This window comes from Agrobacterium sp. MCAB5, from assembly GCF_052114365.1.
GTDB classification, from domain to species: Bacteria; Pseudomonadota; Alphaproteobacteria; order Rhizobiales; family Rhizobiaceae; genus Agrobacterium; species Agrobacterium tumefaciens.
In genome coordinates this window covers 1-115,343 of sequence record NZ_JBFREP010000009.1, presented here as the reverse complement: position 1 = coordinate 115,343, position 115,343 = coordinate 1, and the positions used below count along the sequence as shown (strand labels likewise).

General features: G+C 55.1%; 89 protein-coding genes and 11 pseudogenes (1 of these 100 running past the window's edge). 51 read left to right on the top strand and 49 right to left on the bottom strand.

The window, feature by feature from the left end:
- Positions 1 to 429, bottom strand: partial view of a citrate/2-methylcitrate synthase gene (locus AB4Z23_RS19410; protein WP_441360678.1) — the start only. The gene continues 810 nt to the left of window position 1, outside the view; 429 of the gene's 1,239 nt are visible here — the first part of the coding sequence; the start codon lies at positions 427 to 429; its stop codon lies off the left edge, out of view.
- A 37-nt stretch (positions 430 to 466) separates the two neighbouring features.
- Between AB4Z23_RS19410 and AB4Z23_RS19405 the strand changes: the two genes are divergently transcribed.
- A complete protein-coding gene (locus AB4Z23_RS19405; protein ID WP_112497580.1) occupies positions 467 to 1,567 on the top strand; it encodes a citrate synthase/methylcitrate synthase in 1,101 nt (366 codons plus the stop codon).
- A gap of 440 nt (positions 1,568 to 2,007) precedes the next feature.
- On the opposite strand, the gene AB4Z23_RS19400 is transcribed toward AB4Z23_RS19405, so the two are convergent.
- The 5 genes and pseudogenes from AB4Z23_RS19400 to AB4Z23_RS19380 all read right to left on the bottom strand — a co-directional run bounded on the left by AB4Z23_RS19400 (position 2,008) and on the right by AB4Z23_RS19380 (position 8,908).
- Entirely contained in the window at positions 2,008 to 2,367 is a 360-nt protein-coding gene (locus AB4Z23_RS19400; protein WP_112355147.1) for a DUF982 domain-containing protein, read from the bottom strand.
- A gap of 227 nt (positions 2,368 to 2,594) precedes the next feature.
- Positions 2,595 to 3,719: pseudogene (locus tag AB4Z23_RS19395) on the bottom strand (IS3 family transposase).
- A gap of 365 nt (positions 3,720 to 4,084) precedes the next feature.
- Positions 4,085 to 5,233: a hypothetical protein gene (locus tag AB4Z23_RS19390; RefSeq protein ID WP_441360631.1), complete on the bottom strand. Its 1,149-nt coding sequence runs from the start codon at positions 5,231 to 5,233 to the stop codon at positions 4,085 to 4,087.
- On the bottom strand, positions 5,230 to 7,101 hold the full coding sequence (locus tag AB4Z23_RS19385) for a glycosyltransferase family 2 protein (protein ID WP_441360630.1): 1,872 nt from the start codon (positions 7,099 to 7,101) through the stop codon (positions 5,230 to 5,232). The genes AB4Z23_RS19390 and AB4Z23_RS19385 overlap by 4 nt, the downstream gene beginning before the upstream one ends.
- Positions 7,102 to 7,729: 628 nt before the next feature.
- On the bottom strand, positions 7,730 to 8,908 hold the full coding sequence (locus tag AB4Z23_RS19380; protein WP_410171789.1) for a polysaccharide biosynthesis/export family protein: 1,179 nt from the start codon (positions 8,906 to 8,908) through the stop codon (positions 7,730 to 7,732).
- A 275-nt stretch (positions 8,909 to 9,183) separates the two neighbouring features.
- Between AB4Z23_RS19380 and AB4Z23_RS19375 the strand changes: the two genes are divergently transcribed.
- From AB4Z23_RS19375 to AB4Z23_RS19290, 18 genes and pseudogenes are all read left to right on the top strand, one after another.
- Complete coding sequence (locus tag AB4Z23_RS19375) at positions 9,184 to 16,611, top strand: type I polyketide synthase (RefSeq protein WP_441360629.1); 7,428 nt, start codon at positions 9,184 to 9,186, stop codon at positions 16,609 to 16,611.
- Entirely contained in the window at positions 16,612 to 18,012 is a 1,401-nt protein-coding gene (locus AB4Z23_RS19370) for an aminotransferase class I/II-fold pyridoxal phosphate-dependent enzyme (protein ID WP_441360628.1), read from the top strand. It abuts the gene before it with no gap.
- 24 nt (positions 18,013 to 18,036) lie between these two features.
- Positions 18,037 to 18,825 (top strand): SDR family oxidoreductase, encoded by a 789-nt coding sequence (locus AB4Z23_RS19365; RefSeq protein ID WP_112355141.1) that lies wholly within the window; start codon positions 18,037 to 18,039, stop codon positions 18,823 to 18,825.
- Positions 18,826 to 18,827: 2 nt separating this feature from the next.
- Complete coding sequence (locus AB4Z23_RS19360; RefSeq protein ID WP_112355140.1) at positions 18,828 to 20,435, top strand: LTA synthase family protein; 1,608 nt, start codon at positions 18,828 to 18,830, stop codon at positions 20,433 to 20,435.
- A complete protein-coding gene (locus AB4Z23_RS19355; RefSeq protein ID WP_441360627.1) occupies positions 20,399 to 21,703 on the top strand; it encodes a capsule biosynthesis protein in 1,305 nt (434 codons plus the stop codon). The genes AB4Z23_RS19360 and AB4Z23_RS19355 overlap by 37 nt, the downstream gene beginning before the upstream one ends.
- Positions 21,704 to 21,716: 13 nt before the next feature.
- Positions 21,717 to 23,054, top strand: a complete 1,338-nt coding sequence (locus AB4Z23_RS19350; protein WP_112355138.1) for a glycosyltransferase family 4 protein — start codon at positions 21,717 to 21,719, stop codon at positions 23,052 to 23,054.
- Positions 23,051 to 24,022 carry a glycosyltransferase family 2 protein gene (locus AB4Z23_RS19345; RefSeq protein ID WP_113048285.1) on the top strand — a complete coding sequence of 324 codons (972 nt, stop codon included), beginning with the start codon at positions 23,051 to 23,053 and terminating at the stop codon, positions 24,020 to 24,022. Before AB4Z23_RS19350 ends, AB4Z23_RS19345 begins: the two co-directional genes overlap by 4 nt.
- Positions 24,000 to 24,926, top strand: a complete 927-nt coding sequence (locus AB4Z23_RS19340) for a class I SAM-dependent methyltransferase (RefSeq protein ID WP_113048286.1) — start codon at positions 24,000 to 24,002, stop codon at positions 24,924 to 24,926. Before AB4Z23_RS19345 ends, AB4Z23_RS19340 begins: the two co-directional genes overlap by 23 nt.
- Before the next feature lie 45 nt (positions 24,927 to 24,971).
- Positions 24,972 to 26,012, top strand: coding sequence for a hypothetical protein (locus tag AB4Z23_RS19335; protein ID WP_112355135.1), 1,041 nt, complete (start codon positions 24,972 to 24,974; stop codon positions 26,010 to 26,012).
- A 205-nt stretch (positions 26,013 to 26,217) separates the two neighbouring features.
- Positions 26,218 to 27,420, top strand: a complete 1,203-nt coding sequence (locus AB4Z23_RS19330; RefSeq protein ID WP_112355134.1) for a hypothetical protein — start codon at positions 26,218 to 26,220, stop codon at positions 27,418 to 27,420.
- A 2-nt stretch (positions 27,421 to 27,422) separates the two neighbouring features.
- Positions 27,423 to 28,076: an ABC transporter ATP-binding protein gene (locus AB4Z23_RS19325; RefSeq protein ID WP_112355133.1), complete on the top strand. Its 654-nt coding sequence runs from the start codon at positions 27,423 to 27,425 to the stop codon at positions 28,074 to 28,076.
- A 22-nt stretch (positions 28,077 to 28,098) separates the two neighbouring features.
- Positions 28,099 to 29,355, top strand: a complete 1,257-nt coding sequence (locus tag AB4Z23_RS19320; RefSeq protein ID WP_441360626.1) for a hypothetical protein — start codon at positions 28,099 to 28,101, stop codon at positions 29,353 to 29,355.
- Between the two features lie 21 nt (positions 29,356 to 29,376).
- A complete protein-coding gene (locus AB4Z23_RS19315) occupies positions 29,377 to 30,240 on the top strand; it encodes an ABC transporter permease (protein WP_112355131.1) in 864 nt (287 codons plus the stop codon).
- A 139-nt stretch (positions 30,241 to 30,379) separates the two neighbouring features.
- A pseudogene (locus AB4Z23_RS19310) lies at positions 30,380 to 30,643 on the top strand (integrase core domain-containing protein); the annotation flags it as partial.
- A gap of 263 nt (positions 30,644 to 30,906) precedes the next feature.
- Complete coding sequence (locus AB4Z23_RS19305) at positions 30,907 to 31,311, top strand: transposase (protein ID WP_441360625.1); 405 nt, start codon at positions 30,907 to 30,909, stop codon at positions 31,309 to 31,311.
- Positions 31,308 to 31,661, top strand: coding sequence for an IS66 family insertion sequence element accessory protein TnpB (gene tnpB / locus AB4Z23_RS19300; RefSeq protein ID WP_162696862.1), 354 nt, complete (start codon positions 31,308 to 31,310; stop codon positions 31,659 to 31,661). The genes AB4Z23_RS19305 and tnpB overlap by 4 nt, the downstream gene beginning before the upstream one ends.
- 69 nt (positions 31,662 to 31,730) lie before the next feature.
- A pseudogene (gene tnpC, locus AB4Z23_RS19295) lies at positions 31,731 to 33,336 on the top strand (IS66 family transposase).
- A 46-nt stretch (positions 33,337 to 33,382) separates the two neighbouring features.
- Positions 33,383 to 33,835: an NUDIX hydrolase gene (locus tag AB4Z23_RS19290; RefSeq protein WP_441360624.1), complete on the top strand. Its 453-nt coding sequence runs from the start codon at positions 33,383 to 33,385 to the stop codon at positions 33,833 to 33,835.
- Between the two features lie 95 nt (positions 33,836 to 33,930).
- Here AB4Z23_RS19290 and AB4Z23_RS19285 read toward each other — a convergent pair.
- Positions 33,931 to 34,164, bottom strand: a pseudogene (locus tag AB4Z23_RS19285) (IS110 family transposase); the annotation flags it as partial.
- Positions 34,165 to 34,434: 270 nt separating this feature from the next.
- On the opposite strand from AB4Z23_RS19285, the gene AB4Z23_RS19280 reads away from it, so the two are divergent.
- The 3 genes and pseudogenes from AB4Z23_RS19280 to AB4Z23_RS19270 all read left to right on the top strand — a co-directional run bounded on the left by AB4Z23_RS19280 (position 34,435) and on the right by AB4Z23_RS19270 (position 38,871).
- The gene (locus tag AB4Z23_RS19280; RefSeq protein ID WP_162696861.1) at positions 34,435 to 36,768 is read left to right on the top strand and encodes a glycosyltransferase; all 2,334 of its coding nucleotides are present in this window, start codon (positions 34,435 to 34,437) and stop codon (positions 36,766 to 36,768) included.
- Positions 36,769 to 36,771: 3 nt separating this feature from the next.
- A complete protein-coding gene (locus AB4Z23_RS19275) occupies positions 36,772 to 37,590 on the top strand; it encodes a polysaccharide pyruvyl transferase family protein (protein ID WP_441360623.1) in 819 nt (272 codons plus the stop codon).
- 211 nt (positions 37,591 to 37,801) lie between these two features.
- Positions 37,802 to 38,871 (top strand): annotated as a pseudogene (locus AB4Z23_RS19270) (IS3 family transposase).
- Positions 38,872 to 39,075: 204 nt separating this feature from the next.
- Here the strand turns inward: AB4Z23_RS19270 and AB4Z23_RS19265 are convergent.
- The 3 genes from AB4Z23_RS19265 to AB4Z23_RS19255 form a co-directional block, all read right to left on the bottom strand.
- Positions 39,076 to 41,910 carry a glycosyltransferase family 2 protein gene (locus AB4Z23_RS19265; RefSeq protein WP_441360622.1) on the bottom strand — a complete coding sequence of 945 codons (2,835 nt, stop codon included), beginning with the start codon at positions 41,908 to 41,910 and terminating at the stop codon, positions 39,076 to 39,078.
- A 267-nt stretch (positions 41,911 to 42,177) separates the two neighbouring features.
- Positions 42,178 to 42,375 (bottom strand): integrase core domain-containing protein, encoded by a 198-nt coding sequence (locus AB4Z23_RS19260; RefSeq protein ID WP_441360621.1) that lies wholly within the window; start codon positions 42,373 to 42,375, stop codon positions 42,178 to 42,180.
- A gap of 143 nt (positions 42,376 to 42,518) precedes the next feature.
- On the bottom strand, positions 42,519 to 42,728 hold the full coding sequence (locus AB4Z23_RS19255) for a hypothetical protein (protein ID WP_441360620.1): 210 nt from the start codon (positions 42,726 to 42,728) through the stop codon (positions 42,519 to 42,521).
- A 274-nt stretch (positions 42,729 to 43,002) separates the two neighbouring features.
- Between AB4Z23_RS19255 and AB4Z23_RS19250 the strand changes: the two are divergent.
- Positions 43,003 to 43,200, top strand: a pseudogene (locus tag AB4Z23_RS19250) (hypothetical protein); the annotation flags it as partial.
- Positions 43,201 to 43,244: 44 nt separating this feature from the next.
- Here AB4Z23_RS19250 and AB4Z23_RS19245 read toward each other — a convergent pair.
- A pseudogene (locus AB4Z23_RS19245) lies at positions 43,245 to 43,452 on the bottom strand (transposase); the annotation flags it as partial.
- A gap of 343 nt (positions 43,453 to 43,795) precedes the next feature.
- On the opposite strand from AB4Z23_RS19245, the gene AB4Z23_RS19240 reads away from it, so the two are divergent.
- Positions 43,796 to 44,284 carry a hypothetical protein gene (locus tag AB4Z23_RS19240; protein ID WP_112355533.1) on the top strand — a complete coding sequence of 163 codons (489 nt, stop codon included), beginning with the start codon at positions 43,796 to 43,798 and terminating at the stop codon, positions 44,282 to 44,284.
- Positions 44,285 to 45,120: 836 nt separating this feature from the next.
- On the opposite strand, the gene AB4Z23_RS19235 is transcribed toward AB4Z23_RS19240, so the two are convergent.
- The 3 genes from AB4Z23_RS19235 to AB4Z23_RS19225 all read right to left on the bottom strand — a co-directional run bounded on the left by AB4Z23_RS19235 (position 45,121) and on the right by AB4Z23_RS19225 (position 48,460).
- Positions 45,121 to 46,008: a WcbI family polysaccharide biosynthesis putative acetyltransferase gene (locus tag AB4Z23_RS19235; RefSeq protein WP_441360619.1), complete on the bottom strand. Its 888-nt coding sequence runs from the start codon at positions 46,006 to 46,008 to the stop codon at positions 45,121 to 45,123.
- A 7-nt stretch (positions 46,009 to 46,015) separates the two neighbouring features.
- Positions 46,016 to 47,095: a GSCFA domain-containing protein gene (locus tag AB4Z23_RS19230; protein ID WP_441360618.1), complete on the bottom strand. Its 1,080-nt coding sequence runs from the start codon at positions 47,093 to 47,095 to the stop codon at positions 46,016 to 46,018.
- A 576-nt stretch (positions 47,096 to 47,671) separates the two neighbouring features.
- Positions 47,672 to 48,460, bottom strand: coding sequence for a DUF4394 domain-containing protein (locus tag AB4Z23_RS19225; protein ID WP_113049255.1), 789 nt, complete (start codon positions 48,458 to 48,460; stop codon positions 47,672 to 47,674).
- 204 nt (positions 48,461 to 48,664) lie between these two features.
- On the opposite strand from AB4Z23_RS19225, the gene AB4Z23_RS19220 reads away from it, so the two are divergent.
- Positions 48,665 to 49,210, top strand: a complete 546-nt coding sequence (locus AB4Z23_RS19220; RefSeq protein ID WP_025594844.1) for a sigma-70 family RNA polymerase sigma factor — start codon at positions 48,665 to 48,667, stop codon at positions 49,208 to 49,210.
- Positions 49,207 to 49,911 (top strand): anti-sigma factor domain-containing protein, encoded by a 705-nt coding sequence (locus tag AB4Z23_RS19215; protein ID WP_113049256.1) that lies wholly within the window; start codon positions 49,207 to 49,209, stop codon positions 49,909 to 49,911. Before AB4Z23_RS19220 ends, AB4Z23_RS19215 begins: the two co-directional genes overlap by 4 nt.
- A 127-nt stretch (positions 49,912 to 50,038) precedes the next feature.
- Here the strand turns inward: AB4Z23_RS19215 and bdcA are convergent, their stop codons facing one another.
- Positions 50,039 to 50,746 (bottom strand): SDR family oxidoreductase, encoded by a 708-nt coding sequence (gene bdcA / locus AB4Z23_RS19210; RefSeq protein ID WP_441360617.1) that lies wholly within the window; start codon positions 50,744 to 50,746, stop codon positions 50,039 to 50,041.
- A gap of 81 nt (positions 50,747 to 50,827) precedes the next feature.
- Here bdcA and AB4Z23_RS19205 point away from each other — a divergent pair, with 81 nt between their 5' ends.
- The gene (locus tag AB4Z23_RS19205) at positions 50,828 to 51,424 is read left to right on the top strand and encodes a TetR/AcrR family transcriptional regulator (protein WP_441360616.1); all 597 of its coding nucleotides are present in this window, start codon (positions 50,828 to 50,830) and stop codon (positions 51,422 to 51,424) included.
- Between the two features lie 69 nt (positions 51,425 to 51,493).
- Here AB4Z23_RS19205 and AB4Z23_RS19200 read toward each other — a convergent pair whose 3' ends face one another.
- From AB4Z23_RS19200 to AB4Z23_RS19130, 15 genes and pseudogenes are all read right to left on the bottom strand, one after another.
- The gene (locus AB4Z23_RS19200) at positions 51,494 to 51,979 is read right to left on the bottom strand and encodes a cupin (RefSeq protein WP_441360615.1); all 486 of its coding nucleotides are present in this window, start codon (positions 51,977 to 51,979) and stop codon (positions 51,494 to 51,496) included.
- A 688-nt stretch (positions 51,980 to 52,667) separates the two neighbouring features.
- Positions 52,668 to 53,144, bottom strand: coding sequence for a flagellin (locus tag AB4Z23_RS19195; RefSeq protein WP_441360677.1), 477 nt, complete (start codon positions 53,142 to 53,144; stop codon positions 52,668 to 52,670).
- Positions 53,145 to 54,116: 972 nt separating this feature from the next.
- Positions 54,117 to 54,512, bottom strand: a pseudogene (locus tag AB4Z23_RS19190) (flagellin N-terminal helical domain-containing protein); the annotation flags it as partial.
- 693 nt (positions 54,513 to 55,205) lie between these two features.
- A complete protein-coding gene (locus AB4Z23_RS19185) occupies positions 55,206 to 55,730 on the bottom strand; it encodes a GNAT family N-acetyltransferase (protein ID WP_111796496.1) in 525 nt (174 codons plus the stop codon).
- 208 nt (positions 55,731 to 55,938) lie between these two features.
- A complete protein-coding gene (gene ehuA / locus AB4Z23_RS19180) occupies positions 55,939 to 56,718 on the bottom strand; it encodes an ectoine/hydroxyectoine ABC transporter ATP-binding protein EhuA (protein ID WP_112524571.1) in 780 nt (259 codons plus the stop codon).
- Entirely contained in the window at positions 56,715 to 57,407 is a 693-nt protein-coding gene (gene ehuD / locus AB4Z23_RS19175) for an ectoine/hydroxyectoine ABC transporter permease subunit EhuD (protein WP_004431448.1), read from the bottom strand. The genes ehuA and ehuD overlap by 4 nt, the downstream gene beginning before the upstream one ends.
- Before the next feature lie 12 nt (positions 57,408 to 57,419).
- Positions 57,420 to 58,085, bottom strand: coding sequence for an ectoine/hydroxyectoine ABC transporter permease subunit EhuC (gene ehuC / locus AB4Z23_RS19170; RefSeq protein WP_019566767.1), 666 nt, complete (start codon positions 58,083 to 58,085; stop codon positions 57,420 to 57,422).
- A gap of 60 nt (positions 58,086 to 58,145) precedes the next feature.
- On the bottom strand, positions 58,146 to 58,997 hold the full coding sequence (gene ehuB / locus AB4Z23_RS19165) for an ectoine/hydroxyectoine ABC transporter substrate-binding protein EhuB (protein ID WP_441360614.1): 852 nt from the start codon (positions 58,995 to 58,997) through the stop codon (positions 58,146 to 58,148).
- Between the two features lie 60 nt (positions 58,998 to 59,057).
- Positions 59,058 to 60,071: a N(2)-acetyl-L-2,4-diaminobutanoate deacetylase DoeB gene (gene doeB / locus AB4Z23_RS19160; protein ID WP_441360613.1), complete on the bottom strand. Its 1,014-nt coding sequence runs from the start codon at positions 60,069 to 60,071 to the stop codon at positions 59,058 to 59,060.
- Positions 60,072 to 60,074: 3 nt separating this feature from the next.
- Entirely contained in the window at positions 60,075 to 61,253 is a 1,179-nt protein-coding gene (gene doeA, locus AB4Z23_RS19155) for an ectoine hydrolase DoeA (protein WP_441360612.1), read from the bottom strand.
- Positions 61,250 to 62,263 (bottom strand): ectoine utilization protein EutC, encoded by a 1,014-nt coding sequence (gene eutC / locus AB4Z23_RS19150; protein ID WP_441360611.1) that lies wholly within the window; start codon positions 62,261 to 62,263, stop codon positions 61,250 to 61,252. Before eutC ends, doeA begins: the two co-directional genes overlap by 4 nt.
- A complete protein-coding gene (gene eutB / locus AB4Z23_RS19145) occupies positions 62,260 to 63,279 on the bottom strand; it encodes a hydroxyectoine utilization dehydratase EutB (protein ID WP_441360610.1) in 1,020 nt (339 codons plus the stop codon). Before eutB ends, eutC begins: the two co-directional genes overlap by 4 nt.
- 68 nt (positions 63,280 to 63,347) lie before the next feature.
- Complete coding sequence (gene ehuR, locus AB4Z23_RS19140; protein WP_076845943.1) at positions 63,348 to 64,796, bottom strand: MocR-like ectoine utilization transcription factor EhuR; 1,449 nt, start codon at positions 64,794 to 64,796, stop codon at positions 63,348 to 63,350.
- Between the two features lie 159 nt (positions 64,797 to 64,955).
- Positions 64,956 to 66,359 (bottom strand): aspartate aminotransferase family protein, encoded by a 1,404-nt coding sequence (locus AB4Z23_RS19135; protein ID WP_112401796.1) that lies wholly within the window; start codon positions 66,357 to 66,359, stop codon positions 64,956 to 64,958.
- 14 nt (positions 66,360 to 66,373) lie between these two features.
- Positions 66,374 to 67,852: an NAD-dependent succinate-semialdehyde dehydrogenase gene (locus AB4Z23_RS19130; RefSeq protein ID WP_441360609.1), complete on the bottom strand. Its 1,479-nt coding sequence runs from the start codon at positions 67,850 to 67,852 to the stop codon at positions 66,374 to 66,376.
- Between the two features lie 120 nt (positions 67,853 to 67,972).
- Between AB4Z23_RS19130 and AB4Z23_RS19125 the strand changes: the two genes are divergently transcribed.
- The 3 genes and pseudogenes from AB4Z23_RS19125 (at position 67,973) to AB4Z23_RS19115 (ending at position 71,027) form a co-directional block, all read left to right on the top strand.
- On the top strand, positions 67,973 to 68,440 hold the full coding sequence (locus AB4Z23_RS19125; protein WP_019566776.1) for an Lrp/AsnC family transcriptional regulator: 468 nt from the start codon (positions 67,973 to 67,975) through the stop codon (positions 68,438 to 68,440).
- A gap of 305 nt (positions 68,441 to 68,745) precedes the next feature.
- Positions 68,746 to 69,319: pseudogene (locus AB4Z23_RS19120) on the top strand (SRPBCC domain-containing protein); the annotation flags it as partial.
- Between the two features lie 571 nt (positions 69,320 to 69,890).
- Entirely contained in the window at positions 69,891 to 71,027 is a 1,137-nt protein-coding gene (locus AB4Z23_RS19115) for a polysaccharide biosynthesis/export family protein (RefSeq protein ID WP_153793834.1), read from the top strand.
- 11 nt (positions 71,028 to 71,038) lie between these two features.
- Here AB4Z23_RS19115 and AB4Z23_RS19110 read toward each other — a convergent pair whose 3' ends face one another.
- The 14 genes from AB4Z23_RS19110 to tssA form a co-directional block, all read right to left on the bottom strand.
- Positions 71,039 to 71,926: a protein kinase domain-containing protein gene (locus AB4Z23_RS19110; protein WP_441360608.1), complete on the bottom strand. Its 888-nt coding sequence runs from the start codon at positions 71,924 to 71,926 to the stop codon at positions 71,039 to 71,041.
- Entirely contained in the window at positions 71,916 to 73,328 is a 1,413-nt protein-coding gene (gene tagF / locus AB4Z23_RS19105; protein WP_441360607.1) for a type VI secretion system-associated protein TagF, read from the bottom strand. Before tagF ends, AB4Z23_RS19110 begins: the two co-directional genes overlap by 11 nt.
- Before the next feature lie 81 nt (positions 73,329 to 73,409).
- Positions 73,410 to 76,889 carry a type VI secretion system membrane subunit TssM gene (gene tssM, locus AB4Z23_RS19100; protein WP_441360606.1) on the bottom strand — a complete coding sequence of 1,160 codons (3,480 nt, stop codon included), beginning with the start codon at positions 76,887 to 76,889 and terminating at the stop codon, positions 73,410 to 73,412.
- Entirely contained in the window at positions 76,886 to 78,397 is a 1,512-nt protein-coding gene (gene tssL, locus AB4Z23_RS19095; protein ID WP_441360605.1) for a type VI secretion system protein TssL, long form, read from the bottom strand. The genes tssM and tssL overlap by 4 nt, the downstream gene beginning before the upstream one ends.
- Positions 78,394 to 79,734, bottom strand: a complete 1,341-nt coding sequence (gene tssK, locus AB4Z23_RS19090; protein ID WP_013760996.1) for a type VI secretion system baseplate subunit TssK — start codon at positions 79,732 to 79,734, stop codon at positions 78,394 to 78,396. Before tssK ends, tssL begins: the two co-directional genes overlap by 4 nt.
- Positions 79,724 to 80,929, bottom strand: a complete 1,206-nt coding sequence (locus AB4Z23_RS19085; RefSeq protein WP_194842995.1) for a type VI secretion system-associated FHA domain protein — start codon at positions 80,927 to 80,929, stop codon at positions 79,724 to 79,726. The genes tssK and AB4Z23_RS19085 overlap by 11 nt, the downstream gene beginning before the upstream one ends.
- Before the next feature lie 6 nt (positions 80,930 to 80,935).
- Positions 80,936 to 81,940 carry a type VI secretion system baseplate subunit TssG gene (gene tssG / locus AB4Z23_RS19080; protein ID WP_441360604.1) on the bottom strand — a complete coding sequence of 335 codons (1,005 nt, stop codon included), beginning with the start codon at positions 81,938 to 81,940 and terminating at the stop codon, positions 80,936 to 80,938.
- A gap of 9 nt (positions 81,941 to 81,949) precedes the next feature.
- Positions 81,950 to 83,731, bottom strand: coding sequence for a type VI secretion system baseplate subunit TssF (tssF, locus tag AB4Z23_RS19075; RefSeq protein ID WP_174051229.1), 1,782 nt, complete (start codon positions 83,729 to 83,731; stop codon positions 81,950 to 81,952).
- A complete protein-coding gene (gene tssE / locus AB4Z23_RS19070; protein ID WP_013760992.1) occupies positions 83,724 to 84,233 on the bottom strand; it encodes a type VI secretion system baseplate subunit TssE in 510 nt (169 codons plus the stop codon). Before tssE ends, tssF begins: the two co-directional genes overlap by 8 nt.
- Positions 84,226 to 85,047, bottom strand: a complete 822-nt coding sequence (locus tag AB4Z23_RS19065) for a type VI secretion system accessory protein TagJ (protein WP_441360603.1) — start codon at positions 85,045 to 85,047, stop codon at positions 84,226 to 84,228. The genes tssE and AB4Z23_RS19065 overlap by 8 nt, the downstream gene beginning before the upstream one ends.
- Positions 85,044 to 86,438: a type VI secretion system contractile sheath large subunit gene (gene tssC, locus AB4Z23_RS19060; RefSeq protein WP_065661993.1), complete on the bottom strand. Its 1,395-nt coding sequence runs from the start codon at positions 86,436 to 86,438 to the stop codon at positions 85,044 to 85,046. Before tssC (AB4Z23_RS19060) ends, AB4Z23_RS19065 begins: the two co-directional genes overlap by 4 nt.
- 55 nt (positions 86,439 to 86,493) lie before the next feature.
- Entirely contained in the window at positions 86,494 to 87,975 is a 1,482-nt protein-coding gene (gene tssC / locus AB4Z23_RS19055) for a type VI secretion system contractile sheath large subunit (protein ID WP_004431481.1), read from the bottom strand.
- Between the two features lie 96 nt (positions 87,976 to 88,071).
- Positions 88,072 to 88,581 carry a type VI secretion system contractile sheath small subunit gene (tssB, locus tag AB4Z23_RS19050; RefSeq protein WP_013760989.1) on the bottom strand — a complete coding sequence of 170 codons (510 nt, stop codon included), beginning with the start codon at positions 88,579 to 88,581 and terminating at the stop codon, positions 88,072 to 88,074.
- Between the two features lie 65 nt (positions 88,582 to 88,646).
- Complete coding sequence (gene tssA, locus AB4Z23_RS19045) at positions 88,647 to 89,702, bottom strand: type VI secretion system protein TssA (RefSeq protein WP_441360602.1); 1,056 nt, start codon at positions 89,700 to 89,702, stop codon at positions 88,647 to 88,649.
- A 220-nt stretch (positions 89,703 to 89,922) separates the two neighbouring features.
- On the opposite strand from tssA, the gene tssH reads away from it, so the two are divergent.
- From tssH to AB4Z23_RS18975, 14 genes are all read left to right on the top strand, one after another.
- The gene (gene tssH, locus AB4Z23_RS19040) at positions 89,923 to 92,592 is read left to right on the top strand and encodes a type VI secretion system ATPase TssH (protein WP_441360601.1); all 2,670 of its coding nucleotides are present in this window, start codon (positions 89,923 to 89,925) and stop codon (positions 92,590 to 92,592) included.
- A gap of 57 nt (positions 92,593 to 92,649) precedes the next feature.
- Positions 92,650 to 93,126 carry an Hcp family type VI secretion system effector gene (locus tag AB4Z23_RS19035; RefSeq protein WP_004431488.1) on the top strand — a complete coding sequence of 159 codons (477 nt, stop codon included), beginning with the start codon at positions 92,650 to 92,652 and terminating at the stop codon, positions 93,124 to 93,126.
- A 108-nt stretch (positions 93,127 to 93,234) separates the two neighbouring features.
- Positions 93,235 to 93,624, top strand: coding sequence for a Rap1a/Tai family immunity protein (locus AB4Z23_RS19030; RefSeq protein WP_013760986.1), 390 nt, complete (start codon positions 93,235 to 93,237; stop codon positions 93,622 to 93,624).
- A gap of 11 nt (positions 93,625 to 93,635) precedes the next feature.
- The gene (locus AB4Z23_RS19025) at positions 93,636 to 94,136 is read left to right on the top strand and encodes a type VI secretion system amidase effector protein Tae4 (RefSeq protein WP_013760985.1); all 501 of its coding nucleotides are present in this window, start codon (positions 93,636 to 93,638) and stop codon (positions 94,134 to 94,136) included.
- 13 nt (positions 94,137 to 94,149) lie between these two features.
- Positions 94,150 to 96,261 (top strand): type VI secretion system tip protein TssI/VgrG, encoded by a 2,112-nt coding sequence (gene tssI / locus AB4Z23_RS19020; RefSeq protein ID WP_441360600.1) that lies wholly within the window; start codon positions 94,150 to 94,152, stop codon positions 96,259 to 96,261.
- Between the two features lie 8 nt (positions 96,262 to 96,269).
- Positions 96,270 to 97,415, top strand: a complete 1,146-nt coding sequence (locus AB4Z23_RS19015; RefSeq protein ID WP_141682903.1) for a hypothetical protein — start codon at positions 96,270 to 96,272, stop codon at positions 97,413 to 97,415.
- A gap of 16 nt (positions 97,416 to 97,431) precedes the next feature.
- Positions 97,432 to 98,595, top strand: a complete 1,164-nt coding sequence (locus AB4Z23_RS19010) for a hypothetical protein (protein WP_441360599.1) — start codon at positions 97,432 to 97,434, stop codon at positions 98,593 to 98,595.
- A 79-nt stretch (positions 98,596 to 98,674) separates the two neighbouring features.
- Entirely contained in the window at positions 98,675 to 98,923 is a 249-nt protein-coding gene (locus AB4Z23_RS19005; protein ID WP_111801246.1) for a hypothetical protein, read from the top strand.
- 5 nt (positions 98,924 to 98,928) lie between these two features.
- On the top strand, positions 98,929 to 99,954 hold the full coding sequence (locus AB4Z23_RS19000) for a DUF2169 family type VI secretion system accessory protein (protein ID WP_441360598.1): 1,026 nt from the start codon (positions 98,929 to 98,931) through the stop codon (positions 99,952 to 99,954).
- Entirely contained in the window at positions 99,951 to 101,018 is a 1,068-nt protein-coding gene (locus AB4Z23_RS18995; protein WP_441360597.1) for a hypothetical protein, read from the top strand. The genes AB4Z23_RS19000 and AB4Z23_RS18995 overlap by 4 nt, the downstream gene beginning before the upstream one ends.
- Positions 101,015 to 102,151, top strand: a complete 1,137-nt coding sequence (locus tag AB4Z23_RS18990) for a DUF4150 domain-containing protein (RefSeq protein ID WP_111803076.1) — start codon at positions 101,015 to 101,017, stop codon at positions 102,149 to 102,151. Before AB4Z23_RS18995 ends, AB4Z23_RS18990 begins: the two co-directional genes overlap by 4 nt.
- A 9-nt stretch (positions 102,152 to 102,160) precedes the next feature.
- Positions 102,161 to 103,153, top strand: a complete 993-nt coding sequence (locus tag AB4Z23_RS18985) for a type VI immunity family protein (protein WP_004431500.1) — start codon at positions 102,161 to 102,163, stop codon at positions 103,151 to 103,153.
- Between the two features lie 14 nt (positions 103,154 to 103,167).
- Positions 103,168 to 104,160: a type VI immunity family protein gene (locus tag AB4Z23_RS18980; RefSeq protein WP_441360596.1), complete on the top strand. Its 993-nt coding sequence runs from the start codon at positions 103,168 to 103,170 to the stop codon at positions 104,158 to 104,160.
- A 9-nt stretch (positions 104,161 to 104,169) separates the two neighbouring features.
- Positions 104,170 to 105,162 carry a type VI immunity family protein gene (locus AB4Z23_RS18975; protein ID WP_441360595.1) on the top strand — a complete coding sequence of 331 codons (993 nt, stop codon included), beginning with the start codon at positions 104,170 to 104,172 and terminating at the stop codon, positions 105,160 to 105,162.
- Positions 105,163 to 105,201: 39 nt separating this feature from the next.
- On the opposite strand, the gene AB4Z23_RS18970 is transcribed toward AB4Z23_RS18975, so the two are convergent.
- Positions 105,202 to 105,564, bottom strand: coding sequence for a hypothetical protein (locus AB4Z23_RS18970; RefSeq protein ID WP_441360594.1), 363 nt, complete (start codon positions 105,562 to 105,564; stop codon positions 105,202 to 105,204).
- A 621-nt stretch (positions 105,565 to 106,185) separates the two neighbouring features.
- Here AB4Z23_RS18970 and AB4Z23_RS18965 point away from each other — a divergent pair.
- The 3 genes from AB4Z23_RS18965 (at position 106,186) to AB4Z23_RS18955 (ending at position 107,328) form a co-directional block, all read left to right on the top strand.
- Entirely contained in the window at positions 106,186 to 106,368 is a 183-nt protein-coding gene (locus AB4Z23_RS18965; RefSeq protein ID WP_441360593.1) for a hypothetical protein, read from the top strand.
- Positions 106,369 to 106,592: 224 nt separating this feature from the next.
- Positions 106,593 to 106,778 carry a hypothetical protein gene (locus tag AB4Z23_RS18960; RefSeq protein ID WP_111851283.1) on the top strand — a complete coding sequence of 62 codons (186 nt, stop codon included), beginning with the start codon at positions 106,593 to 106,595 and terminating at the stop codon, positions 106,776 to 106,778.
- A gap of 79 nt (positions 106,779 to 106,857) precedes the next feature.
- Positions 106,858 to 107,328, top strand: a complete 471-nt coding sequence (locus tag AB4Z23_RS18955) for a hypothetical protein (protein WP_233283698.1) — start codon at positions 106,858 to 106,860, stop codon at positions 107,326 to 107,328.
- A gap of 245 nt (positions 107,329 to 107,573) precedes the next feature.
- On the opposite strand, the gene AB4Z23_RS18950 is transcribed toward AB4Z23_RS18955, so the two are convergent.
- A complete protein-coding gene (locus AB4Z23_RS18950; RefSeq protein ID WP_065661980.1) occupies positions 107,574 to 107,852 on the bottom strand; it encodes a hypothetical protein in 279 nt (92 codons plus the stop codon).
- A 220-nt stretch (positions 107,853 to 108,072) separates the two neighbouring features.
- On the opposite strand from AB4Z23_RS18950, the pseudogene AB4Z23_RS18945 reads away from it, so the two are divergent.
- The 3 genes and pseudogenes from AB4Z23_RS18945 to AB4Z23_RS18935 all read left to right on the top strand — a co-directional run.
- A pseudogene (locus AB4Z23_RS18945) lies at positions 108,073 to 108,280 on the top strand (type IV secretory system conjugative DNA transfer family protein); the annotation flags it as partial.
- A gap of 155 nt (positions 108,281 to 108,435) precedes the next feature.
- Positions 108,436 to 110,256: a hypothetical protein gene (locus AB4Z23_RS18940; protein WP_441360592.1), complete on the top strand. Its 1,821-nt coding sequence runs from the start codon at positions 108,436 to 108,438 to the stop codon at positions 110,254 to 110,256.
- Entirely contained in the window at positions 110,234 to 110,839 is a 606-nt protein-coding gene (locus tag AB4Z23_RS18935) for a hypothetical protein (RefSeq protein ID WP_441360591.1), read from the top strand. Before AB4Z23_RS18940 ends, AB4Z23_RS18935 begins: the two co-directional genes overlap by 23 nt.
- 219 nt (positions 110,840 to 111,058) lie before the next feature.
- Here AB4Z23_RS18935 and AB4Z23_RS18930 read toward each other — a convergent pair whose 3' ends face one another.
- Both AB4Z23_RS18930 and AB4Z23_RS18925 read right to left on the bottom strand, forming a co-directional pair.
- A complete protein-coding gene (locus AB4Z23_RS18930; protein ID WP_112199434.1) occupies positions 111,059 to 111,589 on the bottom strand; it encodes a hypothetical protein in 531 nt (176 codons plus the stop codon).
- A 25-nt stretch (positions 111,590 to 111,614) separates the two neighbouring features.
- A complete protein-coding gene (locus AB4Z23_RS18925; protein ID WP_441360590.1) occupies positions 111,615 to 111,866 on the bottom strand; it encodes a hypothetical protein in 252 nt (83 codons plus the stop codon).
- A 959-nt stretch (positions 111,867 to 112,825) separates the two neighbouring features.
- Here AB4Z23_RS18925 and AB4Z23_RS18920 point away from each other — a divergent pair.
- Positions 112,826 to 113,011: pseudogene (locus tag AB4Z23_RS18920) on the top strand (IS3 family transposase); the annotation flags it as partial.
- A 69-nt stretch (positions 113,012 to 113,080) separates the two neighbouring features.
- Here AB4Z23_RS18920 and AB4Z23_RS18915 read toward each other — a convergent pair.
- A partial coding sequence (locus tag AB4Z23_RS18915; RefSeq protein ID WP_441360589.1) for a BID domain-containing protein occupies positions 113,081 to 115,343 on the bottom strand: 2,263 nt, incomplete at its 5' end.

The window sequence follows — 115,343 nt, the reverse complement described above, 5'->3', positions numbered from 1 at the left end:
GAAAGGATCATCGTTGCCGCAATCCCAGAGTAGTCGCGCAATGTCCTCGAGACATGCATCCTGTGAAAGTGTTAGGGCGTCTCGGCCACGATAGCGCAACTGGCCTTCGGCGATCTCGGTAATTGAGGATTCCAGCACTGGCAGTCCCCAGTCCAGCGCGGTCGCCGCCACTTGTTTCGGCCGCCGACCAACGGCCTTTCTTTTCTTCAACGCTTCAATGTCATGTGCGCTGTAGCGCCTGCGACGGGGGTCATCCGGCGAGCCGCTGGTGCGGATCAGTCCACGGCTCACATATGCATAAAGTGTTGCCCGGCTTATGCCCAATTCGGAAGCGGCGTGAGCGGCTGTCATGAATTTGTCAGAATGGTGCATGGCGTTCTCATATTGATTATATGAATCAAGATTGACGATATATATGCGCTGCAGCATCTTCAAGGCCATTCGCATTTAACTGAGGAGAATGACAGTGTCCGCAATACCCGCTTTCGTTGGCCGCATTCCGGCTTCCGGCCTTGATGAAGTCGTCGCCGCCGAAACCATCCTCAGTCACGTGGATGGGCAGGAGGGTGAACTGATCATTCGCGGACATCACCTGGCGGAACTTGCCGACTGGTCTTTCGAACAGATGCTGGAACTCCTCTGGGCCGGGCAGACCCCGGAGGTGATGACTATGCAGAGCATTCGATTTAAACTGGGAGCGGCACGGCAGCGCGCGTTCGGCCTCATGGAACCCTTGCTTCCCGTCCTGCCCAATCTTTCCTCTGTCGAGGCGTTGCGCCTTCTGCTGTCTTCTTTGCCGGACGAGGAAAGCACTTCGCATCACGTGATGGCTGTTGCGGCCGTTCCGGTCTTTGTCGCGGCCATCGTCCGAAGCAGGCAGGGTTTTGTCGCGATAGCGCCCGATGCCATGCTCTCCTTCTCAGCCGACTTTCTACGCATGATATCCGGCGCTCAGGCATCGCCAGATAAGGTGCGAGCGCTTGACGCATACTTGACCACGGTTGCCGATCATGGATTGAATGCTTCCACCTTCAGCGCGCGGGTTATTGCCTCGACGGGGGCGGGGCTTTTTTCATCTGTGGTTGGGGCGCTTTGCGCCTTGAAGGGGCCTCTCCACGGCGGGGCGCCGGGTCCAGTGCTCGATATGCTTGACGCGATTGGATCAGAAGCAAACATAAGTCCCTGGCTGCGAGCTGCATTGGCCCGGGGCGAGCGCTTGATGGGCTTCGGCCACAGGATCTACCGCGTGCGAGATCCGCGTGCAGACGTGTTAAAAGGGGCTGTGTCGGCTCTCGCGGACGGCTCCGATCGTATTTCCTTTGCGGGGAAGGTGGAGGAGGAGGCGCTGGCCCTTCTAAAGGAAAAGAAGCCCCTGCGCCCACTGCAGACAAATGTAGAATTCTATACGGCGCTTTTACTGGAGGCCGTTGGTTTCCCTCGCGACAGTTTTACGAATGTGTTTGCAGCAGGACGAATGGCGGGCTGGACAGCGCACGTGCTGGAACAGGAGCGCACTGGACGGCTCATCCGGCCACAGTCCCGCTATATAGGCCCTCAACCGAGATGAGATCATTGCGTAAGTGTGATGCGTGTTAACACGTCGCCGATTGACAGTTTGAGTCCATAATGTCATCGAAATTGCGTCGGCCCACCCTTACCAAGCGGATTGAACGCCAGACGTTTGGTTTGTCGTTTCACCGAGCCATCTCTGGCGCTCCTGCCAGATCGCATCGGCGACAATTCTGTTTACATCTTTCTCGCCACGGCAGAGGTGCTTAGACGTGATGACCCAAGCCATTATTTTCACATCTTCTGGATAATCGTTCTGCTCAACCGGCATTGCACAAAACCCATTTCTCTTGGCTTAATTAAAAACAAGTTGGATTGCGCAGACCTTGTGTCACCTAAACTAAAAGTCGCATTTCCAAAATGCAGAGAGGTCAGGCGCTTAACAATGCCGCAGCCTCCAGTCGGGGCCTGTTTATGGGGACGCGCAACTAGATTGTCCTAGTCCCGCTGACGATCGACAACAAGCATCGCTCCGAAATCGCTCAAAATCGATTGCCTCAACGCTTTTCTGATGTCCCGTTCGAATTCGTCAGGTGATCCTTGCTGAGTACTTAGGTAACTGAGTCCTGATACAGAGGCTGCATGGATGAAGCTGCTGAACGCGACTTCATCATTCACCAGGCCTTTAAGCGCTTTCGTGCAGGATACTACGGCCTCTTTGTACGATTTATCGCGAGAGCCTGGCCACTGATCAAGGAGATAGGATGCCGCACCACGTGTCGATGAGATGTGGGTGTATATCCGCCTCTGGCCGCCAAGCTCGATCTGAACCGTACTGTACCACCTTCTAGGTTCCATCTGCGATCTCCAAGCAAACAACGACTATATTACTTTGTTGTCCTTGCGTGAGGCTTGTTCAAATGAGCCGAACATAGTGGATCAGGAAATATTACCCGTCGCGATCATCCTTATGTTTGATTGCAGTGGTGGCTCCGACCTAATTACCACGTATAATTGCGATGCTGAGTGAGGTGCTGCTTGAGCCGGTTAGGTGAATAGCCCCGAGTTTCGTAGACACCCTCGGGTTAGATTTTCTGCTGCTTCTCAAACTCAACGGGCGACAGCACTCCGTTTCTCACGTGTTTGCGTTTCGGGTTGTAGAACATTTCGATGTAGTCGAACACGTCCTGGCGTGCTTCATCGCTTACGGTAAACCGTGCGACGTATCCGTTCTCGCTTTAGAAGATTGAAGAAGCTCTTGGCCACCGCATTGTCATGGCAGTTTCCGCGTGGGCTCATTGAATGAACCAGATTGTGGTGCCTGAGGAACGATGCCCAGTCCATGCTATTGAACTGGGCGCCCTGATCCGAGTGGATCAACACCTTTTCCTTCGGCTTGCGCCTCCATACAGCCATGAGCAAAGCCTGCAATACGACGTCGGTGGTTTGGCGGCTCTGCATTGCCCAGCCGATCATACGACGCGAATAGAGGTCAATGACGACAGCCAGATAAGCGAAACCTTCGCAGGTTCGGATGTAGGTGATATCCGTCACCCAGGCCGTGTCTGGAGCCGCCACATCAAATTGTCGGTCGAGCGTGTTGTCGATGGCGACGGCAGGCCTACCACCATAGATGCCGGGACGGCGTTTGTAGCCAATCTGTGCCTTGATCCCGGCAAGGCGGGTCAGACGCGCAACCCGGTTCGGGCAGCACATTTCACCCTGATCTAGAAGATCGTCGTGCAGCTTGCGATAACCGTAGACCTTGCCGCTTTCTTCCCATGCCTTCAGGAGCAGATCGGTCTGTCGCTTGTCCTCGCTGGCTCGCGTGCTCAGCGGGTTCTTCAGCCAGGTGTAAAATCCACTGGGATGAACCCGCAGAAGGCGGCACATCGTCCGCACAGAAAACTGCAAGCGATGCAAAGCAATGAACGCGTACTTCACTTTGCATCCCTGGCGAAATACGCGGCCGCTTTCTTTAGGATGTCTCGCTCCTCGGTGACGCGAGCCAACTCCTTCTTCAGCCGCCTGATCTCCTCGGCCTCGCCGTTGTCCTTGGAGTTCGACGCAGCAAACTTCTTCTTCCATTCGTACAGCGAATGCTGGCTGACGCCGAGACGCTGCGAAACCTGTGCCACCGAATAGCCCCGCTCCGTGATCTGGCGCACCGCGTCACGCTTAAACTCTTCGCTGAAATTCGATTTGCTCATGATGCTCTTCCTGCCTTAAAATTAGGAAAGAAGGCGTCTACAAATCTCGGGGCTATTCAGACATCACCTACATTCGAACCTGCGAGGGCTTCGCCTATCTCGCCGTTGTCACTAAGCTGCCAACTCAATCATGAACGACTCATTGCCCCCCTGCCGACTTAACCCTTAGCCGCGAACAATACAATTTTGCACAGATCCGAAATCGGCGAGCTCCTCACTTTTCACCTCCCCCGCCGCACATTGAGGACTATTATTTCTGGAACTGGAGTTGGGACGGGCTAACCAACTTATCCGACAGCACTCGTGTGCCATGCCATGATAGTTGCGCTGAAGCCGAGGGTGCCATAGCGAATGATCTCAACTTATCAGGTTGAAGAACGGGTATTATCGCCGCTCAACCAGGGTTCGCAAGATGTCCGCCGCCTTACCCCTTCCTCTGCCATTGATTGCACTATATTTCGCGTGGCCTCGGCAGTACTTGCCCGCTTCAGTCTGTCCCCAACGAGTACATCGATGTTCTCAATCCAGAGGCTTTGATCATTTTTTAAAATAATCTCGCCGGATGCAGATGATGTTCCATAGGCGTGGCTGCGAGAAAAAATCGCCGCGGCTCCGTGCCGCACCACATCTATCCTCTTTGTTTGAGCTCTGCAGGCATTAACCTCAGAGTCACAGAGTGGCACTAGCATGATGTCAATTTGCCGCTCGTTGCTTTCAGCGAGGTAGTCGGCCCAACCAATTGGGCGCCGAACCGTGACCCTATCCATTCCTACCCAGACTTTCGACGCGCGGCGGTCAGCAAAAACTTCGAAATGGACATTTGGTCTGTTTTTCAAAGTTTCTGCGATAACTGGCTGAAGAAACCTATGCTCACTGTAGTGAACTCCTGTCGCGTGGTAAGCAATTAGCACGTTGTCCCGAGAGGACGGTTCCCTGCGGTCGACGCACCAAAACATCGGGTGCGGTGCAGGGGGCATGACCTCGAACTCTACACCTCCCAAGCTTTCCCCCAGCCTCTGGGTGGACACCCATACGGCGTCGAGAAAGCGGCGGAGACGAGGAAGCAGCAACAACGCACGATAGCAGAGAAAGATACGATATTGGAGTGACGCATCGTGACCGGTCACGACAGCGGGAATATCGTCATCCAGAAAAAGAACGACGCCGGACAGCGCTTTTTCATTTTCCTCGACCCACCTTATAGCAGAGGCCGAAGCGTAGCGGCAAAAAATGACCAGTGCACTTTCCGGTTCGAGGTGTCTGAGGTCTTTTGACCTGATGTCAGCTAACTGAAAGTTCAAATCCTGTAGGTACGCAAACCTGCCTGAAAAATAATAGTCTGTGGTGGGGTTAGGGTGCCGACCGAACACTATAACAGATTTAGGCGACCGGCGCTCGTGCCACGGCTCTTGCCTAATCGCCGGTTTTGGCAAACAGTTTTCATAAACGAACTGTGATAACCTGTTCATGGCGCGGCCAAGCTTAAGCGCAAGATGTGATGTGTGGTCTGTCATGCGCCACCGGCGGTGATACTTCTTACATCGGGAAGCCTATAGTCTCGCTGTCGCGGTATGGCGTCGACAACATAGTCTTCCCCGCTAAAGGACAGATTAGGATTATAATAAGGGTCGCTTAGTAGCAATTTGCCCCAATGCTCATGCATATATTTTTCTTCCGCAGCAAAGCGAGCCTTTTTTTCCGGCGTATCATCCCCTCGGCGGGATACCGATTCCAGATGGGTCAGACATGCGTAGGGTGTCCAAATGATCTTATGGCCAGACATCAAAACCTTGAGACAATAATCAACATCATTGAATGCAACCTTTAAAAACTCTTCATCCATGCCGCCAACGGAGTTCCAGAGCGTTTTACGGGTCAAAAGGCAGGCCCCTGTCACCGCGCTTACCTCTCGCCTTTGGGCCAGGAGACCAAAATCTTCGCCGGCCTTCGGATGACGAAAGTGAAAGGTGTGACGCGCGACCGATCCTGCCCCGAGCGTTACGCCGCCATGCTGAACGAAGCCATCAGGAAACAACAGCAGCGCGCCTGTCACGCCAATCGTTTCGTCATCCAACTCAGCGGCCATTTGACCAAGCCAATCTGAATTGATGGGTTCGACATCGTTATTGAGCAGGAGTACCAGTTCATTCTTTGCCGCCTGCACACCGATATTACAAGCCTTGGAAAAATTGAAAACACCGGGCATCGATATACGTCTGATTTTGTCGGTCTTCTCCCACCGGTCCATCAGCAGTAATGCATCTTGATCTGAACTATCATTGTCGATCACGATAATATCCAGTGAAACATTGCTTGTTCGGTAAATCAGTCCCTCAAGGCAAACCTTTAACAGATCCGCCCGGTCACGGGTGGGTACGATGACGCTGATCGACCAAGCGTTTTCCAAAGCAGGCTTCACGCCGATTTTCGCCGGCGGTTTGCCACCGCATCGATGTAAAAGCGGAAGCGGCACGTGGGCGACCTGGCCTTTTTTTGATGCAGCCAAGAGGAGTTCACCCGCTGAACATTGAATGAGATCCTGTCCGCTTGGCAAGGCAGATAACTTGATCGCCGCTCCATCTGGTGCAAGCCAGCCAGATTGTGCGAGAGGGGGATTGAAAGCGGGTTTGAAAAAAGGGGTGACGCGCCTGGTTTTCGGATCGACGTAGTCTTCATCACAGTAGGCCGCAACGATGCCGGGTTCTGAGAGAGGCCGTATGATTTCGCTCACGGCATTCGTGTCGAGCGTTACTCCAGCTGGAACCCGCAGCCAGACGGCATCGTTGTTAGAGTCGGCGCTCGCAGGGGGTGCAAGACTTACTTCGCGGATGTTCTGATAAGTCTGCTTCTGAAGTGACGAGCGACTTTCATCGACGCCGGGTCCGGCCCCAGTAATTGTGTAATAGACTGTCGGGCGATAATTGAGATCAGTAATTCTCGTCGCAGAACCGCAATTCAGCGCCCGCCATTGAGAATATTCTGGCGCATTCATGCTGTCGAGGAGCCTTACGATACGATACTGGAATCCTCGAACATTGCCTCGAAACAACAAGTGAAAAGCGCGGACAACAGTCTTGAGTGAATAAAATGCGAGCCGCGTGATCAATTCGGCGTAAGACAATCGACGGACGTCAAAGGGCAGTGTGCCGATACTGTCTGACACGACAGATATCCCATTGAGATCGACTGGCATCCAGCCGAAGAATTTCCCGCGGCCGGATGTGTCGAGGATAAGCGATCGGAGTACCACGCCGGGGTGACGGTCTTTACGGTCGAGCCTGACCGTTATGGCGAGAGGAGCATCACGTTGAGCAGTGCGGATGCGGAGGATGACGGGCTTATCGGCAAGTGCGCTATAGTTTTGTACCTGTCCGTCGGCCATCGTGTCGTACCTAGTGCTTAAGTTTGAGACCGCAGATATTCAGAAACGGCCAATTTCACAACGTCCAGCCCTTAATCTTTTTTCGCAACATCGACCAACAACCGCAAACCTTAAATCTTGCTTCTTGTGAACGGTGTTCCGTGGATGATAATCTGAAACGTGGTTCGTAATAACAGGCCGAAGATGGCGATGCAGAATTTTCGCACCCTTCATTCTCCTGTCCGGCTATTGTTGAGAAGGAAGCTGCAACGACCGTCACCGTAAGTCGGACCCACATGCTGTTTGCAACGGAGAACCACAGGGACCATTGGTCAAACGCTAATTAGTTGATACGCTTTCGAAATGATCGACGACTTGAAGCAAGTTTTGATTATCCTTCATGATTCCGGTGGCGCACGGGTTCCCGGGGACAACGTTGCGTGGCTACCGCACATGATGCCCGCCATCAACGTGGCTCTTAACATGGGATATATGAGATATAAGGAACATGATGGACAACGATATTTTTCCCTGACACGCGCGGGATACGACAAAATCGGCGTAAGGCCCTTCTCCACATCCGCATATCTTTCTTCGCTGCTTAAGCGTTTGGTCGGAGTAGGAAGGCGCTGAAATCTACTCAATACCATCAGTCATTGAAGTTATTGTAGATGCCCGCGCCGCCCGCCACTATACCGATTGGCTGGCCAATAATTGAAACGAAGCGTGTGAAGTCCACCGACGGATGCCGCGAAGCATAAATGACGTCGCGTGCCTTTACATCGAAGGTTTGTCCAATCAACATACTGCCAGCACGCGTCATATCGAAACGATATACAATCGGGTATCGCCCTAATTTGTCCGCGCGCATACCCTTGGATCTCAGGTCGTTGAAGCGCTGCTGGCCGACGAGATCCATAACGATATCGGGCTCTTCGTATCTGAATACAAAATACCCTTTCATGTCGCTCGTTTCCGCCGAGCCGCCGCCAGCAAGGGCCACGGCCTCCAGCAGATTAAGATCGTTTGCGCCAAATTCCAGTCGGCTGTTTGACTTCACGGATCCGAGAACCGTAAACGTGCGAGGCTCTCGTGTTACGAAAACCTGATCCCCCGGCTGTACGTAGACGTTCTCATGGGGATTCTGTACCAACGTCTTGAGGAGAACAGTACCGGTTTTCGACTGGCGCGTCAGGGTCACGTAGCTTTCATAAGGCTGAGCAGTGGGGCCGCCTGCCTTTGCCAGCACCTCCATGATCGTTTCAGGAACAAGGTTGAGTGGCACCACCGCCGGACTCTTGACCGCGCCCGACACGGTAACGTTACGAGACGCTGTACCAGTGCTGTTTATGACGACGTCGGGTTCAACAGCCTTGCTCGCGAGGGCCGTCAGAATGTTCTGTCGGGCTTGCTCAAGTGTCTTGCCAGAGAAAGTCACAAGCCCGACATAGGGTATTGCCGCCTTGCCATCCGGTTGAACGACGATGTCCAGCGTCGTCTGTTTAGAATCGCCTGTTGAAAACAGGCCGTCCGAACTAGCTTCGAAGATGGTGATTTTTAATTGGTCGCCGACACCTATGACAGGGCGCTTGACGCCACCGCCAATGCCAAAGCGGCTTTGCAACAGCTTTCCGTCGAATCGCGAGATGAGAGTTGCCGAGTTGACGTCGATATCGACAATGTCGAAAACAACGTTTTGCCCTGACGAGGGCCTGGTCATCGACTGTTTGGATTGTTCGAGCACGTCGGACGCAAGGGGGCCGTCACCGGGAAGATTGTTGCACGACGTCAATCCCAGCCCTAACAATAACAAGCCAGTTTTCTTCACATTTGCCCCGCATGTAAACTCATAGGTGCGATCCCAATAGCAAGAAAACGTTAATGGTGGCTAGCCTGCTGGGCGCTTATGCAAAAAAAACCTTTGCAGTGCGATGAAAATTTGGCATCAGGAATTCAACTGGCAACTGTTCACGACCAATAAATGTCTCTGCCGCAAATTAATAACTTGTTTGGCGCTACGAGGAGTTGCAAATCTTTTTGTTTTCCGGGCTAGATAAGGTCTGAGCGAGCGCTCGACGCGCTTGGCCCTAAAATGGATGAATTATGGCTGTCGAAATACTTGGGCGCGCATGTATTGCTCCCTCTGTTGCTAATGTACAGGAATTGCTTCTTCTTCTGAAAGAAGAAAGGTGTGCAGTTACTTCGATACCGAGTGACCGTTGGAATATGGCGCGATTCTGGCACCCTGCAAGAAGTGTCCAAGGGAAAGCTTACACGTTTTCGGCCGGCGTTATCGATGACGTTTATGGGTTCGATCCTGCCTTGTTCGGTCTATCGGCGCGTGAGGCTGCGCAGATGGATCCGCAGCAGAGAATTTTGCTTCAAACGGTGTGGCGCGCTCTTGAGGACGCTAGGATAGATGTGCCGCTCCTCGCGCGCGAAAGGGTCGGAATCTACATCGGGGCCTCGTCGCTAGACAGTGGCAATCTTCAGGTTGCTGATCCCGCCTCTGGAAGCCCTCACTTCATGACCGGCAACACGCTGTCGATCATATCGAACAGAATCTCCCATATCTTTGGTCTGCAAGGCCCAAGTATGACAATTGATACGGCGTGTTCTTCATCGCTGGTCGCACTTCATCAGGCAAGAAGAGCTCTTGAAAATGGCGAAATCGACACCGCAATTGTGGGTGGCGTCAATCTCTTGTTGCACCCTTTTTCGTTCATTGGCTTCTCTCAGGCTAGGATGCTCTCACCGGAAGGTCTCTGCAGGGCATATGCCGAAAATGGCGAAGGATACGTCCGTGCGGAAGGTGCTGGCTCTGTCGTGCTGCGGCGTGCCGACCGAGTTGCTCGCGAGGGAGGCCGCAGCTACGCAACGCTTCTCTCGACCGGCGTAAATTCTGCAGGCAGAACGAACGGCATTTCACTGCCATCGAAGGAAGCGCAGGCGGAGCTCTTGAGCTCGATCTACGGCGAAAATGGAATTGATCCAAACGATCTGGCTTTTATTGAGGGGCATGGCACGGGCACCAAGGTTGGTGATCCGGCAGAGCTGTGGGCCATCGGGACAGTCCTCGGGAAAGGCCGCGCCAAGCCGCTGCCAATCGGTTCGATCAAGTCCAATATTGGACACGCAGAACCGGCATCGGGTATACTTGGCCTTATAAAAGCGATATTGGCGCTCGAAAACGATGTCTTGCCGGCATCGCTTCATGCCGATGTACTCAACCAGAACGTTAATTTCGAAGATTTAAATATTGAAGTGAACCGATCCACGCGCGCACTGGAGCGGAGTGACAAGCGCCGACTTGCCGGGATTAATTCCTTTGGATTCGGCGGTACAAACGTTCACGTGGTCATTTCGGACCCTCCAAAACGGGCAGTCGAAGTTGCCGTGCCGTTCAGCGGAATGTTTGTTATTTCCGCGCACACTCCATCGGCACTTCAATCGCTGCTTCGCGACTATGACGCTCGGCTCTCGTCATCCGACGATGACGAGGTCGAGGCGATTGTTGCCGCCACCCATGATATGTCGCTCAGACATCGCTTTGCTGCCCTTGGCGCCAATTCCGGCGATATAGCAGACGTGATATCATCCTACTTGCAGGAAGGAAAAGCTGATCAGGCTCAGGTTGGCGAAGTGCCAGGCCGGGACGTTAAAACGGCGTTCGTCTATGCGGGGAATGGATCCCAATGGGCAGGAATGGGATTGGACGCCTATCAGGCAAATGCCGCGTTCAGGGCGAAGTTCGATGCCTTTAGCGAGATGTTCGTAAGCCAGGTCGGTCTCGATCTATCGGCACTGATAGGATCTGTTGATCTTGAGCAGGACCTGCGAGATACTCGCGTGGCGCAGCCATTGCTGTTTGCCGTGCAGGCCGCACTGACGGATTGCCTGGTTGAAAAGGGTATCAAGCCTGAGGTTGTGTTTGGTCATTCCGTTGGTGAAGTGGCAGCTGCTTACGCGGCGGGCATTTTGACGGCAAGGGACGCGGTTGCGATTGTCGCAATCCGGTCCAGACACCAGCATTCACTTGCCGGCAAAGGTGCCATGGCGGCTGCCGTCATGTCGGAGGCGTCGGCGCTTGCTTTCGCGAAGGAGCACGGTCTCGACAACATCGTCGTAGCCGGTGTGAATGCGCATAATTCCGTGACCATTTCCGGTCCTGTCGAAGACGTTCGTCAGTTCAAGTCTCTTTCGCAGATGTCACGCCATGTGGTGCATGTCCTCGATATCGATTATCCGTTTCACCACCCAATCATCGACAGTGAGCGGGAGGCGTTTCTCCGGGATATCCCCAAGCTTACACCGAAGTCCGGCCACACAGTCTTCATTTCAACTGTCACCGGAACAGAGATGGAAGGCGATGAACTTGACGCGGATTACTGGTGGAGAAATGTGCGCGAGCCAATCGCGTTTGAGGCAGCGGTTAGTCTTGCTGTTGCAAAGGGATGCAATCTCTTTCTCGAAATTTCGCCCCGGCCAATTCTATCTAACTATGTGATCGAAACTGCAAAGCAGCAATCCGCAGCTGCCGCGGTATTGCCGACGCTCAGTCGGTCTGGCCGGGAAGCGGGTTCCGATCCCGTTACAACCATTGCACTGCGCGCCGTCGCGCATGGTGTCAGCGCCCAACAGAGAAATGAGTGCGTGCCAGCGATCGATCTGCCGGCAATTCCTTTCGAAACGGTGAGCTACCGCACGACGCCGACGACGGACGGGATTAATCTTTTCGGCCGTGATGGCGCTGATGGCGGCTACACCCTTCTGGGTTGGCGCAACGATCCAAATTCCTCCGTCTGGAAGAACCATCTGGACGCACAGCTGTTTCCCGACTTGGCGGGGCATGTCGTCGACGGAAAATCCATTTTGCCTGGCAGCGCGTTCATTGAGATCGCAGTCCAGGCTGCGCGGCAGTTTTTTGGTGCTCAGGAAGTCGAGATTACTAATCTTGAAATCTTCCGACCGCTCGAATTGCGCGAGACGAAAATTGTCGAACTATCCACCAGGCTTTCGCCAGAGACCGGTTTTATCGAAATTGCGTCACGCGAATATCTGAGCGACAATGATTGGACAACACACGCCACTGCACGCAGCCGTAAGCCGGCGGATCAGTTGGGTGCGGCGAGACTGCGACCATCCAACGGAAAAATCCACAAAATTGAAGGCGACGAAGCTTATCAGACGGCACGCAGTTTCGGCCTGGATTACGCCGATTGTTTTCAGCTCCTCAAAACGGCTGAGGTGCATGACAGAAAGCATGTAGTCGTTGAACTACAGCCGGCCGCCAGTCCCGTCCATCCATATCTGAGCTATGGGCTCGATCCGGTGTCTACCGACGCTGCGTTTCACGGCCTCGTTGCACTTTTTGGCTCGCTGACCGGTGAGGCAGACGGTGCGCCTTACATTCCTGTGCGATTTGGGTCCGTCTGCTTTGCATCATCGGAAAAGCCAGTAACGCGCGCTGTCATCGAGATACAGCGTTTCAGTCCTCATAGCCTCAAGTCGCGCATTGACCTGATCGCTACCGATGGATCGCTGGTTGCGTCACTCGACGATTGCAGATTCAGGCGAACGTGGCTGCGACAGCACGCAACTCTTGAAACGGTTACTTTTCACTATGAAGCGGTGCCGGGAACGATCGACCTCGCCGCCGCCACCAAATCCTCCATGGCGGAGGGAGCAGGATATCTGCCAACAGTTGATCCAACTCCGGTTGGGGATGCCACGCTAATTCTCAATGCCGCAGTCCTTCGTGCGTCTTTTGACATAGGTCACCTTCTTGCCGATGAGGAGCACATCGTCTCCCTGGCACTTTTGCCGGGCGATCAGGAATTCAGGTGCTACCTCACGAGCTGCCTTTATGCGCTCCAGGATGCGGGAATTGCACAGCCAACCGACAAGGGGTGGATTCTACCAGAGCGATGTGATCTGCCGTCCATTAACGATCTTCTCAGGCAGATTAATGCGCGCTTTCCAGACAGGGTCGCCGAAGCCGTTCTCGTCAACGATGTGTACCGGGAGGCGATGGACCGGATTTCCGGTCAGTCATCTTTGCAAAAAACGGAAAGCTCGGTGTTCCTGAGCGACGCAACACTCGATCACGTTCGGCATCATACCGCCCTGGCAAGACAGCGCGAAGCGCACGTCCTGTCAGCAGTCGAAGCAGCTCTACGCGAGGTTCAACCGGGTGATGGCTTCGCGGTCGTCGAACTTTGTGCGGTATCGCCGGCGTTCACTCAGCGCTTGTCACAGCTGGTAGCTCGCAAAGGTGGGACGCTTACTGTTGCTGAGTCCTCGGAACATCTACGTCGTACTCTGGAGATAGCTTTCGAGCGCAACCCGTCCATCTCGTGTTTGGACCTCGAAAACTCCGCTGCCGCATTAAGGGCAGATCTTGTTGTCAGCGCCAGCGGCGATACCTTCGGGAAAGTGAGCCGCGACAGACGTTTGCAGGCGATTATGCGCTCTGCCGCTTCGAGCGGCGCAACCTTCGCCGTTGTCGATATGGCATCATCCAGCTTTGCGGATTTTATCTTCGGCCTGACAGATGGCTGGTTCTCCAACAGCGTAACGCCTGAATTCCCAATTGGGCAATTCGCTACGGAGGATCAGTGGGGCCAGCTGTTAGAGGATTTCGGCTTCTCCACCATGAATGTGAAGCAGCGAGACCATGCCGATGGTGCGTTGCTGTTCGTCGAGGCTTCGGCCGCTGGTCATCGTCCTGCGGCTTACGCCAACCAGAGCTCGTTTGAGAGCATTGTAGAAATCGCGCACCAAAGCGCCGGTTCCTTCCCCGACTTCGATGCGCTTCCTTTGACCGCCGATAGTGCCGAGACCGCATTCGATGCGTATCTGGCTGAAAGGCAAGGCACACTGGCATTTGTGTTTGAGGTCTATCGCGGAGGCTGTGGGTCTGAAAGCTTGCAGGACTCGGTTCAGATTCTCAGCGCTCTCGCAGAGGCTGCACGGAGACGCATGCGGGTTATTGGCTCGCCACTAAGGATACGGCTCGTCGTACTTGCCGAAGGCGGTTCGCCCGCCGGATCGGCAGCGCCTGACGCGGTCGCAAGCGGGCTTTGGACATTTGTCCGCACCCTTGAGAACGAATATGATGAGATCGAGGTGTTACTCCTTGACCCGGCTGCGGGAAATACGATGCGCTCAAGCGCCGTACTTGCCTTGCTTTCCACGGGTGAACCCGACAGGGAGTGGGTACAGGATAAGAGAACCGGTCTGCTCTCCGTTGTGAGGGCTGTGCCCGGTCACGCAGCAAATCTAGATTTGAAGACGAATGATTTCGAAAGTGCATCCATCCGCCAGCTCGCTGCCGGGCGTATCGATTCAATTTCTTGGGAAGAGAACAAGCTGCCTGCGCCATCTGCTGGGGAAGTCAGCGTCAAGGTCGCGGCAACCGGGTTGAATTTCCGAGATGTTATGTGGTCGATGGGCCTGCTGCCTGAAGAGGCTCTGGAAGATGGCTTCGCCGGCGCCACAATCGGTATGGAGATGTCCGGCAAGATTGTTGCTGTCGGCGATGGAGTTCGTGATCTAGCGCCCGGTGACAAGGTCATGGGCATCGCTTCGCAGGCGCTTTCAACGCATGTCGCCGTGGCGCGAGATGGCGTCACAAGAATTCCGGCCGGTGTCGATCTAGACGCTGCAGCAACCGTGCCGGTTGCGTTTCTCACGGCTTATTATGCGCTCGTGGAACTGGGTCGTATCCGCCAGGGTGATACAATCCTCATCCACGGCGCGGCTGGCGGGGTCGGGCTCGCAGCGCTTCAGATCGCCAAACTTAACGGCGCAAAGGTCATTGCAACGGCGGGAACGGTTGAGAAGAGACGTTTCCTGTCGCTGCTCGGTGCCGACCATGTGTTCGATTCGCGCTCTCTCGCTTTTGTCGGTGATGTCTTGCGCGTGACCGATGGCAAGGGAGTAGAGCTTGTCCTGAATTCGCTTTTTGCCGAAGCGATGGAACGCAGCTTCGAGCTTCTGAAGCCGTTTGGGCGCTTTTTGGAACTCGGGAAACGGGATTATTATTCCGACCGCAAACTTGCCCTCCGGCCTTTCCGACGGAATATATCATATTTCGGGATCGACGCTGACCAGCTTCTGATCAGCGAGCCCGAGCTTACCCGGCGCATTTTCCGCGAGGTGGGGGCGCTCTTTGCCGACGGTAAGCTTGCCCCGCTGCCGTACCGGGCATTCAATTACGATGAGACCGGCCCGGCATTTCGCCTCATGCAGAATGCAGGCCATATCGGAAAAATTATTATCCGGCCGCCGCAGGCCATGCGGGAGACTGTTCAAAAACGCGAACCGCAATACCTCGGGCTGAGCTCGGGCGTTTATCTCGTAGTTGGCGGGATTGGGGGCTTCGGGCTTGCTGCTGCTGACTGGCTTGCGAAACGGGGAGCGTCGCATGTGGCTCTTTGCAGCCGACGTGGTATTCCGGATGATGAAACCCTAACTGCTATGGCGAAGTGGAATGCCGCTGGAGTAGCCTCAAGTGTTCATGCGTGCGATGTCACGAATGAAGTAGCACTCGGTGCCTTGCTCGATAAGCTGCGCTCAACCGGTCCAATTAAGGGCATTGTACACGCTGCAATGGTTCTCGATGACGGGCTTATTGGAAATCTCGATCGCCAGCGCAATAGAGCGGTCATTGACGTTAAAGCAAAGGGTGCAGCAAATCTTGATCGCCTAACTCGCCAAGACAAACTCGAATTGTTCCTTCTTTTTTCCTCGGCAACCACGATGATTGGTAATCCAGGGCAAGCCAACTATGTTGCGGCGAATGGATATCTAGAAGGGCTGGCCAGGGCGCGAAGAGCTGCTGGGCTTCCTGCCCTAGCGGCCGGGTTCGGCGCGATTTCCGATGCAGGGTTCCTGGCACGCAACACCGATGTGAATGATATTCTTGCTCGCCGCATTGGAAAGTCGGCAATGAAGGCAACGAGCGCGCTCAATTTCGTGGAGCGCATCCTTGTGAAGGCTGGCGGTACGACGGACGAAGCCGTCGTTATGGTTGCTGAAATTGATTGGGCAAGCGCGGGGTCGTTGCCGTTGACGGCGCAGCCGTTATTTTCGGCAGTTCCCCGCAACGCCATCTCGAATGCCGGCGCAGGTGACGGTGACAGCATCGATCTTTCTGCTTTGATATTCGGCAAGTCGAGGGAGGAGGCCAGTGGCCTTCTTCATACGTTCCTTGCCGCTGAAATTGCGTCGATACTGAAGGTTGCTGAAGACAGCATCAGGGCCGACAAGGCTCTGAAAGACATCGGTCTCGATAGCCTCATGGCAATGGAACTCGGTGCAAGTTTCCAGCAAAAGACCGGCATAGACATTCCATTTTCGGGCATGGGAGAAGGCGCGACAATCGGTGACATCGTGCAAAAGCTGTATGACAAAGTGACGTCCAGCACCTCAACGGAGGCGAGGGCCGCAGGACAAGAGATGTCTTCAGTTTTGACGACGTTGACGGAAAAACATGGAGCCAACGCGCAGGAACGGAAAACGGCTTAGATGATCGATAATGAGGACGCTGACGGTGGCGTTGCGAAAACGCCGGACACGGGCTACATGGACGCGATGCGCAATCGACATGACGTCGCCGGTAAGAGCCGGCTTGCACGCGTCAACAGGTGGATTCCGCAGCAGGCGAGGGCTCCCAAGCGCTTCGAGGATCTGCCGGAGTACAGGAAGATCCTGGCGCAAAAGGCAATCAGCGAACTAGCCGGCGTCGATAACCCTTTCTACCGTTCCCACGAGAAGGCTGCGGGTGCCACATCCCGCATTGACGGCCGCGAAGTCATCAATTTTGCTTCTTACGATTATCTGGCGACGAACGGCCATCCAGCGGTGCATGAAGCTGCAATTGCCGCCATCGGCCAATTTGGCATATCCGCGTCGGCAAGCCGTCTAGTCGCAGGTGAAAGGCCGCAGCACGGCTTACTGGAGGAAAAGATAGCCGGGATTTATGAGACGGAAGCTGCGGTCTGTTTTGTCAGCGGCTATCTTACCAATTCTACGGTCATAAGCTGCGTCGTAGGCCCAACGGACCTGGTTATCCACGACGAGCTGATCCACAACAGTGTTCTGGCAGGTATCAAGCTATCAGGCGCCACCCGTCGTTTTTTCCGGCACAACGACATTGCCGATCTCGAAAATATCCTCACTGGAATTGAGGGTGATTTTGATCGCATACTCGTGATTGTCGAAGGCGTTTACTCAATGGACGGGGACGTCGCGCCACTCCCCCAACTCGTCAGCCTGCGAACAAAATTTGGCTTTTGGCTGATGGTTGACGAAGCTCATGCACTCGGGGTGTTGGGCGAGAGGGGCCGGGGAACTTTTGAGCATTACGGGGTCGATCCTGGCAATATCGATATATGGATGGGGACCTTGTCCAAGACCGCTTCAAGCTGCGGTGGATATGTGGCCGGGTGTTCACCTCTGATACAGATATTAAAGGCAAATGCTGGAGGCTTTGTTTATAGCGTCGGCTTGCCGCCTGTGCTAGCGAGCAGCGCCCTTGCCAGCCTCTCAATCCTGGAGGACGAGCCGGAGCGCGTTGAGCGGTTGCGAGAAAATGGAAGCCTTTTTCTCGATTTGGCGCGCCGCGCCGGCTTGGATACTGGCACGAGCGGCGGATATTCCGTCGTGCCAGTCATGGTTGGAGATTCGTTGCGTGCCGTTGAGTTATCGAACGCGCTGTTGAAGGAAGGCATCAATGCCCTCCCAATCATCTATCCCGCCGTGCAGGAGGGAATGGCTCGTCTTCGTTTCTTCCTGACGAGTGACCACACCCGCGATCATATCGAGACTGCCGTCAATATGACGGCGGAATGTCTGAAAGACCTGGTGGAACGTAACGTCGGTCTTGGAAATCTCGATTTGCAGCAAGTCGCAAAGATATTCAGCTAACCGGCCCGGATTTGGAAAAGGCTAATGCCTCACATCATCATAACGGGTGGCTCGAGCGGCATTGGCCTGGAGATTGCTCGGATTTACTACAACAGAGGCTACCGTGTTTCGTTGATTGCAAGACGGTTAGAGCTTTTAGTCGAGGCTGCTAGAGAGATTGCCGGGACCGGTTTTGCGGAGAATAGATCGGTATATTTCGCTTCGGCTGATGTGAGTGACGAGTTGGCGCTGACAACGGCGATTAGGGCAGCCGAAGAGCGTCAGGGTCCTTGCGACGTGCTTGTGGCCTCTGCCGGGCGCGTCGATCCGCAGGCATTCGAAGAGCAGTCCGTGTCAGTATTTGAGGCGCAACTGTCGGTCAACTTTATGGGGTGCGTGCATGCTGTCCGCGCGGTCCTCCAAGGCATGAAGAAAAGAGGAAACGGCCGTATTATGTTGGTGTCATCAGGGGCGGCTCTCCTGGGTATCCCAGGCTACAGCGCCTATTGTGCTTCTAAATCGGCTCTTTCTGCCTTCGGCGAGTCGTTACGATTGGAGGTCGCAAAAGCTGGTGTCGCCGTGAGTGTCAGTTTTCCCCCCGATACGATGACGCCCCAATACGAAAAGGAAGTACCATTAAGGCCTGAACCCGCCAGACGCTTGATGGGCACTGTTGCACCATGGCCTGCCGAGAAGGTGGCGGATCGTATTGTAAAGGGCATAGATAGGGGCGCGGCGCAGTTACATTTCGGCGCGGCACTCACGCTGCTTTCATATTTTTCCGCATTCATAAAACCGGTGCTTTACTGGCGCCTGCAGCGATCGCAGTCCTGAATATGGAAACACACCTGTCCAATATCTCGCTTCATCATGATCATCCAGTCGCTCTCGCAGCCCTATCGTTTCTTGTCTCGGCGATCGTCGTTTACCTGACGGACCCGTTCGCTATGCCTCGGCAAATCCGAAGGCAAAATCGCCTGCTGCATAGTCGAGCGCGCATCTTTGTCGAACACCTCGCTCGGCTTCCGATTATTCTTTTCGTCTATTCCATCTTCTTTGCAATCTCGTGGCGGCCACTTTATTGCGGGTTGGGAACAATCAGCTTTTTTGTCATTTTCACCGGCATATCGCGGGTGAAATATATTTTTATTCGTGAACCCATCGTTTTTTCTGACATTGCGCTGGTTGTCGATGTCTTCAAATACAAGAGCATTTTTTACGCTACCAATTTCAACGTGCTGTTCTGGCTGGTGGCGCTTTCTTACGTATTCGGCGTCTCGGCCCTCTTTATGATTTTCGAGCCGTCCATCCTGCCGTCGCAGTATGCCTGGCTGTGGATTTTGATTGGCGCGCTCTTGCCATGTCTCTCAATATTGCTGCTTTTCGTAAAGCCGGTCGGACATTTCGCAGCATCAGTCGCGCAGAGGCTGCTGACAACTTTGAACGTTAAATCCAACACGGCGAGGTTCGGAACCTTTGCTTCAGTCAGCTACCATTTCATGATGTGGCTCGGCATGCGGCGTGAGGCGATTATCGAGGACCTAACCAAGGGCCTGCAAGGCGTCATCCACGATTTGTTGGGCGAGCCCACACGTGAATCCCCCCTGGTTATTTTTTGGCAATCGGAATCCTTCATGGACCTGCGAAATGTTGGGTGTGATGACCTCGATTTGCCGACGATCGATATTTTGAAGGAGCGGGCAGCACAATGGGGCCGCCTCATCAGCGTTTTCGAAGGGGGATATACACTTAGAACTGAGTTTGCGGTCTTGAGCGGACTTCAGCCGGATGACGTCCACGCAGATGCAAGTTACCCCTATCTTCGCGCTTCGCACTACGCGGATATTGTTTGGCCAAATAAGCTTCGCAAGGCCGGATGGCATACGCACTTCATCCATCCTTATGATCGGACCTTTTTTCTGAGGCACAAGGCAATGCCGATCCTGGGCTTTGCCGAAATGACAATGCTTGACGGCTTCGATCATGTTCCTGGTCGCGACGGACCCTACGTTTCGGACATGCGCCTTACGGAAAAAGTTCTGGAGATCGCAAAGACAGTCGACAGGCACCAGTCCACTCTGCTTTTCGTCGCCTCCATGGCAAATCATGGGCCTTGGGAACCGGGTCGCGTCGAGGGCATGACTGATCCGGTCGAGATCTACAAAGAGTTATTGCGAAAAGCAGATGAAGCGCTTGCTCGTCTTGTTGAGGAACTCGACACATATGATCGCCCGGTGTGGCTTGCATTTTACGGCGACCATGCGCCACTGTTGAAGAAGTACGCCGATCCTTTTCCTGATCCGAGAACGGACTATTTCATCGTTCCGCTGGCGAAAGCAAAAGAGACCAAGCATGTCGTAACCGCTTCCCGCATCGAGGCGCCGTGGACGCTATTCGAGACGTTGTTATGGCACGCGCATCTCTACAAGGAGCAGTTCAAGTGAGCTCTCAGGGACCGTATCTCTTTCTTCAGGGACCATCGTCTCCGCTTTTTTCAAATATGGCTGGCCATCTCACTCGCGCAGGCCATGCCTGTTACCGCATCAACCTGAATGTCGGAGACCAGATATTCTGGCGCAGGGGCGGTGCCATGAATTATCGGGGCCGCGCGGAGAACTGGAGCAGCTTCGTTCAACAGTTTGTCCAGGACTATGGCATCAAAACCGTGATCCTGTTTGGTGAGGAGAGGCCTTATCACCGTGAGGCCATCAAGGTTGCAAAGGCTTATGGCGCAACAATCGTTGCAGTGGAAATGGGGTATCTGCGCCCGGATTGGGTAACGGTGGAGCGAGATGGGCTATCGTCCAATTCCCATTTCCCCAACGATCCTGCGGCAATCCTCAAGGCGGCGGAGAACCTTCCTGAGCCGCACTGGACGCGCAGGTTCAACCAGACTTTCCTGGCAGAAGCGCTATTCGATCTCGCCTATTATCTGCCGGCATCTTTTCTATGGTTTCTTTATCCCCACTATCGCTTCCACGGTATAAGTCATCCCCTTCGAGAGTATGCCGGATGGATAGGTCGTCTGATAACCAAGCGCCGTCGCAGTCGTGAGGCCGCCAATTTGCAGCGCCGATTGATGGCGTCGCCGGGGTCTTATTTCGTGTATCCGCTTCAGCTGGAGACAGATTATCAACTGCGATCGCATTCGCCCTTCAACTCGCAGAGGGAGGCGATAGAGTTGGTTCTTCAGTCATTCGCAGCGAGAGCGGACAAAGATGCGCGTTTGGCAGTCAAGACACATCCGCTGGACAATGGCCTTATTTCCTGGCGAAAGGTCGTACAGGCCACGGCAGACCGCTTCAGCATCGGCGATCGTGTCGTGTTTCTCGATGGCGGCGATTTAGGAGCGCTTTTTAGCGGTGCGCGTGGCGTAGTCACTGTCAATTCTACTGCAGCGCTAGCGGCTCTCACGCTTGGAATAAGGGCGAAGGTCCTTGGCTCAGCGGTATATGACATTCCCGGCCTGACGGCGCAGGAAGCGATCGATGATTTTTGGCAGTCAGAGGGGCAACCTGACGAGGCATTAAAGAAGGCATTTTTTCGTCTGGTCGCCTACTCAATTCAGGAGCGCGGTAATTTCTGCAGTTATGATGGTGCAGATGCAGCCGCGAGAGCTATAGCTCGTCGCCTCTTGGAGGGAAGGCTGAACGCCGATAGCGGAGGGGGACTGAGGCGAAAACCAGTCAAGTTGGAAAAGCCAAAAGTATAATATTCACCACTGGTTGAACAATTCTCTCGGTCTGCTTTATTTGAAGTTGTTTGAAACAGCCGATATGGGTATCAGAGGCGGTCATGCATTGCTGTTAAAGCCGAGCTCGGCTTTTCGAGAATTCGTATCAAGGGGTTGCTTTTCGTTGTTAATGTCGAGCGTTTCATGGCTTTTATCTCGAATATTTGCTTTCGGCGGGGTGCAAAAATCCCACCTAGAGCGGCAGGTCGCTCACATAAATAAGTTCGTTCATTACCAGCCATCGGGCGGTCTGCCGCCAGAACACGCGTTCGATCCAACCCGGATGCACATCACATTCCTCATCCCCGACTTCAAACCCGGCGCGGGTGGGCACATGACGATCTTCAGGATCGCAAGCTATCTAGAAAAGTTCGGGCACAATGTAGCCTTCCTAGTTCAAAATCCGAGTGTTCACAAAAGCGGCAGCGAAGCGCTCAAAACGATAAACACCCATTTTCTGCCATTTTCCGGGGAAGTCGAACTTTTCTCCGGCACAACTCCCACGGCCTCTGGCGATGCGCTGATCGCTACGGATCGTTTCACCTGCTATCCGGTGAAGGCGATGGAAAAGTTCAGGCGAAAGTTCTATTTCGTCCAGGACTACGAACCGCTGTTCTATCCGGCCGGCACCGAAGCATTGCTCACCGAAGCCACGTATTCTTTTGGCTTCGACTGCCTTTGTGCGGGAGAATGGCTTCATAAGATCATGTCTCAGAAATACGGACAATGGTCGATGCACTGGCCTCTTGCTTACGATCACGCCGTCTATTCGCCTCGTCTCGAGGAAGCATCAAGGCCCACTAATCGCATTGCTATATATGCCCGCTGGGTGACGCCGCGCCGCGCCGTGGAGCTCGCTTTCATGGCTCTTGAAATTCTGAAGGAACGTGGTGTCGAATTCGAAGTCGACTTCTTTGGGTGGAAGCTCGGCCCCCTTCAGGTGAGCTTTCCCTATCGCGATCACGGCATCCTGGATGGAGCAAAGCTCGCAGAGCTTTACCGTGAAAGTACCTTTGGGGTTGTGTTCTCCGCGACAAATCATTCGCTCGTCAATCGGGAAATGATGGCCTGCGGCCTTCCGGTAATCGATCTCGATCTGGATACCGTGACATCGATTTTCCCTGCCGGAACAATAGCCCTTGCCAAACCCAATCCGCTTGACATCGCCGATGTCATGGAGCGACTTCTCAAAAATCAACAGGAGCGAGAAGAGCTTTCTCTCGCGGGTAAAAGCCACGTCGCCGACCTCTCCTGGGAGAATTCCGCGCGAATGGTAGAAAAGGCCATTCAAGACCGGATCATGTATGGATCAAGTGAGCAGTTACGATGAACAATCTGAAATGTTCGGTCGTCATCCCTGTGAAGAACGCGGTGCGCATACTGCCGGAAGTTATCGATCGGGTGCTTTCCCAGAAAACAGAATGGCCGTTTGAGGTCATCGTTATCGATTCCGGTTCTCAAGACGGCACGGCTGAATATCTGCGCAATCTAGACACGGTTCGTCTCATTGAGATTTCACCATCCGATTTTGGGCACGGTAGGACCCGAAACCTCGGTGTGAGTATCTCGAGCTCACAGTTCGTTGCGTTTCTAACTCATGATGCTGTTCCGAAAGATGATTTTTGGCTCGCAAATCTCGTCGCTGTTGCGGAGACCGACACGCAGATCGCCGGTGTTTTCGGCCGGCATGTCGCTCGCGATGACGCATCACCTTACACAAAGTACGATCTTGATCGACACTTTGACGGTTTTGGAAAATTGCCGCTAGTCCATAGTCGGGCGCTTGACGAGGCGCGCTACGAGACCGAACAGGGCTGGCGCCAGATTATGCATTTTTATTCAGACAACAATTCCCTCATGAGAAGGTCAGTCTGGGAGACGATTCCTTATCCAGATGTGGAATTTGCAGAAGACCAGCTCTGGGCAAGAGCGGTCATAGAAGCAGGATATAAGAAAGCCTACTGTGCCGATGCGGTAGTGATACATTCTCACGACTACGGATTGCGTGAGCAATTCAGCCGTGCGTTTGACGAGTCGCGGAACTTCCGAAAGTATTTCGGCTACCTGCTCAGTCCGACACCATTCCATCTGTTTGAAGCAATTTACAGATTCACAATCGAAGCCTTTTCGCAGGATCTTGATCCTCGGTATGGAAAGTTGCGCCGTCGCGACAGGCTGAGACGGGCGCTGCAACGGTCGATGTTGGTTGCTGGCCATTGCGCCGGCGCAAATCATGAAATTTTTCCGGCCTGGTTAGCCAGGCGTATGTCTCTTGATGAAAAGCTTTTTAGGTCTTAGCACGGTGCCTTTGAATAAGAACGGATTTCAGATGATGATAACGTGGGCGCGGAATTTCGCGCTGGAGTGCTACAGGCGCTTGCAAGATGTTCGTCGCCGCGGCGAGCCCCAACGCGATATGACGCCTGAGGACGAGGAAAATCTTCGCAAAACGCTCAATTTTTCCTTCATGGCGGATGCGCAGAACATTCGCATGATGTCTTGCTTCACACCCGAGAGCCGCGAAGAGTTTGCCGTGAAAACAGGCTCGCTCGTACTTTATCCACCGGCTGAAGCTATTGCGATAAAGCTTCAGGAGGAGGAAGCCGCCTTGCGGGCGGCGCCTAAAGGTTATTCGCTGAAACAATTGAACGGGATAAACATTGGCTGCGGGGACAGGCGGATAAGCGAGTATCTGACGCCCGTTGACATTATGCGTGAGGATGAAGGGTCGAGCGGCGCACACCACGCATTTTTGAAGGATGCCATTCTTGCCAATCCCGAAGATTTGCCGTTCAAGCTAGAGAGCCTAGACTATATTGTCGCCTTGCACATGTTGGAGCACGTATCTGACCCAGTCGCCGTGCTAATGCATTGGGGAAGTGTGCTGAAGCCCGGTGGTGGTATAGGGCTGATATTGCCTGACTATCGCTATACCTGGAATGCGGCTGGCGATCAAAGCCAGTTCGGCCACAAGTGGAATTCGAGCGCAGAGATTTTCAGGCGTCTTTTCACTGAGGCGCTGGCCGATCACTTTGAAATGGAAGTTATCGACACATTGCCTCGAAAGATTAGCTTCGACGTCGTTTTGCGGAAGAAAGGCACGTTCGTTCCTTTTTCCATATCCAATGCCACGAGTTTGAATTCCGGCGCCCAACTGGCCGCGTCTGGCAAGATGATCGGTAACTCCGAGGTCCAGACCTGATTAAACAGCGATAACGAGACGCGCAGAGGCAAAAGGACCAAGTGAATGTACTTCAACGTCTATTCCGACACTGGCGAGACGATCGAAGGATATTTGATCCCTGATGGCTTTTCCACGAAGCCGACCATAACGGTGACGTGTAATTCGCAGACATATGGGCCATTCCCGTGTAACGTTTTTCTCGAAGGGCCGCTTAAACATGGCCACCACGACACAGGTGTCGTTGGCTTCCGCTTGGACGGTGAAAATGTGCCAGGGCTCCCAGGTTCATCGGACGTTCTCATTGCGGACGACGAGACCGGCTTTGTTATCTATCAGAGATATGACGCCAACCGACACGTTCCCAAACGTGTGTTCCGTCTCGAAACCCAGTTCGCGCCGCATAAGGAATTGGACAACAGTCTGAAGGACCACTTCCAATTTCATGCTGGCAGCGCTGAGCTATATGGCGGAGAAACCGTCCGCCAGATGCTGGAGATAGTCAATCAACCGTCGACCTACGTAAGCGGCCGAGTTTTGCTCAGGACGGTGCATCGCTACTTTACTGATGAAACCCTACGAATCACGTCCCTTAGAGACCCATTCTATGAGTTGGCCATAAGGCTCCTGACTGTCGCTTCTCATAAGAAGCGGCCACTAAAGTTCATGTCCGAGCGTGACATGATTCTCTTCGAGCCAGCGATGCAGCACTTCTCGGACACCAATTTTAGCGATCCTCAGGCTATTAAGGCAAAGGTACTCAGCGCACACAAAGACGTGCTTTCCCTTTTCGAGTCACCGTTCACGCACCAGCTGGTGGCGACCAACCCAACAGAAAAAATATCCCGTGATGGTGTGTCTAGTGCTCTTGATGCGCTTTCGCAGTTCACAATTTTCGATCCTCACGAAACCGATAGCGACATAGCGGATGCAATTAGTGAGAGCACCGGCATAGCGCGCGATGACATCGCTTTCTCGCCGGTCCGATCACCTTTCCTTGAAATCGCAAACATCTTGAGAGAGATCAAGATCCTGGAGCATGTGCTTGAAAATGATCTTATTCTGTTGCACTTCATTCGGAAAGCAGAGCAGAGAGCGAAATCATAACTGTTCTTCCAATATGCGATTTCCAGCGCATGCCTTAGTCTCTGGCATTCATCCGCTGTTGTCGGTATAAACTTGTGGCTGCGTCGCCACCGTAAAACCAAATGGCGACTGTATTGGATCGTTAGATCGACCCAGAATTCGAACGGAGTGGTTTTCAATTTGCCCTCGATATGTCGGAGCGACCAGTCTTGGATAGGCGTTAGATATGAATGTTGAGGTTGGTCACCTGAGCCAAGCGAATGGTGATGTTGATCTGGTATCCGCTGTGGTGGACGATGATGACGAGTTCGGCGAAGGCAAAGGGTTCTTTACTAAGAAAAAATCCTTTTTACTTTTCGTTATTTTGCCTAGCATTCTGGCGGGCATCTATTACGCCTTTTTTGCAAGCAGCCAGTATATTTCTGAATCGCGGATGGTTGTACGTACGATCGGGGTAAGCGAGCAATTCGATACATCCGAGAAACGCGATGGTCGATCCATCATCGGTGGCGATTCGCTCACACAAGATTCGTATATAGTCGCCAACTATCTGGAATCGCCGCAAATGGTGCGAATCCTCAACGAGCGTATCAAACTCCACGACTTGTTCTCAAAACCGGAGATTGACTGGTTCTCGCGTCTGCCCGCCGGTGCGAGATTTGAGGATTTACACAAATATTGGACAAGCCAGGTCGATACATATGTCGATGGTCCATCAGGAATTATCGTTTTAACAATCAGAGCCTATTCGTCAGCCGATGCCGTGACGATCTCAAAGGCAGCTATGCAGGCTGCCAACGAAATGATTGATAACATTTCTGAAAAAGCGAAACATGATCTGATTAGGCGTGGCGAAGTCGATATGGATGTCGCACTCGCGGAATACCGTAAGGCATTAGATGACCTGCGAGAGTACCAGAACAAGACTGGCATCCTCGATCCCTTGGCCTCAGCCAAGATGTCGAATGCGGTCATTGCCAAGTTGACCGAGCAAAAGCTGACACTAACAGTCACTCTGAACTCGTTGACGGCGGCTGGCGCTGACAATTCGGCGCGCGGACGAGAACTAAAGCGCACCATAGAAGCCATAGACGATCAAATCAGGCTGCGACAGGACAGCGTCGCAGGGTCCACCACACCTTCAACTGGTGTCCAACTTTCAAGCAGCATGACGGAGTTTTCCCGACTGGAGACGCAGCGGATCGTTACGCAAGCGCTCTACGAATCAACTGTGCGCAATCTGGACACAGCCAAGTCCACCGCGCTGAAGCGGACGACGTTCATCTCGATTTTCTCGGACGCGCAAATCCCGGAGGAATCACGCTATCCGCAACGTTTCTCCCAGTGGCTGATCATCTTTGGGGGCTTGCTGACCTTATGGATGACAGCAACGCTCATATGGATGTCCGTCGAAGACCATCGGGTGTAGGAATGATCACGCTGGATCGAGTGACGAAGTACTATAAGACCGCCGCGCACCGACGTTACATCCTTCGAGATCAGACTATGCACTTCGAAGCGGGCCGTTCCTACGGGCTGCTTGGCGTGAATGGTGCCGGCAAATCAACGACAATGCGGCTGATATCGGGTGCCGAACTGCCGAATTCCGGCCGCATAAAGCGAAACGTTCGAGTGTCGTGGCCACTAGGTTTTGCCAATGGCTTGAACAATCAATTGAGCGGCAAGGAAAACCTTAAATTCGTCGCGAGGGCCTATGGAGAGGATTTTCGCCGCGTCCTTAGGTTTGTTGCGGACTTCGCAGAGATCGGCAGCTATCTGAACGAGCCTCTTAGAACCTATTCTTCCGGCATGATGGCGCGGTTTGCCTTTGGTCTCTCCATGGCGATCGAATTCGATTGCTACCTGGTCGATGAGATCACTGCGGTGGGTGATTCTAACTTTCAGAGACGTTGTCGTGAGGCCTTCCGGCAGCGGCGGGAGAAGTCAGATGTCATTATCATTTCGCACGATATGGACACAATCAAGGACTATTGCGATGTTGCTATAGTTTTGATTGACGGCCACATGGTGCAGTTTGATAGTGTTGAGCAAGGTATCGCCACCTATATGCGCCTAAATCGCTAGCAGCTAGTGGCAGGGGAAACACGTGACGGATAGTAATCAGATTGTTCAGCAAGGTGCATTATCGGCATCTGAGCGCCGGCAGAAAATGGCATCCGCTCTGAGCGCTTACGCTCGCATGCTGACATTTGAAAACCGCTCGCGTCGCAACCTATATCGTCTGGCGGGCCTTGCGCCGCGCACGCGTGACAAAGTTTTCTCGATACTTATCCTCGTTTGTTTCGTGCTGACTTTTATCATCCCGATGATAGCAAGCACGGTCTATTACGTTTTTATCGCAAGCCCGCGATACGCGTCCGAGGTGCGCTTCGTACTTCGCTCTTCCGCTCCAATGTTGAGCCGGGACCGTTACTCGAGTTCCACCGTCGAGCCAAAAGCAAAGATCGTGCAGGACACTGCCGTTCTGCTCAATTATATCGATAGCCCCGCTATGGTGCAGGATCTTGAAAAGAAGGTCTCGCTGAAGGACTACTTCGCCAGCGATGATATCGATCGTCTATCGCGGCTGAAAGCGGATGCCAATCAGGATGAGATCCTGAAATATTGGCGGAAGCATTACACGGCATCTGTAAATCCAAAAAGCGGAATCGTCGAGCTTGAAGTCGCTGGGTATACTGCTCAACAGGCCCGTGACCTGCTGGAGCTTGTGCTTCGCCTGTCGGAACAACAGGTTAATAGGCTCAGCTCAGGAATGTGGGATGATCTGTTCCGAGCTACGCAACAGGATGTCGATAGTGCCACGCAGGAGGTAGGCGATCTGCGTGGGAAGCTCCGCGACATTCAGAATTCAAGTGGAATCTTTGATTTGGATATGTCAGCAGAGCGGCTCAGTACCGTTTTGACCGGAGTTGAAGCAAACATCGCTGATCTAGAAAGCCGCCGCAACGCGCTCATTCAAACTATAGGGCAGGGTTCGCCGCAGTTGTCCGAAATCGAGCGCCGGTTAGATGGCCTAAAAGCAGAAGCAGCACGGTTGCGAGACAGCGCTGCGAGTGCGCAAAAGGATAGTCTATCAGGAAATGCGACAGCATTCGAAAATGCGCAGCTCAATCTGAAGCTTGGAGAAGACAAGCTGAAATCCGCTATTACTGATCTTGAAAAGGTCAAACTCGTGAGCTCTTTGCAGCTTGTTTACGTGGATAATTTCACCCAGCCCACTTTGCCTGATTTTCCAAAGTATCCTAAAGTTGCATTAAACTTGTTTCTTGCTCTGCTGATCTTTGCGGCGATTGCTATGTTTGCGTGCGGTACGCTGTTTCTGGCGAGGAAAAAACTCGACTAGTGCTTACTTAAGATCGCGAAGGTGACTAAATATGCAAGTAAGATTAGCCCGCTGATGAGCTTAAATATGGAGCGGTCTGCGCGTTATCCCAGTAGGGACAGAGAGAAGGCATCAATAAAAGAGGCATTAAGGCGCAAGCTTAACGTAATGCACGCAGTCATATTACGCGATATTCGTAGCCGGTACTTTGATCATGGTCTTGGTTTCCTGATTGTTCCGCTGTTTCCGGTGGCGCATATGGCGATGCTTCTCGCAATCTATAAGGTAATGGACAGACAAGCGGTGTTTGGAGACGATCTCGTTCTGTTTTTTGCCACTGGTCTCATTCCCGTGCTTATGTTTACCTATGTTTCACGCTTTATGTCGGTGTCGCTTCTAGCAAACAAAGGAATGCTCGCTTTCCCAGTTGTGAAATTGTTAGATATCATCATAGCGAGGTCTGCCTTGGAGTTGGTTGGTGTCGTGCTAGCAATTTTTTTTATGACTGCAATCATATTATCTGTCGGCTCCAGTCCGGTTCCGAGGTCGATGATCGATGTAATATCAGTTCTCGCGCTGGTTGCTGTCCTATCGGTCGGAGTGGGTATCGTAATAAGCGTTGTTTCTGCTTTGTGGCCGTTCTTCGCGATGTTTTATTCTCTTTTTACCGCAGTGATTTACATCAGCTCAGGCGCTCCGATTTATTTGCACTCTTTTCCTGATCTGGTTGCGTATTACTGTTCATACAATCCAGCTTTTCACGCCGTCGAGTGGATGAGATCTGCCTATTATCTCGGTTATCCTGCCTATCAGTTGAGCAAAACTTATCTCGCGGGCTGGGCATTTGGAAGCCTAGCCATCGGTCTTTTGATGGAACGTATGTTGAGACGTTTCATACAAACGTAACTTCTTATGCGGATTTTGATGTATCGTGCCAGCGATTCCAGCAAGTTGGGGACAAGCATTTCGCTTAGTCGCGGCCAGCGGGGTCGATCGAATCGCCGTGGCCTCATTCAGCGCAAAGTTTCGAAGGTGTTACTGCGCTGAATATGTCAGCGGCAAACTCATGGAATGGGCAGAGAAACAAGGAATTGCCTTTAACCATATCCAGCCCGGAAAGCCGCAACAGAACGCCTATGTCGAGCGTTATAACCGCACTGTACGGCATTAGTGGCTCGACCAGAACATCATCGAAAGCATTGAGGAGGCGCAGGAGTTCGCCACCACGCACTGGTTATGGACGTATAACAACGGACTGGCCAATACGAGCATCGGCGGCATCACGCCCGTACAGAAAATGGCTGCGTGAATTCTACTGCAGAGCCCCGCTAGAAACGGGAGGATGACCGGCGTCATCGGACTATGTAGTGGAGATGAAAGTGCCCAACATGCGGCCGACCGGCTGGGCGTGTGCAGGCCGACGTTGTACGACTGTAAAGAACAATACGGCCTCGGCAATGCCCTCGGCATCTCCGTCGTGTTTTCACATACGGACGGACGTATTCCGTAACCGGTGTTTCGGTCCCACATTGTCCTTCGCTGCCTGATCTGTAATCGAGGTTTCCATGGATCATGAACGGGATTTTCTCCATGGAGACCTCATTGGAGTTTCTTACATCCAGGAAGCCTGGGCGTGAGGTTCACCGGCATTGGCCAAACGAGGTCAAGGCGAAGATCGTATCAGAGAGCTTGAGACCTGGCACGACGGTCAATGAAGTTGCGCAACGATATGGATTGCGAGCCAACAGCCTTTCAACCTGGCGGACGATGGCGCGACAGGGCAAGCTGATCCTGCCAGCACCGGAGGATGCGGTAGAGTTCGCGGCGGTGATCGTCGATCCGCCTTTTCCGGAACTGCCGCCTAAAACGGTTGGTCGCCCCGAGATCGTCCTCCGCCCCATCACGATCCGTCTTGAGGAAGGCGCGTCTGAAGCCCGGATCGTCTCCATAGCTCGTTCCCTGGCAGCGGCGACATGATCTTTCCATCGAACCGCGTGCGGATCATGGTGGCAACCAAACCCGTGGACTTCCGCAAGGGGCATGATGGATTGACGGCACTGGTGAAGAACGAACTGCACAAGGACCCGTTTACCGGAACAGTCTTCGTGTTCCGGCTCCGCAAGGCGGATCGGCTGAAGCTGATCTACTGGGATGGCTCCGGTATCGTGCTGGCCTACAAACGGCTTGAAGAGCACACGTTCACTTGGCCAGGTATCAAAGATGGATTGATTACGCTGACCCACGCCCAGTTCGAAGCCCTGTTTGCGGGCCTTGATTGGCGGCGGGTTCATGCCGTCCAGACGAGAACGCCGCAGACCGTCGAATAGCTGCGGCAAGATGACTCAGCACGGCAAATTCCAAAGGCAAATCGGCGCGGGATTTGATAGGTTCCAGCCATGCTGGACGCCGCCGATCTTCCCGATGATGTTGCCGCCCTGAAGGCGATGCTGATTGCAGCCCAGGTACGCGCGGCAGACAAAGACGCCCAGATAGCCAGTAAGGAAGAGCATATCGCTCGCAAGGACGAGCGGATCGAAAGGCTTGAGAAGCTCGTCGCAGCCTTCAAGCAGGCCGCCTTCGGACGCAAATCCGAGAAGACCGATCCCGACCAGTTCGATCTGGCCCTGGAAGACCTGGAAACGTCCATGGCTTCCATCCATGCCGAGGATGAAGCAGACCCTCCCACTGGAATCAGGATTGCCAAACCACGCGCGATCAATCGTGGCTTTCTTCCAAAACATCTTCCCCGTGTGGAGGAGGTGATCGAGCCGGAAAGCTTGATCTGCGCCTTCGGTGGTTGCCTTCATTGCATTGGGGAGGATGCCTCCGAGCGGCTGGATGTCGTCCCGGCGCAGTTCCGAGTTATTGCCACTCGCCGTCCCAAATATGCGTGCCGTGCCTGCACCGAAGGCGTCGTTCAGGCCCCGGCTCCAGCGCGGCTGATCCAGGCAGGACTGCCGACGGAAGCGGCCGTCGCCCATGTGCTGGTCTCCAAATATGCAGACCACCTTCCGCTTTACCGTCAGGCCCAGATCATGAGCCGTCAGGGCATCGATCTCGACCGATCAACGCTGGCTGACTGGGTCGGTCGAGCATCTTTCGAATTGCGTCCCGTCTTCGATGCATTGATCGCCAACCTGAAGCGCTCGACCAAGTTGTTCATGGACGAGAACCGTGCCCCGGTTCTCGATCCCGGCTCGCGTAAGATCAAGACCGGATACTTCTGGGCGCTGGCCTGGGATGATCGACCTTGGGGCGGCGGTGCTCCGCCCGGCGTCGCCTTCACCTACGCTCCCGGGCGCGGTGGCATTCATGCCGAGCGGATACTCCAGGGCTTCTCAGGCGTCCTGCAGGTGGATGGCTATGCCGGATACAACAGGCTGATAGCACCTGAGCGAATTGGCCCGGACATTCGGCTCGCCTATTGTTGGGCCCACGCACGTCGCAAGCTGGTGGAGATCACGCGCAACGGCTCAGCACCGATTGCCGAGGATGGCGTCAAGCGGGAGCGGAGAACTGTATCGCATCGAAGCCGAACTGCGCGGCCTCGATCCTGACGCTCGTCTCGCTGGACGGCAAGAGCGATCAGCGCCACCTGTCGCAGACCTGTATAACTGGCTTGTCCATCACCGCGCCCGTGTCGCAACGAAGTCTCCACTCGGCGAGGCTTTGGCCTACATCGCCAAATACTGGGATGGCTTGCAGCTCTTCCTCACCGACGGCCGCATCGAGATCGACAACAACAGCGTCGAGCGAACCATCCGGCCGATAGCCCTCAATCGGAAGAACGCACTCTTTGCTGGGCACGATGCGGGAGCGGAGAACTGGGCAATCATCGCCTCGCTCATCGAAACTTGCAAGCTCAATGCCGTCGAGCCGCTGACTTACTTGACCGCCACGCCCACCGCCATCGTCACCTGCCACAAGCAAAGCCGGATCGATGAGTTGCTGCCTTGGTGCTACCGTGATCAGTCATGTACTTCGAAGACTGCAGTCGGGTAAGCTCTAATCTCTTGCGGGACATATACGATTGCGATAGCCGGGAAGAATGACAATCAATTCAAAATCCAGTGTGATCCGCATCAAAGCTCTCGGCCTACATTGGCGAGGACCCAAGCTCCTGGCATTCGAGGTTTATGATCACGAAGGGCGACTAAAAGGCGTTCGTCCGCTAGGCGGTGGCGTCGAGTTTGGCGAGTCGGCAAAAGATGCAGTTATCAGGGAGTTCAAAGAAGAAATCGACACTGATGTTTCCGTTCTCGCAGGTCCTATGGTCCTTGAGAATGTCTTCGTCCACGAGGGTGAACAACGCCACGAAATCCTATTCATTTTTAATCTCGCGTTTCCCGAAGGAGCGTTTGAAGGCCAAGAACGAATTAGATTTCGGGAGGACGATGGTACCTTAATGGTCGCAGCTTGGTATGATCCGCAAGAGCTCGATGTCGAAGGAAAGCCAGAGCTTTATCCAAAAGGCCTTAAATCTCATCTCATCAGTCGATGATGCTGCGGGCGTGGCACTAACGCTTCCGTCGTGGCCGCAGGCTTCGAAACCGGCACACACTACGTTCCCAAGGTGCGATGGTAACGCCGCTTACCGTATTCCGGCGACATCAGCCGAACCTCATGACCTCTCGCGATAAAAAACCGGCCAAGATGATGAGCAGCACAGTTGGCCTCCATCGCAATAGCGCAGGTTGGTAGCTTCTCGACGAATCCGATCAATGTCTGTCGCCGCATCGTTCGACGGACAACCACAGCGCTGCGGTCATCTACACCAACGACGCTGCAGCTGTTCTTTCCGATGTCGATACCCAGTACGGAAATCTGCATTACTCGGCGCCTTCCCTTCAAGAGAACGACATCATACTCGATGTCTTCGGAAGGGCGGGCCATCCCATAACCAACAATTCGAGGGTATTCCAAGGGAATGGATAATTTTTTACAACGTCAGGGTGTTGACCGAGTAATCATCCAGTAGTTATTGGGTGTGTTCTTTCGCGGCTGTACCGATTCGCCGATCGAGGCGTCGAGCTCCGCGATACAAGTAAAAACTTTATACTTTCAGATGTTGAGCTTTGGCACATGCATCGAAGGAGCGTCATGGTATTCCGCGGTAAAAAAAAGCAATATTTTGAGTTTGTTTCAATTATAAAAAGCAGCGACTTCTTCGATGCTCATTGGTATTACGAAAAATATCCGGATGTTCGCGCTTCCAAAATGGATCCTGCGTTGCACTATTATCTATATGGTGCTCGCGAACGGAGAGATCCTAGTGCAAATTTTTCGACCTCAATGTATCTGAAAGATTATCCGAGCCTGATAGGTACCGGCGAGAACCCAATCGTCCACTATGAACTAATAAAAAACGGCTTAAAGCCCAGCTATTTGGATTCTCCGATGAATGTCAATGGGGCAGATCGTAAGATTCCGAAAATACTGCACCATGTTTGGCTTAGCGATGATGCTGTCCCTGCGCCGCTTTCGCTAAATGTGAGGACATTCCTCAAGCTTCACCCTGATTTCGAGGTCAAGAAATGGAATATAGATAGTCTTGAAGGCGATGAGACACCCTTCCTTCGTGATGCATTGCGAGAAAAAAAGTGGGCTTTCGCAACCGACTATATAAGGTTGAAGGCATTATACGAAAACGGCGGCGTGTACGCGGATGGAGATGTCGCGTTGTATCGGCCGCTCAACCAATATATGCAGTTTGAGTCGGTGTTTTGTTGGGAAAACTATTTTGCTATCGGCCCGCATTTCATGATGGCCGCTCCTCGAAATGCAATTATCGGACGCATTTTAGATGTTTACCGTAGCCGCAAATTTTACGAAAACGAACAGCTAAACCTTACGCCAATTCCTGTGATTGTTACATGGCTGCTCACGACAGAATTCGGCTTGAGACTTGACGGCAGCCGCCAGATCTTAGACGGTGTAAATCTCGTGGAAACCGAGAATGTTTTCACGACGAACTTCAACGATGGGAAATGTGTTGCTGAGCACATGTACTATGGCGGGTGGGTGCCGGAACACAGTACTTCTTATAAAGACGGGTTGATCGACATCGCTAATAGCTGGACTAAAGAAAATTCTGCCTTAAAACTCCAGTTGCGGCGCAAGAAGCGAACTAATCCATTGTTGGAATGGAGTTACTATTTTTTGCGCAACGCGGATATCGCGTTTCCCGCAATGAAGGAGATTGACGGTCTCGAAAATTTCAAGCAACTCAAAAAATTGGCTTTAGAGGGCGTATCAATAGGTCGGCAACAAGTTATTGAGGCCGTAAGAGCCGCCAATCCCTTGAATACTATTTCTAGTTGGCACCTTAAACCGAGGTCCGCGCCTCTTGCACCCGAGTCTGCCACCAGAGAGGTTGTGGAATTTCCTTCTCAACTAACTAAAATTACCAAGAAAAACTCTCATAAGGTCAGCGTGGTAGTGCCAATTTACAACGTTGAGAAATACTTGGTAAAGAGTTTGAAATCTATCCAAGCTCAAGACCATTCTCATATCGAGGTAATCTTAGTTGATGACGGCTCTACAGACAACAGCGGGAGAATCGCCAGGGCAATTACAGAGGTGGATACTCGCTTCAAGTTGTTAGAGAAGCAGAATGGTGGCTTGGGAGATGCTCGCAACTTTGCTATTAAGCATTTGGATTCCGATCTTGTCACTTTTGTCGATAGCGATGATTTTTTGGATGCCAACCATATATCGTTGCTTGAGGCTGCATTCCGTCAAGGTCACGATCTCGCAATATGCGATTTCAAGGTAACGGCCTCTGACGGTCGTCTCATCGAGATTCGTGAACTTAGCAAATTCTGGGGTGAGCCCGACCCTATCACGCAAGCTTTGGTTTCAAATTATGAATGCTATGCTTGGAATAAAATGTATTTAACAGATACATTTACCGATAACGATTTAGCTAGATATTCGCTCGGATGGTTTGAAGACTTAGCACTTACACCTGCTCTAATTGGCTCCGCTAAGAACATCGGATTTGTAGGGGCCGCTACCTACAATTACGTTCAGCGCCCAGACTCAATACTTTCGACTGCGCGTAAAAACGTTGAGCGCAACATCGAGGTATTTGCTGCTTTAGAAATGTTGGGCCGTCACAAAGAGCGCGTTCCGAAAAAATATTGGGATTTGTATGTCAATTGGATGGCACCAAAACACTATTTTTACTGGCGTGTCGCGGCACTTTTACGCGAAAAATCCCACGGAGCGCGAGTAGCTTATTGCGATCTGTTTGCAAACGAACTTAACAATCAAGTTCCGAGCTGGGATACGACAGAGTATATAATGCACTTCATCGAAAATGCATCTACGCCTCATGAAGCGATGCGGCGCAAAAATCTTATTGATGCTTTCAAAGCCAACGATCTATCGTTCTATGGTCTTGTTAACGACCCAGCTGAATACGGTCTTTGAAACATGAAAACGATATTGAATCTTAATCGAATGGATACGAGTAATATCGGGGATTTAAAGACATCGCCTTTCGATTATTTCACACCGGTAGGCTGGCGGGTGCTTCGTAGGGATATACTTGACAGTTTGATTGCAGATCGTAGATCAGCGTGGGAGGCCGACTTCGATATTGCTGATTGTATTGTGATCGGTGGTGGGGGCTTGCTTGATATTGATTATTTTCAAGCAGGACTGCACGAAGTCTATAGGAGGAGGCGAGCTGACCAGAAATTGATCGTTTGGGGAGCTGGCCATAACCACTATAATCTCGCGAATTGGTCTTCAATTCGTCACCATGTAGACTTGATCCCATATAACTATACAGTAATCGGGTTGCGGGACGTGAGTGACACATACGATTGGGCGCCGTGTCCATCGTGTATGGATTCAGCTTTTGATGAGAAATTTGAAACTAAAAATGATGTAATCCTTTATAAACATGTCGAAACAGAAATCGGAGAGTACGAACGTAACCTACTTCCGCATGACATTAAGATTATTGATAATTACACGCCTTTTGAAAAGGTAATCAGAGACCTTGGTGAATCTGAGTTAATTCTTACCAGCAGCTTTCATGGTGCTTATTGGGGTACTTTATTGAAGCGCAAAGTTATCGCTTTTCCCTTCTCTTCAAAATTTTACGGCTTAAAGCACGCTGTTCCACTGTGTGATGTTCGAGATTGGGGCCGGTTTAGCAAGTTGGCGTATTCTCACCCAGACGCACTCGACGAGTGCAGAACTGCCTCACGCATATTTTTTGAAAAATTTATAAATCTACTGTGAAAGGCCATTGTGCGGTTGCCAATCGGCTCTGTAATTGCGTTGCGTAGGCAAGCCTTTTTTGCCGTTGGTGGAGTGTTGGTCATTGACCTACCACTGAAGTCGACGTGACCCCAATAAATTAGGCCATTTAGAACTTGAATTTTCCACTTATGATCCCTGGTGGGAAGAAGAGAAGAATTCGACGAAGGCCTCGAAGTTTTCGGAAGCGCGGATCGCGCTTGTTTTGAAGCAGGCGGAGGGTGGCACGCCGATCGGCGAGGTCTGCCGCAAGGCGGGCATTTCGGACGCGACGTTTTACAATTGACACAAAAAATTCGCCGGTCTGATGCCCTCGGAGATGAAGCGGCTGCGACAGCTTGAGGAAGAGAATGCCAAGCTGAAGCGGATTGTTGCCGACCTGTCGCTGGACAAGCTCATGCTGCAGGATGTGCTTTCAAAAAAGCTTTGAGGCCTGCCCGCAAGCGCAAGCTTGTCGACACGTTGAAAGTGGATTGGGAGGTTTCGATCCGGCGTGCATGCTCGGTGTTGAAAGTCGACCGGTCGCTGTATGTCTACGAGTCCAGGCGCGGTGAGCAGTTGAAGCTGAAGATCAAGGACATCTGCCAGACGCGGGTACGCTACGGCTACAGGCGTGTGCATATCCTTATCAAGCGTGAAGGCTGGCCCGTGAACCCGAAGCAAATCTATCGTCTTTACAATGAGATGGACCTCCAGCTCCGCAACAAGGTTCCCAAGCGCCGGGTCAAGGCGAAGCTGCGGGCTGACCGCACGGAGCCGACCCATTCCAACCATGTCTGGGCTATGGATTTCGCTCATGACCAGTTGGCCACGGGTCGCAAGATAAGAGTTCTGACGGTTGTTGATACCTTCTCTCGCTTCTCGCCAGTGGTGGATGCTCGCTTTAGCTACAAGGGGGAGGATGTCAATCAGACACTGGAGCGGGTCTGCCGGCAGATCGGATATCCGGCAACCATACGTGTCGATTATGGCAGCGAATTCATCTCGCGAGACCTTGATCTCTGGGCATATCACAAGGGTGTCGTGCTCGACTTTTCGCGACCAGGCAAGCCGACGGACAATAGCTACATAGAGAGCTTTAACGGAAAGTTCCGTGCGGAGTGCCTGAACGCCCACTGGTTCATGAGCCTTGACGACGCATGGGTAAAGATGGAGGGTTGGCGTAGAGACCACAACGAGTTCCGGCCACACATCGCGATCGGCAACAAGGTGCCGATATCGCTCATGAATAGCTCATCGGCACCCCGCCAAGCTGAGCTTTAACCCCGGAAAATTCCAGCTCCCGCTGGCCCAAAAACGGGGACCACGTCACAATGGGCTAGAGCTTACTTCAAAATGGATTATTTCAACGGGGCAAGGTCAATTTGCGGTTCGCTACATCTGCTCGTCTCCATCAAAAATCTCCTTGATCATTAAGCCCGAGAAAATTCTACTTTTGAAGCAAGTTAATTGCCGGGGATTACCGCCTCAGTTCCTCGTGGAAACCAACATACTTGGCTCTAGTAGCACAAGAAGCTTCTTATCCTCAGGGGAGATAATATTTATCTCACTACGACCATTCCGAGATTCGTGAAAGAACACCTTATAATCTGAATTCGTATTCATTACTTCGACAAAAAACCCGTGTTCATCTCTGACATATATTGGTTCTAAGCCCTGACACATTACTTTCACAGTACCCGACCAATTTGCGAACGGTAAAGCAACAATTCTCTCTCGATATCTCCTTATCCAGTCGATATTGATTGATTTTGCTTTCTCTCTACCGAGAAACAAATCTAATATTTGCCCATGAGGAAGTTTTACACGGAAGTATCTAGTCCTAAATAAGACTTTTTTTGGAGAGGACGAAACCGCAGAGATCACTCTAAAGCCGAGTGCGCCGCGAACTCCATTTCTATCCTTGTAAGTGGAAAGGTCGCTTCGGACATATTTATAAAACGATTGTCGTTGGTGAAATACACCTTCATAAAGAAGGCCGGATGGTATAATAATTTCATTGCACTTATTCCTCCCCCATCCTTCGAAAACCAAATAATGTTCTCCTTCACGTATCAACGTCTCGGGAACCACGACAGATCCAAATCCTTTTGGCGGTTTTTGAAATGATATTATGTCAAGTGACTCGCGAATAGTACTCTTGATTGTATGAACGGTCACATGCCAACCCAATTTCGTAGACAGTTCTACAAACAAATCTGATAATTTCTCGCTACCAAGTTTTGTTTCCAAAAGCTGTTGGCGCAGATCGAAATAGGGCTCTTTTTTTAACGCTCGAATTTTAGAGTTATTTGCCTCGATCTGTAGGAGATCGCGGTTAGCCCACCTGATTAGGTCAGCATTTAAGCGTGGCTTCTCCTGATCAAGCAGTTTAAATATTTGCTCGAAGTTTTTGGCCAAATTCCCTGAGCCGAGCATACCGTCCTGACTAACTCGGTAATTAAACAGCGGAACAGGTGCGACTTTTATTACTTTTCCACGTAACGCTGCTCGTAAGAAAATCTCCCAGTCCTCCCAGCCAACACCTCGATGTTCCGTGAAGCCACCAATCTCTTGAAAGCAAGCCTTTTTGAACATCGCGTTAGCATCACCAAATCTATTCGAGAAAAAGCTATAAATGCTGTTGAGCCCCGTTGGGAAATTATCTATTACTCTTTCATGTATACGGTTTTCGTGGCTGGAAAAATTATAGCTTAAGCAAGTTATAATGTCGGCATTACTTTCGATTATGGCGGAAACGAATGTTTCTATTTGGTTTTTCTCTGAGATATTATCGTCATCGTGGAAAACTATAAAATCTCCACTTGAATGCGAAGCAGCAAGATTTCGCGCTGCCCCAAGGTATCGGTTTTCAGAGCGAATCACCTTAAGTTTGAAGCGATATTTTTCACTGCTATTCTCAAGATCGTCGATATACCTCTTCGCATCTGGCGTCTTGCTTCCGTCATCAACTAGAATAATTTCAATTCTGGGATAACTTTGGGCAAATATTGCGTCTAGCGCTGCTTTAAGAAAGCGCGGTCTTTCATGATGGACAATACATATACTGACGAGAGGGCAATCGGTTTGCTTAGGTGTGCCAACAAACTCTGAAGATATACTGTTTATAATAGAAATTAACTCATCCCAAGGCAAAGCGCCTGAGTTCCTAGTTTGTGGAGGAAATCCTTTGTTTTGCAGGTAGCCTATTGAATCCTCAGTTAGTTTTTTAACAAAGTAACTTTGATCGGGTTCACCAATCTTGGGCGTGATCTCTGCAACAGATTGATCGAGAGAGCTGATTGTTGAGACACCAAGCGCGTCGAGAACCGTTAAATCGAACGGTGACCACGTTTTCCTATACGGCAAAATACATAGTGCCTCGCCCATGTCAGATATGAACTCGATTATGCGCTTAAATGGGAGTTGAGCGCTGAAATTTATCGATCCCGTATGAGATGAAAAAATCCGCAAAGCGTGATTTCCACTAAATTCGTGGTCTATATTTTGAAATGGCCCGAATATCCAAGTGTCTGCCGGAATCGTATTTTGAATATCATGCGCTGTCCGGACAAATAAATCGAAGCCATTAAGTCGACTTTGTCCTCCAAAAAAAACCAAGTTTACCTTTTTTGTTCCCGGTGACCCAACGTGTGGGGCCTCCGACTTAGGTTGTCTAGCGAGAGACTTAACCCACATAGGAAGAGGCCAACAAATCAGCTCCCATCGAGCCAATTTTCCTATTCTGGATTCGTACCATGAAACAAGAAGACTACATTCGGAGAGAATTAAGTCGCTATTCGCGACTTGTTCCTGTTCCATCATTTCATTTTCATAACCTTCCAACTCCGGCGTCCCGCCTTCGATTTGTCGCAGTAAACGATTCGATCCTACCAGATAGGTAATCACTGGAACGTCGATCAAACCAAGTCGGCGTGCAATTGAAGTATAAAATCCGAATGCCGATCGGTCTGGAAATAAGACATATCGGTATCTTGTACGTTGGATATATGAAAGTATCAGGTATGAAGCCGAGCTGTCGCCGAAACGTGCGCGCGCAAAATTCGCATTTGAAATTAATTCACTGAACGAAATGATGTTTATTGAACTAGTAGCTAGATTTTTTTTACATTCTTCCACATCCTCCTCGTCCTCAGACATAAATATTATGTCCACAGTTAATCCAGTTTGTGTAAGCGCTTCGACGGCCCCTAATAGGGCATTCCCAAGGCTACCGAAACCTCCAGCGTCTCCAAACTCACTTGTAACTAAGCAAATACGATCATCGATTGAGATGCGTTCTAAACTAGAGTTAGATGACATGTGACGTGCCTGATTGACTAATTGCTTCGATCGTAGAACGGTGCGGTTTTGATGCCAACCCTTGGGGTAGGGTGAATGCGATAGATATCGCATTCACCCAAAGAAGGATCGGTCTAAGCTCCGTATACTTTAGGCAGTATTTCGCCGAAATAGGAGAGGCGATGTGACCTGAGACCCATCTTCCCTCCAGTTTTCAGGAGAGTATGGGGTTTTCTTGAACCGCTCCAGGTTTCTGGACCAGCTGAGGCTAGAGTTTTCAGGCTTCATTCAGGGAGGCGGGCTGGTCGAGCCTCCTGATTTCATCAGCGGGATCGGCACCTTATTGCCGACAGCACCATGCGGCCGATATTCATTGTAGTCTATACGCCAATCCTCAATCTTTTCGCGGGCATCCGCAAGGGTCAGGAACCAGTCTGGTTCAGGCACTCCGCTGGAAGCGGCCATTGAATGCTTCAATGAACGCATTGTCGGTCGGTTTTCCGGGCCGTGAGTAGTCCAAGGTGACGCCTTTGGCGTAGGCTCAGAGGTCAAGATCGCGAGGACACGAACTCAGTCCCCTGATCGACACGGATCGTCTTCGGATAACCAACTTTCCAGCATACCCGTTCTCAATAGCTGTGGCGTGGATCAAGCACCGGCACATAGCGCGAGAAGGTGTCGATCACAGTGAACACCCGCAGTTTCTTGACGGTCGCCAGTTGGTCGTGAACGAAGTCCATGGCCCAAACATCGTTCGGTCCAACGGCCATTTGCCGATCTTCCCGCAGCTTGGCTTTGACCCGTCGCTTCGGCGTCTTGTTGCGCAGTTGCAGGCCCAAGTCTCTGTAAATGCGATAGGTTCGCTCGATGTTGGTCCCCCAACCCTTGCGTTCGACGGGTACATGTACACGACGTCAGCCGTAGCGGACACGTGTCTCGCAGATCTCACGAATTCGACGTTCCAGACCGGCATGACCGGCACGGCGAGAGGTCTAGTGGTAAGTCAAACGATCGAAGTTCAGCGCACCCCAGGCACGACGGATCGAGATCGCCCAATCACGGCACATGCCTTTCACCATCTCGCGTTTCCGAGCAGGCCTTAGAGCTAATGGAATGGCCCGCCCTGTCTCCCGAGAGCATAGTGGGGATGGGCAAAGGAGGGCCCTGATTACGAATCGTAACCAACCGCAGGAGTGCGGCGTCTTTGGAATAGATATTGGAAAGAACCTCTTCCATATAGTGGCCCTTGATTGCTCAGGCGCGATCGTTCAGCGCGTCAAATTCCGAGAGAGGCCGGATACATTAACGCAAACTGCTATCGCCAGAACTTAGACTTCTTGCAATGACAGGGCGGACCTTATATTTCGCCGAATGACATCCTGCAACATCTCACAATCCAGTGTCAGGTCCGCGACGATCCTCTTCAACCGCGCATTCTCGTCCTCGAGCTGCTTCAGCTTCTTTATCTCCGGCGGCAGCATGCCCCCCGTATTTTTTCTTCCAGTTGAAATAAGTCGCCTGGCTAATCCCTGCTTTCCGGCAGATCTCCGCCACCGACACTCCTTCATTAAAATCCCCGCGAGCATCTTGCCGACAAAATTTTACTTTTAGAGCCCCTTATTCGCGGGGAGGACTACCCCATCATTCACCTCTTTGTTGGGTGCGGTAGATAAAAATAGAGCGATCGATTATGAGTCTTTCGCGCGGATTAGCGGTGTGATCGCTCTGCGATATCGATCGAAAGGAGTGTACTCTGAAGAAGCTCATTGAGAACGCGGCTCGACTGTTTCGGAGCCCTCGATTTATCGTCATCAATATAAATATCGGCTACGAAACAAATTCACTGGCGGACTATTCGGATAGCCACCGCAGCTATTGCGAACGCCAAGGGTATGAGTACCGTCAAGTGAAGAAAAATCTTCTGAAGGGTGCCCTCCCAACCTGGTCAAAGCACGTGGCAGCCCTAGACGCGATCGGTGCATATGACGGCATCATGATTATTGATAGCGATGCTGAAATTATGCCCTCCTGCCCTGGGTTTGGAGAGTTGTTAGCCGCAAATCGTTCGTTCGATCTGTTCTTGGCGCTAGGACACTCTTTCCGGCCGAATGCCGGGATGATTCTATTGCGAGGGAGATCACCAGTATCGGGGCAATTTCTGAAGACCCTTCTTTCTGAACGCGAAAACAAAATCCCCGAGATGGATCAGGCGCGACAAGGAGGCGACAACGGCCACGTAATCAACCTTCTAAGGAGACCAGTGTTCAAAAATAAACTGTTCTTGCTATCGCCAGTTTGGAACAACACAACGAAGCCGACTGATTGGGATTTCATCCGTCACTACACGGGACCGATGACCGAATTTCGATTGGCGACGTATACTGCCGCAAACTGAAGATTGAAACACTATCGCACCTGATCACACCGCGCGCGAGAAGAGAACTCCTTGCATCACGGACGGCTTGAGTTGCCTCTTTAAAACCGTGTGTGGACACCTCTCGGAACGCAGGTGATTTCTTCTTCGATCATGAGCATGCTGTTGAGTTGCGTCGTGTGTCCGGCCTGTTGAAGTGCATCGCTTTAGATACGGCCATTACTGTTCGTGCGGGGATTCGGTCCACAGCGGACAGGCGTGCACGGGGCAAGTGTTTTTTAACTGGTTCTCCGATCTCGTCACTCTCAACTTCGCCCATAAACCTCCGGTTAGAACACACCCGCATGCCTACACTCCGGCCGCCGCGGTCAGACGGTAGCTGGAGATTCATACACCCTGCTGCGAGCCATCAGTGCCCAAGCGACACTTGCAATTTTGTTTGCCAATGCCACTGCCACTAGCATCTTTGGCTTGCGCGCTAGCATTCCTCCAAGCCACGATTCTTCTTCACTGACCTGTTTGGCAGTGTGTCGAACAACTGCCATCGCGCCTTCCTGGATGCGCCACTCCACGATGCATAAGCAGTAGGGTGATAAATCTGGATAGCCTCGATAAAGGCAGCCTTGCCGTGATCGAATTGCGTGACCAACAACGAGCAAAGTCGGTCAAGGTCACGTACATCGTTTTAGGTATCCCGACAAAACTACGATTTGAACGGCGTGACAGGGAGCTTGATACATCTTCTCCTTGTAAGGCAGTAGACTGTATGTCTTCCTTTCCATCTGTTCTTCCAGCTCCAATCGTTCACTCAACCTCGGACTCATCTCCACGTGGAGATCAACCCATAAGGCGAGCGACTATTTGATAAGCTCATTGAGCGCAATTTTGTCCCACGTTTCAAAAATCTGACTCGAGAATTGCCGAACACCAGCATTGGCATACAGTTCGTAGGAACTATTGATAAACTCATCCAAATCAAACACATACTGAGAATTATCAGTTGTCACATTTCCTTTGAAAACATAACTTCCTCTAGTTCCGTAGTATTCGGCAATTTCGTTGTAAATTGGCCAACCAGCATAGTTGAGCAAAGGATCAGCTACAAATTCTTCAATATCTTCCACCTGACGATGCGCCACTTTTGCCTTGCTGAGAGCGAGCGAAACGAGATCATAGATGGCAAATAAACGCGGATGATTGATCGAGTGAACAAACGGCTTCCGTGAGAGCCATTTTTGGACACACTGATTGCCAGGAAAACCGCAACGATCGAACTCAGCGTTAAGCGCTGCTAAAGAAGCTTCCCAATTGGAAAAGTAGCCTAAAAAATTATAAACTTCTTCTCTAAAAGATGCCCTACATTTTTCCTGAGTTAAGCCCCGAGAATAGCTATAAGCAATGAGGCCCGAGTTATAGTCTCCGATACTACTCCGAACAATCTTTTTGGTATCATGATCAACAAGATAAATACAATCCGGATGGAAGCTGGAGAAATTCAATGCAGGGAATTCAACAACATTTGATTTAGAAGTCAGATCATCAAAATCTAGGGTCGTTGAGTTGTAAAACCGGTGAGCCAGGACAAGATCAGAGTCATCAATCAACGCACCCAAATCGTTGATATTCTGATAATCATTGACAATATTCCAGCTGTGGTGCAAAGATACTTCCGAACTTGGAAGCATCACACTTAGACAAGAGCGGATGCTCTCGATTTGGCAATTCCCGATCAGCGATATTTTCATTTCGCGCCTATATCACATTTTTTTCAATTGATTCTTCATCACAAACTACTCGATACGAGTTATTTGACTGGCTCTCTGATACGCGCTTCAAAATAGTCGACCGCTCTTGAGCCTGTGTTTCAACAGGCGCCTCATATCCATCGACGTAATGCCTGAAAAAAGACCGCATCACATGCGCGACCCCTTCTTTTCTGACATTGCGAAGATCGTCTTCAAAGTACTTGTTGCCGGCAGCTAAGCTGGTGATTATCTCAAACGAAGGAAAATAATCGACACCTTTCTGCGAGGAAGAAAATTCCTCGGCAACGACACGAAGAACAGACTTGCTATAAACCGTCGCCGACAGAACTGAGTTTGAAGAGTAGGTAGCAATTAACGGAACGGGTGAAACAGTTAATAGCATTCTCGCCGAGCCGTTTACGGATTTCAAGATTTTGAAGAATTCTTGTAAATCCTCCAAGACTTCAAAGGTTTTATAATTTGCAAAACGATATTTTGTCGGATCCCACTCGCCACCCGCCACGCCCGGGGCTAACGGCAATGTAGCGCCGGACTCCAAATGCTCCCAACCTTCTGTTAAGCCCATAGTAAAAACCAAAACATCAAGTGTTGAGAACATTTCACGTACTCGACGAAGATGTTCAACTCTATCAGCATAAACTTGCTCGACCGTCTCAAATCCCGCTGGCTCAATATTTGGACGAAATGGATCAGCATAGCGGCCATCGGATCGAATCCATGGATCGATATTATCTTTTCGAAGCCCGTATGCTCTTTCGATTAACTGTCTGAGCTGTCTGACGGTATATAGGTTGCCAAATCGAGCAGAAAAGACTCCGAAATTTCTCTGATCCCGTTCTTGATCGGTCAAGCACTCGCCAGCTTCAGTGACCAAGTAATTGAAACCTTTTGATTTTATTGCCCGTGACAAATGCTGGGCAAAACAGCTTCCTGCCGTTGCGACTGCGTCCGTTCTACCGATCTTGAAACTAGCACCTCGGACAGGATCGATCAAAAAATTAGGAACGGACGAAACAGACCGACGCCAGAAGGCCGCAGACGGCAAATTGTCATATGGTGTAGTCACAAGCTCTCCTTAGAGCACCAAAGGCGCCTTCGAGTAAATTTTTCTAACTAATATCGCGGTTTCTGGTATTCCGCAACAAAATCAGCAGATTGAACAGTTTCTCGTGTGTTGATGCGCAAGCCTATGGTGCAGCCCGCAATTATGCAAATTTGAGTGTTGCTGCGACCTCGTTAAGGATTGGCGAATGCCGCGCGATAACGTCGTCTTCGAAATGGGATTCTCCACGGGCCGACCAAGTCGGCAGCGCACAAATGAATGGAACCACGCGGGGAAAACGTGAAGCTCGCAAGCGACCTGAGCGATATCACAACGATACCCTACTGAACTGATGGGGTGGATGCCCCTTCCCGCAGGCATCATACGCCGATTCCGGCCGGAAGGGGGCATCCACCACATCATTTCAATCAGAAACCTGATCCTGCCCGATCTATAACGAGCAACTCCACACGAATAGTCGCCGATTTTCTCACCTTCCGAAGATCTGATCGCCAACAGACCGATTCAATGAAAAAAGCCGGCCCGCACAACCGGACCAGCCTTTCCTGACAACTAAAATCCCCAGTCTACGAGCCCAAATCACATCGCAGGAAGGATAGTGATATCCCGAAAGCCGTTGTCTGCGCCTGTGATCCCGCCGACTTCGGTGGCAGCGCCAGTTTCGAGGTTGACGGTGTAGAGCGTGTTGCCGGCGGCCAGGTATGCGGTGTTCTTGCCGCCTTCCTCGCCGTGGATATCGAATGCGTAGGTTGCCGGCATGTCCTTGAGGCCGAGCTTGCCGATTGCCTTCAGTGTGCCATCATTCGGCTTCGTCTGCTGAACCAGGGCGCCGATGGTCGCGTCGATATTGTACATCGCCGTCTTTTCCGGCTTGCCGATAGAGTTGGTATAGGCGGCGGCAACGATGTTTGGCGCTTCTCCCTTGTGCATGTCGCCATCTTCAAAAGCCAGTGTTCCATCAACCGTCACCGCACCGGAATCGGGATGCACGCGGTGATTGGTCGTGCCGGTCATGAAACGAAGACGATCCGCTGCTGGGTTGAAATCGACCACAACAGGCGCTTCGGTCATGGTCAGCATCTTGTCCATCTTGGCCACATCGGTGGCAGCACCTGTCTCAAGGTTGATGGAGACGATGCGGTGGTCCGGCGTTACACCGATGACAGTCTTGTTCCCGGGGCGAAAATCGATGCCAATGAGCTTGTCGACGCCGGTGACATCCATTGTCTTTGTGACGGCAGGCTTGTCAGTGTCGAACATGACGAGCGTCTTGTCGCCGGTCAGCCCGAGGACCGGTGCTGAAAACGCGATGCTTGCCGATGCTGCGAAAGCGGCGGAGGCGATCAGAGTGGAGCGGATGATATTCATGATATTTCTCCCGTGCGTTGAACCGTTCGGAAGGCGTCCAGCGGTTGGTTTTCGACGCTTCCACAGTTCAAGACACCGGGCAGGGTGCATTTGGATGCAGGCAGTGAAAAAATATTTGCGAGATGCATCCATATGCCGCCACGATGGGTATTATGCCCAAGTCGACCATGCTGGCGATCAGACGTTGAAAGGTTTCAAATGCAGATGGGCTCCGTGCCGGACGATCTACACAGGGCGCTCACTGCCTGCGCAAAAGGGGACAAAAACGCATTGCGTGCGATTTTCGATCGCGAGGCAGGCCGGCTGATTGCAGTGGCAGAGCGCATCGTCAAGCGCAGGGAACTGGCGGAAGAGGTGGTACAGGAGAGCTTCGTGCGCATCTGGACCCATGCGCACCAGTATCGGGCAGATCAGGGGTCGGCGCGCGGCTGGATTTACGCGATCGTCAGAAACAGGGCGCTTAATCTTCTGCGCGACAGCAGGCGTGAACTCCCCGTGGAGGATGTTGAAACGCTCCGCGATGGCGCGCAGGCAGATGAAGTAATGGCCGCATGGCAGAAGCTCGATCGGAATTCACGCCTTTATGAATGTCTCGGCGGTCTTGAGGAGACAAAGAGACAGGGCATCCTGATGGCCTACGTGGCCGGATATTCCCACGGCGAAATCGCTGGCCGGTTGCGCATTCCGCTTGGAACGACGAAATCCTGGATCAGGCGCGGCCTTTCAGCGCTTCGGGAGTGCATGGCATGATGATGGAGCGCAAAGATATTCCCGCCATCGCCGATGACTATGTATTGGGCTTGCTGGAGACCTCCGAAGCCACGGCTGTTGAAGCAGCAATGGAATCGGATGGCGAACTGCGGGCGGCAATCGCGGCCAGCCGTGAGCGTTTTCTGCCGCTCGATACCACCGTCGAGCCGGCAGCCATCAAGGGAGAATTGTGGAACAACATCGAATCCCGCCTGCCGCTCCAGTCGACATCCGCATCCCTCAAGCCCACCCACACGGCAAACGACAACAGCACAAACCGCTGGCGCGCCATTGCCGTGTCCGCCATTGCCGCAACCGTCGTGCTCGCCGCCGGCCTTACGCTTAGCCTGACACGGCCAACGGAGCCACTGGTGATCGCAGTCCTAGTCAACGAGACGGGTGAGGTTCAGGCCGTTGTTGAGGATTTTGGCAACGAAAGAGCAAACGTGCGGATGCTAGCCGATTTTGCAGTGCCTGGAGACAAGACGATCCAGGTATGGACATTGCCCTCCAGGGAGGTTGGCCCGGTCTCGCTCGGCTTGATCGATGGCGTCCGTTCAGCGCGTCTCGATGGACCGGCTTTGCCGACCCCCAGAAGCGACCAGCTCTACGAGATCACGCTTGAACAGGCAGGCGGATCACCAACAGGAAGGCCAACCGGCCCAATCCTGGCGAAGGGCTTCGCGCGAATGCCGCGATAGATCGCCCAAAGGCAAAACCGATAATATCGCGGCGAAATTTCCGTCGCCGCATTCTATTCGCCGGTTTCGGGAGCAACAGCATCGTGATGTCCCGAAACCGGCCGCAAACAATCAGGCAATCTGTTTATCAGGCGCCAAATGCGCCATCGATCGTGTGCATCGCGCCCGTCACAAAACCGGCTTCAGGCCCGGAAAGCCAGGCCACCATGCCGGCCACTTCCTCCGGCCGTCCATGGCGCTTGAGTGCCATGAAGCTGTGCATCAGGTCCTTCATCGGCCCGTTTTCCGGGTTCGCGTCGGTGTCGATAGGGCCGGGCTGCACAACGTTGATGGTGATGCCGCGCGGCCCGAAGTCGCGTGCCAAACCGCGCGCCAGCCCCTGCAAGGCCGATTTGGAAACGGCGTAAGAGGCCATGCCCGGCACCGGCATCCGGTCTCCATTGACCGAGCCGATAACGATGATCCTGCCACCGTCAGGCATCTGCCGCGCCGCTTCCACAGAGGCGTGATAGGGCGTCTGGATGTTGATCTGAAACAGACGGTCGATGGCATCAGGGTCCTGGTCGAGAGCATCGCCAAAAATGGCAATTCCGGAGTTCACGATCAATATGTCCAGAGGACCACTGTCACGCACGACGCGGATGACTTCGTCGCGGTCAGCGCTATCCGCCCGTATGGCAGTGCTGCCCGTCACTTTCGCCAGCTCTTCCGCCGCACCTTGGGATGCGCCATAGGTGAACGTTACCTTTGCACCTTCGACTGCAAACCGCCGCACGATGGCTGCGCCTATGCCTCGGCTGCCGCCGAGAACCAGAACGGATTTTCCTTGAAACACGAGCACTCTCCATGACCTTGAAAATTAATTTAATGATCGATACATAAATACGAAGCAGCTCACTCGTCAAGATATTATGTAATGACCGATACAAAAAACATTCGCTCCCGCGGCCGTCCGCGCCGTTTTGATCCTGATCAGGCTGTGGCCACGGCCAAGCAGCTGTTCCACGCGCGTGGCTTTGATGCTGTGGGCGTCGCGGAGATCACCTCGGTGTTAGGCATCAACCCGCCAAGCTTTTATGCCGCCTTCGGTAGCAAGATGGGCCTCTACAAGCGGGTTCTTGATCTCTACGCCGGCACGGAAGCAATTCCTCTTGCCGATATCCTGCGGCCGGACCGTCCGGTTGGGGAATGCCTTGCGGCGTTGCTGGAAGATGCGGCAAGGCGTTATGCCGCTCATTCCGCAGCCCCTGGCTGCCTCGTTCTTGAAGGTACGCGCTGCGACGATGAAGAGGCGCGTGCCGCAGCCCGCGTTTTTCACACGGCGGCAGAGGGCGTGATCCGCTCCTATATTGCCGCGCGCCATCCGGAAGAGGCTGAGCGTCTGGCGGATTTCGTGAGTTCGACCATGGTCGGTCTCTCCGCCATGGCGCGGATTGGCCGCGACGTGGAGCGGCTCCTGAGTATTGCGCGCGTTGCGGGGGGAGCGGTGCAGCAGGAGCTTTCCGAGGCTTGAATCACGGAGCAATCTCAATACTTCTTACTAGTGAAGGAAGCTGGCAGGTTTCGAAAACCCGGCTCATTCTCACCAGAGATCGATCAGGCCACCCGATGCTCCGTACACGGGGTCGGTTGTCGGCTTTGGCAAAGACTTTATCTGTGCAAGCATCGCACTGGTTGGTGCAGACGTCTGAACATCGGCCTCCTGGCCGGGTGGATAAGCGCCGACAACCTGAAAACGCGCAGAGGATTTCAGCTTCATGTGGCCTGTGCCGGCTGGCAAGACCAGACAGTCACCTTGCGTAACGTGCAAGGGTTGCCCATCCGGCCCGCCAATCTGCAGCGTCGCTTCACCGCCCCCCACGCCCAGAACTTCATGCGCGCCGCTGTGGTAATGGTGATGGGCAAACACACCATTGCGCCAGATGCCGCGCCATCCGTTTCGTGCGAACAGTGCCTCGAAAGCAGCGGAATCGAATGGCGAGCTGACTTGCCGATAGATGATGACAGGGAAGGTCTGGTTATTGGGGATCCGACAGCTTGGATCGAAAGTGATTTTTTCAACTTTCATATGAATGTTCCTTGCGTATTTGGTCGGCTTAAGACCCTTTAAGCTAGCTACCACTTGTTCCGCCGCCAGAGCGAGGTTGGCCAGCCATTCGCGCTACGATTGGATAAACGTGCCGGCGCAGCAGTTCCATCAGTGACTATGATAACCCAAAAGTGGTCGCGGGAGCATATTCGCGGATGATGTTCAGGGTATGGGGCTATGGCGACACTGCTCAGCAATATGCACAGCTTAATATTGTACGAGGTTTTGCCGTCATCGGCTTGAGTTTTGTGGCGAGGGGCCCCTCGATAAATTTCTTAAAGATTTCATCTCCTGCAACGATCACAACCGAAAGACGATTTGTATGGTGATCGCAGCTCGAAATACTGAGCTACAAACAAGCTGCGTTCTAGGGAAGAATCGTGTCCAAGGCAGCGGACGCTGCAAGAATGAACAATACAATCCGCTCACTACTGCGGCATTTTGTGCGTGCGTCGTATTCAAAAAGAGGCCTGTCGCTCGCAATACCGCGACGAGGCCTCATGCCGCGGCCTGTTTCAGGGGACGCGCGGCGGCATTTTTTATCGCTTGCGACTGATATTTGCAATCTATCTAAAGTATCAATCAGGAGAACACCTTGCGACTGTTTGGGAGGGGTGGGCCAATTGAACCACAGCGGCGCGGCGACTTTCAATCTATCGACCCGGAACTAGCGAAATAGATCGAGGATGGTCTCCGAGCGGCTGTTTGCGATTTGTAGCGATTGAACACCGAGCTGCTGCTGGGTTTGAAGGGCCTTCAGCCTGATCGATTCGTCATTCATATCCGCATCCACCAGGCGGCCAATTCCCCTGCTAATCGAATCTGAGAGGCTTGCGGCGAAACCCGCTTGCAAATCAATGCGGGTTTGAATTGCTCCGAGCATAGCTGCGCCGTCAATCGAATTGGCTGTCACATTTTCAATATACGTTATGTAGGTATCGATCAGATCGTGGTTCTTTACGATGTCAAGGTCGAGTAAATTTAGGGTGGAGCGTGGTTCGTTGCTAACCCGGATATTATCGAAGTTGATTCGTGTTCCAGCACCCCATTGTCTATCCACATCTGGATTTGACTTGATGACAACCGACCCTGCGTCAGCTTGAATAATGAGATCTGGCCAGTCTGTGCCAAGTAAGGCTTGCATTAGAGTAGCCATGTCCTCTGGCGACGAGACCTTGCCGTCGTCGCGGTTCAGCACTTCATTCACGTAGTGCCGGTTAAACGAATAGGAAACAGGTGAAGAACCGTTCACTGAAAATGTGAAACTAACATCGATGCCGGCTTCGTCCTTTCCATCCCTATGAACGATAAATGGCTCGAAGTTCAGCGCGACGCCTGAGCCACGAAATCCGAAATCGAGGTCTGGCTTAAGACCGCCTGTACTGACGCCAACGCTGTTGACGGCGGAGATCTCGACATAGGAGCCGTATCCGTGCTGCTGAAGCGTCGTGATTGCTATCGCTTCTGGATCGTGGATCGGAGGGGAGCCTGTCAATCGGTTAGCCGATGCTGACGCACCAAGTGACACGAGCTTTGCGTTGAGCACCCCGGCAAACTGGGTATTCGTAGAGACAATCCCGCCTAGCCCGACATTGTAGGCATCGACATCTGCTTTGGTAATGGTGACGGTTGCGGGGTAACCACCATAATAGGGTCCGGGAAGTTCCTGGATGTTGCCAGTAGCCCCGGCATGACCATCTGGATTGGAAGCCTCCTTGTCCAGGATGATTGTAAAGCTGATCTCGGCTCCTGGCTGATTGAAGTCCAAAGGTGTTGCAGCCGGGAACTTCAGAAAAACAGTGCCTGCGCTTCCCAATTCATATCGGGGAACCATATATCCCGAAGATCCATCAACGCCGTCATACGCTGTATAGTCGCTCACGATAGCCTCAGGATTCGACGTGGATATCAAGGATCGAAGTCCGCCGATTGTTTTTATGTCCCGCGCGTCTGCCTGAAGCAGCCCGCCGCCCGTGCTGTTAAAGAGCGATATCTTCGAAAGATCGATACCTATCGTTTTGACGGAGACGTCGGACGCCGAGCGCAAGAACGAAGAGGCGACCGACGATCTATTCAACGCGCTGTCATATATGTCGATAATGTTGGTATTCAGCCAATTTTGACCGCTGAAACTCGCGGATTCTGCGGTGCTGACAATTTGCTTTTTTAGTTGATCCAACTCCGTCTGGATTTTCGTCTTATCCACACCTTCGTCGGTTGCAGCGACAAGCTTTGATTTGAACTTGTCCAGCACGGCGATAACTGAATCGATACCCGCGTAAGCAACATCAACCTTTGCCGCGCCAAGACCAAGTGTGTCTTGAACCGCAGAGAGTGCACCATTGTCGGAGCGCATGGTTGTTGAAATTGACCAATATGCCGCGTTGTCGGAAGCCGTTACCACCCGTAGCCCAGATGATACAGCTTTTTGGGAACTCTCCAAGCTGGAAGATATTGAGCGAAGGGTTTGCAGCGCAGAGATGGCTGCAATGTTGGTCAGGATTGATGCCATGTACAAGCTCAGAATTTGCTAGAATCGGGCTCTTCATGAGCAATTTTTAATGTACTAATACAAGCATTTGGATGGTTAACGAAACGTTGTCAGTATGTTATCAGGACTAGCAGCATCCTCCCGTTTTCGCTCTCAGGATGTATGCTGCCGCCATCATTGCTGTTATCGCGCGTTGGAGTAAGCCTGATCCTGCCGTTTTCCTGGAAGGGATAGATGTGGGCTTAGGGTTTGTCAAAAGTCAGCGATCGACCGATACAAACGCGGACATCAAACTAGGTTTTGTAGGCGTGGAGGTACACCTTGTCGCATCTGATCGGCCGCCAGAGGCGCTCGACGAAGACGTTGCCGCGCCACTCTCCCTCGGCGTCTAGTGGGGTAGCGCTCTCAGCATTCCTTTATTCAAAATTTAAATCGAATTCCATCGGAACGTCTTCAGACGCCAAAAAGACCGGCTAGGTCTACGGCACCGCTGTGGTTGCCGAGGAGGACTTTGCGCGTCGGTAGGGCGTCGCAGGATGTTTCCTCCTGTGGCTGAAACCTAATTACCTCCATGAGATCGCGGCGATGTCCGAACCGGAATTCAAGCGCGAGGATGACCGCTGGCCGTATTCCTGCGCCATGCTGAGGGAGCTGATTTACCGCGCGGGCAGATCATAGAGCCTGAGTGACGTCCGCGATGGATAACGCCGGTTGTTAGGGATAGCATTTTTCGCTGATATAGAGATAGCGATCCACGAGCGTACCGCGGAGCCGTTTCTGATAGATTTCTTTCCTGTCGTGCACGCGTTGCGCAACCTTTTGCGAGGGTATGTTGTCCGAGCTGGTGATACTGACCACTCTGCGCAGACCAAGATTTTGAAAAGCGTAGTCGCGGCAGGCGATCGCCGCCTCGGTTGCAAAACCCTGTCCCCAGAATTCGCGCCATAAATGATACCCGATTTCAGGCTCGAACCCCGCAGGGGTTTGCTGTAGCGTAATCCCGCAATCACCGATGACCTCGTTCGATGTTGCATCGACAACGGCCCATAGACCGAAGCCATGGCGATTGTAGCTGTCGAACGCGAGTTGCTCAAACCATGCGCGCGTCTCTAAATGCGACTTGATGCCAGCATAATATTGCATACAGACGGCGTCGCTATAAATCCTGGCGAGAAAAGCGAGATCGGCCTCCACGATTTCGCGTATGTGCAGCCGTTCGGTCGTTGTAATGAGGGGCACGTGACACTCCAGTGTGTTCAGGAATTTTTGCGATCGGGTATCAGGCCGTAACCAAAAATCAGGAGGTGACATGATGTCAATTAACCCGGGTCATGCACGATATCTTGGAGGCCCCACACCGTTTGTAACTGACCCACTTGAACAAGGAAAACGACGCGTCGTAATGCTGCCTCATGGTTGGCTGTTTCTCGCGCCTGTGAGAGTGCGGTTACCGCAGAACGGATGACAGGAACTCGCGGGTCCGATCTTCCTTTGGTGCGCCGAAGATTTCTTCTGGCGTTCCTTGCTCACAAATACGCCCTTTGTCGAAGAAGCAGACCCGGTCCGACACTTCCCGAGCGAAACGCATCTCGTGGGTAACAAGTAACATGGTCAAATCGTGCTCGTGGGCCAGGCCACGGATGACGGAAAGCACTTCGCCAACCAGCTGGGGGTCTAGGGCGGAGGTTGGTTCGTCAAAAAGCAGGACACGCGGGCGCATGGCAAGAGAGCGGGCAATCGCGACACGCTGCTGCTGGCCGCCGGAAAGCTGCACTGGATAGTGATCCTTCTTGTCGGCCAGGCCAACCATCTTCAGGAGTTCGATCGCCCGTGCTTCTGCCTCCGGACGGGCAATGCCCAGTACACGCACCGGCGCCTCCACGATGTTGCGCAGCACCGTCATATGAGGGAAGAGGTTGAAGCTCTGAAAAACCATGCCGACGTGGTTACGGATCTGGCGCAGGTGTTTTTCCGAGGCTTGGAAGGGGCCTTTGCCGCCGGCCTGATGGTAGGAAATGTCCGCCAGCGTCAGCTTTCCCTCCTGGAACGGTTCCAGCGTCATGAGAATGCGCAGAACCGTCGACTTACCGGAGCCGGAAGGACCGATGAGAGTGACTTTTTCACCTTTTGCCACGCTGAAATTGAACTGGTCGAGGACCGTCAAAATGCCGAACCGCTTTGTGACATCGGAAAATTCGATCAGCGGTTGATTGGTATTGTTTGTCATCGCAAGGGTATTCCTGCTTTTGGAAGCGCCCTTTGCAGGCGGCTGAGGCCTGCTGAGCAGATTATGGTCAGAAGAAGGAAGATCAGGCCGACAAGCGTCAGCGGCACCAGATATTCGAAGGTGCGCTCGCCGATCATGTTTGCCAGCCCCATCATCTCTAGAACCGTGACGACGGAAAGCACCGGCGTTTCCTTGATCATGGCGACAAGATAGTTGCCCATGGCCGGAACTATGCGCGGGATGGCCTGCGGGATGATGATATCCCGATACGTCTGCATGCGCGTCAGATTAAGCGCAGTCGCGGCTTCCCACTGGCCATGATGTACCGCCTCCATGCCGCCGCGATAGACCTCAGACGTATAGGCGGCATATTGAAGGCCGAGCGCCAGCGCGCCGGTGAGAAACGCCGGCAGAACGATGCCGAATTCCGGAAGAACGTAATAGAGGAAGAAAAGCTGCACCAGAAGCGGAGTGTCGCGAAGGAATTCGACAACAACTGCGGTCGGCCATGAAATCAATTTCACCCGACTGCGGCGCAGCAGCGCAAAAACCAGCCCCAGAATAAGCGCGATGGCAAAGCCGGCGGCGGCTGCTTTCAGCGTTACCGTCAGGCCGATCAAAATGATGGGCAGGATCGAGGTCGTGTAGGTAATCCAGGTGGTCGTGTCCCATTCGTAACCATACATCATGACTGAATATCCTTACGAATGGCGAGTGCGCGGAAACACATTGCCGCGCCGCACGACATGTTCGATCACCCGGATGATGGCCATCAGGATCAGCGACATCGCGAAATAACAGAGGAGTGTGATCGAATAGATGCTGGTGCTATCCAGCGTCAGGTTGCGGATCGACTGTGCCGCGAAGGTGAGGTCGGCAATCGAGATCAGCGATACAAGTGAGGAAAGCTTCAGCGTTTCGATAGCCAGATTGCCGAAGGACGGCATCATCTCGACGATCGCCTGCGGCAAGGAAATGCGAAACAGCGTCTGCATCCGCGTGAAGTTCAGCGCTCGTGCGGCTTCCAGCTGCTGCACCGAAACGGAAGATAACGCGCCGCGAACGATCTCGGCGCCATACCCACCCGCATGGGCGGCGAGCACCATGACGCCGGTGGTGACCGGATCGAAACTCAGACCGACGAGCGGCAGCGCGTAATAGAACCAGAAAAGCTGGACCAGCAGCGAGGTGCCGCGAAACACCTCCGTGTAGCACAATGCGACAGTCGAGAGGATTGGTCCACCCTCGACGCGAAGAATGCCGAAGAAAAAGGCGAGTACCGTGCCGACAACAAGGGCTGCGAGCGTAATCGTCATGGTGACGACGGCGCCTTGCCACAACATCGGCAGGTAGGCGGTCATGTCCATCTGGAGTGTTCCCGAGTTCATGGTAATCGGCGCCCGGTAATGCCCGGGCGCCGGCTGGCGTCATTTTCCGGCGCAGAGATCGGCGACCTTCTTTTCGGCCGCTGCCGCGATACTCTGTTCGGAGAGGCCGTATTTTGCGAGGATTTTCTTGTAGTCTTCGGTCTTGCGGAATTCGACGAGCGCGGCGTTGAAGGCGTCACGCAATTCTTTGTCCTCCGGCCGGAAAGCGAAACCGCCGTAGTTGCGCACAGGCGCATCCTTCACGACAGGATCAACGAAGGGCTTCACCTGCTCGACATTAGCCTGGCCCTTGGCCAGTTCTGACACTGTCAGTTCCGTGGCGGCATAGGCATCGGCGCGGCTCTGGACAGTGGGGATGGCATCTGCATTGGCCGGGATGAAGACGATCTGATCTTCCTTGACGCCGACGGCGCGCAGGAAGTCTACATTGTTGGCGCCAGATACGACGGCGACCTTCAATGCAGGATCCTTGGCAATATCGGCATAGGTGGTCAGCTTTTTAGGATTTCCTTTCTTCACCAGCAGGCCTTCGCCATAGGACGAGTTCGGTTCGGTGAAGGCCACCTGCTTGCAGCGCTCGGGCGAAATGTTCTGTTCGGCGGCTGCGAAATCGAAGCGACGCGCCTTCAGCCCGGGGATCAGCGTGCCGAATGGGGTCACCGTCCAGTTGACCTCCTCGATGCCCATCGATTTCAGAACTGCATTTGCGACATCGGGGCCGATGCCGGCAGAGGTGCCGTCGGGCTGCATGTATGAATAGGGCACTTCATTGGCAGTCGCTGCGCGAATGTAGCCTTGCTTCTTCACCTCCTCGAGGGTGAGTGCGTTGACCGCTGTCACGCTGATGGAAAGAGCAAGGGCGGAAAGCCCGGCGAGTTTTGTCATATTCATGTTCTAACTCCTCTGGTTGGGTTGCGTGGTCCGTTTTCGGATCTCACTTCATTCTTCGGACTAGGTATTCTCCGTGACCGTGGCGATGACGGAAAGGCAGTCGCCGGCCTTGATGAGGCCGGGAACGTGGCGCGCTGCGAGCACGCCACTGATAGAGGCGCGGTATTCGACCGGCGCAAGACCGGTTTTTCCAACAGGGTAGACCCTGGCGATGGTTTCACCTGCCGTGACCGTGTCTCCGAGATCGCGGACGAAGACGACGAGCCCGTCATCTTCGGCAAAGGTGAAGCAATCGTTGGAGGGCATATCCAGCCAGCGGCTCGGCGCCGGCACCGCGGCGCCGGTCAGGATGCCTGCATGGCGCAGCAGGTTGATGGTACCTTTGCGGGCGATGTCGATCGATTTTGCGCTGGCCGTGCCCGCGCCGCCAAGCTCGGTGGTGACAAAGACCCTTCCCAGTTCCTCGGCCGTCGTGTCCAGCATGCCGACGGCGTCAATCTCCAGCATCTTCATCGAATAGGGGGCAGCAAAAGCTGCCACCGCCTCAAAGCACCGGGCTTCCTGTATCTTGTCGGGTAATTCGTGAGCGGCAGCGTAAGGCAGGAAATCAAGCGTCCTGCCGCCTGAATGAAAATCAAGAACGATATCCGCAAGCGGTAACAGATGGCGGGTCACGTAATCGGCGATCTTCTCCGTCACGGAACCGTCCGGACGACCGGGAAAGCTGCGATTGAGGTTCCCGCGGTCGATCGGCGAGGTGCGTGTTCCCGCGCGAAAGGCCGGATAGTTGAGTGCTGGCACGATGATGATACGCCCGCTGACGTCATCTGGATCGAGTGTGTGGGCAAGTTCGAAAAGTGCGGCCGGCCCCTCATATTCGTCGCCGTGATTGGCGCCGGTCAAAAGGGCTGTCGGCCCCTCGCCGTTGGCGATCACGCAGATCGGGATCATTACCGACCCCCATGCACTGTCATCGCGGCTGTATGGTAGCCGCAGATGACCGTGCTGCACGCCTTTCCTGTCAAAACCGACCGAAGACGTGATAGGTGAGGGGCGTAGCGCGGTGCTTAACATCTCTCAGCCTTTCACGAACAGTTGCCGCGGCACATTGGAGAGGCATTCGACACCCGTTTCGGTAATGGCGATACTCTCGGTGATTTCGAGCCCCATGTCGTCCAACCACAAACCGGTCATGAAATGGAACGTCATACCGGGCTTCAGCTCCGTGCGGTCGCCGGGGCGCAGGCTCATGGTGCGCTCGCCCCAGTCCGGCGGATAAGAGAGGCCGATGGGATAACCGGTTCGGTTGTCCTTGATGATCCCGTATTTTTTTAGCACCGCGAAAAACCCATTGGCGATATCTTCGCAGGTATTGCCGGGTTTGGCAGCCGCAAGACCGGCCTCCATGCCCTCAAGCGTGGCCTTCTCCGCATCAAGGAACGCCTTCGTCGGCTTGCCGAGAAAGACAGTGCGAGAGAGCGGGCAATGATAACGGCGATAAGCGCCGGCGATTTCAAAGAAGGTGCCTTCGCCCAAGCGCATCGGCTTGTCGTCCCATGTCAGATGCGGCGCAGAAGCATCGGCACCCGACGGGAGCAACGGTACGATCGCGGGATAATCCCCGCCGAATTCCGCGGTGCCACGAATGCCGGCATCGTAGATCTCGGCGACGAGATCGCATTTGCGCATGCCCGGCTCGACTACGTCAACGATACGTTTGTGCATCAGCTCGACGATCTTGCCGGCCTTGCGCATATAGTCGAGTTCGGTCGGGCTTTTGACCGCGCGCTGCCAGTTTACAAGACCGGCGGCATCCTTGAAGCGGGCGTTCGGCAGATGTTTCCGCAAGGATGCAAAGGCAGCAGCCGAGAAATAATAATTGTCCATCTCGGCGCCGACCGACAGGCCTGACCAGCCCCGGTCATCGACGATCTTCGACAACAGATCCATCGGATGCCGTTCGGTCGATTGAACGTAGTGGTCAGGATAACCGATGATGTTGTCCTGGGCGAGGTAGGCGGTGCGCTTGGCGCCATTGGCATCCTGCTTGCGGCCATACCAGATCGGCTCGCCTTGCGGCGGCACCAGCACGCATTGGTGGACATAGAAGGACCAGCCGTCATAGCCCGTCAGCCAATGCATGTTGGATGGGTCGGTGACGACAAGCAGGTCGATGCCTGCCTTTTCCATGGCGTCGCGGGTTTTGGACAGGCGCGCGGCATATTCCTCGCGCGTAAAGTTCAGCGTTACGCTCACGCTGCGTCTCCCATTTTCACACTGTTTTCGATGATTTGGCCGCTGCCGGCGTCTTTTGCGCGGGTAAAGGCGAGATTGGCGATGGCGGTGTCCTGCACTCCGGTGCCGGTCAGATCGGCAAAGGTGATGTCGTCCCTCGATACGCGACCGCGTGCCTTGCCAGCGATGACAGCACCGAGCTCGGTGAATTCCTGATCCTGCGTTACAGGCCCCGCGGCGATAGCGTGGTGCAATTCACCGAGAATTCGGGTCTGCGAAAGCCGGTCTGCGATATAGCGCGCCCTGGAAAATACGGCCGGATCAATCTCGTTCTTGTGTTCGGCATCCGATCCCATGGCCGTCAGATGCTGGCCTTCTTCAAGCCAGCCGGCAAACAGGATCGGCTTTTCGGCTGGCGTCGTGGTCACGACGATGTCGGCGCCCCGGACAGCGGTCTGCGGATCGGCCGCGGCGATGACCTCGATACCGTGTTGGCGGGCCAGATCGCCTGCGAGCCCCTCGGCCTTCTGATGGTCACGAGCCCAGATGCGTGCGGATTGAATGGGTCGCACCAGTTTCAGCGCATCGAACTGCAGACGGGCTTGCATGCCCGCTCCGAGAATTGCTGCGACGGAAGCATCTTTACGGGCGAGATGCCGTGCTGCGACCGCCCCGGCTGCGGCGGTACGCACATCTGTGAGGTAGCCGTTATCGAGAAGAAGGGCCTCCACCAGTCCCGTCCTTGCGCTGAAGAGGATCATCAGCCCGTTGAGGCTCGGCAGACCGAGTTTGGGATTGTCGAAAAAGCCGGGGCTGACCTTGATGGCGAAACCGTCGAAACCCGGCACATAAGCCGTCTTTACATCCACCTCGCCACGAAACTCTGGTATATCGAGCCGCAAGATCGGCGGCATGGCGACCGCTTCGGTTGCGAGCGCTGCAAAGGCCTGCTCCACGCACTCGACTGCTGAGAGGTCGAGCTTCACGACAGCGCGCAGATCTTTTTCGGTTAGGATGGTGATTTGGCTCATGCGGCAGGCCCTTCGATGATCGTCTTGTGAACCGCCGGATCGATATTTCCACCCGACACTATGATCGCGGTTGGGCCGGTGATGTCCACCTTGCCGAAGAGGATCGCCGCGAAACCGACTGCGCCGGCACCCTCGACTGTCAGACCTTCTTCATGCGTCGCATGGCGGATGCCGGCTGCGATCTCTTCCTCGGATACCAGCACGATCTCGTCGAGAAGAGATTGGCAGAGCGCAAATGTGATGCGGTTTTTCAATCCAATCCCCCCTCCCAGCGAATCCGCCAGCGTTTCTTCTTCATGGATGGTGACGGGCCGCCCGGCAGTGACTGACGCATGCATGGCCGCGCCCCGCTGCATGGAAACGCCGATGACACGTGCCTCCGGCTTCAGCGCCTTCACCGCAACGGCGATACCGCCCGCAAGGCCACCGCCCGATAGAGGAACGAGAATTGTCGCCAGTTCAGGCATGTCTTCGACGACCTCGAGGCCGATAGTGCCCTGGCCGGCCACGACGTCGGCGTGATCGAAAGGCGGGATAGCGGTCAGGCCTCTGCTTTTGGTCAGGCGCTCCACTTCCTCCTGCGCATCATCCTGTGATCCGCCGACAATCCGGATTTCCGCGCCGAGCGCGCGGATCGCCTCCACCTTGTTTGCCGGCACCAGCGCCGACATGCAGATTGTGGCGGGGATGCCGAGTTTGTCTGCGGCATAGGCCACGGCCCGGCCATGATTGCCCGTCGAGGCGGTGACGAGGCCACGCTGGCGCGTCGTATCGTCTAGCGAGAGAATGGCGTTCATCGCGCCGCGCAGTTTGAAGGCGCCGATGGGCTGAAGGGTTTCAAGTTTGAGATGAACGGCATGACCACAGCGCTCAGAGAGAAAGTCCGAGCGAACCAGCGGTGTGCGCTCCGCCTGTCCCGCAATCCGCGCCGCCGCTCGCTTTATCGCGGTCAGTGAGACTGGAAGCAAGTTGTCGGCGGCGGATATGGACAGGTTTTCGCTCTTCATGATTGTCATGTTGAGAGCGAAATAAAATCATGTCAATTATTATATTGTAATGATTCAATGATTTTCGGATGGCAGCCTCAGCCGATTGACCCGATATCGTAGACCGGCGGCAGTTGCTCGAATGTCTGCCGCACGGTGGTCAAAGCCCTGGCGAGGCTTGCATGATTGAGGCGGCCGCCGAGGCATATGCGAATGCCGCCGCCATGGCTAGGACCGGCAATAAATGGTTCTGACGGGGTTACCGCGACGTTCTGGTTCGTGAGCGCGCGCACCAGGCCGTCCTCCGTCCAGCGCTGCGGAACCTTCAGCCAGGCGCAGAGGGAGAGGGGGTGGGTCGACCCTATATGGTGGCCCAGTATGTCCATGGCGATTTTCTGCCGCGCACGGGCCTCGGTGCGCTGGACATCCAGCAGCAGCCGTGCCGTGCCGTTTTCGACCCAACGCGTAGCGATCTCGGCCGTGAGATATGTCCCGCTCCAGCTCGACACACGCAGGATGGAGGCGGCGCGGATGGAATAGGCGGGTGGCACGACGAGATAACCGACGCGCAGCCCTGTCAACACTGTCTTGGTGAAGCTGGTGACGAAGAAGCCCAGATCAGGCAGCATTTCGGTGATGGATGGGAGATCATCCTCGATCATCGGACGGTAGACCTCGTCCTCGATGACAAAAATGCCGTACCGCTCGGCAATTGCTGCGATGGCCTGCCTTCGCGCTGCGCCCGACACATGCCCGGTCGGGTTGTTAAGCGTGGGAATGAGCACCAGAGCGCGGACACCTCCGGCTGCGCAGGCGGCCTCCAGCGCTTCGGGCAAAATGCCTTCTTCGTCGGTGGGTAAGCCCTTTAGGCTGAAGCCGAGGATATTAGACAGGCCGATGATGCCGTGGTCGGTCAGGTTTTCACAGAGCACCACGTCGTTGGAGCGGATAATGCAGCTCAGAGCGAGAAAAATGCCGTGCGCCGCGCCATTGGTGACAAGAATGCGTTCCGGGCCGGCTGTCACGCCCATCATCCCAAGCCATGTTCTGGCTGTTTCGCGATGGCTCTCGAGCCCCGCGACCGGCCGGCAGGGGCGCATGAAGCCAGAATTGTCACCATCGGCCATCTCGCGAAGAATGGCGCGCGAGGCATTTTCATGGTCATCGAGGTAAACGCCGCGGATGATGGATAGATCGAGCACCTCGGTTGGGCTGTGATCAAGCATCATACGACCTGCCCGCTCCGTCACCCGCGTCTTCACGAAGGTTCCGCGGCCAATTTCGCCGCTGAGATAACCAAGCCGCTCCGCCTCCTTGTAGGAAAGGCTGACCGTCTGGACAGAAAGGCCGAGTTCGCGGGCCAGATCGCGGTGTGTCGGCATGCGGTCCATCGGCTTCAGAACGCCGGCGTCGATATCAGCAATGATGCGTTCCGTCAGTGCGGAATGTTTCGTTTCGCCTTTCTGCTTGGCTAGCTTCGGTCGCCATGCCACCGGTCTCGTTGGGGAAACTGGATCTGGGCTGGGTGAATTGGCTTGACGACGCATGAAATTGTCTCGTTTTCGACGAAGGTAATTTCATGACATTATGCATGCTTCTATGAAAAGATGAAGCCTTATGCAGCGCAGACGGCAACTGCGCTGCAAAGAGGCGCAGTTGCCGTCGAAATGAGCAGCATTTGCGACGTTGAAAACTGAAGCTGCCGATCAGATTTTCTCGCCGGCCTGGACAAGATCATCCATGACACTGCGCACAGCGGCTTCAGCAATGGCGATGATCTCGTCGACCTCCTCCCGGGTCGTAACGAGCGGCGGTGCAAAGCCCAGAATATCGCCATGCGGCATGGCGCGTGCTATGAGACCGCCGTTGCGCGCTGCCTTGGAAACGCGTGCACCCACCGTGAGTTGAGGGGCAAAACGCGTCTTTTTTTCCCGGTCCGCCACGAATTCGATAGCGCCCATCAGTCCCACACCGCGCACCTCGCCGACGATCGGAAGCTGAGCGAACTTCGCCTTCAGTTGTTCCTGGAAATAGCTCCCAACGGCTCGTGCATTGCCTGGCAGGTCTTCCTTTTCGACGATGTCGAGCACGGCGTTTGCAGCCGCCGCTCCGATAGGATGGCCGGAATAGGTGTAGCCGTGGGAGAAGGCGCCGACGCGATCCGCGCCTTCCTCCATCACCTTGTAGACTTTCTCCCCGACGATAGCGCCCGAAAGCGGGAAATAGGCCGAGGTCAGGCCTTTAGCGACGGTGATCAGATCCGGCTCGATGCCATAATGCTGTGAACCAAACATCGAACCCGTGCGGCCGAAGCCGGTAATAACCTCATCGGCAATCAACAGGACATCGTATTTTTTGAGAACCTCCTGGATGGCCGGCCAGTAACCTTCCGGCGGCGGTGTGATACCGCCCGTTCCGAGCACCGGCTCGGCGATGAATGCACCAATCGTGTCCGGTCCTTCGCGCAGAATAAGCGCGTCCAGCTCTTCCGCGCGCCGCCTCGAAAATTCCAGCTCCGTCTCACCGGCTTCTGCGCCCCAATAGTGATGCGGAACGCCTGTATGCAGGATGCCGGCCCGTGGAAGGTCCATATGGTCGTGATAAAAACTCATGCCGGTCATTGAGCCGGAAACCACGCTGCAGCCGTGATATCCCCGTTCGCGGGAGATGATTTTTTTCTTGTGCGGCTTGCCGCGCAGATTGTTGTAATACCAAACGAGCTTGGCCTGTGTCTCGTTGGCGTCTGACCCTGACATGCCGTAGAAGACCTTGCTCATTTTGCCTGGTGCCATTCTGACGAGGCGATCGGAAAGGATGGCCAGCTCATCCGTCGTGTGGGCGGCATAGGAATGATAATAGGCAAGGCGGTAGGCCTGACGTGAAATCGCCTCAGCCACCTCGGTACGTCCATAACCGACATTAACGCAATACAGACCGGCGAAACCGTCGATCAACTGCTTGCCGTGCGCGTCCTGAATGCGGATGCCCTTGCCGGTTTCGACAATGGTGGGCTCGCCGAGTTTGCCGCTGGCAAAATCCTTGAGCTGCGTGAAAGGGTGCAAAACGGCGTTTCGATCCATTTCCGCAATATTCTTGACGTCGATTGTCATAGGCGAGTTCCTTTTCACGCAGCTAAGTTGCCGAAGCAGACATATTTGGGTTCGAGATATTCCATGAGACCATGACGCGAGCCCTCACGACCAAGGCCGGACTGTTTCCAGCCGCCGAAGGGAACGGGCGCGCCGGTAAATTTCGGCGTGTTGACGGCTACCATGCCATATTCCAGTTGATGCGTCAGACGCATCGCCCGGCCGAGATCGTTGGTGTAGAGATAGGCCGCAAGCCCCATCTCCGTCGAGTTGGCGCGTCGCACGACCTCCCGCTCGTCATCGAATGGCAAGATCGCGGCCACCGGACCGAAGGTCTCCTCCCGCGCGATCAGCATGTCGTCTGTGACATCGGCCAGCACGGTCGGGGTGACAAAATTGCCGCCGAGCGGACTGTCCTGCCCGCCGCAGATGAGTTGTGCACCGGCAGAGAGGGCCTGCGCGATTTGCTTGCGGCACTTTTCAGCGACGGAGGGGCGTGTCATCGGCCCTATATCGATGCCAGCCTCGAAACCGTGGCCGACCTTGAGTTCGGCACTTGCCTTGCCGAACTGACTGACGAAGCGGTCATAAATACCTCGCTGGACGTAAATCCGGTTGGCAGCGAGGCAGTCCTGCCCCGATGTTGCGAATTTCGCCCCGATGCAACCTTTTACGGCTTTGGAGACATCGGCGTCGTCGAACAGGATGAAGGGCGCGTGACCTCCAAGTTCCAGCGAGGCCCTCTTGATGGTCGCCGCCGATTGCGCCAGCAAAATACGACCGATTTCAGTCGAGCCGGTAAAGGAAAATGCGCGCACATCGGTGTGTTGCAACAGACGATGCGCAAGTGGTGCGGCGTGACCAGTGATGACCTGGAATACGCCGGCGGGCATTTCAGCTTCCTCAGCGAGCTTTGCCAAAGCGAGCGCCGAGAGGGGTGTTTCAGGCGCCGGTTTGACGATCATTGTGCAGCCAGCGGCAAGCGCTGCGCCCGCTTTGCGGGTGATCATAGCAGAGGGAAAGTTCCACGGGGTGATGGCTACGGTGACGCCTAGCGGCTGCATCTGGACCGAGACACGGCTGTCGGGCAAATGGCTCGGTATCGTCTCGCCGTAGGCGCGCTCGCCTTCGCCGGCAAACCAATCAAGGAAATTGGCAGCGTAAGCAATTTCACCAAGCGATTCCGAGAGTGGTTTGCCCTGTTCGGCCGTCATTATGACGGCGAGATCATGCGCGTTGTTGCGCATCAACTTGCCCCATTCACGCAAGATCTGGCCCCGTTCGGTTGGAAGCTTGTCGCGCCATTCTAGAAAGGCATTTTTCGCGGTACTGACGGCATCATCCGCATCCTCAAGCGAACATGCCGCCACACTGATGAGATCTTCTCCGGTCGCCGGATCAATGACACTGAGCGTTTCATCGCGAGCAGCCCAACTGCCATGGAGAAAAGCGCGTCGCTCGATCAAATCGGGCCGCCGCAGGTTTTTTAATGCAGTGCTTGCAATACTTCTCATATGGAGCTCCCGGTAGATTTACAGGGAGACTAATCAAGCGCATTGAGCGGTTGACTGCGTTAATTATATCGTTCAAGCCGGAATTTCGCTTATTTTAGGTTCCGTACGCAGGATTTGTGCATGAATACTCTCGATAGAGCGGACAAGGCGTTGCTTGAGGCCGTTCAAAAAAACAATCGCCTTACGTCGGAAGAGCTGGCGCAACTCGTCAATCTTTCACCGACCGCATGCCAGCGGCGCCTCAAACGTCTGCGCGAAGATGGCGTCATCGAAGCGGATGTCGCCATCGTGTCGCCGAAGGCCGTTGGGCGCGGCATTACCATGATCGTGCTCGTTTCACTGGAGCGCGAACGCGCCGATATTGTCGATCGCTTCAAGGCGGCCATCCGCGCGACCCGGGAAGTGATGATCGGATATTATGTGACGGGAGATGCCGACTTCATTCTGGTCATCACCGCCAAGGACATGGAGGACTATGAGGCCTTTACCCGGCGGTTCTTTTACGAAAACCACGATATCAAGGGCTTCAAGACCATGGTCGTCATGGACCGGGTAAAGGCCGGATTTTCCTTTCCGATCGAGGTTTGACGACTTGCGGTTCACAGATCTCGCCACTAGACGTCCGGGGTGGTTGAAAAGGCTGATGAATGTTTCCTGAGACCTCTCTACCCATCCAGACCTCGCAGTTAACCCTTCGCCGTTTTAAACCTACGGATTTCGACGCCTATGCCACGTATCACAGGCGCGGCGACGTCTATCGTTTCCTGTACGCCTCGCGGAAAAATTGACCCTGGTTGGGGCAGGTTAACACGCTGATCAATTTGCCGTTTCTTCGGCGTGGCGGGGATCAGCCTCTCGCGCCATGGAGGGGTCAAATCCCACGCTGAAACACATTTCAGGCTGTTAAAGAGCGTAGCCGCTTGACCGTAACGGAGCGGCTTTCCTCGCTGGCGGAGGATATGCGCGATGGCTATCAACAAGGTTTCAGTGCCGGTCTCAACAATCTGGCCAGCGTGGCCGGGCGAACCATGGTGCTGGAGCGAACGATGAAGGTGCCGCGAAACATCGTCTGGAAAGGCTGGATGAACAAAGAGGCGCTGCCACGATAGCGGGGCCCTGACGGCTTTTCCCGCCGCATGAAGAGCATTGACCGGCGGACCGGCGGCGCATGGGTCTTTGACATGATCGGCCCTGGCGGAACAGTCTTTCCGAACCATCATCGTTATATCGAGGTCCGGTCCGAAGAGAGGATCGCCTATACGCTGCTATGGGGCGAAAACGGGCCAAAACATGCCGATGCGTGGGCCTGGAAATCAGGATGGCACGACGAAAGTTGTGCTGGGCATGGTGTTCAGCGCGGAAGCCGAGTTCCAGCGAGCGAAGGGTTTCGGTGCCGTGGAACTGGGTCTGCAAACGTTGGGCAGGCTGGAGCGCTTTGACTCATCAGCAGCGATCCTATCGCCTTGAGAAAGTTGTTCCGCGCTGTAGACAGCAACTGGACCCGTTTGAGCCGCGCCAGGGAAGCTCGATAAAATCATCAGAACCAGTGCGGGTGGCGGAGATCGTGGGAAAGCCACACGAACGCCAAAGCGAGCGGCTGCAATCAGCGGCGAGTTCCTTGATAAGGAAACGGCTTCCATCGGCTCAACGGGTTTTTGTCAACTGTGTATAGGGGAGCAAGTTTGCTGCGGCAGACAGCCTTTTTCTGTCGGTGATGGCATTCCAACGATGTAAACAGGAAACAAGTGCTCGGGATCGTTTTGAGGGCGGGCTGATTTCGGCGCTGCGGGATTGTTGAAAGCCTTGGCTCCTGCATCCGGTTTGGAGAAGCCAATTGCCGCCACCGGAGTCGTTGTCCTGCTTATTTCTCATCGGTGCATTCTAGGAGTTTGCTTCGGCCGGATCCAAAAAGGTTGCGGAATGGTCACACCCTTTCTTTCGACAGAAGGTTTTCCATAAATTGCAACCGCTAAAGTTGTTGCGATGACGTGTCGGGATGTTATCTCTGCGTCAGGTTGAATCATTGAGGGGACGAGGGATGAAAAAGTTGGGGGCGATTTTGCTGATGGCTCTTTTGAGCGCATGTGCAAAGCCATCTGACGGACCGACCGCAGGCAATATTCGGTCTGCGACTTTACCGCGAACCAACGAGAAAATCCCCGTCATCGAGCTGGCTAACGCATCGGCAGCCACGGTTTCCGCCGCAAGTACACAGAACGCCTCCGGGCCCGGCCTTACCGCGCTTCGCAACACCGGTTACAACGCTCAGAGGTTGCGGCGCGGCGACGTTATCGACATTACCGTGCTGGATACGGGAGAAGACGGACTTTTCTCCCCGACACAGAGCAAGACGCTTAATCTCGGCCGCTTTACAGTGGATCAGAGCGGCTCGGTGAATATTCCCTTTGTTGGCAAACAGAGGGTTGTTGATTCCACACCGGAAGGGCTGCAATCGCAGGTCGTTGCCGGCCTCAAGGGGTCGGCCGTGAATCCGCAGGCCGTCGTTACTGTCGTTGATAAGCCGACGAGCGCCGTCATGCTCAGCGGCGCGGTGAAAAATCCCGGAAAGATCGTGCTCACCGCCCGGCAGGAGCGGGTGCTCGATGCGCTCAATCAAGCAGGTGGCCCTACTGTCGCTGCGGGCGCGGCCACGGTCACCGTCGTTCGCGGCTCGCAAAGGGCCAGCGTGCCTCTTGACCGCGTCATGCGGGAAGACCGTCAGAACATCCGCCTGTCACCGGATGATCAGATCATGATCGATGGCGACGCGGCGAGCTACACCGCACTCGGTGCCTTCAAGAGTGCCGGTGAATTCCAGTTTGAAGCCGGAAAGCTGACCCTTGCGCAGGCCGTCGGCCGCGCCGGTGGCTTGCTGGATGACCGCGCAGACGCGCGCAATGTCTATGTCTTCCGCAATGAGATTGTTCAGGTTCCAGCCGCAAGGATACCGGGCGCGAAAGGTCCGGTCGCGACGGCCACGACCATGCGGCCTGTGATATATCACGTCAACATGCGCGACGCTTCCAGCATCGCACTCATGCAGCTCTTCCAGATGCAGAAGGGTGATGTGCTCTATGCCAGCAACGCGCCGCTGGTGGATTCGGCCAAGCTGCTGACCGTGTTCCAGAAGAGTGTGCCGACTGCGGCGGCGCCGCTTCCCGGCGGCGGCAACTGACCAATGAGGCGTTACAGAAGCTGTAAAGCTTCCATTGCCGATTGTGGGCGCAAAGCGGGATCATAATGGCAACAGGCGTCCGCAAGATCTGCGAGGCATTGCGGTGATTGTGCCTTATCCGTCTCGATTAGCCGCCTGGCGAGCCGTCCCACGGCATATATATCCTGATCCGGCTTTGCAGGTGCGCCTTGCATCTGTTCCGGCGGCGAAAATTCAGTTGAGGCAGCAAAGCGCAGGCCCTGTCCGGCGTGTTTACGACCAATCTGCAGGGCGATGCCGAAGTCGCCCAGTCTTGCCGTTTCGAACTTACCATCCGACAGCAGAATATTGGCGGGCGTGACGTCGCAGTGCACATATCCAAATGCATGCACTGCACTCAGCGCTTGCAGCACGCGGCGAAGGATCACGATCGCCTCCGAGGCGGCAATCGGTTGCGCAGATATGATCGATGCCAGTGAGTGCGCAAACCACGGCTGCAACAGACCCGGCCGACCATCGGGTAACCGCAAAAGGGCGGACGTTTCCACAAGGCAGGGATGGCGCAGCGCGACCCCGATCTCGGCCTCGTCCCATAAACGGTGCAGCAAAACGGTGTCGTCCCTGCGGGCAGGCGGCACGGTTTTAAGCGCGTGCAGCGAGCCGAGATCGCGGTGGCGCAATTGGAGCAAAAGTGTCGTCTCGCTCTGGTAAGCTGTGAAATTCACGGCAAAGCTGTCCGCAATCCAGTCCGGTTTTTCGCCAGAAACATCTGGTAATTTTCGATCCAGCGCATTTCGGATCTGGTCGATCAGGTCTTGCTGCTCCTGATAGCTTCTTTGCCGCGTGCCCTCATGGCGGATGCTTCGCCAAAGGTCGGAAAAGCGGGCGGCTACCTCCGGATAGGCAAGTTCATTGTTCACGCCGGTTTCCAATCACAATAGCGCTTATATTCTCGCGGGCGTTTTCGATGAGAGCTTCCTGGACCAGGGCATTGGCGCAATCCTTGACCGGGGTGTTGAAGACGATCTCGGCGATGGCGCGGTCCCGGAGGATCTGCACCAGCGGGTAACTGCACAGCAGGACCCTGTCCTGCAAACCCCACTCCTCGAAAACGATGTCCGGCCGGAACTGCTGGGAAAGCCCGACACATTGCGAGAGTTGCTTTTTCATGCCGACAACGACGTGATCGCGCGAAAGCTGGTGCATGGTGCCGTTTTTCAGGAGATAGGCGCGCGCATCACCAGACCACAGGACGCTCAGCCTGCGCGAGATGATCGAAGCTATGACGACGCTGGCCATCGGCCTGACATCGGCACCGGTCGTCTGGCGGGAGAGGAGCAGGCTGTTGATTGTGCCAAGCCTTCCCCTGATCTGTTGCGCCATCATCTCCGGGTTTTCGGCATCTGGCGTTTCCGCAAGAATATTCGTGGCGAGACGGGCGGCCTCTGCAGCGCTGTGCGAATCACCTTGTCCATCCGCTATGGCGAAGAGGGAAGGTGTCTGGGAAACGAAAAGAGCGTCCGCATTCAGGGAAAGCCGCGTTCCAGGGTGTGTGGCATAGCTGTAGGTCACAGATGACGGCTGTTTCGCTGCCGGCCCACTCGCTGGCGCCACGGGCGGCATTTGCTGTTTTGTTTCCTCGTGCGCCGTTGCTGGAATTGGCGCTGGCGTTGAACGGTCCTCGCCGCCTTTGCCCGGCATGTCGCTAAAGAGACGCAGGAAATCGGAGGCTTTGGGTTTGCCGTCAAATTTGAGGCCGCGGGCACGACGGCTGATGGGATCGATATACCACCAGAGGCTCGTCGGCATACGGCCGCGCACCATTTCCGGCACATCCTCCTCTTCCCGCGATTTTGGCAGACGTAGTTTTTTGATCGAAGTAATAAACCGGGAGATGTCGAAATCGCGGGTCATCGATGTCTCCGCCAGCGCCTCCGCGGCCATGAACCAGGTGTCGTCGAGATAGAGGCTTCGTGGATGTTCGCGGAAGCCATTGAGCTGCGCGATGATGGCGAGCGGATATTTGCGTCCCACCCGGTCCGCACTCGGCACCAGTACACCGACATAGGCGCAGTTTCCCCATATGCCGCGCTCAATGATGAAGCGTATGGGTGGCGACGAAGAGAATATTTCGGGCCATCGGCCCGTAAACATATCCGCACCGGCGTGCATGCCGGATCGCATCCAGCCGTCAAAGGTACCGATCAATTCCCGCTCGAGCCCATCGGAGATGAAATCGCCATGACTTGGGACCTTGCCGAAGAAACCGATGCGATCGCTTTCCGTCGCCGTTTGCGTGGACCTTGATGCCTGATCGGCCATCAGTTGCGATGACCCGCTGTCGGTGTCGTGCCTGCCTTCATTCTAATCCCCTCCTTTGAAACTCACCATTCCGTTCCGTCCCTAGAACTGCGCGGGGCAGGCGAAGCTGGCAATTGCATCCAGCTTGAACGGATTGAGAACCGAGCCGAACTGAATATCGAATTCGGCAGCCTGTCCGCCATTCTCAAACCGCACCCGCAGCAGATCACCCGACTGGTTCTCGATATCGGCACCGTCGAACAGGCGGAAGGGCGACCAGTCGCCATTTTCGGTTTTGGCCTGCTGCCAGCCGCCGGGCTGGAAGGCGATGCGTGACAGGCTTGCCGTGTTTTCGCGCGAAGGCCAGGTGATCGATTTCGCCTGGATCGGACCATGATAATAAACGACCCGCTCGCCCTCGATCTCCAGCATCACCGCGCTGGAGGCATTGGTGAGGGAGACGGGTTTGACATTGATCGAAACCGCCGGCGTCTCGCTACCATTCGGGAAAAAGGCGCGCGAAATCTTGTCGGCATTTTCGAACTGGGCGACGGCGCTGCTGGGAAGGCCGGCCGCGCCAAAGGTACCCTTCCAGCTCCATGGGGTCGTCGTCTTGTCGACAAACGGTTCCATGCGCTGTTTGAAGAAAGTCTGGAAAACCCCTGCCGGCCCGAAGAGACGCGTGAAATCCGCAATGGCGACATCGCGCGCGGAGGTCCGGTCGAAGGGATAACGACCGGTGACGATCGAAGAGCACAGGGAGGCTGAATCTGATGTCCAGAGTTCGGCGATGCGGCTGCGAGCGGACTTCACTGCGAGCGAGCCGACATCCGCCGCCACGCCTGCCACCCAGACGTCGAGCGGTGCCGGCAATTCGCGGGCCTGCTGCAGCAGGTCCTGATTGGCCTTGGTGAGCTGGCTGTCCACGTCGAACACCTTGGCGACTTCATCGGAGGTTGTTGCCGAGCGGGCAAGCTGTTCGTTCAGCAGCTTGAAATGCGCGAGCAACTGTTCCGACGGCGAACCACCGGTCTTGTCGCCATTGGCCTGCTCGCCCGTTGTGGCTGCGCCTTTTGTCGCCAGCATGTCGCGCAGTCTCGCATAGGGATCGGACGCATTCACCGAGGCCACCATAACGGCTGTGGTTGCGTCGCCTCCCGCAGTGGAGGCGAGGGTGGCGGGGTTTGCTCCGGGGCGGAGATCGGTCGCCTCCGTGATCGATCTGGCGGCCTCCATCACTATATTGCGCTCATTGGCGAGCGGACGAGTGGTTTCCACTGCGTCGCCGAGGGTCTGGGACGGTTTGACCCGAAGGTCGGCCAGCATATCAGCCCATTTTTTCTCAAACCGGTCGAAATAGATTTGCAGCGCGGCCTGCGCCACCTGCTCCACGGTCGCGCCCTTGATGGCATCATCAGAACCGCGCACCCAGCCTTCGGAAAGCGCGATGCGGGCGGCATGAGCGACTTGCGGAATGACGACACGGTGATATCCATCCGCAGTGAAGAGGCCCTCTATGCCCTCCGCCATAGGCGCTTTGCTGCGACGCTCGAAAGCCCGCTCCCCCAGAGGACCGAAAGCCGCCGCGGGTGTCCATTCCATCAATTCGCGCACCTGCGGAAGACCGGCGAGAATATCGTAGGCGCGTGTGCTAATCGCTTGATCGCGGATCGTTTCGCGGGCGGTAGCGATGAGCCGCGCATCGAGCTCGATCGGTGCAAGCACGCCGTTGGCCAGCGCCTTTGCGTGCTGGTCCAGCGCTTCTCGCACCGCAGCCCTTCCATCACCAGGGTAAAGCGATGCGAACATCTGATGCGTCTGCACGGTCAGGAAATCGCGGTCCAGTGCACCCATCCCGCCCAGCATTCCATAGAGTTTCAGCGAATTGAACGTGCGGGTGACATCCTTCTCGTCCTTAAGCTGCTTTTGCAGCTGCACGATCATGCGCGGCAGCAGCAGGGCGTTGAGCGCGCGCTGATAGGCATCACGCTGGCGCCCGGCAATCTTTTCTTCCTGATCGAGACCGAAGCTGACATTCCACATGCGTTCGCGGGCAAAGCCGGAATTGGCATCGCGCAGATTGTCGAGCGCGGGGAGGATGCGCAGGAAATCCGCATCTGCGACGTCTCGTACGGGAATTCCCTGAACGAGCTGCTCATAAGCGCCAAGTTTGCGATCCGCTTCGGCGAGCGCCTGTGTATTGGCGAAATAGGTGAAAATCCAGCCAGTGAAGACAATGGCGACCGCCGCGGCGGATGCGCCATAGGCAATGCGGCGCACCAGCAATTGCCGCCCGGAAAGGCGTTTGTCGCGCATCACCAATGCGGCTTCGGGAAAGATGACATCCTTGAACAGCCGCGAGAGGAAGTAGCTCCGGCGGGTTTTGGGGGCTGCGGGAGATCTTTCCGTTTCCGGCTGCGTTCCCGACGCTAAATAAACGCCGCGCAGAAGCGGGGGCTCAATGAGAGGCGAACTTGCGCAAAGCTCGGCAAGCGCTTCATGCAGGCGGTCCTTCAGACGCGCCAGCTCGGCCGGAAAACGGAAGATACGTCCGCGTATCTCCGCATTCTGTTCCTGCTGCAGGCGTTCGATCAGCATGGCATCGACCCGCTGCTGCAGCAGCTCGAATTCTTCCGTCAGGCGCTGCGGCAGGTTCTCGGCGGAGTAGCTCTCATCCAGCTTGAAGGTTGTGCCCCAAACCTGCTGGCGATCGGTCTTGTTGAAACCGTCGAAAAACTCCACGAAACCATGCAGCAGATCGGCCTTCGTCAGAACGATATAGACCGGGACCCGAGCGCGCAGATATTCGTCGAGTTCCGAAAGCCGCTGACGGATGGAGCGCAGTTCCTGCCGCTGTTCTTCGGGATCACGGTTGAGCAGATCGGGGATGGATAGGGTAACCAATGCGCCGTTGATCGGCTGCGAACGGCGATATCGCCTCAGGAGGCTGAGAAAACCTTCCCAGCCGGCCTTTGAGGATCCGTCGAGATCGTCCTGCGTGGTATAGCGGCCGGCGGTGTCTATCAGGATCGCCTCATCGGCGAACCACCAGTTGCAGTTGCGCGTTCCGCCAATGCCCTTCACCGCATTTTCGCCGAGCGCATCGCCAAGCGGAAATTGCAGGCCGGAATTGGTGAGTGCCGTCGTCTTGCCGGAACCGGGGGCGCCGAAGATCACATACCAGGGCAGGTCGTAAATATAACCGAAGCGCTTTTTCGTGACGCGTCGCAAGAGAGCGAGCGCTTCCTTCAGGCGTGTCTGGATTTCGCCGATTTCCGCCTGCCGATTGGCCAGCGCCTCGCGCTCGATACTGTCGACGAGTTCCTTGTCCTGCTTGCGTCCGCGGTAGATCGTGACGACGATGTAGACCAGCCAGATGGCGACGATGATGCCGATGGCGATGAGCCGGGCCTGCACCGTTCCAAGCGGCTTGAAATCGCCGAGCGCAATCAGATAGCCGTAGAACCAGATGACGACGCAGAGCGCTATCACCCATAAAAGCGACAGGAAACGTCGTCCGACGAGGGCCGCATAGCTCTCGACATAGGAGCGGATCGTATAAAAATAGCTCAATGGATTCATGGCTGGGTCTCTCCCGGCTGCTGTCCCGGACTGTTCTGTATGGGCGGCGAGAGAATGCCGGCATCGCTCAGTTTTTCATCGGGATTGGTCAGGACCATGATTTCTGTTCTGCGGTTTATCTGACGGCCTTCTTCCGTCTTGTTGTCGGCGATCGGGTCGCTGTCGGCCCGGCCTTCGGTCAGGATTGCTTCAGGGCCGGTGAATTGGGAAAGAATGTCTCCAACGGCCTTGGCGCGCGCCTCGGAAAGGTGCCAGTTCGATGGAAACTCCACCGTCTTGATCGGCACGGTGTCGGTATAACCGATGACCACCGCACGAAATTTCTCAGCCGCAAGCGCGCCGCCGATACGCTGGATGAGATCGCGGAACTGCGGGCTGACATCGGCGCTGCCTGTCGTGAAAAGGCCCGAATTGTTGATGCGAACCCGCAGCCGCCCGTTCACATCCGCAAGGGTCACGAGCTTCCTGTCGACTTCTGGCTGCAGGAAGGCCATCAGCTTTTCAAGCCGGGAGGGTTGTCTCGGCTCCACGATTTTGGGTGGATCAACGACGCGGGGAGTTTCCACTTCAATTGGCGGCGGCGTTGGTGCAGGAGGGCTTGCGATCAACACGCTCGGTGTTTCGTTCGGCGGCAGATGAGCAAGTCTTTCGAAGGTGACATCGGATGCGCTGTTGAGCGACAGCGTGAAGAAGAGATAACCGAGCGCGAAGGCGAGCGCCATCAGCGACAGCATGGTCCAGAGCGCCGCCATCGCGCGCAATGGCGTATGTCGGGCATCGACACCTTTCCAATGCGGAGAAAGCTCCCGTTCGAAGGCGCCATATTGGCCGATCAGCGTTTTGTAGAGGCTGTCGCGGATGCGTGAAAGCTCGAGCGCTCCTTTCGGTGAAACGCGGGTTCGTCCTTCGAAAGCCAGCGACAAGCACAGATAGATCAGAAGCAGCAGATCCTTGTTGGTGCCGGGCGACTGGTGGAAATGGTCGAGAATGTCGAAAACCCTGTCGCCCCCAGTGACGTCATTGTGGAACGTGGAAACGAGCCCGGAGCGCGCCCAGCCTGCCCGCACACCCCAAGGCTTGCTGAGAACGACGTCATCGACCGTCGCGCAGACGACATAATGCGCAGCCCTTGCCCGCTCGGGGCTAATGCGGGCGGAGGCGAGGTCGCGTTCATAGCGTGTAATTGCTTCAACGCAGGCGCGGCGAAGCTGGTCGGGATCCGGCTCGGCATCGCTGAAGCGCAGCAGATGTGCGAGGTTGAGAAGGGGAGCTGCCGATTGCACAAGTGTCGGAACCTCCTCGCCGCCGAAGTGGAAACCGGTCAGCAGCTGTTCGACCGGCATGGCAGTCGCCTTTGCCCTGCTGGGGCCTGCCGGCTCGTCGGTCTCGACGATGTCCTCCAGGATTGCCGCCATGTTGCGGGCGTTCTGGTTGCGCCGGCGACTTTCCTCGGTGATCTCGACCACCGTTGGCAAGTCTTGCCAGGAAGAGGGGTTTTCCGTGCTCATTCGCGTAATGCCCACATTTCCATTTCAAGCCCGGGAAATTCTCCCGCCAGATGCAGGGCAATCGCCCCTGAAGTATCGAGCTGTTTCCAGAGCGGCGACTGCGTGTCGATCTCGAAATAAACGGTGCCGGATCGATAGGGTAGTTGCCGCGGCAGAACCGGCAGGGACCGCACGGGAATACCCGGCAGTGCCACATTAACCAGTTCGGAAATCCGTTCCACCGGACCGACCTTGATCTGTGCCGGCAGGCGGCGGCGAATATCCTCGGCAGCCATATCCGCCCGCACGGCAAGCACGAAGCCGGCGTCGCGCAGAAGCGTGCGGTCGTGGATAGTGCCGACGCGGACGCCATGACGGCGTTCCACCAGTTCGATTGCGACGGCCGCCTGTTCCAGAACCGCAGACAGCGAGGTACGCAGATCATCAAACACAGCGCCGAAGGTGGCTTTCAGATCGTCGTGTCGATAGGGCGGGAAATCTGTCGCCCGCTTTCTATCCGTGGTGAAGGTGGCGAGCTCGCCGGCAAGCTGGATGCAGTCTTCGTAAAAGCGGATGGGATGAAAACGCGTAGCGTTGGCACAGCGATGCGCCAGTAGCGGATCGGCCCGGTTGAGGATCTGCAGCAGGAAATAATCGCCCACTTCCGCCGTCCCCCGGATCGTCGGATCACCGATGCGTTCGGCGATCGCCTGGGCGCGGTGGCGCACGATCCCAAGAAGCTCAGTCAGCAATTCGTTGAGACGGGGCGCTGCCGCGCAGCTGAGGCTTGGAGGGATGAAATCAGGATCGAGAATGACCGCACGGTCGGAGCGGACTTCGATTACCCGCGCCAGCCCGATGAGTTCATAACCGGAAAGATCGTCACCGGTCTTGAGGAACTTCAGGCTCAGGCGGCCGACATCAATCGGGGCCACGAAATCCGTCTCCATATTGGTATCGGAGACTTCATAGGTGGATGCGGTGAAACGCACATTGTTGGTGTCGTTGTGGCCGCTGGCGGACATGTCGGCCTTACCCGGCTGCCGGGCCGGCAGGGCGAGATAGATGATGGCATTTTTGACGCTTTCGTCGAGATCGAGCGGCGGCGGCAGGTCGGAATCCTCAGGCGCCTCGAAGGGCGTGCCGTCGGGAAGGATGCCGCGCAGGTTCGACAGAGCGAATTGCCCTATCGACAAGGCGCTGCGATCGACCCCGATCTCAACGATCCCCCACGGATAGGGCGAAAGGTTGCGTGTGGTGTTGCGCACCAGGCGTTCGGTCCAACGGTCGGACTGCTGAAAATGCTGGACGCGAAGAAACATGCCCTCGCTCCAGGCTACACGGTTCTCATGTCTCATCGTGGTCATTTACCCCCTTGGCATCGGCTGTGGCCGCGTCAGTCTGCCGTACCGGCGCGGCTTCACCACGCGCTGCGCGCTGCAGGAACTGCCTGACCGGCAATGGACGGCCGTTTTCTTCAAATTGCTTTTTGTAGGCGGACCAGTAGTCTGTTTTGATGATCAGCCCCTGCCAGTCCCGGCGGCCGATCTTTGCCCGGAAATCGTTGCCGGCATCGACAGACGCCTCGATAAACCTCGGCTCGAGCCTTTGCGTGCAACCATGGATCAAAGTTTCGAGCGCGTAGGCAAGTTGCCGCTGCTGGCGGATGAGCCTTTCCATCCGCTCGCTCAGGGAGGCTGACGAACCTTGGCCAGCGTGCTCGCTCTCGAGGTCGAGAACGGCTAGACAATCGGCGCTTTCCTGCTCCAGCGTGGTTAGAAGATCACCAATCTCCGGCGCGGTAGAAACGCCTGCAGCCGATGCGTTTTCCACTCGTAAGTTTTCTTCTGTCTCCGGGAAAACATTGTCGAAATCTTCGCTGCGGGCGGTCGAAACGGGACGAGAGATCATGACGGGCGTGTTTAGCGCGTCGGTATGTTCGTGCTCGCTGCTTGCAACCGGCTCCTCATCCCAGTTATCAGGAAGAATGGCACTTATTCCATGCGCCGCGGGCGGTTCGCTCCAGCCGATCTCGACATTTCGCGAAATGGATTTCGCCTTCCGTTTGGCGCCCTCCCGCCATGTTTCGGACCAGTCGTCGACAGAGGCAGTGTTGCCCATCATGCCGCCGGCCGAACGGCCGTTCGGGGCGATGTCCGCAAGGATCGCCGAAATGGTCAGCGGCTCGTCGCTCATTCGCAGGGATGCGTCGGGGTCGGAAAAATCCAGTTCGGCATCGCCGCTGATGGCGACCTGAAAAACCTGCCCGCCAATGTTGATTTGCGAACCGTCGCGGAGACGTGCGCTTTCGCCTTCGAGCAGAAGGCGGCCATCGACCAGCGTGCCATTCGCGCTCTGGTCCATTATCGTGAAGCCTTCGCCATCGCGGTTGAGTGTACAGTGCAGCTTGGAAACGCGCCGTTCATTGTCGTCGATCTGCCAGTCGCATTCCCGCGAACGGCCAATGACGCGGCGGCCGCGCTCGAAGGTCCACTGACTGGCTCTTGCTGCTCCGATATTGCGTGTGTCCTTGAGTGCAAGCTTCATATCCATGCCCCCTCACGCGGAAATCGCCGAGCCTTCCCGCTCGGTCACCACAGCGTCAGCGCTGTCTTGTTGGGCGGGTGCCACGCGAGCCCAGCTGTTCCAGCCGAGACGGGCGGGAGCATCGGACTGGCCGAGGCGGCAAAAGGGAATGTCCTCCTTTTTCAGGATCACCTGCACATCGAAGTGCAATGCGCTTCCGACGAACAGGCGTGTCAGAGAAAATATTTCCGCAAGCCGTTTCGAACCGGGCGTGAGGGCAAGGTAATCCGCATAGGCGACAGGGCCGATCACGACCCGGAAGCCGCCGCTCATATCTTCGACAGCGCTTCCCGCTGTCGAGTTCTGTCCGAGCCTCAGTCCTGATGCCTGCCCGAGCTGGCTTTGTTCGTGAAGCGGTAAAGCCACCCAACGCCGGCGAAACTGTTCGATATGGACCGGACGTCCCGTGAATTCGCAAAGCATTGATGTCAGGGCCGAAACATTGCGGTTGCGGCCGGCCAGAAGACCGCTGAAACGCAGGAGCGCGTCTTCGCTCACGCCTGCTTTCTCGACCAGACCGGCAGTGCGGAACCCGATGAGGGCGAGCAGTGTTTTGCGGAAACCGTTGTCCCTCTGATCGGCCGACCAGCGCAAACCCCTTGCAAGACGGTATTTTTCCGTCGCGGATACAAACAGCTCGCTGAACCTTGCCGCAAAAAGGTTGAAGAAGCTGGCCAGCGCGCCCGAACGATTGCGTTCTTCCCGTTGCAGCAGTTCGCCGTATGCCGGCGGTAGCGAACCAAGCGGGCCGACGATGGGCGCGAAAGCTGATTTCAGTTCGGCATGACCGCGCTTGCGGCTGAAACCGCTGACTGCAAGCGGTGTCGGCTGTATTCCACCATGGGCGCCGATGACGATCCCGTCATCCGCCGAAACGAACTGGGCGACGCGAAACGCGGTTGCAGGGTCAAAACGGCCGGGATCGTTGCTGAGAAGCGCCGCCTGTCTGTCTTTGATGGTTGGCGTCTGCTGTTCCATACCCGTCTCCTAAAGCAGCGGCCGGTCGGCCGCGCGGGCTGGCCAGCGGGCAATCGGTTTGGAGTGGCCTCGCATCGTCGCCGTCAGTCGCGTGAAACTGTTGATCGAGGTGTAGAGCCCGAAGAAATGGTTGAGGACGCCGGCGAAAACAAATGCGGCAGGTCGCGCGATCAGTGCCGGGTCAAACTCCACCGTGATATCTGTTCCCGGTACCATGGCCGAGCCAATCCGGGCATGAGAATTCTGCGCCTCGACATGGCTGATCGCCTCCACGATCTGTCGGGTTTCCGGGCTGTCCCTGAAGGAATACAGTGACAGAATGTCCTTCAGCGGTGCACCGCCGTTGTCGCTGAGCGAGAGATGGTTGAGGAGAAGATGTGAGATCAGCCGCCACTCGCGTGCCGAACGCTCGTTGACGCGGATCGCCTCCGTCGGAGGCATCAGTGCATGGATGGATTTCACCGCCTCGTTGCCGGTAGAAAGCTGCAGGAATGGGTGCCCGCCGCCAAAGGGAAGCTGGCTTGGCAGTTCGCGGTTGAGGCAAAGTGTATCGATGCTTGCCACCATGTCGAGCGGCCCAAGCGGGCCGCGCTTCTGATCCACGAAGGCGATGTCCGTATCGGAAGAGCCGTCATCATCGAACCGGCGCTGTATCTGCCAATAAACGTTTGCGCCATTATTGCGCTGTGTGCGACCAAAAAACGGAGACGTCTTCTCGGTCTGTCCGGAACGGCTGGTCAGTTGAACGTTTTCAACAGCATAGATCTCGCGCGTCCGCTGCCGCCGTGCATCCGGCAGCAACCTGTATTCCGTCCGCGTACCATCAAGACTGAGCGGTTCGCAACTTTGTTTGAACAGGTTGATCACCGGTGAGGCGTTCAACACAAAATCTCTGACCGACACCATGCGCTCAAGCCGCGTGTCCGCCGCATCCAGATAGATGTATAGCTCGCAGTCGCCGCCGCCCCATTTCTGCAGCCCGTCAATGTCGAGAAATAGAAATTTCTGCGGCAGCGCGAAGAATTCGGTGAGAAGCCGGTATCCATCAAAACTGTTGGCTGGATATGGCAGCATGGCTTGATCGCGAGAGTACCCGGACGGCGTAAGATTTCCGGCGGGCAGGAAAACGGCTTCCTTGTCCTCGGCGTGACGCGCAAGCGCCATGCCGACGCAATGGTTGGTCAAAAGCTCGTAAAGCGCTGTCGCCTGCTGCCACGCGGCGGACAGGAAAATCTGGAGTTTCGTCAGTCCCATTTCCGGGAAAGTACCGCCGCGCGGGGCCGTGCTGCGCAGCGAAAGCCTCAAACAGGCGGCCGTGCCGGCAAAGGACGCCGAAAAAGGGGCGTCGATCGGCTGACCGGTGAGCGTGGCGGCTGCGATCTCCAGTGGAACGATCTCGACGTCCTGCGTGGTGCGGAAACGGCAGCTTTCGCCGCCAACCGGTTCGGCGAGAATTTCGCTGTGGCGGGGAAGCGTCTGCACGGTTGCCAGCGCCGGGCTCGGAGCGAATTGCACGACGCTCATCGAAGGGATCGGGGCAAGATAATGCGGATAGAGCGTTTCCAGCAGACTGTCCGACAGTTCGGGGAATTCGTCATCCAGCTTCTGGCGCACCCGGGCGGCGGAATAGGCGAAACTCTGGATCAGACGCTCGACATGCGGATCGTCGGCAACGTCGCCCGTCATCCGCAGCCTGCCCGCGATCTTCGGAAACGCCGCCGCGAAACGAGATGCGCGCTTTCGCAGCGCAAAAAGCTCGTCATTGTACTTTTCGAGGAAGCCTTCAGCCATTCGTCGCCTCCACCAGGAATTGCTGCGTGGAAGGATCGATTCGGGATTCAAAGCTGATCGGCGGCATGCCTTCCTGTAGGCGGAAGCTTGCCTGTATGCGCATGCGAAGCGCCCGGTCACCATCCGTGCGGTTTTTCAGGATCGTCACATGCACGTCGGCAAGGCGTGTTTCGAACAGGGAAATCCGCCGCTCGATGCTGCGAGCGAGTCGCGCCTTGGAGGCATCCGTCACCAGATTGGCTGAAAGAATGCCGTCCACGCCGTAGCTTACGAGGGCATCGGACAGTTCCTTCAACGCAGCCGGCGGGCCGGCCGGGTTGCGGCGAGTATTGAGCAATGCCTCGAGGTCGCGGCGGATCACCTCGCGCATCTCGCGGGCCTGATCCTTCAGGCTGACGAGCATATCCGTTTCCGCATCCGGCGCGTCATCGAGCAGCCGGTCCAGAACCGAGCGCGACAGCGTCCTTTGCCGTGCGCGATATTGCTCCAGCGGATCAACCACGGGCGATCTGCCTTTCTTCGTCGGACAGGGCGGAAAGTGCGCCGATTTCGTGGAACGGCACAACATCGTCGCCAATCAGCAGGCAGCGTTGGCCGAGACCCGTTATCAGTGGTTCACCCTCACTCCAGTGCGTTTCTCGACCGAGAAGGAGGCCGACATCGTCGCCCGCACCGTGATAGATCGCAGGAAGCAGCACGGATGCGACTGCCCCGTCGCGCAACGTCAGTTCGGCGACGCGAAAGGCGAGGTCGCGCGGGCGGCTCATGGGGTCGATGCTGAGGCTCTCGATGCGTCCGTAATCGATCCAGAGATAACGTCCGCCGTTGGTCAGGACTTCCAGCGCATGCGGAACCCGATCGTCCAGATCGCGGATGTCGCCGGCGCTCTTGCCGTCGTGGCCGATTGGCACATTGCCGCGTTTTTCGTCGAGTTCATTCAACGCGTCTTTCGCGCCCTCGACATCGCCGCTCCGCGCGGCAATGTTCGCCCGGATGGCCAATTGGTCAAGTTCGGAGGGGCCGCCGGGGAAATCCGGTACGGCGCCGCTTTCAAACCACGCATTGCGTGCGGCCATGGCGCGCAGCTGGTGGCGGAAGAGGGAAAAACCGACGCTGTCCTGCGGTGAGAATGTTGCGGCCAGATTGCATTGCGCATCGGCCTTTTCATAGTCGCCGGCGAGGACCAGCAGATCGATGTAGAAATGGCGGCCATCCTTGTCGGTCGGCCTGGTTTTCACATGGTCCCGCGCGAGCCCGATTGCGTCTTGCAGCTGGTTGTCGTCCAGGAGGCGGGAAATTTCGTCGCGCAGCGTCATGCGGATATCCTTTGCGGCTCGGCCGAAGGCCGGGATGCGGCGGTGGCCGGCATCATGGTTTCGGCAATGAGGTGGAAGCTCGTGGAGACGTCATCGAGCTGGAAATGCGGCTGAAGGCGGACGGTACATGAGAATGTTCCGGGCTTGCCGGGAACCTCGAAGACATTGATCCCTGCAGAGCGCAGCGGATAGCGCGTGCGCAGCGCCGCCTCCGCATCGTCGTTGCCGAGCGTATAGGAGGAAAGCCAGCTTTCCAGTTTACGCTCGATGGTCGTGGCATCGCTGAGCTGGCCGATGTCATCGCGCATGATGACCTTGAGGTAATGCGAGAACCGGGAGGCACACAGAACATATTGCAGCATGGCAGCGAGGCGGGCGTTCTGCCTCGCCGCTTCGGTGGAGTAATGGCCGGGTGCATGCAGGGATTGGTTGGCGTTGAAGATCGCCATGCCGGAAAGATAGGTTGTGGAGACGGGTACGATGCCCAGATCGGAAAATTGCTGTTCCTGCCCAGTCGTCAGTTGCACTTCCACGGGCGGCTGGGCGGACAGGCCGTTGCTCTCGATGCCGAGATCAAGCGGTGGCAATTGTCGGGCAGAGAGCATGCCGCCATCCACGGCGTCCTGTGTCACACCGCGCAGATCCGCAAACCAGCCGGAATCGACGAAATTGCGCACCACAACCGTTGCGAAGGCAAAGGCGGCGTTGCCCCACAGCAGGGTCTCGCCGCTTTCCGCCACATGCTCGCGGAATGGAAATCCGTCATCCCGCCCGCGCGCATAGGGCCTGTAGGGGGAACGTAGCAAAACGCGCGGTGCGACAAGGCCTACGAAGCGTGAATCGTCGCGTGCGCGAAGCGCATTCCACCGCAGCCGCGATTTCTCCTGTTTCAGCCAGGAAAAGTCATGGACCCGGCTGAGCTCCGAAAAGTCCTGCAGCCCAACGGTGGAGGGCGAAGCCGCCGCTACGAAAGGGCAGAAGGCGGCCGCAGCCACCATGCCGATCTGTGACAGCGTTGTGATGGAATCGGCACCATCAAGATCATCAGGGGAAAAGGCGTAGTCACCGATCAGAAGGCCTACCGGTTCGCCGCCCGGCATGCCAAATTCGCGGTTATAGACGACCTCGAAAAGATGGCTCTGGTCGAAGTCGGTGGCGCGTTCTGTGTTGCGGGCAAGGTCGCGCCAGCTGGCGTTCAGCAGTTTCACCTTCACGTCGGTGCTGCGGCCCGCCTCGCGCACGACCATGGCAAGCCCGCGCCATCTCGCCTCCATCGCCTGAAAATCGGGATGGTGGAGAATAGCGTTCACCTGGCCGGTCAGCGCATCGTCGATGAGGGCGATGAGCTGGTCGGCGAAAATACGGGCGTCCGTGAAGGACTGATGCGCCATGAGTGTGCTCCGGATGATGAACGGGGCCGGGGTGGCTGAGCACCCCGCACCAGGCTCAGTTCTTCGACGGAATACGGGCGACCATGCGCAGCGAGGTCGTCAGTTCTTCCATCTGCAACCAGGGCCGCATCCATGCGACCGCATTGTAGGCGCCGGGTTTGCCGGGCACTTCCTGCACGGTCACCTTGGCATCGCGCAGCGGATATTTGGCGCGGCTTTCCTCACCCGCCTCGTCATTGGCGTTGACGTAGTTGGCGATCCAGCGATTGAGCCAGACTTCGCAATCGGACGCTTCCATGAAGGAGCCGATCTTGTCGCGCCCCATGACCTTGAGATAATGCGCGAAACGCGACGTGGCCATGATGTAGGGCAGACGTGCCGAAACGGCGGCGTTGGCCGTTGCTTCCGGCTTGTCGTAGAGCTTCGGCTTGTGCGCGGTCTGGGCGCCGAAGAACACCGCATAGTCCGTGTTCTTATAGTGGCACAGCGGCAGAAAGCCGAGTTTGCCGAGTTCGGCGTCGCGGCGGTCGGTAATGCCGACTTCGGTCGGGCATTTCAGATCCAGGTCGCCGTCATCGCTGGAGAAGACATGCATGGGCAGGTTTTCCACCTTGCCGCCGTTTTCAGCCCCTCGGATAGCCGTACACCAACCGCTTTTTGCGAAGGCATCGGTCAGCTTGGTGCCCATCACGTATGCAGCGTTCATCCAGCAATATTCGTCATGCTCAAGGTCACCATTCACCGCACCCTTGGTTTCGTCATAGGCGAAGTCATCGATCGGGTTGGTTTTCGGGCCGTAGGGCATACGCGCCAGCACACGCGGAAGAGCGAGCGTGACGAAACGGGAATCGTCACTTTCGCGGAAGCTGCGCCACTTGGCATATTCGACCGTGTCGAAAATCTTTTCCAGATCGCGCGGACGGGCGAGATCGCGATAGTCCTCGAAACCGAACATGTGCGGGCTGGCAGCAGAGATGAATGGCGCGAAGGCTGCCGCCGCGATCGATGAGACGCCTTGCAGCAGCTGGACGTCATCGAAGGAATTGTCGAATTCGTAATCGCCGATAATGGCGCCGAGCGGTTCGCCGCCGGGGGTGCCGAATTCGTCTTCATAGATCGCCTTGAAGAGGCGGGACTGATCGAATTCGACGGCTTTTTCGAGATCGCGCGCCAGTTCACGCTTGCCGGCATTCATGACGCGGATCTTGAGGTTGACGCTCGTTTCGGAGTTCTTGACGAGATAGTTCAACCCGCGCCAGGTGCCCTCAAGCTTGGCGAATTCGGGCGCCTGCATGATAGCGGCGAGCTGTTCGGAAATCGTGCGGTCCAGCTCCGCGATCGCGTGGTTAAGGGTGACGGTGAGGTTGCGATCATATTTTACCGTCCCCTTCAGTGCTTGATCGGTCAGCGTACGCAGGAGGTTCTGCGCGCGGTCCGGTTCGGTTTGACGGGTAGCGGCAACCACCTTGGACAGCAGTCCCTGATCTTCGGCGGTCGTTGCCTGTGCTTCATTTTTCAGCAGGCTCTCAGCGCTCATGTTTCAGTCCTTCCACATGCGGCTTTGAAAATGCCGCTTGAACAGTTAGAAGCCCCAAGCGGGGCCGTTCGAGGAGATTTTCCTCCACACAGGCGATTATTCGTTCGCGCCGTTCTTTTCCTTGAGTTCGGAAACCAGCGTTGCGAGGTCGGTCTTGTTTTGCAGAATATCCTCCAGCATCCGCTCCAGATCTTCCGAACGGTCGGCCTTGGAAAGAAGGTCGCGCAGTTCGTTGCGGGCATCCAAAAGCGCCTTGAGCGCCGGAACCTGCTGCACGACAGCGCCGGGTTCGAAATCATCCATACTTTCGAACTTCAGGTTGACCTGCATGTCCGTGCCATCCTTTTGCAGCGTATTGGCAACGGAAATATTGAGGCCGGGCGTCATGCGCCGCATGACTTCGTCGAAATTGTCGCGGTCGATCTGAACGAATTTACGCTCCCCGAACGGCTTGAGCGGCTGGGTGGGATTGCCGGAGAAATCACCGAGCACACCGACCACGAAAGGCAGTTCCTTGACTACCATCGCGCCTTCGGTTTCGACTTCGTATTTGATGTGAACGCGTGGTTTGCGAACACGCTCCAGCTTCTCATGTACACTTGCCATTTCAACCTCCTTGGTGCCCCTTGGCACAGACGACTGTTACGGAGCGGCGTCGCGCTCCGCGCTTTCTATTTTCCGTTGCTCTCTCCGCTTGGCTTGATGCCGGCGGCGGTTAAGACTGCGTTGCGAACCTGGGCTTCCGGCAAAAGCTCGGCCAGCAGTTCCGAAAAATCCATGCGTCCCCTGCGCACCAGTGTCTCTATGGCAAGGGAGATCGGTGAATGCGGCTCGGTACGGCGGAAGTAACGCGCAACCGAGAGAAGAGTTTCAAATGCTTCGTCGCGCGATAATATGCCTTCCGGTGCGGTCACGGCGGGCCGCGCGGCCGCCGGCCCGCTCTCGTCTGAACCGCTGATGCCCACAGGTTCCTGTTCGACGGATGCCGGCTCCTGGTCACGCCCGCCGAGCGAGCGAATTGCAGACGCTGCTTCGACCAGCGTGTTGCGGATATGGGAACTCGGTGGTGCGGATTGCCCGCAGCGCTCGGCAAGGATGGCCATGATGGCATCAAACGAGGAGAGGCACGCAGTCACCTCTGCCAACTGGGATGACATGGCGGCAACGCCAGTTTCAGACGCAAGCCGATATAGCTCTTCGCGACGTTTGCTCTCATTTGGGCGCTGCGCGAGTTGAAAGTCCCATAGGCTGTGTTCGCCAAATTTGCCGCCTGGGATCAATGAGGCGAGGCGCAAAGGCTGAACAAGCGTTCCTTCGCTGCCGACACCGTTCAATCCCGCTAAAGGTGCAAATTTTTCTTCGTCATTATCGTCGCTGATTGACCGCAGCGAGTCCCAGTGGTTGTAAAACAGCTCTTTGCCGAGGTCGTAGATTTCGCGCAGACCATGAAAGCCGCGCAGGCGCAGCGATGCTTCCGCAAGCCACGCCAATATTTCAACATCCTTGCTTTCGGAATATATAATCTGCAATCCAAGATTGCTGACATTATCCCAGCTACTGGATATTTTCAGGTTATCCTGCGGAGAAGCGGCGCGCTCTTCTGTACGAGCTTGGTTTCTTTCATCCTTAATTCTATAGTATATTTCACGCGTTCTTGCGTCGACCCGGATATTTTCTCCGCAGTCATTCAGAAATTCTATATCTGTTTTAACGTTCGGCGCGTTCAACGGCAGTCTATCTCCGAGAAATAGTAATGGATTTTTTGTAGTTACTTCCCTTACGTAAGGCTATTCATAAGACAGACTTATTCTAAATGTGTCTAAATTGTGGCATCTAGTGGATAATCTCATCTGACAAAAAATCAACTTCGGGGTGGACAAGTTGGTTTCATCATCATATTTACTCCACGTCACGTTGTGGAATGAACCCGGGCAGGAGGCTCATTGCATGTCGCATATCGATCTCAACCGCCTTGTTGGAGCGCTTGAGCCAGACCTGCGTGTTACCCTTGAGGCTGCGGCTTCTGTTGCGGTGCGCATGGGGCACAGATACGTGGATATCCCGCATTGGCTGCTTGCGGTTGTGGACTCCGGCATCTATGCGAAAACATTCGAGGAATTAAAAATTCCACTTCCGGTATTGCAGGCTGAAATCAGCCGCAGTCTGGAGGAGTCCATCATCGGCGACGGAGAGGCATTGTCGCTCTCCCAGAACATCCTCACGGCGGCCCGGGAGGCATGGATTCTCGCATCGCTGGAGGCTGGCCGCGACCGTGTTACGCTTTGCGATCTTCTGTTGGCGATGGATGAGGAAACCTCACTTCGCTCTTTCGTCCGCTCGGCATTTCCTTCTCTCAAGGCGATGGATCGCACCGCGCTTGAGCGTCTTCGCAACTCGACTGAAAATGGCGCAGGCGTGGATGTTCCTTCCGCGCTGGCAGGCTCAGGGCAGGCAGGGACAGGACAGTCTGCAGGCCAGAATGATTTCTTGCGCCTTTACACCCAGGACATGACCGCAGATGCCCGCAATGGCAAGGTTGATCCTGTTATCGGCCGCGATGATGAGTTACGCCAGCTCGTTGATATTCTAACGCGCCGCCGACAGAACAATCCCATCCTGGTAGGTGAGGCGGGGGTTGGCAAAACGGCGGTTGCCGAGGCGCTGGCGCTGGAAATCGCGTCTGGCAACGTTCCGGAAAAGTTGCGCAATGTCCGCCTGCTGAACCTCGATATTTCGCTACTTCAGGCCGGTGCCGGCGTTAAGGGTGAGTTTGAGCGCCGCCTTCATGGCGTAATCGATGCGGTCAAACGTTCTACCGAACCGGTCATCCTGTTTATCGATGAGGCCCACGGTCTCGTTGGTGCGGGTGGTGCGGCCGGGCAGGGCGATGCGGCCAATATTCTCAAGCCCGCTCTGGCGCGGGGTGAAGTGCGCACCGTCGCGGCGACGACCTGGAGCGAATACAAGAAGTATTTCGAAAAGGATGCGGCGCTGACCCGTCGTTTCCAGCCTGTACATGTGCGCGAGCCGGATGAGACGACCGCCATACGTATGTTGCGCGGTGTCGCTGACAGCTTCGTCAGCCATCACAACGTTGTCGTTCGTGACGAGGCGGTCGTGGCCGCGGTGCAATTATCCGCACGCTACATGCCCGCGCGGCAGTTGCCGGACAAGGCCGTCAGCCTTCTCGATACGGCCGCGGCTGCCGTCTCACTGGCACGGCAGACCGAGCCGGAGCGGCTGCGCGCTATGGAAAGCGAGCGGCGCCTTCTCACCGATGAGTTGAACTGGCTTCTGCGTGAACCGCAGGATGGCGAGATTGACAGCCGTATCCAGTCGATACGGGGCGAAGTCGAAAAGCTTGAGAGTGGGATCGATGATCTGCGCAGCCGTTACGACGCGGAGATGGCTGAGCTAAGCGAAGAGCAGCCGGTTGAAGGCGATGTTTCCAATGTCTCTCCCCTGCGGCCTGCGGTTAAGGCAAAACCGGCAAATGCCGAGAGACTTGTCCCGACGGTCGTTGATCGTGAGGCGATCGCCGCCGTCGTTTCGCGATGGACCGGAATTCCACTTGGCAAACTTCTGGCGGACCAGATCGAAAGTGCCCGGACACTCGATGCGCGTATGCGGCAGCGGGTGGTGGGGCAGGATGCTGCAATTGCACGGATTGCCGATGCCATGCGCACTGCGCGGGCCGGATTATCCGATCCGCGCCGCCCGCCGGCCGTTTTTTTCCTTGTTGGCATGTCCGGAACAGGAAAGACCGAAACCGCGCTGTCGCTCGCCGATATGCTCTACGGCGGCAACAGCCATCTGACGACGATCAACATGTCGGAGTTCAAGGAAGAGCATAAGGTTTCGCTGCTTCTCGGTTCGCCGCCCGGCTATGTCGGTTTCGGCGAAGGCGGCGTGTTGACTGAAGCGGTGCGCCGTCGGCCGTTCGGCGTTCTGCTCTTGGATGAGATCGACAAGGCTCACCCCGGCGTCCAGGACATTTTCTATCAGGTGTTTGACAAGGGCGTGTTGCGTGATGGCGAAGGCCGCGACGTGGATTTCAAGAACACCACTATCTTCATGACGGCCAATACAGGCTCGGAGTTGCTCTCGGCGCTGTCGGCCGATCCCGACACGATGCCGGAAGGCGAAGCGCTGGAAGCGCTTCTGATGCCGGAGCTTACCAAACAGTTCAAGCCCGCGTTCCTCGGGCGCACGATCATTCTTCCCTTCATGCCGCTTGGTACGGAGGCGCTTGCAAGGATCGTGGATATGCAGATTGGCAAGATCAGGGAACGTGTGTTCGCAACATATGGCACCGGCCTGACCCTGTCCAATGTGGCGCGAGATGCCCTGGTGGCGCGCGCCGGTGCAAGTGAGATTGGCGCACGCGCCATTGAAATCATGATCGGCAAGGACCTCCTGCCGCCTCTTTCCAGCTTTTTCCTCGAAAAGGTAATCGCGGGAGAGCGTGTCGGGAACATTGTTGTCGATTTTGGTGAAAACGGGTTCGGCATTCGTGCCGAAGAGGCTGGGGAAGCAGATGAATTCGCCGTAACCGAAGAGGTTGGGGTGGATAAAGTTGCCGCGTCGGATGGGGCTACCCGACGCATGCGGCATTAAACGAAGGGTAACTCGGCCTCGGAGCAAGAGGTCATTTTAGCTACAGGAGCTTACAGCATGCCAATTTATCTGCAGATTGACGGTATCCAGGGCGACGCCACCCATGAAGAACATCGCAAGTGGATGGATATTGAAGCCATTCACTGGAACGTGGCCCGCAACATGAACACCTCTGCTGGTTCTGCTGCAAACCGCGAGGCATCCGAACCGACCATTTCGGAAGTCATTCTGACCAAGGTTAGCGATTCTTCTTCCACCAAGCTTTTCCAGGAAGCCTGCGCCGGCCGGACCGGCAAGCTCGCAACCATTCATCTGGTGACCACGGGTAATCCCGGCAACACCTATATCGAGTATCTGCTGACAAACACGCTTATCGCCAGCTACTCGGTGGATTCCAGCGGTGACCGTCCGGTGGAAACCGTCAAGCTCAACTTCACGAAGATGGAAGTGAAGTACACGCCGTTCGACGACAACAACTCGCCGCAGTCTCCGATGATCGCCTCCTACGATCTGGCGACGACGAAGGCTGCCTGATCGTGACGCGACCCGGTGCCGGCGTTGCCGGCACCGGAACGTTTTCAATGCAGTTTTGCAGCTCACGTCGTGATGTTTCACGTCGAGTTTGGTCTAGGTGGTTTTTTGATGCGCTCCCTATATGCGTTTTTTGTTTCCGTGCCGGTTGTTCTGGCATCTTCCGGTCTTTCGCCGGTCGGTGCGGCGGAGCGGACATGGATATTCTCTGGTGCCGAACTCAAGCAGGCCATCGAGGGTAAGCTTGCCCCGGAGGTGTCCGATCCGGAAATGCGGCGGCTGGTTTCCGTTGCAAAATCAAGCGCCTATATCGCTGGCGTGGCCGATCTGACGAGCGGATCGGACTGGTGTGGTGCAGGCGCCGTGGCGCCCCATGAACTCAATGACCGGATCTACACCTATCTCGGCGATCTTCCTGCGGAAAAACTGGATGAACAGGCAGCCACTCTCGTGCGGGAGGCGCTCAAGGTCTCCTTTCCCTGTGAGCAGAAAAGTAACTAGTGGGACGAACCATGCGCGTTAACTTTGACACTCTTTATAAGAATTATCCGAGCAGCGACCCGTCGCACCCGAACTATGTCAGCCAGCGTGATCTTTTCACGGAAATAGGCTGGGATGATTTTATCGGTAACCCGAACTACCACAATACCTGTGCCATCCGCGTCAGCATCGCTTTCGTGAAATCGGGGATCAACATCGTGCCAGCCTCGCATCGCATCCAGAAAGGTCCATATGCGGGCAAGGGCATTGAGGTGAACATGCGCCGCCTCGCAAATCTGGTGAAACGGACGAGCTATCTAGGCGAGCCCGAACCGTTTACCCCCGCGACAGCGCGTAATGGCATCGGTGCCCGTAACGGTGTTGTGGCGTTCAACAATATCCCTGGTTACACCGGAGGCGGCCATATCGATCTTGTGCGGGGTGGCTCAGAGGCCACCCAATGCGCGTCGGCCTGCTACTACAATTCGGAAACGATCTGGTTCTGGCCACTTCAGTCCAGCCGCGGGTCCTGATTAGGAGTGTTCCATGAACGACCAGTCGTCACTTTCTGATTTCGTTCAGGCAAGCCGCGTCCTCAAGGTCAAGTCGCCTTTGGGAGAGGATCAGCTTTTGCCGGAGCGTCTGACGGTCGAGGAAGGCGTATCGCAGCTCTTTGATATTCGCCTGACGGTGCGTGCCAAGAAGGAGGCGGTTAAGCCCGAGGAACTGATCGGGCGGCTGGTCGATGTTTCGCTCGAGATCAGCCAGGGCGAGGGTGAGGGCGGCGGTGTTCGCCGTCCCTTTAACGGCCTTGTAACAGAGCTTCATGAAGGTCCTCCGATCACGCGTGGGTTGCGCTCTTACTCGATGACCATCCGGCCACAGATGTGGTTGCTTTCGCGGCGTTCCGATTGCCGCATCTGGATTGACAAGACGGCGGTCGATATCGTTGAGACGCTGTTTTCCGAACACGGAATTCCTGCTCCCGATACGTCAGGCATCATCTCGCCGCCGCCTGCACAGCACTACAGCGTGCAGTTTAACGAGACCGATCTGGATTATCTCACCCGCCGTTTCGAAGAGGACGGCCTGTTCTACTGGTTCAGCCACGAGGGTGGCAGCCACAAGCTGTATGTGGCCGACAGCGCCAGCGGCTGGCTCGGGCCGTCTCCGGCTGCCCAGGGGGAGGGAACTGTGCGGCTGGCGCAGGGCTCGTCGGACCGCAACCACATCAATGACTGGGCACGGCGGTTCTCCTATGTCTCCGGCCAGCGGGCGGGCGCGGACTGGAATTTCGAGACGCCGGGCATGGTGCCTCGCACGATGACGCCGTCTCTGGTGCAAATGCCGGACGCGACGAAGCGCGAGCTCTACGAATATCCGGCCCGCATCAAGACGGTGGAAGAAGCGGAACGGGCGCAGAAACTGCGCACCCAGGCGATCGAGGCCGATCACGACCGGGTGTTCGGATCGTCCACCTCACGCATTCTCGAACCCGGCCGTCGCTTTACGCCTTACGAGGTTGCCCATCCCGAACATGCCTATGAAGAGCATGTGATCATCAGGGCAAGCCACAGCATCGTCGATCTCTCCTATGAGACAAACAGTAACGAGCCTGAGTATCGCAACCACTTCGAGGCAATTCCGGCCCGCGTTCCCTTAACGCCGCACCGGACGACGAAGCGCCCACGCATCGAAGGCACGCAGGTGGCAATCGTCGCTGGCCCCGAGGGTGAGGAAATCCATCCCGATCAATATGGCCGCATCAAGCTGTGGTTCCCTTGGGATCGTAAGGCGAAGAAGGATGGCACGGATACGTGCTGGGTGCGGGTTGCGCAGAACTGGGCGGGCTCCACCTGGGGCGGCCAGATCATCCCGCGCATCGGCATGGAAGTGATGGTTGCATTTGTGGATGGCGATCCGGACCGGCCACTGGTGACCGGCGTGGTGCCGAACGCGCGTCAGACGGTGCCGTATGAGTTGCCCGCGCACAAGACGCGCAGCACGTTCCGCACCAATACGCATAAAGGGTCCGGCTTCAACGAATTGCGGTTTGAGGACGAAGCGGACCAGGAGGAGATATTTCTCCACGCCCAGAAAGACACGAATTTTGAAATTCTGAACGATTATTCCAAGCGTGTAGGGCGCGATAAATCGGAACTCGTGGCCAACGATAAATCGACGGAAGTTGGCGGCGACCATGACGAGGTTATTGCGGGCAACATGTCGATCGCGGTAGGCGAAAATGCCCTCTCAAACCTTTTGAGAGACAAGACGAAGCTCGTCTTCGACAAGGTTGGAGCTGCGTTGGGAAAACTGAAGATCCCGGACCCCTTCAATTTCGCGAAAGGGAATTTCCAGCTCTTCGTAGAGAAAAATCATTCGCAGGTCGTCGGTATCGGCTCCTCGGAGGTTGTCGGCGGGGCAAAATCGACGGTTGTCGGACATACCTATCAAACCACGGTCGGCAAATCACACAGCATCATCGTTCGGGGCCGTTCAGATACAGATATCGGGCGCATCATGAACATCCGGGTAGGCGAACAATTGACGATAAAAGTTGGAGAGAAGTCGATGCTCACGATGTCGCGCGAGGGGCATATCGTGATTAAAGGAAAGCACATTCATTTCGAAGCTGATCAGATTACGCAGAATTGAGTGGGGCCATGGCTGAGAAACCGTCAGGATTACCTCCATCTCGCATGCTGGGTGTTCCGTTTGCTGCATACGACGACGATAATGTCTTGGATATGTTGAAAACCGATCTGTCGACATTCAAGCGTCACCCGTTTTTTCCGGAGTCGCCGAGGATAAGGCCGCCATATCGCCTAGATACACCTCAGCCAACGTTCAATTCTAATGGTGGACTGTGCGAATACATACCCGCAGTGAACGAGACGGTGTTGTTTGGACGATCTTCCAGCGCAAACAAACTTCTTCCTCAGAAAGAACGTGAAAACGAGACGAAGGAAAGTGCCTGGAAGTTTGGCGAACTGAGCAAGGACTACAAGGATGCCGGCATTGGCAAAAAATACCAAAGGGGCGTCAGGGAGTATCTTGCTTCGGGCTACACGCGTCGCAATCCGGACGGGAAGACCGATCACGACACTGACTGGCGCGGCAAATGGAAGGAACGCAATTTCCAGGTTGCCGAGTATACATGGTGGAAAGCAGATAAAAAACTCGCCGGAGACAGTTTTGGGGATCCGGCAAAGGATTGGGCTTCAGGAGAATATAAGCTCGGTGCACTGGAGGGTGATGGAAAGGCCGGATTTTCCCTGACCAAAGGCGGTGTTGACGCCAAATTAAGTGCGAAAGCCAGTGCTGCTGCGGCTCAGGGCAAAGTCGAAGTTCTAAAGGATCAAGTCATCTCCGGGGCTGCGAAAGGTGCTGTGCTGAAAGGAGAGCTCGAGGGCGAGATTGCTTTTGTCGGTAATCCTGAAGAGATAACCGGGACATTGAAGCTTGCCGCCAAGGCGAACGTCATTGAAGGGTCAGTTAACGGAGAACTGTGCCTGACACCAACCCGAGTTGGTAATCCTGTCATCAAAGCATGGAACTGGCTGTTCGAAGAGCACAATCAGCTTATCGAAGACAAGTGGGATATAGGTGTTTGCGTCGGCGGTGAGCTTCAGGGCGCTGTTGGTGCTCAGGCTGAGGCATCTGCCGAAGCAGGTGTGAAGAAGGGCAAGGCGCGGGCTGAAGTTGGCGCGAAACTTGGTTTTGGCGTCGGGGGTGGCGCAAAAGCCTCCGCGGGCCTGACAGGTCTTGATAAGGCCGCAGACCTCATCAAGGAATGGCGGGGAAAATGATACGGAGAACCGAACGTTGAAGCCTCTATTTTTGGTGCTGCGCCGACTGTCTTTTTCGGCAATGGTTTTAGTGACGACCGCAATTGGATTGGATGTTATGGCTGAAGATTATACGAGCAGTTTGACGCTCGACACCACAGCGAAGGCGTCGGAGCCATATACATTTCAAGAAGCCAAGGAGCTTAACTTTCAATCGGTCAAGATCGACAAGTTCATGTGGTTCAAGGAGCAGCGGGCATTGTCCGAATGGGACAAGTACGAAACTTTCGACAATGTTACCCTGCAGACGATCGGCTATGATCCCGCCAATCGCGATCATTTCGAAATCCAAATCATCAGTGCCGAGATCAAACCGGAAAAGGTTGCCCGTGGTGTCGATTACGCCCGGCTCTTTGCGAAAGAATGGGCACCTACCGTCTCCGCTATGAAGGAATATGGTCGTGACGCCGGCGATGTGTTTGCCCTTGGGCCGGATAATGGATTCAACCGCCGTGAGAGGGTCGCCGTCTGGCGCAAGGATAAGTCTTTGCTCATCGTGCGTGCCGGCTATGCAGAGGAGGAGGCCTCTCGCGTCGAACCCCAGATCGGGCAATTTTTCGGAGCTTTGAAGTTCGACACAGAAACGGCCGATAATATTGAAGGTTCGATGCATTTGGAAAAGTTGCCGTCGAGCGGCGGCACTGTCTACTCCGCACGCCTGCCGGACGGATGGAAAAAACTGACGCAGAACAGCGATCCCAATCCGTCTTATACCGGGGCGATATTCACAAATTCCAATGATCCGGATGGAAACGCGGCTGTGTCCCTATTCATCTTTCCAACACCCAAGTCGGACCTGTCACCGACTGACGACCAATTGCGGCAACTCGCCGCGAAAGTGGTGGAAATCGAACTGCAGAATCTCATGCCGGAGGTCGGCTTTAAGCTGGACGAGGACGTCAGCTTCGTTCCCGGCGAAAAAGTTGGCGATGTGGATAAGGGTTTCATCGACATCGTTACTCTTCAAGGAAGTGGGCAGAAGATACGTGCCAAGACCGTGTTGAGTTTCAGAAAAGGCGTTGTCGCCGCAGTGGCTTCGCTCACGGCGTTTCCTGCCACGCCTACAGACGTTGCAACCATGATCCATACCGACTTCGTCACGCGTACCATGGGGGACGGTTTGGTGGATCAACTGAAATAAAGATCCGTAGTCGACGGAGGCGCCGCTTGTTTTTAGGAGCGGCCTTCCATCTGGTGAATTTAGTGGGAGTTTGCACGATATGAATCAGATCCCTGATCGCAAAGCGCTATTGGGAGAAGTTTTTCCGCTGCCAGAGGGTGCTTGGGAGACACTTTTGAAGCTAGCGACGATGATCGAGTTCGATGGCTCCGGGACGCTGACGATCCGTAACGGCGAAGCCCGCATCTCATTGGGGTCTGACGGGATCGTGAGGGTGGAAGGCAAGAAAATTATCCAGACGGCTCGCCAGAATATCGCACTGGACGCCGCCTATATCGATCTGAACTGACCGGCATGTGGGCTGTCAGCAACAACACGCCTTTCTCTGCGGACGGTTACTTCGTCCGGGACCGCGCCGGTAAGGAATATTGGTGTGTCGCCGTCCGTGCGCGGTTTCGTGCGCGTCCCGATGGCATGACTGATCTTCTTGAGCCGCAGCCTATCCGGCTCTCGCCGGTCTATCGCGATGCCGAGGCGAAAGAGCTCGTCGCGGATGCTGATTTCGCACCTTTCCGGCCCGCCGCAGATATTCTTCTCCATGGTTCAGCCTTTGCACCTGATGAAAGGCCGATAGACAGTATCGATGTCACGGTTGCGGTCGGTACAATGACCAAGCGGGCCAGCGTCATTGGTGAAGCGCGCATGATCAAAAAAAAGCGTGGCTGGGAGGTTGCCGACAAAGAGAAAGCCGCCCGCGTCGAACTGTCATGGACGCGTTCGCTCGGCGGAAGCGATCTCTTTGCGGATGAGGATGGGGCCGAGTGCGAAGCTAACCCGGTTGGCCGGGGCTGGTCCCGTCATTTCGAGCGCGCGCCGGAGGGAGCTGAACTGGCTGTGCCGCAGATAGCGGCTCCTGCGCAGGTCTTCGATCCCGATCGGCCGCTTTCGCAACCGGTTGGTTTCGGCGCGGTTCAGCCGGCCTGGGCAACGCGGTATATCCACGCCGGCACCTATGATGACGCATGGATGAAATACCGGTCCCCGCTTTTGCCTTCCGATTTCTCCGAGAAATTCCACCAGACCGTGCCCGACGACCAGATCTATCCGGGCGAATTACGCGGCGGCGAGCCGGTCAGGTTGGAAGGGCTACATGTTGAAGGCAGTTACGAATTTCGCCTGCCGCAATGCATCCTCGAAGCGGACACGCGTATTGCTGGCCGGACACTAACGCATAGGTTCAGACTGATTCAGGTTGAAATTACCGGTGATGAGCGTCTCGTGGATCTGGTATGGAACGCGCATGTACCATGTGGCGGTCGCGACCAGGATGTCGAAGTCTCTTTCCTTCGATTGAGGCAAATGGCCGGGGTGGTCTCATGAGAGCGGCGGTTTCAATTCTGGCGGCCGGCCTGACATGCCCCGCGGGCAAAAATTTTGAAACGGCAATTGCCGCCTATTCGCGCGGCGAACGGTTCACCGAGAAGGACCGCAATCTTGTGATGGCGGACGGGCGACCACCGACCCTTGCGCCGGTCTATCCGTTGACGGAAGAGCGGGATTATGTCGAGCGGCTGCGAAAGTTACTCTCCTGCGCGCTTGGCGATTGCCTTGCGCAATTGGCGCAGCGCGGACAGGAAAGTGCGGATTATGCGATGCTTCTACTGCTGCCCTATTGGATGGAGGACGGACCTGTCGCCGCGGCCTTTGATGCCAGGATTCAGCAAACCCCTCTGGCGCAGGTGAAGACCCTCTCCGTTTCCTTTGGCGGACAGGCGGAAAGCCTGCAGCTTGTTGGTCGGGATGGTCCGGAAATCGTGAGGAGAACGGGGAGAGTTGTCCTTGTTGCGGTTGTCGACAGTTATATTCACTCGGATATGCTCGACAGTCTGACCTATCACGGTGAACTGCTGTCCCGGGACAACCCCTACGGCATGGTTCCCGGCGAGGCTGCCGCTGTGTTGGCACTTGGGCCGGAAGACAATAGGCGGCTCGGCCGGATCGCGCGCCTTTCGATCATGGAAGAGCCTGAAAGCCCTGTTGATCCCGAGCGCGGATTGATGGGCCGCGCCCTTGCCAGCTGTTATGGGGCTCTCCTCGAAGGCGGCTTTTCTCCGGATCGATTTATTGTGGATCTCAATGGTGATCGCGTACGCGCCGAGGAATTCGGATATGCGATTACGACCAACGCCGCGCAAATGGCAGACCTGTCCGAGAAAGCGGAAATCCCCGCGCTTCAGCTGGGTGACCTCGGGGCCGCGAGCGGGCTTGTGATGGCGGCGCTTGCGCTTGGGCCTGCGCCGGGATCGCGCGTAGAAAAGGCAGAACCGGCGCGCGAGGAATTGCTCTACAGCCTTCTGTCCGCCAGTTCCCGCGACGGGTTGAGAGCGGCAACAATTGTGGAGAGCGTCCAGCGCGACAAGGAAACCGGCAGGATAGATGCATGAAGGAAACAATCCGCATCAATGGGATTACACTCTGCCATAAAAACTCGAATGGCTATGTCCGCTCGACGTTGCCGGATGTATGCCTGACCCCGCCCAAGCCAGTGCCTGTGCCATACACGAATACCGCATTTGCCCGCGACCTTGCCGACGGCACCACCACGGTGTTTTCGCATGGCGGGGCGATGAACGGCGTGCGCGGCTCCCGGTTCGCCAAATCGATCGGTGACGAGCCCGGTTCGTCAGGAGGGGTCAAATCCGGCACACATCTGCATGAGGCGACTTTCCTATCCTGGTCTCCCAATGTGTTTATGCAAGGCCGCGCAGTAACGCGCCTTACCGACAAGATGCTCCTCAACAAGGGTAACACCGTCTCGGTCGGTGGCTATAAGACCGACCTGCCCGAAGGCCATCCCGAACGTTATCTCTGCGAGGTGGGCTGCCGCTGTTATGCGCTGCATCGCCCAAGAAATAGCGTTACCGAGGGGCTTGAATGGATGGATCAGGTTTTGCCCCGCGACGACGAGGCGAGCCCGGGTCGCTACCAGCGCTGTGTCGATGCGACGATCCAGGCGCAATACCCGAACACGGTCCTTGGCGGCAGCATGCCGGTCGGCGATCCGCGCACCAATTACGGCTATATTTCCGAGCTTGGATTCTGGGACCCGAACAATCCGAACAATCAGTTCCCGGACAAACCGCCCGGCAATGTCATCCTGCAGGGAGAAGAACACGACATTCCCAAGGTTCCCCGCAGGGCGCCCTGGGGCGGTACGCGATGGTTCAATGTGCGTGGCTCGCGCTGGCTCGATGTGGTGAAAGTCGAGAACGGCCAGATGACACATATGTACGATATGAAGTTTCCGGGGGACAAGTTTCCGAATGATCCCACGAAGAATGCCGCATATGAGGCTATCGCATTGCGTCACAGGGCTAGATACAGGGAATTCGTGGTGCTGGATGAATGTGACAATTGCGAGGAATCCGTGAGGCAGCGCGAACAGGAACGTCAATGGGAGGCCGAAGAACGATGGCGACAGCTCAAAAAAGGCCTTGAGAATGGCCCGCCGATCTGGCTTCCGTTGCCAGGCCCGAGGCTCCCTGGTGGACGTCGACCTCCGATACCAAGCTGGTAGGATAATATTATGAATTTAAATGAACTAGTCGGCACGATGGCAATCCTCGAAGAGCGCGGTGAACTCGAGAAATTGAGCGAGATCGGTTTGCCGCCGGGCAACGCGATTCAATGGCTGTTTGGCCTCACTGCTGGTTTCTATTTTGCAGGTGGTGAAACACCACGGATACGACGAGCCGCACTCGATCTGGCCGCGCGTTACTACGATGTGACGACAGGAAACACCAATCTGCTGACGGTCAGTGAACGTTCGCGCCGTCTGTCTTCGAGAGATGACATTGAGCGACATCTAGCACAAGCCAATTACCTTGATGAGAAGGAGACCGTAGGCTTCTATATCAGACACATGCCTGCCCAAGCTCTGCGGTCGACCGATCCGGTCCACGACTATTTGACGGCGCTTCTTCCCGGTATTGGGTATCGTGGCGGCTGTGGGCACCTGATGTACCAGACGAGGTTGTCGGAACTATCGCTAGATCCAGTAGGTGTCGTGCGTTCCTTCGTTGACGCCTGCCGTGATCTTCAGGTCTTTTATGCCGTTTCGGGGATGTCGCTTTTCTTTTATTCCTATGCGGCAGGAGCAACTGAAAAAGCCTATCCCTTGTTCCGTAGATTTCCCGGCCTTCTCTATGAGGATGGCATCCGTTTTGGGTTAATCATTTCGCAGCGCACCGATGTAATCCGTGATGTGAATTGGCTTACAGCCGTCAACGATGAACTGCTGGCGCGGGTCGGTGGTCTCGACAAGGCGAGAGAAGTGCTGGGAGACGAGATTGTCCTCCATCCCTACGAAGGAGGCGTCGTTTTCCAGGCGGGTGCCCGGCCTGTACTCGGCGACTTGAACAAGGGGCGAGTCCCTGCTGCGTATCGCGCAGTCAACGATTTTCTCAAGCCCCTGCGTTACGAGGCCTGGGATTATCCCTATCTGCGAGCGCCTTACGGTGTCGACGAGATGGAGTATACGCAATGGTGGACGCATCGATTTGACGATGGTGAACGTTGAGCTTGCTAAGCCTCATGAATTCAAACGAACTCACCACCACTATGGCAATCCTTGAAGAACGCGGTGAACTTGAAAAACTGGATGAAATCGGGTTGCCGCCCGGCAATGCCATCCAATGGCTGTTCGGGCTGACATCAGGGTTCTATTTTGCCGATGGAGAAACCCGTCAGATACGGCAATCCATGCTCGGTTTGGCAACGCGTTATTACGATCTGTCAGAGGGTAACCCCAATTTATTGTCGTTTAATGAGCGGACACGACGTATCTCAACAGGAAGACAGATCGAGGAATACCTGTCACAGGGCGACTATTACGACGAGAAGGAGACGGCGAGTTTCTATATAAGGCATATGCCAAAACAGGCGTTGCGTTCGACGGATCCGGTCCACGACTACTTCACTGCTCTCCTTCCCGGCGCCGGTTATCGCGGTGGCAATGGACATCTCATGTGCCAGACAAGGTTATCGGCGCTGTCGAGCGATCGGGATGGTTTGGTCCGTTTTTTCGTTGACGCCTGCCGCGATCTGCAGGTTTTCTATGCCGTATCGGGTTTGTCGCTCTTTTTCTATTCCTACGCGTCGGGCGCAACGGCAAAAGCCTATCCTCTTTTTCGTAGGTTTCCCGGGCTGCTTTACGAGGATGGCGCGCGTTTCGGATTGGCGATACGAGACAGGACGGATACGATCCGCGACGTGAACTGGCTGACAGCCGTCAACGATGAGTTGCTCGAGCGGGTAGGCGGCCTTGACAAGGCACGAACGGTACTCGGTGACGAAGTGATCCTTCACCCTTATGAGGGCGGTGTCGTTTTCCAGGCCGGAAACAAGCCAGTGCTCGGTGACTTGAACAAAGGCCGGGTGCCTGCTGCATATCGTGCAGTCAACGATTTTCTCAAGCCTCTGCGTTATGAGAACTGGGAGCGTGCCTATCTCAGAGCGCCACATGATGTCGATAAGATGGAGTACACCGAATGGTGGATACGCCGGTTTGATGGTGGCGAGCGCTAGGGTGGTTTTTTGGATATTGGCGAACTCATCACCGCGATGGCGATCCTTGAGGAGCGCGGTGAACTCGGCAAACTGGGTGAGATCGGCCTGCCGCCGGGCAATGCTGTTCAATGGCTGTTTGGCCTAACGTCCGGTTTTTATTTTGCGGAAGGTGAAACACGGCGTACACGCCAAGCCATGCTCTATTTGGCGCTACGTTACTACGACCTTGCGGAAGGCAACGCAAATTTGTTGTCCTTTAACGAGCGTGTACGCCGTATCTCGTCACGGGATGACGTCGCGAATTATCTGTCACAAGCTGAATATTTTGACGAGGCAGAGACTGCGAGCTTCTATATCAGGCACATGCCAAAGCAGGCGTTGCGTTCGACCGATCCGGTTCACGACTACTTCACTGTCCTTCTTCCAAGCGTCGGCTACCGCGGTGGTAACGGACGGCTGATGTATCAGACGCGGCTATCGGAATTATCACGCAATCCAACCGGCGTCGTTCGCCTCTTTGTTGACGCTTGCCGCGATCTTCGGGTTTTTTATGCAGTGTCCGGCATGTCGCTTTTCTTCTATTCCTATGCGGCAGGTGCGACTGAGGAGGCATATCCCTTGTTTCGTCGGTTTCCAGGCCTTCTTTACGAAGATGGCAGCAATTTCACGTTGGAAATATTGCGTCGCACCGATGTGATCCGAGACGTGAATTGGTTGACAGCCATCAACGACGAACTGCTGGCGCGGGTTGGTGGCTTTGAAAAAGCAAGAGACGTGCTGGGAGACGAGATTGTCCTCCATCCCTACGAGGGAGGCGTCGTTTTCCAGGCGGGTGCCCGGCCTGTGCTCGGCGACTTGAACAAGGGGCGAGTCCCTGCTGCGTACCGCGCAGTCAACGATTTTCTCAAGCCCCTGCGTTATGAGGCCTGGGATTATCCCTATCTGCAAGCTCCTTACGGTGTTGATGAGATGGAGTATACGCAATGGTGGACGCATCGGTTTGACGATGGTGAACGTTGAGCTTGCTAAGCCTCATGAATTTAAACGAACTCACCACCACTATGGCGATCCTTGAAGAACGCGGTGAACTTGAAAAACTGGATGAAATCGGGTTTCTGCCCGGCAATGCCATCCAGTGGCTGTTCGGGCTGACATCAGGGTTCTATTTTGCCGATGGAGAAACGTGTCAGATACGGCAATCCATGCTTCGCTGCGCCACCCGAGCTCGATCGAGAGGGCAACGGTTTGGATCTCGAGGAGGCGGTCACGGCCGGGGCCGGGTGGAATGCCGATTGTTTCGCACATGTCGCGGATTGTTGTGACGGCCCGTTCGAGCATTCGCCGCTTCTGATAGCCGTCGAGGTGATCGAGCATGTTGGCGTCGCGAACAAGTTCGGCAATGAAACTGTTGGTCACGGTCATTGTATGAGGTTGCCGGGTCGGCTGACGGGCGTCAATCCCAGACCTTCGAGGTGGGCTTCAGGCCCTGAAGTCGGCACCAGAATGTAACGCCGATGCATCACGGCGCTTGGGTGCAGAGGTGGGCTTTCTCACTCGCATTTCGTAGTTATGTTCATTTTATCATAATGTTGATGGATTTTCCGGAAGTGAAACATGAGGCTTGCATCAAGCACGTTTGTGTTCCGGATGGCCGGTGGCCGGGCGCGGAAATCCGGGGTTGCGTTCAGTGTACAAAGAGAAGGCGACATGGAGATGTATTAGTGGCATCGAATTTGGGATTGCAATGACAATGGGGGGCAGTCTGTGGTGGTGTATTCTTCACCGGAGGAACCGAAATGCCCATTTGCGAACGCAAGTTACACCCGCAAAACTGCCTTCCTTCGACAGAGGAAGTGCAAAACTTCCTGGCATCCAGTCTGGAGCAACACGTCGTTGAGACGCCGACCCGGCAGGTCGCATTCCAATACTTCCTGATCGGAATATCAGGACTAATGAAAAAAACTTTGTAGACGAAGAAAGCTCGTTAAAACCGCTGCAAAGCGAATGGATTTGAACTGAGGAATATCAGTAGGGATGAGAATCGTGAAGAATGCTGTCAGCTTAGCCGACTTTTTTGCTTTGACTGTATCATCGTCATCAAGCCAGACGAAAGAGCCGAAATTCTCGACCCGTTTGATTATATTCGTTGATGAGCCGTTGAATATAGAAGGTGGGGCGGTAATTATATCTGGTCGTCAGGTTTCAGATGATAATGGCGCGCCCTAGCTGCAGATTCGGGACATTTGGACGCTCGCGAAAAGGCGTTCCATATAAGCGTGTCGTCGCCTGCCTCTATCGTGGATGTTGTTTACCCTGAGAGTGGAACCTACAGATTTAAGTTTCAATCTCCTCCTGGCAGCAACGCCCCGCCCCTTGAAACTCGGGAGGTTTTAACTGGCAGTGCTAAGGTAACCGATCCGGAAACCAAAAAGCAGGTGAGTTGGCCGTCGATGAGCGTCATTTATGTTGAAGGTGCCACCTATAATGAGGGATGGGCGCGGATATTCGCTTCCACTTTCGATCTGGCTTTCAATAGCGAGGATAAAGCTGCCGTTTCTATCGAGCGTTTCCCTGCGGGCCGTGTTTTATCGTTATCCCGGAGCGAGATTGAAACCTTTGTGAGGGATTCCAAATGAGCGAGTTGCTCCCGGTAACGTTGTCATTTCGTCTCAATAGGAGAGATATCGGTCTGGGTGGTATTGGCTTCCACGGCGATTGGAGAGGATTATCGTAATTTCAGACTTCATTGGAAAAGATTGCGCGCTGGATCATCAGGCCATCCGAAACAGGAATTTCGCGGCGAGGATTTTTCCCGAATTTCCAAGCGGGGAGGAAATCGCTCTTGTCGCCGCGCGTATCGGTAGTGACGAGATTGATTTCGCTGCTTACGAGTTCGGTCAGCCTCCGCGCCAATTTTCACCGCAACCGGTAGGGTTGGTGCTTGACGCACTGTTTGAAAATTCGCCTTATGGCCTTCTGATCCATTTTTCAGGTCATGATCTCTGGATCTGGGCGCCGGAGGATCACGAATACCTCGTTGTCTTTGGTGATACCAATCTGGTGCAGGCGATAGAACGAAGTGGCATATTCTCATACAGCTTTGCTGAATATCTGGGCAAAGGTTTCTTGTCGCAAGCGACAGTCACACATCTTCGCGGCGTAGCATCGAACTATACGATCGGGTAATAGCGGGCGAGCCCACTGAGGGCGGATCATGGATGTGCTGGAAGGGTGCGGGAATGTGTTCGCTGGCCGGCACAAGGGTAACCAAAGCACAACATTTTCACGACGACACCTAACTATACGATCTTATGGTGCCTGCAAGCATATTAGGAGATGTTCGGCCAGCGTGATCTGTTCTGCATGAAGCAACGCCTCCGGAGGAGAAAACCTTTTCGCCATTCTGCTGACATAGAAGCCCGGTGCTTTGGTTAAAGCAGAGAGACTATCATCATCGCCCAAAAAAAGACGAGCATGGCGATACAGGCCGGACGGAAGAGATAAAATCGCTGCCAGTTCGTGAGGCGGAGGTCGTTGTAGTGCATGGATCTGTCAAGTCTGACGCGATCCATGTCGCTGTCGACAGAAAAATCGCCACCGTTCTTCTTGTAGAATCGATACTCCCGAACCTGTGTAACAATCTGTTGTACAGCCAGAAGGCTAACCGCGATCAGGGCCGCTAAAAAAATGACGATCTCAAGTATCAGCAAAGGGTTTCTCCTGTGCGATCGGTTGAAACGGCGACGTATCCGAGTTTGAATCAAATCGTGGGAGACGAATTGCCAAATCGCTTCGATGGATGCAATTGTTATTCAAAACTACGCAATGTCGATTTTTTCGTCCAGTATCTGACAATGATGTGGCGCGGTATTTCGGAGAGGTGAGAGATGGAATTGCGCGAGCTCGCTGCGCACACAGGGATAAACTGTCATGTTCATCGTCCTTCCTCCCGATCGCCTCTTGACCTAGTCGCGCTAGCTGCGCCTACTTGTCTCACAAAGCCTGCTCGAAATGGCCCGCGATCCGACAAAGCCGGCGACACCGGTTCTCTATCTGCTTGATCAGTTCGCATTTGGCACCAGTCGAACGCGCGATGGGTCTGATGGCGGGCTATGGTGTCCAGCTTTGGCCCATCCTCTAGGACATCCATCAGCTGCGTGCCACATACGGTCACCATCCTCTCGCGTTAATCATGCTAGCCGACTTTGCTTTACAACATCAACTGCCGGCAATAGCGAATGAGGTAACTTACCCGCCGAGCGGATATACCGCAATTTCGAGTAGTGCTGTATTATGGTCTACAAGGCGTTTTTTCCGGTACTTCTTGCCCTCACGGCCCTGACAATATTCGTCATCAATTTCCCTCAATTGGCAACGATTGCGGCGATAAGCATTATCGGTCTTCCAATAGCGCTGGTCTTGTGGGCGGCGGCGCCACTTTTATTCAGCTGTATCGTCTTCCTGATCATTTTCAGATTTTTACCCCTTCGCGGGCCACGTCGTGCGTTTCTTTCGATCGCGCTCGTTCCAGCCACGCTTGCTTTGTTGCCCCTTATCCTGACGCTACCGCTTTACGTGGAAGCACGAGAGTGGATTTCGGACGATCTCAACCGCGTCAGCCTTCCTCTCAATTCAAGGACAATCGCACTTCGCCAGGCAGAGAGCGACAGATGCGATGAGTTCTGCATTCGTGCATTGCTGGCTGGCTCAGTGGAAAAGGTGATTGTAGCACGGACGATTCCCGGGCAAATGGAGCTGCAAATACAGCAGAGCGCAAATGCGTTTCGGTTTGAGAGAAGGCCAGTTTGCCCGGTTGCCCAGGAAAAATTTAGTCCAAACGCGCTAGTCCAACCTCGCCCGGCGCCGCATACACCGCCGATCCGAGTCAACGATGTCGTTCGTCTGAAAGCAAGCCAGGGGCTATGTCTCATCAGCGAGCGCACCACGCTTTCCGAAGCGGACCTCGTGGTCACACGACAACAGGTCAAGAGCCGCGGTTACTCATTCGAAGGTGAACAGCTCGGCTACGACGATGCGCTTTCGGTATACAGGTTAATTGCCCATGCCAGAGACGCGACGTCGGCATCGTTTCGTGAAATCTATCGGCACACCGAAGTAAAATACCGCACGCTTGGATATTTGTTGCTGCCTGTCCCACAAGGGGGCGGCTGGGTTAAGGAAATTGGTTGGTGGCAAATCGATCGGCAGTTGAGCGGGGGTGAACGGCCTGTGAACTGCGAAGAAGCCTGGAGCAGATTTCTGACTGGTACTCTTGGGCTCGATTTGACAGTCGACGCCAGCGGTATCGAAGAAGAGATTGCTGCCAATATCGAAGCTGCAATAGCGGCCCGGCGCGCACCAACGGCCGAGGAGTGGCGAGCTTACACGTATCATCAAAACAGTCTGCCGCTGGTCGACGAACTCTCCAAGCCGGCATTTGATCTCCAGCTTAAAATTCTCGCAGATCCGATATTGCCACCACCTCCGCGTCTCGGTCCACTGGTGTACGACGCGCGTGAGAACGAACGGGCGGCGTTGCCGGTGCTGGCAAGCGAGATGATCAAACGTGCTCTTGCCGGTAAAACCTGGCCGGAGTCGATTGGGGTCACTTTAGAGCAGTCACTTGAGAACCTGAGCAGTGGCATTGCGGCTTTGCCTGATAAATACCTCGAGCCGTATATTGTCGAGATGGTGCGGCTTTCCGGGCAACCGGAAGCACGGCTCTGGATGAGGGGAGCGTTGACGAGACTTCACGTCTACGGAGAGGCAGCCGTTCCCGCAATGTTGAACCTGATTGAAGCCGGCTTAACAGAAGGAGATGCTGTCTCTCAGAGCGACAATTTTCAGGCCTACCTTGCTGGTGTACAAGGCCTCTGCCTAGCGGGTGGCTCCGCATCATCTGCGCTCCCGCAACTGCGCGAGTGGCTCTCAAGCCATCGCCTTTCTCTGTCTGGCAGAGCCGGCGAAATTCTGGCGATTGCAATGGAAAAGATGGGCGCGCAACCGAGGGAACTTCGGGAGGCCTCTTCTGTTACGGATGGAGGCAAAGAGCGAAGTCAATTCGTGAGATATTTAGAGCGCAGCCGGTCGAGTGATCGTGATTGCCAAGTCTGAGGGCATCAACCCGGTTTTACACGGATCGCTGTGGCGTGACCGAAAGCGGTTCTCGTCCTGTGGCCAGACAAATCGGTTTGAAAAATACGGGGTTCTTATGATGTTTTTTGCGACCAGGTACGTGATTTTAGTTCTGCTAATTTCCTTGGCAACGTTTATCAACTCCAGTCCAGAGAGCATCCGCGGAAACGCAGGGGCGATGCTTTTCAACGTCGCGTGCTACAGCGTTGCGGCACTTTTGACTTACTGCATTCTTCTGTTTCTGGCGTCGGCCGCCGTCAGTTTTTTTACAGGCAAGAACAGATTTTCGTTGAGTTTCCAGACCGTGTTGCTGGCTGACATACTGTTTTTGTACGCAATGCTAGAGGGTTCCTGTCTGCTGTTTCTGACTGAAAACTCAAGCACCGTTTCTGTTGGAGGGTCGCAGGGAGAATTGGTGCGAAATGGGCTGAAGACGATCCTCGGGTGGAGGGACGCCGCTGAGAACGCAATCAGCGGCATACGCTTCGCAATTGCCCTGCATTTCCTCTTCTCCATTCACAACTACATGGCAGCAAGAACAGAACCGCCCGGAAGGCCGTGATCAGTGGAATCCGTGATCGAGACCACAATTGGGGATCGGGACGTGGCTGCTGACAAGTTACCCCTTGGCCGACGTTAACTTCAGTGCTTTGAATAACTACATCTTTGGGATCACCTAAGTTCGCGGTCGTCGGTTTGATACCCTTCAAGTTAGTCAGGAGCAATGTCCAACCGTATCGGGCCATCGGGCGCTCATTCGTGGCCTCCAGACATCAACGCGTCACCTTTTGACCGATGAAGTTTCGCCCCACACATTGAATGGCTTCAGCGGCCCCATGTTAGTGGCGAGGATCACCGTCATCCAGGTATTCTTCGGCCGTTCTACAAGGAAAGCAGTCCCGCTGGTCCTGATCTCCTTTGTAACCGTATTTTTGGAGCCTTGCGATAGAGCTCTCTCGAAGGCGCTAAACTCGTCCGTGGTACAAATCATTGCTTCTTCACCAAGCTTTGCAAGGGCCATAACGAAGTTGAGTTCGCAGTGCGAATAGGAAAAATCTTTGAAATCTCGATACCCTATGAAGAACTCTCGCCCGCTCGGCATGGTGTAGACGGCACTACCGGTTGTCGGGAGAGATTCCGACGGAGGAGAAAGAACTTCGACAGTCCAATCACCCTTCTTAACGCCGTTCTCTAGCTCACTTGCGCTTGCGCCACTCGCCACGCAAAGTTTCATGACGTCATCGAGAGGGCAAGCAACGGCGGCCCCGTTGGTCGATGCTAAGGCAATTGACAAAGTGATTAAAAAGCGCACGCGTTTCTCCCTACAAGACCTGGCTTCAGACGCCACCTAGCCGATACTTCGGTGGAAGTTCTGCGATGGGCAGATTGTCGGCCTTGAACTGCTTACCAGTGGACCATGGAAGCATGTTCAGCACTACACCAATCCCCGCGATAATTGCCGCAACTAAGGGTCTAGTACCCAATTTTTTCAAGCCAGCAAGTTTCAAGCCAGAAAGAAGTGCTCCGAGCGGTTTGATGATCAAAAACGCGATCAACAAGAACGGTAAAGCGACGAGGGCAAGCACCATCGGTATCGCCTCCTCCAGCATTGGGTCACCGCCGCATCTGAGGCGAAGACGTGGGTTATGAGTGACTGCAAAGGGTATCAGTTCCTCCATGAACCTAACGTAGTCGGCGGATCGATCGACGCGTGTCTCTCCCTGCCAATCCAGCGAGGATAGCTGTATTGATGTAAAGAGTGTCCGCAAACGCGCGCTGTAGACCGGAAAACCAGTTGAGCCGACCCCGCTCGTCACGTGAAGGTGCAGGAACCGAAAGGAAGTCCACGGGATGAGGCTAATGGAGTGTCCTCGCCGCACCGAAAGGCCTTTGGCGTCGATGACGTAGGCCGTCGTGACCATCGTGAATCCCGGGCTTTGATAGGGCCTCGGGACTTGCGTGCTAAAGCTGTAAGAAGGAGGGTCGTTCGTCTGCAATTGATAGCTCTCGTGCGTTCCAAATGAAAAAGATAAGCTAACCCTGCTGTATTCGCTAATCAGAACGGCTCTTGTCTGGCGATTACCTGTTATCATTGCTGTAGATGGGCCCAGGCGATATCCAGCGCTGCGCCTAACACGAATACCTCAACGAAAATTAGGGCCACCGCAAAAGCTGCCAAAATCATATATCGCTATTACGCCTCAACTTCTCCGCCAACTTCTCGTGGCACATGTGAGGCAGGCTTCTTCGGTTCATCTTATCGTTTTTGCTCGTCTCAATTGCGCTCCGCTTCACGCTTCTGCCAGTTCCTCAAGTCGGTTCAACTTCCTTGCGGGAGGATCTGCCAGTGAGGCGTCACGGTCTCGGAGCGCTGCCTTTTTTCTACCAGAGGACGCGCATTCCGAAAAGTCTCAACCTTTACAGTTTCGTGGCCAAGTGCCCAGAACAAGCTTCGCTTCCCGCTTACGCTGGTCGACCAGTTTAACCTCACGAATTTTTTTGCCCTAGACCTTACGGATAGCGGTTTCTCAATCCGTACTGATTGTGTGTCACCGAGAGCGTCTTCAACCTACTGAAGCTAAAGTGGTTAAGCGGCAAGGTCCACCGTTCACGCGATGAAGCTCGCCAGGACATGTTCGATTACATCGAGATGTTCTGCACCCCGACACGCAAACACATCAGAAGCGGGATGCTCTCTCCGGTTGCGACGGGTCAAGTCCATCGCGACGCCTAGGAAATCTGGAAGCGTGGCGCACTTTTGGGGTGACCGATTAAAAGACGCCAATGTTGTCGTCGGCACCCACTATCGGCTCAATCCAAGCCCCTGTGACCGGTTAAGCTGCCGCTTCAGCGTATGGTCATGGCTCAGCTCGGCATGGCGTGTACGATGCACCATGCGGGCGATCGTCTTGATCTGCTCGGCCTGTTTTGCAAGCTCCGGGAGTGCCTCGAGCTCCTCGGTGAACCTGCGGGGATCGGAATTACCAAACCGCCGCGTGAGCGCTTCGGCCACCAGCTTGGCCTCCTCAAGCGCGGCACGGCCCTCAGGTGACGAGCGCAGTTCTGAGATAAACTGGCTCCGCTTCTCCAACGGCATTTTCTCCACCTTGGCAAGGATCTCAGCGCTGCGCGGCGTGAGGGCAGGGACCTCGATGACGTCACGCTGCTCACGCTGCCATTGTTCGCTCGCGCGTTCTTCGCCAAGCCGGCGCTGCCATGCCTCGGAGACATAGGCAATATGGGCAGAGAGAGACCGGGCATATTGTAGTGCCTCTTTCCTCTCCTTGTTGTTTCCGAACAGGCCCGACTTGCCGCGTAGCTCCCCGAACCGCTCAGGCTGCTCGGCCATGGCCTTTGCCGTGATCTTGCCATTGCCTTCCTTCTCGGTCATCGCGGTGCGCAGTCTCGCCGCGACCTCGACCGGATCACGGAACACGTGCCGCGCGAGAGATTCCACCGTATCGAATCTGTGATCGATGACGGACATCGCTTTTCCCCGGGCCACCTCTTCGACGCTGTATTCGTAACGGGTGATGGCTGGCACCAGCGGAGCTGGCTTACCGGTTTCGATCAGCGATTGTTGGACTACAGTTTCTGTGGGGGCAGGGACGGCGCCGTCTTGCGACATGACCTCGGACCACCGGATGCGGCGGTATCCTTTGGTGTCCTCTATCCGTTCGTTGCGCCGACCGTCATCGGTTGTTCGGGCGAACTGATTGCGAGGATCTTCGCGGTGAACAGGACCGGCCAGATCGCCGGCACGTTCCTCGTAAACCTGCTCACGCTCTGATGGCCGGTCCTGCTGCTCCCGTTGCAGATGGGCCGCACGGGACAAGACCTCTTGACGCTCATCCCGGGCGGAAGCAAGTTCAATCTCGCTTCTGACACCAAACTCTTGCCCGATCCACGGGTCGCCGGTGATCCATTGGTCGCTTGCGATCCCCGGGCCGCTTGCGATCCCGCGCCGCTCGGCAAAGTCGCTGATGTAATCCAGCGTGGTTTCCTTCGCGCCGGAACGCGACAGGCGGCTTGTCAGCTGCTCGTACGCCAACGCGTCACCCTTGACGACACGCCACGCATTGCGCTCGGCCTGCGTGCCATCCGGAAGCGTGACAGGCGTGGCGCCTTCATGCCGGAGGCCAATACTGTCCCCGATTGCGGGAGATGCCTCCTGCATGGCCCGCTTGAGATCGACGCCCCACGCTGTGCGCTGCTCGCCCTTGTCGTTCTCCAGGGTCACAAAATAGCTGTCGCGTGATTGCGGATTATGCTCGTAGGACGCAATGCCGTGATCAACCAGCCGGCCCGCCTTGGTGAACTCCTGGCTGTTTGCATAGAGCTGCACGCTGTCGCGGTGCCTGGTCATGGCAACATAGGTCAGATGCCGGTCCATGGTGCTCGACGCCAGCACAAAGGCGCGATCCACCGTCGCTCCCTGATTTTTATGGATCGTCGTCGCATAGCCGTGGTCGATTGCCTGATAGCTGTCTGTCGGAATGCTGACACTGTCGCCGCCTCGACCATCGAGCCGGGCGATGATCTTGTTTGGCTCCACATGCTCGACCGTGCCGAGCATGCCGTTTTTCACTTTGAGGTCGCGGTTGTTTTCGAGGAAGATGATCCGGTCACCGGCGGCGAAGGCGCGTTTGCCGTTATTGGTCTGGAACACGCGTTCTCCGCCGTTCTTTCCGACCCCACCATCCCCACGGTCTCCACGGTCAACACCGTCGCTCAACTCTTGGCCGCGTTCGAGCTTTTGTCTGTTCTGAAGCTCGGAGCGGATGGCGGCATTGAGGGCTCGCACGTCGGCTCGGCGATGCGCCATGGCAACCCGGGTGCCTTGCGGATGCTCTTCGTTATCGGCAAGATAATCACGCACGATCTGCGCCATCGACGCGTCGCGGCTTTCCGCAAAGTGGATGTCGCCGTGATCGCGATAGGCGGCCAGCCCCTCGGCCGTCTTGTGGGTCGCAAAGGCAACCGATGCCTGTCTCTGCCAATCATGGCGCTGGCGGCGAATGCCCGAAAGTTCGACATGGCCAATCTGCTCGGCAATCGCCCTGAAG

Coding starts and splice junctions, on each gene's coding strand:
- AB4Z23_RS19400 (WP_112355147.1), bottom strand. CDS start 2,367: ATGGAACCTAGAAGGTGGTACAGTACGGTTCAGATCGAGCTTGGCGGC.
- AB4Z23_RS19390 (WP_441360631.1), bottom strand. CDS start 5,233: ATGACAGACCACACATCACATCTTGCGCTTAAGCTTGGCCGCGCCATG.
- AB4Z23_RS19385 (WP_441360630.1), bottom strand. CDS start 7,101: ATGGCCGACGGACAGGTACAAAACTATAGCGCACTTGCCGATAAGCCC.
- AB4Z23_RS19375 (WP_441360629.1), top strand. CDS start 9,184: ATGGCTGTCGAAATACTTGGGCGCGCATGTATTGCTCCCTCTGTTGCT.
- AB4Z23_RS19370 (WP_441360628.1), top strand. CDS start 16,612: ATGATCGATAATGAGGACGCTGACGGTGGCGTTGCGAAAACGCCGGAC.
- AB4Z23_RS19365 (WP_112355141.1), top strand. CDS start 18,037: ATGCCTCACATCATCATAACGGGTGGCTCGAGCGGCATTGGCCTGGAG.
- AB4Z23_RS19360 (WP_112355140.1), top strand. CDS start 18,828: ATGGAAACACACCTGTCCAATATCTCGCTTCATCATGATCATCCAGTC.
- AB4Z23_RS19355 (WP_441360627.1), top strand. CDS start 20,399: ATGGCACGCGCATCTCTACAAGGAGCAGTTCAAGTGAGCTCTCAGGGA.
- AB4Z23_RS19345 (WP_113048285.1), top strand. CDS start 23,051: ATGAACAATCTGAAATGTTCGGTCGTCATCCCTGTGAAGAACGCGGTG.
- AB4Z23_RS19340 (WP_113048286.1), top strand. CDS start 24,000: ATGAAAAGCTTTTTAGGTCTTAGCACGGTGCCTTTGAATAAGAACGGA.
- AB4Z23_RS19335 (WP_112355135.1), top strand. CDS start 24,972: ATGTACTTCAACGTCTATTCCGACACTGGCGAGACGATCGAAGGATAT.
- AB4Z23_RS19330 (WP_112355134.1), top strand. CDS start 26,218: ATGAATGTTGAGGTTGGTCACCTGAGCCAAGCGAATGGTGATGTTGAT.
- AB4Z23_RS19325 (WP_112355133.1), top strand. CDS start 27,423: ATGATCACGCTGGATCGAGTGACGAAGTACTATAAGACCGCCGCGCAC.
- AB4Z23_RS19305 (WP_441360625.1), top strand. CDS start 30,907: ATGAACGGGATTTTCTCCATGGAGACCTCATTGGAGTTTCTTACATCC.
- tnpB (WP_162696862.1), top strand. CDS start 31,308: ATGATCTTTCCATCGAACCGCGTGCGGATCATGGTGGCAACCAAACCC.
- AB4Z23_RS19290 (WP_441360624.1), top strand. CDS start 33,383: ATGACAATCAATTCAAAATCCAGTGTGATCCGCATCAAAGCTCTCGGC.
- AB4Z23_RS19280 (WP_162696861.1), top strand. CDS start 34,435: ATGGTATTCCGCGGTAAAAAAAAGCAATATTTTGAGTTTGTTTCAATT.
- AB4Z23_RS19275 (WP_441360623.1), top strand. CDS start 36,772: ATGAAAACGATATTGAATCTTAATCGAATGGATACGAGTAATATCGGG.
- AB4Z23_RS19265 (WP_441360622.1), bottom strand. CDS start 41,910: ATGTCATCTAACTCTAGTTTAGAACGCATCTCAATCGATGATCGTATT.
- AB4Z23_RS19260 (WP_441360621.1), bottom strand. CDS start 42,375: ATGCGTTCATTGAAGCATTCAATGGCCGCTTCCAGCGGAGTGCCTGAA.
- AB4Z23_RS19235 (WP_441360619.1), bottom strand. CDS start 46,008: ATGAAAATATCGCTGATCGGGAATTGCCAAATCGAGAGCATCCGCTCT.
- AB4Z23_RS19225 (WP_113049255.1), bottom strand. CDS start 48,460: ATGAATATCATCCGCTCCACTCTGATCGCCTCCGCCGCTTTCGCAGCA.
- AB4Z23_RS19220 (WP_025594844.1), top strand. CDS start 48,665: ATGGGCTCCGTGCCGGACGATCTACACAGGGCGCTCACTGCCTGCGCA.
- AB4Z23_RS19215 (WP_113049256.1), top strand. CDS start 49,207: ATGATGATGGAGCGCAAAGATATTCCCGCCATCGCCGATGACTATGTA.
- AB4Z23_RS19205 (WP_441360616.1), top strand. CDS start 50,828: ATGACCGATACAAAAAACATTCGCTCCCGCGGCCGTCCGCGCCGTTTT.
- AB4Z23_RS19200 (WP_441360615.1), bottom strand. CDS start 51,979: ATGAAAGTTGAAAAAATCACTTTCGATCCAAGCTGTCGGATCCCCAAT.
- AB4Z23_RS19195 (WP_441360677.1), bottom strand. CDS start 53,144: ATGCAAGCCTTACTTGGCACAGACTGGCCAGATCTCATTATTCAAGCT.
- ehuA (WP_112524571.1), bottom strand. CDS start 56,718: ATGACAAACAATACCAATCAACCGCTGATCGAATTTTCCGATGTCACA.
- ehuD (WP_004431448.1), bottom strand. CDS start 57,407: ATGATGTATGGTTACGAATGGGACACGACCACCTGGATTACCTACACG.
- ehuC (WP_019566767.1), bottom strand. CDS start 58,085: ATGGACATGACCGCCTACCTGCCGATGTTGTGGCAAGGCGCCGTCGTC.
- ehuB (WP_441360614.1), bottom strand. CDS start 58,997: ATGAATATGACAAAACTCGCCGGGCTTTCCGCCCTTGCTCTTTCCATC.
- doeB (WP_441360613.1), bottom strand. CDS start 60,071: ATGTTAAGCACCGCGCTACGCCCCTCACCTATCACGTCTTCGGTCGGT.
- eutC (WP_441360611.1), bottom strand. CDS start 62,263: ATGAGCCAAATCACCATCCTAACCGAAAAAGATCTGCGCGCTGTCGTG.
- eutB (WP_441360610.1), bottom strand. CDS start 63,279: ATGACAATCATGAAGAGCGAAAACCTGTCCATATCCGCCGCCGACAAC.
- ehuR (WP_076845943.1), bottom strand. CDS start 64,796: ATGCGTCGTCAAGCCAATTCACCCAGCCCAGATCCAGTTTCCCCAACG.
- AB4Z23_RS19135 (WP_112401796.1), bottom strand. CDS start 66,359: ATGACAATCGACGTCAAGAATATTGCGGAAATGGATCGAAACGCCGTT.
- AB4Z23_RS19130 (WP_441360609.1), bottom strand. CDS start 67,852: ATGAGAAGTATTGCAAGCACTGCATTAAAAAACCTGCGGCGGCCCGAT.
- AB4Z23_RS19125 (WP_019566776.1), top strand. CDS start 67,973: ATGAATACTCTCGATAGAGCGGACAAGGCGTTGCTTGAGGCCGTTCAA.
- AB4Z23_RS19115 (WP_153793834.1), top strand. CDS start 69,891: ATGAAAAAGTTGGGGGCGATTTTGCTGATGGCTCTTTTGAGCGCATGT.
- tagF (WP_441360607.1), bottom strand. CDS start 73,328: ATGGCCGATCAGGCATCAAGGTCCACGCAAACGGCGACGGAAAGCGAT.
- tssM (WP_441360606.1), bottom strand. CDS start 76,889: ATGAATCCATTGAGCTATTTTTATACGATCCGCTCCTATGTCGAGAGC.
- tssL (WP_441360605.1), bottom strand. CDS start 78,397: ATGAGCACGGAAAACCCCTCTTCCTGGCAAGACTTGCCAACGGTGGTC.
- tssK (WP_013760996.1), bottom strand. CDS start 79,734: ATGAGACATGAGAACCGTGTAGCCTGGAGCGAGGGCATGTTTCTTCGC.
- AB4Z23_RS19085 (WP_194842995.1), bottom strand. CDS start 80,929: ATGGATATGAAGCTTGCACTCAAGGACACACGCAATATCGGAGCAGCA.
- tssG (WP_441360604.1), bottom strand. CDS start 81,940: ATGGAACAGCAGACGCCAACCATCAAAGACAGACAGGCGGCGCTTCTC.
- tssF (WP_174051229.1), bottom strand. CDS start 83,731: ATGGCTGAAGGCTTCCTCGAAAAGTACAATGACGAGCTTTTTGCGCTG.
- AB4Z23_RS19065 (WP_441360603.1), bottom strand. CDS start 85,047: ATGACGCTGCGCGACGAAATTTCCCGCCTCCTGGACGACAACCAGCTG.
- tssC (WP_065661993.1), bottom strand. CDS start 86,438: ATGGCGCATCAGTCCTTCACGGACGCCCGTATTTTCGCCGACCAGCTC.
- tssC (WP_004431481.1), bottom strand. CDS start 87,975: ATGAGCGCTGAGAGCCTGCTGAAAAATGAAGCACAGGCAACGACCGCC.
- tssB (WP_013760989.1), bottom strand. CDS start 88,581: ATGGCAAGTGTACATGAGAAGCTGGAGCGTGTTCGCAAACCACGCGTT.
- tssH (WP_441360601.1), top strand. CDS start 89,923: ATGTCGCATATCGATCTCAACCGCCTTGTTGGAGCGCTTGAGCCAGAC.
- AB4Z23_RS19035 (WP_004431488.1), top strand. CDS start 92,650: ATGCCAATTTATCTGCAGATTGACGGTATCCAGGGCGACGCCACCCAT.
- AB4Z23_RS19030 (WP_013760986.1), top strand. CDS start 93,235: ATGCGCTCCCTATATGCGTTTTTTGTTTCCGTGCCGGTTGTTCTGGCA.
- AB4Z23_RS19025 (WP_013760985.1), top strand. CDS start 93,636: ATGCGCGTTAACTTTGACACTCTTTATAAGAATTATCCGAGCAGCGAC.
- tssI (WP_441360600.1), top strand. CDS start 94,150: ATGAACGACCAGTCGTCACTTTCTGATTTCGTTCAGGCAAGCCGCGTC.
- AB4Z23_RS19015 (WP_141682903.1), top strand. CDS start 96,270: ATGGCTGAGAAACCGTCAGGATTACCTCCATCTCGCATGCTGGGTGTT.
- AB4Z23_RS19005 (WP_111801246.1), top strand. CDS start 98,675: ATGAATCAGATCCCTGATCGCAAAGCGCTATTGGGAGAAGTTTTTCCG.
- AB4Z23_RS19000 (WP_441360598.1), top strand. CDS start 98,929: ATGTGGGCTGTCAGCAACAACACGCCTTTCTCTGCGGACGGTTACTTC.
- AB4Z23_RS18995 (WP_441360597.1), top strand. CDS start 99,951: ATGAGAGCGGCGGTTTCAATTCTGGCGGCCGGCCTGACATGCCCCGCG.
- AB4Z23_RS18990 (WP_111803076.1), top strand. CDS start 101,015: ATGAAGGAAACAATCCGCATCAATGGGATTACACTCTGCCATAAAAAC.
- AB4Z23_RS18985 (WP_004431500.1), top strand. CDS start 102,161: ATGAATTTAAATGAACTAGTCGGCACGATGGCAATCCTCGAAGAGCGC.
- AB4Z23_RS18980 (WP_441360596.1), top strand. CDS start 103,168: ATGAATTCAAACGAACTCACCACCACTATGGCAATCCTTGAAGAACGC.
- AB4Z23_RS18970 (WP_441360594.1), bottom strand. CDS start 105,564: ATGACCGTGACCAACAGTTTCATTGCCGAACTTGTTCGCGACGCCAAC.
- AB4Z23_RS18960 (WP_111851283.1), top strand. CDS start 106,593: ATGAGCGTCATTTATGTTGAAGGTGCCACCTATAATGAGGGATGGGCG.
- AB4Z23_RS18940 (WP_441360592.1), top strand. CDS start 108,436: ATGGTCTACAAGGCGTTTTTTCCGGTACTTCTTGCCCTCACGGCCCTG.
- AB4Z23_RS18925 (WP_441360590.1), bottom strand. CDS start 111,866: ATGGTGCTTGCCCTCGTCGCTTTACCGTTCTTGTTGATCGCGTTTTTG.